This is a genomic window from Roseofilum sp. Guam (genome assembly GCF_017746735.1).
Lineage (GTDB): Bacteria > Cyanobacteriota > Cyanobacteriia > Cyanobacteriales > Desertifilaceae > Roseofilum > Roseofilum reptotaenium.
This window is the reverse complement of sequence record NZ_JAGHZN010000020.1, coordinates 1-91,307: the sequence shown is the minus strand read 5'-3', so window position 1 is coordinate 91,307 and position 91,307 is coordinate 1. Positions and strand designations below refer to the sequence as shown.

The following is a 91,307-nucleotide window of genomic DNA, read 5'->3' as shown; positions in this document are numbered from 1 at the left end:
TATGCTTTCATTGCCTCTTCCTACCTCTCCTATTTCTTCACCTTATATTGTACCTCATTACAGCGCGAAGCGCTGTAAGCATTGCCACGATAAAAAGACCGCCAGTGATGGAAGTCTTAACCGTACCAATGACAAGGACTGATTTTGCTAGGAGCGCAGTGAGGTGAAAGTCTCATGCTGCGTTCTGAATGGGAGGGGGAGATGGTAACATCTCTCTCGACCCCTAATTATCAATACTGGCATGAATATCGATCTCTTTGTGTTGGGCTTCATCTAACCGAGAGAAACTACGCAAAGAAATAACAATACTTTGGATTCGTTCGCAACCATTTTTCATGGAAGCGAATAATTGGTCTAAGTCCTCTTTGAGGTAGTCAATCTCGATTTCTTTCAGTTTCTCCCAAACTCGAGGACTGCCGTCAGGAAAATCTTCTTGGTAAGCTTCGATTAAATCGAGCAACTTGCGAACATAATTTTGGGCATGATAGATAGTGCCAAATATAAAACTGGTGGGATTATTTATTTCGTGGGCAATCCCTCCAACCATTTGCCCCAAACTCGACATCTTTTCGGCTTGAATGAGTTGTACTTGAGTTTCTTGGAGCTGCCTAAAAGCATCTTCCAGATGTTGATTTTTGTCTTCTAGTTCTTGAGTTCGTTCAGCAACTTTTTGCTCTAATGTCTGGTTGGAATTTCCCAGATCTTGATAGAGTCTGGCATTTTGTAAAGAGATGATTGCTTGGGCGGCGATAACATTGAGTAGTTCGAGGCGATCACTAGTAAATGCCCCAGGGGTAACCTGATTTTCCAGATATAAAATCCCCCGGAGTTGACCCCGATCGAGTAAGGGCATACAGAGGATACTTTGAGGTTGGTATCGTATCAGATAAATATCGGAGACGAATCGCGCTTGTTTGCTTAAATCATTAATGACTAAAGCTTCGCAAGTCCGCTTGACGGTATTGAGGATAGTTTGGGGAAGTTCTGAGTTTGAATCCACGGGCAGCGATTTTCCCAAAGATATCATCTCTAAAGCACCTTCTTCGCTATAGTTTGCCATTGCCTCAATAACTAAATTATCATTTTTCCGTAGTACTAAAGCCCCTTTAGTTGCGCCGGCATTTTCCATGACAACCTGCATTAATTTTGAGAGTAACTCGTCTAATTCTATTTCCCTAGAAATCGCCCTTGATGCTTTGAATGCTGAGGTAAAATCTAAGAGAATATTGCTTCCAGAACTACTCCTGTTAACTGTTCCTTTGCTTATGCTGTAGAGAGTAGAGTGGGTGGCGAGGGAGAATATGTCCTTCCGTATAATTGGGGTGAGTAATTGACGATAGCATTTTACTAAGTCTTCTATCTTTGCCTTTGCCCCCCAACGGGCGTAGCAGTAATAAGCTTCTTGTATATAACCTGCCGCTACTTTGTCCTTACCCCACTGAAGGTAAAATTTGGCAGCGAGTTCATTCGCGATCGCTTGGTCTTGAATGTATTCATTTTCTTTGGCTCCTGCTATAGCTAAGTCGTATAGCTCTGCGGCTTGCCAATTCTCTCCTAAGACTTGTGCTTTTTCCGCCGCCACCAAATCCACCTTATGTTGGTAATTCATTGGGGCATAACGTGCCCATTGCTGTTGCAATTGTATTTGGTTTTGGTCTACCCTTTCTAATGCCTCGGATGCCCCTTCCGATTCGATTCTCAATCCGGCAAGTTCGGTTAAAGAATCATAGAAATAAAATGCAGCTTCCCCAAGACTGCCCGCACCAGAAATTAAATATTTACTGACTTCAAGTGCTTGGCTTTTAGCCAATTCTATTTCGCCAAATAAGTAGGAAAGCATCAGTTTGTACAAATAGAATAGATATAGCCCAAACAGATCTCGGGCAGAGGTCAGTGAAGGGACAAACTCGGCTTCTTTGAGAGCTGTTCCAGACAAAAGGCTAGGATTCTCTCCAGACCCCAATAAATTTAAAATGACTTGCCAATAAATTCGACACCAATTAGCTGTTGTTACTTGATTCAATTGCATCAAACCATTGCAGTAAGTGCGAGTTTCTTGTTCTAAAGCAGCAAGGGGTTGACCGCACCAAAAGGAGGTAAGACAACAACTTTGGGCACTATATCCCGCATACTCTTGATTGCCAACTTCTAGGGCAATGGCATATCCATCTCGTATCGAAGGGAGCAGTTCTTGAAGATGGGATTGACGATGTAAGAGGTAAAAGCCTGCTACAAATAACACCTCTGGCTTGACAACTTTGGCATCGGGTTGAGAGACGATCTGGAGCGCTAACTGACCAAACTGCACTCCTATATTTACATCTTGCAAAAGCTTACAAGCAAATATGCCATAGCATACATAAGCAATAGCGGAAGCTAATGTATTTCCATATTGAATAGAGAGCTTGACGCACAGGGCAACTGCTAATGGGAACAGGGGAGATCCAGCAATGGAAGCAGCAGAAATCATGCTACTGGCAATCTGCACAATAGCAATTTTTTTGCGATCGCTCATGAGTGGCAGGTGAATCAAGTCTTGAATATCCCTCTCTCCAATCAGTTCTCCAATTTCGCCAATGGCTTGTTGAATATTTTCGTCTGTGGGTACTTCGGGGAAACTGATGCCCAACTGTTGTAAGAATTCTTGGCCAATGGCAATGGCTTCAGTCGGCTTATTCTGAGAAATATGGGACTGAATTCTAATGCGGTAAACATTGACCCGATCTAATACAGACTCTGCCTGAAGGATTGCCGTTTCAATCCACTGTTCCATCGACTCAAAGTCACCACAAAGCGAGGCGAGTTCGGCGGCGAGTTCGTGAAATTCTAAGCTCATTTGATATTGCCGCTGCCAAGGGTTTTCTCCGAGTAGGAATACTCCCGTCTGGGCGTATTCGCAACCCGCTTGATAGGCAGTAGCGGCTCTAGCTTTGCGACAAGCGATCAGATTCAGTTCAGCCAGTTCGTCGCTTTCTTGTCTATCGGTAATTAAAGCTGTTCCATAATTTAATTGGTTAACTAACTCAAAAATGCACTCTTCCCTTGCTTCTGAGGGAGTCTGTTTCACCAGCAATTGCCCGATGTGGTAATGGGTAACTTGCCTTTGGTCTTCTAGGATCAGAGAATAAGCTGCTTGTTGAACACGATCATGGAGAAATTTATAGTTGGGGAATGAAGACTCAAGAAAATTCTTGGTTACATTCTCCCCTCTTGTATCCCCCTGATAAAACTTATAAATTTTGTCTTGGGGCAATACCAACCCTTCCCGTAAAGCAAGCCATAAAGATGCTGCCACTTCAGTTTGAGATTGTTGGGTGACAATTGCTAAAGTCCCCAAATCGAATGAGCTACCAATGCAAGCAGCTAACTTTAAAACCGTCTGAGTTTCTTCGGGTAACTTCTCTAGCCTTGCTGCCATAAATTCTACGACATCATCCGTTAAAGACAGTTCTCGTACTTTAGTAATGTCACACTGCCAATAACCAATCTCGAAGTTAAACTCAATCCACCCATCCTCATGCAGGGATTTCAGAAATTGATTGGTAAAAAAGGGATTCCCTTTAGTTTTTTGATACACCAATTCTGTCAACGGTTTAGCTAAGTCAAGGTTGCAACTCAGGGTATCTGCTACCAGACGATTAATCTTTCTTTGGGGGAGTGCGGTTAGAGTAATCGTCTGAATATTTGCCGATGTTTTACTAATTCCCTCTAAAGTTAGCATCAAGGGATGGGCCTGATAAACCTCATTATCACGATAAGCTCCGAGAACGAGTAAATATCCCAACTCCGACTCGTTCATCAATATTTTTAACAAGTTCAATGATGCTGAGTCTGCCCACTGCAAATCATCGACAAAGATAACCAGGGGATGTTCTTTTGTGGCAAACACTCGAATAAACTTCTCAAAGAGTAAGTTAAACCGATTTCGGGCAGCGCTTCCCGATAGTTCACTTACTTCTGGTTGCTCTCCGATAATATTTTCCAGTTCGGGAATGACTTCTGCGATCACTTTGCCCTGTTCTCCCAAAACTGAGAGAATTTCTCTTTTCCATGTTTTGATGGCGATGTCGCTTTCTCCCAACAGTTGCCCCATCAAGTCTCGAAAGGCGAGAACGAAGGCGCTTAAAGGTATGTTACGGTTGAATTGGTCGAATTTCCCTTGGATGAAATAACCGCGTTTTTCAACAATAGGTTTGTGAACTTCGTTGACTACTGCGGTTTTACCGATACCGGAAAAACCCGCTACTAACATCATTTCTGTGTTGCCGGTGGCTACCCTGTCGAAAACTTGCAGTAAGGTGTTGACTTCAGTGTCCCTGCCGTAGAGTTTTTCTGGGACTCCGAAGCGATCGCTCCTATCTTTGTGTCCTAATTTAAAATGGCTGACTGTCCCCGTTTTTTGCCATTGCTGCCAACACTCCGTTAAATCTCGTTCTATTCCTGTGGCGCTTTGATATCGTTCTTCCGGGATTTTGGCCATCAGTTTTATGACAATTTCCGACAGCATCTGAGGTATATCCAGTCTTACTAGGTGAGGAGGAATTGGTTTTTTAGCGATGTGAGAGTGGACTAATTCCATCGCATCCTGGGATTTAAAAGGTAGTTGTCTTGTTAACAGTTGGTAAAAGGTGACTCCCAAGGAATAAAAATCGCTGCGGTAGTCAATGCCTCGGTTCATGCGTCCAGTTTGTTCCGGAGAAACATAGGCAAGAGTGCCTTCGAGAACGTTGGGATTGGTGAGCTGTTGGGTTTCTCTTGGCAGTAGAGAGGCGATACTAAAGTCAATGAGGAATATTGCTTTAGTTTCTGGATTGATCAGAATGTTAGAGGGTTTGATGTCTTTGTGGATGACTCGATTTCGATAGAGTTCGGCGAGGATCTTACAAAGAGCGATCGATACTGGAAAAAAGTCATCCAAATTCAGATTTCGCTTTTGCTCGAATTCCGATAAAGATATTCCGCCTACTTCTTCCATTACTAAGACATAACTATTCCCTTCTTTTTCCAGTGCTAGGGGTTTAACTATTCCGGGGAAATCTAAGTTTTTAACGATAATGTACTGATGACGAAAATAGAGGATTTCGTCAAAAGTAGGATACTCCTTACGCAGTTTTTTGAGAATGACGGACTGAGACTTTTGTTGATCAATGCCTCGATAAACCAGGGTACGATCGCCCTCATAAATGAGTTCTCTGACCCAATAACCTGCTAGTTGATTCGTCATTTTTGCCTATTACCTCAAACCATTAAAGGGTATATAGCGATTCTCTTTGCTATAAAGTACAGCTTGAAGCCTCAGACCCTAAGTAATACAAGCTACTGCCTATTCCTAGAGTGCGAAGTGCCATATTAGGAGACTCTTTAAATGCTCAAACCTAGCACCCATCTTCTATTGAATCTCTTTTGCCTGCGGTCTTGGGCGATTAAATGAATCAGTCGATTTTGATTCTTGCAGGCGATCGCTCATTCTAAGCAACAATATAGCTTTTAGTGCATCATATAGTGCTGGATACTGGTTATAATCAAACAGTATAGCTAGATAGGCAAGTGAATGCCAAATTGTGTTCCCTGACCCAGCTCAGAGTCAACCGTTAGAGTTCCTCCATGGGTTGCGACCACAATTTGGTGCGCGATCGCCAGGCCCAAACCGGTTCCTTGTCCGACTTTTTTGGTCGTAAATCCTTGCTCGAAAATGTGTGCTTTGACTTCGTCTGGCATTCCCGTCCCATTATCAGCAATTCTTACAATAATACTCTTATTATCTTCACTTAACTTCGTTTCAATTGTAATGCGATTGGGAGCTTTTTTGATTTCTTTAAATGTTTTTCCAGCATTGCTTTCATCGAGAGCATCGATCGCATTAGCCAACAAATTCATAAACACTTGATTCATTTGCCCGGCATAGCATTTCACCGTCGGAATCTCCCCATATCTTTTTACAATTTTAATGGCTGGGCGTTGTTCGTTAGCTTTGAGGCGATACTTTAAGATTAATATAGTGCTATCGAGACCCTCGTGCAGATTAAAATCGTTTCTTTCATTGGTATCTGTGCGAGAAAAGGTTCGTAAAGATGTACTGATATTCCCCATGCGCTTTACCCCTTCCTCCATGGATTTGATCAGCTTGGGAAGGTCTTCCATCAAGAACTCCAACTCGATTTTCTCAGCATTTTCTTCAATATCAGGTGTCGGTTGATATTGCTCTTCATACAGGACTAAATGGCCGAGTAAATTCTGAATATGTTCAATCGCATACTTGATATTACCTTGGATAAAATTCAAGGGATTATTAATTTCGTGTGCCACCCCTGCCAATAAACTTCCCAAGGTTGACATTTTTTCAGTTTGAATCAGTTTGAGTTGCGCTTGTTGCAATTTCTCGTAATTATTTTGTAAGTCTTGGTTAGCTCGCTCTAACGATTGATTGAGTGCTATAAGCTGGATGTTTTGTTCTGCAAGTTTTTCCGCTTGGATGACATTCGTTTCTTGTAGTTTTCTTTTCATGTGGTACAGATTCAGATGAGTCGCCACCCGTGCCAAAACCTCCTCTGCTTGAAACGGTTTACTAATATAATCTACCCCACCGAAATGAAACGCTTTTACCTTATCAAACGTTTCATTTCGGGCACTAATAAAAATTACAGGAATATTTTGAGTTAATTTGTTACTCTTGAGTTGCTCGCAGACTTCGTAGCCATTGATTTCTGGCATCTGGATGTCCAGCAACACTAAATCTGGGCGAGAATAAGCCATTCCCTCAAGAGCAAGTTGACCTCTAGGAAAGGGACGCACATCATAACCGGCATTCTCCAACAACTTACACAGTAGATGTAAGTTTGCTGCCGTATCGTCAACTACAGCAATTTGACTTAAAGGTAAAGTATCATTATTCATACTTAACTTATATCCTGGAGGATGAAATCCAACATTTTTATTGTATTCAAACAATCCCTTCTCTATTTTGCTGTAGCTTGGTTGTTACTGGCCTTAACAAGGGGCTTAGAGCAACTGATCTCTTCAAGCAAGCCCCTTATCTTTTAAGGAGAGAGCCGATCTAGTCCAGCTAGGCAGTTAATGGATTCGATCGACTAGATATTACCCTAATCCTTCGATCGCCGGATGGAAGAAGAACGCTAACCCTAAAACCACATAGGTTGCTAGTAACAGAGAGCCTTCCAACCAATCAGAACGACCATCGGAACTGACCGAGTTAGCCAACAAAACAGCGACAACCACGGCGACTAACTCGAAGGGATTGAAATCGAGATCCATGGGTTGGTGAAAGAATACTCCGGCTAAGACCAACACGGGCGCTACAAACAGGGCAATTTGCAAACTCGAACCCATCGCTACAGAAACCGACAGTTCCATTTTATTTTTCATCGCTACGGTAACTGCGGTGGCATGTTCAGCCGCATTACCAATGATGGGAACTAGAATAACCCCGGTAAATAGAGCGGTTAAGCCTAAATAAGAAGTGGCTTCTTCCAAAGAAGCCACCAATAGCTCTGATTCTACGGCAACCACTAGAGTTGCTGCCAGCAATACCAGAGACCACAAGGTGATATTGGGCTGTTCATGGGTTTCTTCTTCGCCTTCCTCCTCATTTTCTGCCAATCCCACATCATAGAGATAGGAATGGGTTTTCATGGAAAAGAGCAATGTGAGTAAATAAACCACAATTAAAACGATGGATACTGCCCCCGATAACGTTTGCATGGTTTCTTCCGCAATACCATCAGAGGTGACATCGACTGCGGTGGGAACCAAGATGGCAATCACCGCCAAATTCATGGCTGAGGCATTCAGACGGGCGACCACTGAGGTAAAGTTTTGTTCTTTATAACGAATGCCACCTAAAAACATGGCAAACCCCATCACCAGCAGCAAGTTACTGATAATGGAGCCGGTGATACTAGCTTTCACCACATCGACTAAGCCAGCATTTAAGGCGACTAGACCAATAATCAATTCAGTAGCATTACCGAAAGTAGCGTTCATTAGCCCCCCCAAATTGGGCCCGAGCACCACAGCAATTTCTTCCGTTGCCGTTCCCATCCAAGCCGCTAAGGGAATAATGGCCAAAGCAGAAGTAATAAAGATGGTTGTTGATCCCCAGCCCAGAAAGTGGCCGGCAATGGAGATAGGTACAAAGACTAAAAGTAGAGAAATGATCGTATTCGTTTTCAACATGGCGATCGCATCCAGGTTTACACCCTACCCATGCTACTCCCATTTTTAGAAAACTTAGAAAACTATCTGTTCTCAAAAACTTAGAGCCACTATGACACGTTCTAGACTAAGCTGTACACTGGTTTTCAAACCCCTATATTGGCCATTCAACCTTGACTCATTCTTGTGGTAAATTATTAGTCATTCACGGCAGCCGAGACCCTCGTCCCCATCAGGGTGTTTTGGACTTGGCGCAAGAGGTTCGTACCTGTTTAGAGTGCCAACACAGTGCCCCCACTCGAGTAGAAACGGCAACTCTAGAGTTGGGTGAACTGACCTTAGCTGAACAAATTCAACAGTTTGGCGATCGCCTTTTGGCAGAAAATATCGATCATCTGCAAATCATTCCCCTATTTCTGCTTCCTGGAGTGCATGTCATGGAAGACATTCCGGCTCAAGTGCAGCAGGCGCAAACCCTCTTGGGAGAAAAGATGACTTTAGAAATCTGTCCCTATTTAGGAAGTCATCCCCAACTGCACAACCGATTAGCAGGAGAAATCAAGACCACTGATCGCGATATTTGGATCATTATGGCCCATGGTAGTCGCCGACCTGGTGGCAATCAACCCGTCGAAACCCTAGCCCATCAATTGGGAGTTCTTGATGCCTATTGGTCAGTAATGCCATCCTTAGACTGGAGAATCAGCCAATTAATGGATTTGGGGTATCGTCGGATTGGAGTATTGCCCTATTTCCTCTTTCCTGGCTATATTACTGATACGATCGCCGAAACCCTAGCCGCAAAACAAGCCACCGATCCTCAATTGGACTATATCCTGCACTCTCCCCTCAATCAAAATCCCCATTTAGCCCAAATGGTACTGGATTTAACAGTATCTTCCCCTCTTTCAACCCTAATCTAAAGTCTACATAACCCCACTGAACCCCTATGACCTCTTCATCTTCTCCCCTCGGTAAAGTCTATCTTGTTGGTGCAGGCCCTGGCGATCCAGGATTAATGACACTCAAAGGAAAAGACTTGCTTCAGATGGCCGATGTGGTAGTTTATGATGCCTTGGTCAGTCCTCCCATTGTAGAGATGATTAACCCGAAGGCGAAAAAAATCCATGGGGGAAAACGACGCGGAAGACATTCACTCAAGCAGGATGAAATTACCCAAATTTTAATTGAAGAAGCTCAAACTCAGGCGATCGTCGTTCGTCTCAAAGGTGGAGATCCCTTTATCTTTGGGCGCGGTGGGGAAGAAATGGCCGATCTGATCGCTGAAGGAATTCCAGTAGAGGTAGTGCCCGGTATTACTTCCGGAATTGCCGCTCCAGCCTATGCAGGGATTCCTTTAACCCATCGGGGTTATAGTTCTTCAGTGACGTTTGTAACTGGGCACGAATCCGTTGGAAAATATCGACCGAAAGTGAATTGGCAGGCGATCGCCCAAGGTTCAGAAACGATTGTCATCTATATGGGGATTCATAATTTATCCCAGATTATCCCCCAACTGCTCGAGGCCCAATTATCTCCCCAAACTCCGATTAGTCTGATCCGTTGGGGAACTTGTCCCGAACAAGAAACCCTAGTGGCAACCTTAGAAACGGTTATTCATGAAGTAGAAGAAAGCGGATTTACCTCACCGGCGATCGCTGTTATTGGTCACGTTGTCGGAGCTATAGGGGATAGGGAGATAGGGAGATAGCTTGCATCCCATTCCCCATTCCCTCAAAGTGGCCATTGGGTTAAACTTCAATTAAATTCAGCCATTGCCAGAGCTAGTCGCTATACTGATGGAATTCAAGGGCAATTATTCAGTATTTAGTTGGTCGAGGATACGGGTGGATATCCCAACATCAACCTCAAAAATCACGAGAACCTATTTTCAACGCCAGCTTCGGAGCTTGCAGCGGGATGTACTACGGATGGGCGCTCTAGTAGAAAATTCATGCTGCCTAGCTCGTCAAGCCCTATTTGAACAAGACCTAGAAGCAGCCAATCAGATAAAACCCCAAGACAAGCGTATCGATCAACTCTATCGCCAAATTGAACTCGATTGTGTGACCACCATTGCTCTTCAATCCCCCGTCACCCAAGATTTAAGATTACTCAGTTCCATGATGCAGTTGGTTAGAGATTTAGAGCGCATTGGGGACTATGCCAAAGACTTAGGAGAGATTGCAATTAAACTCTTTGCTTATCCTCCCCATCCCATGATTGGCGAAGTGCAACTGATGTACGATCGCACTCAATCCATGTTAGCCATGAGTTTAGTTGCCTTATCCAACCTTGATGCTCAGGGAGGCTTAGAGATCAAAATAAAAGATGATGTAGTCGATGCAGACTATGAATATCTGTACCAAAAATTAGCCAATCAACGCCATATTCAAGGAGAAATAGAACCGATTTTATTGCTGGTTTTAATCATTCGTCATTTAGAGCGTATGGCGGATCATTCAACCAATATTGGCCAGCGCGTGGCTTATATTGTGACCGGTGAGCGTCATTAAATCATCGATCATCGATCTACTCGATCCCGATTAATGATAAACTGAAAAGAGTCGATTTTATCCTCGGATCAATTGACCAGCAATTCACCAAACGTTAACAGGTGGCAGCAAGTTAAGGGAAATGTACGGGTCTACTCTTTCCGGTTTACCCTAACGCAAGCTTATTCTTCAGAAGAAGGCTTGATCATGCTCTGATAATCTTTGGGTCTGAGTTGAGACTCTTATCCGCAACTCATCATTTCCGTTAGTGCGGATAAACCTTAGCAAAAGACCATAGGAATATCTACCTGATTCGCGATTGGGTTGCCCTTAGCTCAAGGCTGAATGGTTTCCATACGGATAAGAATCTGCATCGATCAGACTCTTGTTAAGAAACAGCCCCACCCTAAAGGCAAGGATTGGATTAAGATCGTCCCCATAAATTGACCCGATCTAATCCAGATTTGAGAGCTAGGCTGGTTCAATCTCCATGAACCGCCTCGCCCTATCCAGATAGCCAACTGGCTGTAAAGACACAGACAACTAAGGACGTATCGCTACATGGAATTCACGATCGCCAATTTGCTCTCCAATTTCACTGATGATAAACTGATTGCTCCTAAAGTCCTAGAAAAAAAACTGGGACTTTCGAGTGATATCAGTCTACGTCAACTACAAATCGCTCTGGATGCTCTAGAGAAAATGGGGATACTGATCAAAGACCGAGGACGGTATCGCCGGGGTCTAGAAAATGGACTGGTAGAAGGAAAACTACGCTGTTCGAGTAAGGGATTTTGCTTTGCCATTCAAGATGATGAAGAAGCTGAGGATATTTATATCCGAGAAAGCAATCTATCTACCGCTTGGAATGGAGATCGCGTCTTTGTGCGTGTCCTCAAAGAAGGTTCCAGACGGCGATCGCCAGAAGGAGAAGTTTTCCTGATCATCGACCGTGCCATTACCTCGGTTCTCGCTCGGATCAAATGGCAAGATGGGGAGTATAAAGCGGTTCCCCTCGATGACCGTTTACTCTTTGAACTGAGCTTACCCAACAATGGAACCCTAGAATCGGCCATTGAACATTTGGTGCATGTCTCCATTGAGCGCTATCCCCTCGGGCCTTATCCCCCCATCGGAGAAGTCACCCAAGTGCTGGGACTCAACGCTGAAGAAGCAGCCGATACCGAAATTGTTCGCTGCAAACACGACCTTCCCAAGATTTTTTCTCCTGCGGTTCTCGAAGAGGCGGCTAACTTACAACCCCAAGGAATCGGGCCAGATGATCGCCAAGACCTACGCTCGATCTTAACCTTCACCATCAAACCAGGAGAATATGCCGATCAAACCGATACCTTTGATGATGCGATTAGCGTAGAGCCGTGGGAAGGAGGCAATTGGCGCTTAGGCATTCATATTGCCGATGTCTCAGATTGGATTCCCCCCAATTCGGCGATCGATCAAGCGGCTGCCAAACGGGGCGTTTCCGTTTATCTGGGGCACAAAGTGCTACCCATGTTACCCCCAGAAGTGACTCAACACTGCGCCCTGATTCAAGGACAAGAGCGGCGTAGTCTCTCGGTTTTGATCATTCTCGATAGTCAAGGTCAAGTTCAAGAATATACGATTGAACCCACGGTCATTAGCGTAGATCATCATCTCAATTATCAACAAACCCAAGCTCTTCTGGTGGCAGAAGAACCCGTTGAAGACCTACCAGCAGTTCTGGGAGAAACGGTTAAACAACTCTACAGCCTCACCCAGCAACTGCGCCAGCATCGTCTAGCACGAGGGTCTTTTGAGCTGAACTTACCCGATCAGAAATACCACTACGATGATGAAGGTTCCCTAGGTGCTTTGGTGGTTCCCTTCTCCTTACCTGCTAGAGGAATGGTGACGGAACTGATGATCTTAGCCAATCAACTGGTCGCTAAACATCTCAGAGAGCTACAAGTCCCAGCCCTCTATCGGGTTCATCAAGCCCCCCATGTGGAAGAAATCCATGAACTGATTAAACTGGCGGCTAATCTAGGGATCGAGTTGGCACTCGAAGATGAGGAAGATGTCAAACCCAGAGATTATCAGAATTTTACTGGGCAGTTTGATGGCACGTCAGCCCAGAAAGTGCTGACCTATTTACTACTAGGGGCACTCAAACCCGCTTTTTATAGTATTGCGCCCAAACCTCACTTTGGGTTAGCGGCCGATGAAGGATATACCCACTTTACAGCTCCCTTACATCGATATTCTGACCTGTTAATTCATCGAGTTCTGCATGAAGTCTTGACTCAAGGTCGCGATCGCCGTAACGCTCGTGCTAAAGAAGGAGTCAACTTAACCAGCAGTAGCTGTCATGGCAAAATTAACTGGAATGTACTGCCCCCAGATACGCAAGCCGATTTAGAAGACCAGTTTAGCGCCATTGTTGCCCATCTAAGCGAAGCCGAACGCATCGCCCAAGAAGCCATAGACGACTTGGATGGCCTACAAAAAGCTGAGTTCATGAAATCCCACACCGGAGAAATCTTCCACGGAGTGATTACCGGGGTTCAATCCTACGGATTTTTTGTCGAACTCGAAGATGTCCTAGTTGAAGGACTCGTGCATGTCAGCTCCCTAAAAGATGACTGGTATGAATATCGCAGTCGTCAACAAATGCTGATTGGGCGTAAAAATCGCAATCACTATCGCTTAGGCGATCGCGTCGAAGTCCAAGTCAAGAGTGTAGACTACTATCGTCAACAAATCGACTTAGTCGCCATTAGTGGCGGTAGCTATAGCCCTGATACCTTTGATGATGAGGACGAAGAAGACGACGATTACTATAACTAGGGAATGGGTAATGGGTAATAGAGAATAGGATTTTAACCTCCCTATCCTCCTCTCCCATCTCCGCGTCCCCGCGTCTAGAATATCCCCCCATCCCCCATCTTAAAATCATGAATTTACCCTTAATCCTGGGGGTCTCTGGGGCCTCTGGCCTCATCTATGCTGTCCGCGCCCTTAAGTACCTATTAGCGGCAGAATACACCATTGAGTTAGTCGCTTCCAAAGCGACGTATCAAGTTTGGCAAGCCGAACAACGGATTACTATGCCTGGAGACGGGCAAAAACAAAGTCAATTTTGGCGAGAACAAGCCGGAGAAATGGACAAGGGACAATTAATCTGTCATCCTTGGCAAAATGTGGGGGCGGCGATCGCCAGTGGCTCCTTCCGAACTCAGGGTATGTTAGTGATCCCCTGTAGTATGTCCACAGTCGCTAAACTAGCAGTCGGATTAAGTTCCGATTTACTAGAAAGAGCGGCCGATGTGCAGCTCAAAGAAGGACGAAAACTGGTGATCGTTCCTAGGGAAACTCCCTTAAGCGTCATCCACCTGCGGAACTTAACCACCTTAGCTGAAATTGGGGTTCAAGTTGTACCCGCGATTCCTGCTTGGTATCATAACCCTCAAACCATTGAGGACTTAGTTGATTTTGTGGTCGCGAGGGCACTCGATCAATTTGGTATTGATTGCGTTCCTCTCAACCGTTGGCAGGGCGGGTTAAAATAGGCAGATGAATCAAAAAAATGTGCTATTGGGAGTTCTAGGGATCGGTCTTGTTGCCGTAGCGCAAAATCTGACCCCCTCAATGTCCGTGGTGTTTTTGGGAGGGAAGTTACCCTCTCTGCCCCTGGGCATTTGGCTCTTTATTGCCTTTACCCTGGGACTCATCAGCTCTCGCCTGATTACCATCATTTTACAAAGCGCTGATGGAGTGAGCGAATATACAGACGAGCCAGAAACCGATTCAACCCGTAAGACCAACATCGCCTCGAACCCGGTCACTGATGGCAGTCGAAGTGATCGTAGTCGAAGTGACCAGAGCGGTTCATCTCCACAGGAAAGGAACCGCTCTCCAGGTAAGAATTTCTTCTCTAAATCTAAACGCTCTGTTAATTCAGAAGACGATTGGGAACAAACCCCTAAACCCCCCAAGGAATGGGAAGAAGAGCGCCCTAATCCAGTAACTTGGGGTAATGGAGAACAAGACAGCCAGAATACTTATCGTAGTGTCTCAAAACCTCCAGAGCGCCCTATCGAAAAACCGAAGGACACCGTTTATGATGCCGACTATCGGGTGATTATTCCCCCTTATGGAGCATCTGCACCCCCTCCTACTCCTCCTTCCGCTCCAAAGAAAGAGAAAGACACAACTGACTGGGATACTCAAGATTCCAACCCTTCAGAAGATCAAGATTGGGTTTAGAGTGCCACGCGCCGTAAAGTAATACAGCGCTTTGCGCTGGGGAATAGGGAATAGGGTTGTGGTACATGGAGAAAGAGGATTCAAGCTTGCGTTATGAAATGCAAGCAAAGTGCTGTATCTTGTGCGGGTGGGCTAATGTAGAGTGAACCTTCTTAGGGGAGAAATACCATGAGTAACTATCCAAGAGCTTTTTCACATATTGGGATTTCTGTTCCTGATGTAGAGAAAGCAGTTGAGTTTTATAGCGCTGTGATGGGTTGGTATTTGATTATGAAACCGACTCTCATTACTGAAGAGTCTGAAACACCTATAGGTCAGATGTGTATTGATGTCTTTGGGACTGGCTGGGGATCTTTCAAAATTGCCCATATGTCTACTGGTGACAGAATTGGCGTAGAGATGTTTGAGTTCAACAATAATGAAAAACCCACGGACTTCGAGTACTGGAAAACAAGTACATTTCATTTTTGCGTACAAGATCCAGATATAGAAGGTCTTGTAGAAAAAATAGTTGCTCATGGTGGTAAGCAAAGAATGCCCATCCGTGAGTACTATCCTGGGGAAAAGCCTTACAGAATGGTTTATGTAGAAGACCCCTTTGGCTTGATTTTTGAGGTCTATTCTCACAGTTATGAGCTAACTTATTCGCAAGGCGCATATTGAAAGCAAATATGCATGCATGGCTTATAGCAATCAACTCGTTAAGTTAGGACAGTATTGTTTGAGGCAATAGGCACGAAAGCAATAGAAAGTGTCCTAACTCTCCCTTCTGCTGCTATAGCAGAGAAAGAGTTGGGCAATTGGCTCTAAGCCCCTTGTTATAGGCTGATGGGACAGTTCTGTGTGAGTCCTAACTCTCCCTTTCTTTGCTATACATAAATCACTTCGGCTGAATTAAGAATCGTTTCGCGATGCAGAATGTTATGGCTGTGCATAATAGTTTAAGGATTGGCTGTATCATTCTTATATCGTTAATTGTTAATCCTTTGAGCCATGAACAACACCCTTAAACACTGTAGCCTTTTCCTCGTGGGTATGATGGGGGCTGGTAAAACTACAGTGGGCCAGGGTTTAGCTAAACAGCTCGATTATCGTTTTTTTGATACGGATACGTTGATTGAACGAGTGGCAGGTACTAAGATTCCCCAATTGTTCGCCACTCAGGGAGAGGAAGGCTTTCGGCAACTCGAAACCCAGGTACTAGCCCAATTATCTGCTCAAGTGCGCTCTGTGATTTCGACGGGTGGCGGTATTATCCTAAAACCGGAGAATTGGGGCTATTTGCGCCATGGGATTGTGGTTTGGCTTGATGTTCCGGTACAAATCCTCTACGATCGCCTAAAAACCGATGATACTCGTCCCCTATTAAAAACGGCCAATCCCCTGGAGACTTTACAGACGTTGTGCGATCGCCGTCAAGATCTCTATGCACAAGCCGATTTACATCTAACGCTCACTGGAGCTGAGTCCCCCAAACAAGTAGCCGATACCGTTCTAAGCCAACTCCCTCGGATTTTGAAATCCGATTCTGTTCACAATTATAAAAACTAATTCATAGTTTAATCGCTATGATTAGGTTCGGATTGGAATTTTTTGAGAATATTGGATCGCCGCTTCCCATTCCATTTTTACAAGGTGATTGAGTTGTAGGGTTTAGGTTCGATTAGTTTGAACTATCCAATTTACAAAACCACGATAAACATCAAAAACACAAGTGCTTCCATCGCCTAAAGTGCCTTCTTCCCGCCTGTAAGCCCTGAGTTGGAGATCAGTCAGCACCGATACAGGCAAAGTCAGAAAACCAGTGAAACCTGTATCAATCACAGCATCAATGACTTGCCTTTGTGAACTTACATTACCCACCACTAGCCGGAGTGTTGCCTCACAATTGCGATTGACTATTCCCTGCATCATGATGTTATAGTAAGCGACCTACTCCAAAGCGATGAACGCCCCTGTATCCAATGCGAACGCACCAGATTTGTGCATCTGGGTATCGTTCCATTAATCGATCCGAAGCCGTCATCGTATCATCAGCTAGTTCAAACGCCCCGGTTTCGAGATCGATCGCCACAATTCTACCCTCATTACCTTCCTTAACTTGAGGACGCACATGAGATTGATAAATCTCATTACCCCGTCGAGCAAATTCCTCTTTGCCATAGCGAAACAATTCAACGGTCATCAGTGTAACTTCATTCTTTTCAGAAGTGATTATCTATGTTCTTATTGTAAATCTTAAGTTTTGGTCTCTCCAACCTGTATCATCACCTAAATTAGCTGCTAGTTGTTGCTGTATCATTACCTATATTGTTAGCCAATTCACAATTAACAGTTGAGCCACTCGGCTTTCATCCACAATCAGACCTTTGTTAAATCAAGGAATCTATTCATGTCTACAGCAGTAACTGACCATCTAGATGAACCCACTCGCGTTCGTGTCTTAAGTGAAGCTCTCCCCTATATCCAGAAATTTGCCGGTCGGACGGTCGTGATTAAATACGGGGGAGCAGCGATGAAAGATAGCACCCTCAAAGACCAAGTCATGCGCGATATTGTGTTTCTTTCCTGTGTGGGAGTGCGTCCGGTGCTAGTCCATGGGGGAGGGCCGGAAATTAACACCTGGCTGGGCAAATTAGGCATTGAACCCCAATTCAAGAATGGACTACGCGTAACTGATGCACCGACGATGGATGTAGTAGAAATGGTGTTAGTCGGTCGGGTGAATAAGGAAATTGTCTCCTTAATTAATCAAGCTGGGGGCCAGGCGATCGGGCTGTGCGGTAAAGATGGTAACTTGATTACCGCTCGCCCCCAGGGTCAAGAAGGGATTGGATTTGTGGGAGAAGTGAGCAGTATCAACACCAAAGTTCTGAAGCCATTGTTGGAAAATGGTTATATTCCCGTAATCTCTAGTGTCGCCTGCGATCCCCAAGGACAAGCCTATAACATTAATGCCGATACCGTAGCTGGAGAATTGGCTGCGTCCTTATCGGCGGAAAAACTGATCTTGTTAACCGATACAGCCGGTATTTTGAGAAACTATAAAGACCCCTCAACCCTGATCCATAGCCTAGATATTCAGGAAGCTCGCAATCTCATTGAGGTGGGAATTGTCGCCGGAGGAATGATTCCAAAAGTGCAATGTTGTGTCCGAAGTTTAGCTCAAGGAGTCAGAGCAACCCATGTTATTGATGGCCGGGTTCCCCATTCCCTACTGTTGGAAGTGCTAACTGATGCTGGAATTGGTTCGATGATTGTGGCTTAGGAGGGAAGAATGGAACGGTTAGAAAGAGGGAAACAAGCCTTTGAGCGTGGGGACTATCGGGAGGCGATCGCCGATTTAGAAGCTGCCAAGGGGCAAGTGGCTGGCTCTTCTGCCTTGGGAGGTGAGGTGCAGATTTGGTTAGTCACCGCCTATGAAGCAGCCGGAAAGCGCGACGAAGCCTTATCTTTATGTGAAACCCTGGACAATCATCCCGATTGGCACACTCGCAAACAAGCACGCCGGTTATTAGAGATTTTGAAGGCTCCCCAGCTCAATCGCCGTTCGGAATGGAATACTACGATTCCCGATTTATCCGCCATGGAGGATAGCGATCTCTCCTATCGTCGAGGAACAGGAAGCACCCAGGTTAAGCCTCCAAAGTCCAAAGAGGAGTTAGAACCCGTGGATTTGTCCTCCGTAGAAACAGAAGATAATCGGTTTCTTTGGGTGGCTTTAGTGGCGATCGCCTTAATTATTGGCGGGTGGATTGGCTTCGGATAGAGGGATAATAGGAAGGCAGCCAACACGAGATAGACCAAAATCATGGGAAAACATCGATCTAGGGTTCGGATTTTCTGGCCGTTATATTTAATCTTGGCGATCGCCCTCACAGGATGCGTTAAGTATGATGTGGGGGTCAATTTTCAAAGCCAAACCTATGGAGAAATGGTGCAACGGGTGCAAATTTCCGATCGCCTGCACGATTTCAGTCAAGTGGTAGCCGAACAATGGTTAGAAAGCTTGCAAGAGCGTACCCGAAAATTGCGAGGCAAAACCCAACGGATTTCTGACCGGGAACTGCTTGTCACCATTCCCTTTTATAATGGTGCAGACTTAACCTCCAAGTTTAATGAGTTTTTTAACCCCACTAATCTCCAAACCCAAACAGAGGATGAAACCCTACCCCAACTCACCTCGGAACTCAACATTACTCAAAATAACTTTTGGATTGCCATTCGCAACCGTCTAGAAATGGATGTGGATTTGCGATCGCTCGCCGTTCTCTCCTCCGAAGGCAATGTTCTCGTCAGTCCCGGTTCCCTATTCAATCTAGAATTTGCCCTTACCACCCCTTGGGGTGCTCAACCCATTACCGAAGCTGAAAATAGCCTCACTCCCGTCTCAGACCCCGAAAATCATCAATTAATTTGGACACTTGAGGCCGGAGAAATCAATCACTTAGAAGTCATTTTTTGGGTTCCCAGTCCCATTGGTATTGGAGCCTTAATCATCCTAGCTGCTGTTTTAGGTGGCATGACTCTCAAAGATTGGTTACCTCAAAATGGGTAATAGGAGAATGGGGAGATGGGGAGACGCGGAGATCTCCTATTCCCCATTCCCTAATTCCCCATTCCCTAATTCCCTATTCCCCATTCCCCATTCCTTGTATACTATCGTTTTGTGGAGACCTTCATGGAAGCCTTAAAAGGAAGAAACTTATTAAGCGTTGCCGATTTAACTGTTACCGAACTGCACGATCTATTAACCTTTGCCGCCCAACTCAAATCAGGAGACATCAGTTGGACTTGCCGTAAAATTCTTGGACTTTTATTTAGTAAAGCTTCAACCCGTACCCGCGTCAGCTTTAGCGTTGCTATGTATCAACTGGGCGGTCAAGTCATTGACCTCAATCCCAGTGTCACCCAAGTCAGTCGTGGCGAACCCGTTACCGATACAGCCAGAGTTTTGGGCCGGTATTTAGATATTTTAGCCATTCGTACCTTTGAACAAAAAGAATTAGAAGACTATGCCCAATTTTCTGGTATTCCTGTCATCAACGCGCTCACTGATTTAGAGCATCCTTGCCAAATTTTCGCTGATTTACTCACCATTCAAGAATGTTTTGGCAGTTGCGAAGGTAAAACCTTATCCTATTTTGGCGATGGCAATAATGTTGCCAATTCCCTCTTACTCGGCTGTGCGATGATGGGCATGAATGTACGCATTGCTGTCCCTTCGGCTGAATATGAACCCAACTCGAACATTGTCGCCAAAGCCAAAGAATTTGCGGGTGGTAAAACAGAAGTGATTGTTACCCACAATGCCCAAGAAGCGGCCAAAGGATGTCATGCTTTATATACTGATGTTTGGGCAAGTATGGGTCAAGAAAAAGAAGCCAGAGAACGGATTCCCCTCTTCAAACCTTATCAGGTGAATACAGAGTTATTAAAATTAGCCGATCCCGAAGCCATTGTACTCCATTGTTTACCCGCCCATCGTGGTGAAGAAATTACCGATGAAGTGATGGAATGCTCCCAATCTCGCTTATGGGATCAGGCAGAAAACCGAATGCACGCCCAAAAAGCCCTCTTAGCCAGTATCCTAGGCAAAGACGAATAGACTTCTTGCAGAAGGTGAGGGAATAGGGAATAGTAGCCCGTAGTGGATTGTTTCATCTAAAATAGGACTTTGTTTGTAGTAAGCACGAAGAGTGCTTTAAAGCCTAACTGGAGAGGGCTAAAGCCCTCACTACCAACAAAATATAATGTATCAAATTAGATGAAACAATCGAGTAGGGCACCTCATCCCTTGGGAAGCGAATCCGTCTCCAGTAGGAGATGCCAAACCTTGTTAGTTATTCATTATTCATTATTCATTATTCATTGAAATGTCTAATTCCGATCAACTTAATCTATTCGATGACTCAAGTATTGCCGGCAATTCCGAATTTTCTTCCCTAGAATTAATTCCCAAAGATCCCAAAATTCCCATTCCTCCAGGAACCTATGAAACCTTAGAAACCCTAACCGAACATTGCCAACAGTGTCAGCGCTGCGAATTAGGACAAAACCGTACCCATGTAGTGATTCACCGGGGAAATCCCAAAGCTAGCTTGATGATTGTGGGAGAAGCGCCTGGACAAAATGAAGATGAACAAGGATTACCCTTTGTGGGGAAATCCGGTCAGTTACTCGATAAAATTTTAGCTTCGGTAAAATTAGATAGCGAGCGTGATGTTTATATTTGCAATGTCAATAAATGTCGCCCTCCAGGAAATCGTAAACCCACGTCCTCAGAAATAGACGCTTGTAAGCCTTATTTATTAGAACAAATCCGCTTAGTGAATCCGAAAATCATTTTATTGACCGGTGCCACCGCCGTTCAAGGGATCTTAGCAGATAAACGAGGAATTACTAAAATTCGCGGTCAGTGGTTTGACTGGGAAGGACGCTTCTGTATGCCTATTTTTCACCCCGCTTATTTACTGCGAAATCCCTCCCGCGAACCAGGAAAGCCGAAATGGTTAATGTGGCAGGATATTCAAGAGGTACGGCGCAAGTTAGATGAAATCAGTTAGAGCATATAGAGAAAATTGGGTCATTGACTATAGTTTGGAAAGTCCGTATAACCTTCTCGGTCAAATGAAAACCAAATGTTCATCTCTGCTTCGGGATTCAGCGGCCAGCTATTAGCAAAACGGTCTACTAAATCGGGATTACTAATAAATGGTCGCCCAAAGGCAATTAAATCGGCATTTCCTTCTTTTATTGCCAATTCAGCAGTTTCTTGAGTATACCCACAATTTCCCATTAGCGGTGCTGTAAATACTTCTCGAAATTCTGCCAACGTCATCGGTTCTCCTAATTCGTGAAAACCAAAGCCTAAACCATCCATTACATGGAGGTAAGCTAATCGGTAAACATCTAACTGTTGAGCGATGTACAGAAAGTTTTCTCGAAAGTCTGGCGACCCCATATCATTAAAATTCCCATTGGGGGCGAGTCTGACCCCTACTCGATCTGGCGACCAAACGGTGAGAACGGATTCAACAATTTCTTTGAGAAAGCGATATCGGTTTTCCACACTCCCACCATACCTATCAGTCCGATGGTTGGTTTTAGATTGCAGAAATTGATCGATTAAATAGCCATTCGCACCGTGAATTTCTACCCCATCAAATCCCGCCTCTTGAGCGCGTTCTGCTGCTCGACGATAGTCTTCTACAATTAGGGGAATTTCCTCAGTTTCTAAAGCGCGGGGGGTTTCGTAAGGTTGTTTGCCAATCGGAGTATGAACGTACTCTCCATTGAGTTTAATAGCTGAAGGGGCAACGGGTAATTGACCGTTTTCCTGAAAACTACTATGGGAGGCTCGTCCGCAATGCCAAAATTGTAGAAAAATTAGTCCTCCTTGAGCATGAACGGCCTCAACCACTTGTTTCCAGCCTTCGGTTTGTTCGTCTGAGTAAATCCCAGGTGAATTTACCCATCCATTGGCTTGTTGAGAAATAACGGTTGCCTCGGTTATAATTAAACCCGCAGAGGCCCGTTGAGCATAATATTCAGCCATCAAATCGTTGGGAATGCGTTCTGAACCTGCACGCCCGCGAGTCATAGGGGCCATGATTATGCGATTTTTTAGAGGCAATCCTCGTAAGCTAAAAGGGCTGAGTAATGTTGGCGATACTGTTGATGCAGTCATCTATTTGTTGCCTCTCAAATGGACGGTTACAACCCAGAAATTTTCTGTAATTTTGATTCTGAAGTATAGCATCAAACTAACAGTGAGTATTCTTTCCATACCAGATTACTGAGTTTTGGATCAGCAGATCGATCGCCCATAACCTATAGTCCTCGCAGGGTTTTGAGTTCGGTGTAGGCTTGCTGGAAGTCGTCGCTGGTAATATAGAGTTCGCTAACGGGTTGGTTTAGGGTGCGGAAACGGCGGATCGCTTGGAGGGCGGCTTGGTTGCTCAGAAGAGCCAGATCTGCGCCACTCCATCCGAGGGTAAGTTCGGCGTAGTGGGAGAGGTCAATACCGGAAAGGGGACGGTCTTGGTTGTGGACTTGGAGAATGGCGAGGCGACTGGGGGTATCGGGAAGGTCGATTTTCAGTTGCAGATCGAGACGACCGGAACGCAGGAGAGCGGGATCGATCGCCTCGGGACGATTGGTTGCTGCAATCAGAATCAGGTTTTTGGCAGCCGATAACCCGTCAATTTCGGTCAAAAGTTGCCCCACCACGCGATCGCCCACTCCAGAATCACCGCTATACTGACCTCGTGCGGGCGCTAGGGTATCGATTTCATCAATGAAAATGACGCAAGGAGCCGCTTGTCTGGCTTTGGCAAACAGTTCCCGCACGGCTTGTTCTGAGGCTCCGACCCAACGACTGAGCAGCTCTGGCCCGGAAATGGCGATAAAGTTCGCCTGTGCTTGGGAGGCGATCGCCTTAGCCAACAGGGTTTTACCCGTTCCTGGTTCTCCCATGAGTAATATGCCTTTGGGCGCTTTCGCTTGCGTTTTTTGATACAGTTCTGGATAGAGCAATTGCCCCTCGACGGACTCTTGCAATAGTTGTTTGGTCTCCTCTAACCCGCCAATATCGTCCCAAGCGACTTGGGGAGATTCCACTTCCACCGATCGCAAAACCGCCGGTTTAATAGTACTTAGCGCTTGCTCAAAATCATTTGAATTAATGGTTAATGGAGCAGTCGGTTGGGTGTCTGGAGTCGGCACTTGGCGACGCAGGGCATGATGGGCTGCTTTTTGACACAATGCTTTTAAGTCTGCACCCACAAATCCGACGGAGCGGGCGGCGATCGCCTCCAAATCCACCCCAGACTCTAACGGCATTCCTTGGGTGAGAATTTCTAGAATCTGCCCCCGTTCCTCTATTCTGGGGACTCGAAACACAATTTCGCGATCGAATCTTCCCGGCCGTCGCAAAGCAGGATCGAGGCGGTTCGGCAGGTTCGTGGCGGCTAAAATCACCACAGAATCCCTAACTGAAAAGCCATCCATCAAGCCCAATAACTGGCCGACAACCCGCTTTTCCACTTCTCCTTCTACTTGGGAGCGATCGGGCGCTAAACTATCAATTTCATCAATAAAAATCAGGCAAGGCGCATTACGCGCTGCTTTCTCAAATAAATCCCTTAATCGACCTTCTGATTCTCCATAATATTTACCCATAATTTCCGGCCCCGTAATGGCGATATAATTCACCCCTAATTCAGCAGCCAGAGAGCGAGCCATGAGAGTTTTTCCCGTGCCAGGGGGCCCCACTAACAACACTCCCCGCGTCGGTTCTAGCCCCAATTGCGCCAGTAATTCAGGACGTTTGAGGGGCAACTCCACCAGTTCTTGTAATTCCTGTTTCACTTCTTCTAAACCACCAATTTGGTTTAAGGATAAGTTGCTAGAATTTGGCGCTTTTGGCGTTTTTTCCTCAGTTCCCGATGGCGGTGGCGTGACAATCACCTCTGGAGAGGGTTTACTAGGACTGCGTTTGGGAATATTGCCACCCTGGGGAATATTGCTCAAGGAGCGAACTTGAATATCGGTTTTCAATTCTCCTTTTTCCGCTTTTTCTTCTAGCCGTTTGGCGAGTTCTAATAGGTCTTCAAATCCTTTAAATATATCGTTCATAGTAATGGGGAATATAGAATAGAGAATGGGTTTATTTTGAGTATCATATCATAGAGCAAACCCTATCACACCAGCTAATAATCCAAGCTATTCAGCACCTCTTAGAAACCTATGCTCATTTCAGTGCCGATCCAGAAGACGGAGTAGACACACAATTAATTTTCGATCCAGTTAGAGATCATTACCAGCTTTTTCATGTGGGTTGGATAGGGGATTACCGGATTTATAGCTCTATTTTACATTTTGATATTAAAGACGAAAAAGTTTGGATACAGCACAATGGGACAGAATATGATGTGGGTCAAGAATTGCACGATTTAGGAGTGCCGAAAACGGATATTGTCATTGGTTTTCATTCTCCATTTAAACGACAGTTTACTGAGTATGCTGTAGGGTGATTCGTGGCCAGAAATCTGATTTCTTAATCCCAAAAACCGTAGGGGTAGGTTTACCAACATCTTCAATGCCCACCGATAACTGTTGTAAACCTGCCCTCCAACCCTTCGCAGTGGCAAGAAATTGGGTTGGTGGGTATCCCTAGGAGGTGGGGCGGGTTTTGGGAATTGATTGGTGGGTAGCCTAAATTTGGGTTAAACCCGCCCCTACAAACCCCATTAATAATTATTAATTATTTCATTTTTTCATCCATCTGCGAAACTCATTTGCAGCTTCTAAGCGTGACGTTTGTGCCATCAAAACGCAGCGAGTGAGCAGTTCTATATCCAAGTCGATTAGTTCCGGGATTTCACTGCGGGAAATTTGACTGTAATTTTCCCCTCGCAGTCGATAGAGGCTAAATACACCATCTTCCCAAAACCATACTTCTGGAATACCTAGGAGGCGGTAGCGTTGCAGTTTGTTGGGGCTGCCACTGGTAAAGATGACTTCGATGACTAAATCTGGGCTAGGCTTAGATGTACTGAAACAATAGGATTCGTCCGGTTCAGCGGAAACTGTACCTTCGCGCTCCTGCGTAGTCGAGCCAAGGGGTTCAAATTCAATGCCCATTTCCAGACAAAATAACCCAATCAGAAATCCAATTAAGCGACTGAAAAACTCGTGTTCTCGTCCCGGTGTGAGAATTTCTACGGTATTTTGGGTGTAAAAAAGCCGCAGATTACGGCGATCGCCAAATCCAGACTGAAGAAGTTTGAATTGCTCCCAAGTAATTCCAGGATGGACAATACGCTGATCCGACGATGGAGACTTGACTTGTTGGGATTGCAGTTGAACCATAGTCCTATCGCACTTCCTTCTGGTAAACAATTATTACAATTTTTGCTAATTTGGATAAAATTGTCCTCAAAAAATAGAGGAATTTATAGGAGAGATAATAAGCTTCTGGGAAAATCCCGACGGGAAATTCCCAGAAACCGAACTTTAACAGCCTCCTAAGTCCATCCAGAGAGGGATTTTACTGACTCAACCCCCCGCTCTGGAACTGAAAATAATTAGGAGAATAAATCCATGTTAACCAACAAATCTGGGATTAATGCAGTGACTCGCACCCTTAAGCGCGTTGCTCTTGGCGTAACATCCGTGGTTCTTTGTTGGAGCGACGTTAATATTCATACTGTAGTTAACGTTTAATAATAGGATAAAAACCCCCTATCTCCCTATCCCCTCATCCCCCCACCTTGCCATTTTCCAGGTGAGAATGAAAATTCCCTGCTTAAAGACAGGGATGCCGGCTAAATGTTACGGTATGTAACAAACCTATTCCCCTAGAGGGCAATTTAAGCAACAGTGTTGAACAAACCTATGTTTAACAGGAGTTCTTGATCATGGCTTTATCAGATACTCAAGTATTTGTGGCTCTAGTTCTGGCTTTAATCCCAGGAATCTTAGCTTTCCGCCTCTCTACCGAACTGTATAAGTAAGGTTGAAGTCCCTGTTAATCAAGGGTCTTTGAGAATTCTGGGGGGAATACGGAAAAAACTTTTGAGAATGGGCGGTTAGGGTTAACTCTAAGGTGTATTATCAGGGCATAAATTTTTGTTGCGCTGTAATCCTCTAAAACGCCCATGCTTGCTAGTGAGCCAACCCCCCAGAGACCCCCTCATTCCGTTAATCCATTGGATCGTCGTCGGATGCGGAACCAGCGCCAACGATCGCGTCGTCGCTCCTCTCCCTTAGCTGCGGCGATCGCCTGGGAAACAATGATGAAGTTAAGTGTTAATCTGGTTTTGGTCGTGGTCGCAACTGGGGCAGTGATGCGCCTGATTCCCTATCATCGGTCAGTAGAAGAAAAGTTAGAAATTGTCGAGATTCAAGTTCAGCAAACTCAAGACCGGGTCACTCAACTACAACAAGATTTTGACCGATCTTTCGATCCTGAGCAAGCGAAGCAAGTGATGGCTGAACAAAGTCATCGGATCGATCCGCAAAGACGTTCTGTGGTTTGGAAAAAGGAACGGGTAGATCGATAACTCATTCTGGAAACTCCTTAATCTGCAAGGGGTTTGAGGAGTTGATCTTTCCAATGCAGAACCCGTTGATATTGGCGTTGTTCGGCTCCTGAGAGCTGAGGAGTATTTTGGAAGTGGTCGATCGCTCTTTGGTAGTCGGAGATCGCCCAATTCCAATCTCCCATAAGATGATAGGTGCGTCCCCGTTCGGCGTAAATATAGCCTTCTAGACGACCCAGACGCAGGGCAAAGTCCAGGTTATCGAGAGCAAGTTCATAAATCTGAAGTTGCCTAAAGGTAATTCCTCGGTTAATCCAAGCTTGGATTTTTAAGGGATTTAAATCTAACGTTTGATCGTAGTCGAGCAGAGCAGCGTAGAGATCTCCTAGGCGAGCGTAGGCATTGGCACGATTATTATACGCTCGATCGAGCGTAGGATTCAGTTGGATCGCTTGGCTATAGTCGGCGATCGCCAGTTCCACCTCTCCATCCTGAAAATAGGCATATCCGCGATTATTGTAGTGATCGGCACAAATAGGATCGGATTCAATTAGACAAGTTAACAGGTCAATAGCACCTAAATAGTCCCCTTGTTCTAAGCGAACTTTGGCTTGTTGGCTCAATTTTCGATTAACGGGGGGGCTTTCTGTTTTCGGTTGAGGTTGCCTTGGATATAAACCTCCGAAAGAATCAACACTAGAAGTAGAAAGATTGATGCCCATGAACTGTACCTCAATGACTGACTGTACTTTATCTTTGATACCTTCACTGTAAGGGGGAAATCCTGATGGAAAAAGCGCGAATGTACCAGTTACTCAGGTGGCTAATGGTAAGATGCAACATATGGAATAGCGGGGTGCGCCGATCGAGGTCTCTGTTACTTTCGGTTTGGGAGAGCGCTTAAACTCTTGCTTCCTCCTAGTTAGGTTGATATCCGATCCATTGATTTATATTCCTCACCCTTATGACTGCTGAACAAACCTATCCCAATGCCCCCGATGTATCCGGGGATGATTATTTAGTCGTTGGCTTGGCCACTTGCTTTATTAAGGAAGATGGAGAGGTCTATCCGGTTAAAGTAATAGAACCGATCCCTTCAGCCGCTCTAGAAGCTTTATTTAAGGGAATTCCCACCTCCTATGAAATGGCCTTAGGAACCACATTAGGTACGGTACTGATCCACCAGACCCCCCAAAAACCGACCGAGTTCCCAGAGAAGCCCCAGTTCTGTGACGAGTTTGTAGAACGGGCGATCGCCGCTGTTCGCAGTTATAAGGTTCCCAGTCATGAACGTGTTAAAACTAAAATTCCCATCGGCACTTGTCATCAGGATTTTAACTTTTCCACGGAGCGCAAACGAGTTTTAAATATGACGAATGTGGTTCGCACAGAAGATAATGTAAAACAACATGAACATACCCATAAGGTGCTTTAAGGAATGATCAAACTCTATGGTGGCCCGCGAACTCGTGGAACTTTAGTTCAGTGGTATTTAGAGGAACTGGGTGTTCCCTATGAATTGATTGCTGTGGACATCCAAGGGCAAGAACATAAGAAACCGGACTATTTGGCAATTCATCCCATGGGGAAAGTTCCTGCCCTCGTAGATGGCGATTTTACCATTTGGGAATCTGGGGCAATTTTAATGTATCTGGCTCTCCAGTATGGCAATGCTCAGGGATCGGTGCAAGAGATCGCACAGATGAACCAGTGGGTGGTCTTTGCCAATGCTAGTTTGGGCCCAGGGGTGTTTATTGAAGCATCCCGCGATCGCGCCTTAGCGGATTTTATGCCTCCCCTGAATCAACGTCTACAAGCTCAACCGTTTTTACTCGGCGATCGGCTTACCGTAGCGGATGTCGCAGTCGGATCGCTTCTCTTCTATATGCCTGTGATGCTCAAGCTTGATTTGAGTGAGTATCCAGCCGTTACGGAGTACATCCAGCGTTTATCCGAACGTCCCGCTTTCCAAAATACCCTTGGCAAACGCTAGATGCATAAAAATGAGACAGGCTTAAAACCTGTCTCTAGGGAAATAAATGTTTCTGATGTTACATTTATCTTAAACTCTATTTAAACCCAACTGCTGCTTGCCAAACAAAGGCCAGCAGTAAGAAAAAGATAGGAATTACAGGCAAAACATCGATTAGTGGGCTAAAGGCTGAATAGGCTTCAGGTAATTTTGCCAACAGCAGTGCTGCTTCCATAAGTGTGTTTTCCTCTCCAACAGTACGGGGCATGATTTTCAGAATTGAAAAAAATATTAACATATACTGCCGCACCAGGGAATAGGGAAGCAGGGAGTTTTCATTCTTCCTTCAAAAATGTCAAGGTGGGGGGATGGGGAGATGGGGAGATGGGGGGATGAGGAGGTGAGGGGATAGGGAGATAGGGGGTTTTTATCCTATTATTAAAAGTGTACTGTTCAAAAAAAAGGACAAAACTCTCTACCTAATCACCTGTTAAGCGATAGTTTATTGATCGACAAAGGATTGATGTTCAGGGGTGGCTAATCCGACTTGTAAGCTGGCTAATACCTGAGCTAAGTCACCGGATAATAGGGCAGCTTGATTTAAACACAAGCCAGGGAAAACTTGAGAATAGATTATTCCGTCTGCATTGGGTTCAAGTTTGATATATTGTTCATTCTGTAATCGGAACCAATCGAGTTCACCGTCATTGACGCGCCAGATTAAATATTCTTGCACTTGATTGCGACGATAAACATTGAGTTTTTGATGTAAGTCAATGGAAACACTACTGGCGGCAATTTCAACAATTAATTCTGGCGCACCTTCAACATAACCATCTTCACTAATTGTCGATTGTCCCTCTTCTTTGATTCTCAGGAGTGCGTCAGGTTGAGGTTCATTGTCAGCATCTAGACGGACGGTACAATTATCGCCTAATTGTAGATTAGGAGTAAAGGCTTTGTAGAAAGTGAGCCAGCCGATAATATGAGCATGGGGTTCACCGTGTTGTTCAATTCTTAGGGGAGATGCCATATAAACAATTCCTTCGATTAATTCGGCTTTTTTGTGATCGGGCATGGCATAATAACGGCGCTCAAATTCTGTGCGAGTGAGCTTGTCGCCATTTTCTAGGGGAGGAATGGTTGCTCTTGGATTAATTGATTCAGTGACTATCATATTTATAGTTGAGGAGGTTAGAGAGGATCGCGTAAGGTATAGCCCCTCTGCGTCAACCCCCTTTCCCGTGAGAGAGGGGGCATCAAGAGGTATTTCATAGGTTTGAAGGGCTATCTCTTTTCATGGTACTGATGGCTTTCTGGAGGGGCAAGGTAGTGACCAAATTCAGAGAGGAAGCGATCGCCTAAAATAGCCTCTCGAATGCGTGCGGTAAAACGCACCAGTTCCGTAATATTGTGGATCGACAGGAGCGTATACACCAACAGTTCGCGACAGCGCCATAAATGCCCCAAATAAGCACGGCTAAAATTTTGACAAGTATAACAGGGGCATTCAGCATCAAGGGGAGCAAAGTCTTCTCGAAATTGGGCATTTTTAATATTCCAGCGCTCTCCCCGGACGAATACTGCCCCATGACGGGCTAACCGGGTGGGAATAACACAATCAAATAGATCGATGCCAGCGGCGATCGCCTGTACCATTTCTTGATAGGTTCCTACTCCCATAAGATAGCGGGGTTTTTCCGTAGGAAGTAGGGGAGCTGTCACCTTTACAATTTGGTTAATCAGATCTCCCGGTTCACCCACACTCACGCCACCAATAGCATAGCCGGGTAAATTAAGGTCTACTAATTGCTCGGCTGCGGCGGTTCTTAGGTCAGCATATACTCCCCCCTGAACGATACCAAACAACGCCTGTTCGGAGCGATCATGGGTAGCTATGCAGCGTTTTAGCCATCGATAGGTACGCTCTGTGGCAGCGATAACGGCTTCTTTAGAGGCGGGATAGGGAGGACATTCGTCAAACGCCATAATGACATCTGCACCGAGCTGATTTTGGATGGCGATCGCCTTTTCTGGAGTAAGATGAATAATTCGTCCATCTCTGGGCGATCGAAATTTTACCCCCTCTTCCTGAATAGTTCGCAAGCTGGCTAAACTAAAAACCTGAAATCCTCCAGAATCAGTTAACATTGGCCCATCCCATCCCATAAACCGATGCAAACCACCAGCACGAGCAATTAAATCTTCTCCCGGTTGTAGATGCAAATGATAGGTATTGGCTAAAACCATTTGAGCGCCTGTCCCTTTCAGTTGTGCAGGCGTTAGCGCTTTTACCGTTGCTAACGTGCCGACAGGCATAAATCTAGGAGTTTCTACTTTTCCGTGGGGAGTCAAAAAGGTAGCTGCTCTCGCTTGAGTCTGGGAGCATTGGGCTTGTATAGAAAACTGAAAGGGTTGATGCATAAGGCCAGAAATTGATGGATTGTATGTTAGAGAGATGTTGAAGAAGCCTCTATTTCCGGTAATTTGAGTAAGAGTCCTGCAATAAACCAATAATACACCGCTACTGGATCGACATCTAGGGGATAATAATAAGGAAAATAGCTCACAATCAGAATAAAAATCCAGAAACAAACCGCTATTTTTTTCCAGCTAGGCTTCTGTAATGAACGATAAGCTTTATAGGTTAAAAAGACCAAGATAGAAACCACCACTAAAAAAGCAAGTAACCCCAAAGGGCCAATTTCATAAAGGACCTTAGCATGGAACGTTTCAATTAATCGAGTTGGGGCAAATTTTCGCGCTGCATTCGTCGCCGCACCAATCCCTTTTCCCCAAATCCCTTCTTGCTGACTCCAAACGGATTGCCATTGATCTCGCATAAAATCGAGGGGAGGGGAAACTGTCCAGCGATTTACCAAGCTATCTATGCGCTGTTCCACCCGATTGATCGTTTGAATAATCACAGCGCTGGCGACAAGTGCCGCCCCCCATTTTAAGGGTAATTGTTTTTTCTTGGAGGTCGTTAAGAGCTGTAAAATCATAAAGATAATTGGCACTAATGCTAGAGCAATTCTTTGACCGGAAAATACAGCCATTATGATCAGCAATCCTGTGCTAAAGACACTGATATGCTTCCATTTTTTTTGAGGATCTCCAACATCAGTAGTAAACAAGAAAAACATACCAGAAATTAAAAACCATCCCCATTGCCAAGGCGCAACAAATGTACCGGGTAATCGAACCAATCCGGCATTTGGATTATATAAAACTGCTCCACCGATAAAGCAACGGGCTTGTAGGCTAGCGCGATATAGAGATTCTCCTGAAAGGGGTCTACTTCCTGGGCAAATACCTTTGGTTAGCAGTAAATATTGAATAAATCCTAGGGCACAACAAATTAAGATTAGAACAGTGTGCAGTCTCAGAAAAAAGGATAATTCTTTTTTACTATACATTAAATAATAGGCACAAAGCATTAAGGGGATATAGCTGAACAGGGTCTTGAGACCCACAATTCCCATGAGCATTTGATTCCCTAGAGTGGGATTGAAGCTTTCGCGAATAATGCTAATCCAAAAAAAGTGAACTAATGCGATCGAGACTAAAGTGATTAGAGGAATATATAGAGGTTTAATTTTTTGCCAAAAAGGTTTAAGATAGTCGCGATCGTGGATCAAAATCGAGATTAGAGCGGGAATATAAAATAAATCTTTGACTAAATGAAATAGGGGGTTACTGTTGGCAATCATATGGGTAACTGTTCCAGCAAAGGGCATATAGATCAAAAAGACCCAAAGTCCTAAAGCCGGATAAGTATAAGAAAAGCCCATTATCGCCCCTGCCAGTCCTGCAAAAATACCAGCAATTAAACCATCGAGTAGAGCAAATAATATCCCTGGTAAAAGGATAAAAGCGATTAATTGAATTAGTTCTCGGCGTTCCATTAGGGAATAGGGAATAGAGTATAGGGAATACTAGGTTTTGCCCTTTCCTTAGCACCAATTAGGCACAGTCCAGGAAATTCTTCATTGAGCTAATGACGAACTTGCTCTATGGTACTGTGCCCATTTGAAAATGTCCCACTTATGCAATTTTTAGGCGTTTAAAGCAGTTTGAATGCGCTTTTGGAGAACCGAAATGACTTCGTCTATAGCGACTTCTTCAGAAGCGAGGGTTGCCCGTTCTACACATTCAACTTTACCAGATTTGATGGCTCTGCCGGTCACCAAACGATAGGGAATGCCGATTAAATCTGCATCCTTGAATTTTACCCCAGCTCGCTCATTGCGGTCATCAAGTAAGACCTCAATTCCAGCTTTTTGCAGGTCTTGATAGAGCTTTTCGGCGACTTCCATCTGTTGACTATCGGTAATATTGGGAACGCAGATGATGACCGTATAGGGCGCGATCGCCACTGGCCAAATAATCCCATTCTTATCATAGGACTGTTCCACGGCCGCTTGCGCGAGGCGAGAGACTCCAACCCCATAACATCCCATATAACAGGGCAATTCTTCCCCCTGTTCGCTGGTAAACGTGGCATTCATAGCCTGGGAATACTTGGTTCCCAACTGGAAAATATGACCGACTTCAATGCCTCTGGCAGTTTGTAATATTTGCGTCGGGTCGTGAACGGCGCGATCGCCGGCTTTTGCAGTACGCACATCCACAATGCGATCGGGCAAAACAAACTGATCGCCCCAATTTGCGCCGATCAGATGATAACCAGTCTCATTGGCTCCTGTGGCAAAATGTTTCAACTCCACCGCTGTTTTGTCCACCAACCGCAAAAACTTGGGCGCTAAATTCTCTTGTTGAGTAATATATTCATCTCCTAAACCCGGATCGATATACCCCAACGGTAAGGGTTTCGCGGCCCATTTGCTCTGAGCTTCCGGATCGGGAACGGTGAGCGCCAAAACTGCTTTCGCGCCGTATTCTGGAGCTAGAGCAGTTAACTCATTGGAGAGTTTTACCTCATTTACATCTTGGTCACCGCGAATATTAACCAGCACCAAGACCGTCATTCCATTATCATAAACAGCCTGATACAGTACATTTTTTACCGTATTGGTGGCATCACAACCGAGCGCCTCGCAGAGCGTAGCAATGGTATTGGTATTTGGCGTTTCCACCTTTTTATACTCTGTAAACGGAGAAGGTTGAACTTCTGCGGGAAGAGAAACCGCTTTTTCCACATTGGCCGCATATTGGCTATCTTCGGTGTAGAGAACCTCATCTTCTCCAGCCTCAGCCAACACCATAAACTCTTGAGAAACCCCGCCCCCAATAGCTCCAGAGTCCGCTTGTACCGGCTGAAATTTCAGACCACATCGCCGCAGCATATTCCGATAGGCTCGATCCATATCCTGGTACGTCTGTTTCAAACTGTCCCGGTTAGTATGAAACGAATAGCCATCCTTCATAATAAATTCCCGACCCCGCATCAGGCCAAACCGGGGACGAATTTCATCGCGGAACTTGGTTTGAATTTGATACAGATGAACTGGTAGTTGCCGATACGAACGAATCATATCACGGGCGATCGCCGTAATCACCTCCTCATGGGTTGGCCCTAACCCCAACTCCCGCTTTTGCCGATCCTGCAACGCAAACATAATACCTTCGGCTTTCGTATAGGTTTCCCAACGTCCCGACTCTTGCCATAGATCTGACGGTTGCAATTGGGGAAGCAAGCATTCCTGGGCCCCCGTAGCATTCATTTCCTCACGTACAATTTGGGAGACTTTTTGCAAAACTCGCCACATTAGGGGAAGATAAGCATAGAGTCCGCTACCAATTCGACGAATATATCCTGCCCGAACCAATAACTTATGGCTGGGAATTTCTGCTTCTGCTGGGTCATCTCGCAGCGTATTAAACAGCATTTGTGACAGTCGCATTCTGTGTTGCTCCCATTTAGACCAACTTACTATTATCTCATAGGGAGTGGCGATCGAACGTTAAACCTTAAGTTTGATCTCCATGATAAGGGTGGTTACCCATTACAGTAAATTATTGCTATAGTGGGTGTATATCTTACCACTACAGCATCAAATGAATACACTTACTCCATCCAATACAAAACCCTTATGTTGGTTTGAATCGGGTGAATCCTTAGAGTGGATTACCAAACACTTACAAAAGACCCATCATACTATTCGGATTGCTACAGCTTTTTTTACCATTAAAGGCTGGAATTTGATCCGTCGCTACACTACAGATAAGAAAACCTATATTTTAGTTGGTTTAGAAGATCCTGGTGAACAACGAGCCAAAATAGCCTTAGTTCAAGAAATCATGAAGGAGTTGCGTTCCGGGTTAGATCGAGATCGACGCAAAGCGGTTCTTGAACTGGTTAATAAAATAGAGTCCAATGAATTTGGAATTGTCGATGCTAGATCAACCGATCATCACAATAAGTTATTTATTTTCGATACCAAAATCGCGATTCAATCTTCTTCAAACTTGACTTTTAAGGGACTAACTCAACAAGTGGAAGGGGGTCTAGTTACGGATCAAATAGCAGAGATAGAATATCTAGTTGAACAATTTGATCGATATTTTGCCGATGCTCATGATCTCACTGAAGATTTACTAGATGTTTTACGGAGATGGTTACAACTCGCCACACCTTGGGATATTTATTTAAAAACCATGTTGGCATTTGAAAATATACAATCCCCCAAGACTCGTTATGATAAAAAACCGGTATCATATCAAATTGATATGATTGCACAGACACTACGACAAATACGAGCTTTTGATGGCTCAATGATTGTTGCATCTACTGGACTAGGAAAAACGGTTATTGCCGTTCATGTAGCTATACATCTTAAGGAAGAAGATTTAATCGATAATGTGATGATTATTGGGCCAAAGACTGTTAGTAGGAATTGGGACACAGAAATGATGAAAGCTGGACTTCACTGTAAGTATTTTGTGCGACAAACATTTGATAGAACAACATCGCAACGAGATCATAATTTGAAAACATTTGAACAAATATTACAAGATTGTGAACAACAACGTTGGATGCTGATTATTGATGAATGTCACGAATTCAGAAATCGATTTCAACAAAACTTGTTCAATTTAATCAAAAATCCACCAGAGCGCAGAGCTTTTACACGACTTCGAGAGTTTATTAAAAAAGGGGGTTTGAAAGTTTTAAATTTAACAGGCTCTCCTTATGGCACAGATATTGACAATCTTAATCATCAATTGTGTCTTCTACCTCATAAAGCTGAAAGAAGGCAATATCCATTTGATTGGTTTACGGAAAACTGTCCAGATCATCAACATCTATTCGAGGCAGAAACTAAAGATGCGAATGCTTGGTATGTTAAGGACATCGATCAATTTATCCAGGTTCCAGTAGTCAGTCAGTTAACTACCCCTCATGTAGCTAAATACTATGGGCAACAAGATAAACAGGGAACGTATATTCAGTTTACTAATGAAAAACGTTATGTACCTGATGTTACCCTTCATACTGTAACATTTCCTTTGATTTTTGAGTCAGAATTAACTGAAATTATTGCTAAAGGTTATTTTGAAGTTGCCACTAAAAATGCCAGATTCAAAAAAAATGCTATGTTCAAAGATATATTTAATCGGTTGGTTAAATTAGCGTGGGCAAGTTCTCCATTAGCTCTCAAAGATATTTTACAAAGTATTGCGGATACCCCTGAAGGTGAAAACAGTTATAACTTAGAAAAAATTTGCTTTTGTATTCCTCGTGAAGATAGAGAGAAAGTTCTAAAACCTATCCTCGAAAAACTCGAAAAATCAAATTATGAAGATGCTAAGTTCAGTGGTTTATTGGAAGTCTTATTTCGTGTTTTTGATAGAAAAGTAGAGGAACAAAAAAAAGTGATTATTTTTTGTGAAAGACGACCGACTGTAGTCTATTTGTATAAAAAACTCAAACATTTTTTTTCTAAACTAAAAATTGCAGCAACGATTCAACCAAGTGAAGATGATCAAAAATATAAATTAAAAAATAGTTATGAAATTGAAGAAATGATTAAAAAATTTGCGCCGCAATCAAATGATAACATAATTGGTGATAACTTAGAAGAGTATAATATTTTTCTCTCAACTGATGCTCAAGGTGTAGGAGTCAATATGCAAGATGCATCTATTGTAATAAATTATGATATTGCCTGGACTCCGATTAATCCTGTTCAGAGAGCCGGGCGTATTCTGCGATTTTGGTATACTCATCGTATGATTGAGGTTTATACTTTTATTCCTAAAAGTGTTGGTTATTTCGGCAAGTTCACGGGTATTCAACAAGATTTAATTGACATAGAGAAGCGATGGCAAACTCTAGTTTCACGTCATGAAAAATCCAGTAAAATCATTGAGTTACCTGTCTTGACAACTGCTGAAACTGAAGAGTTAAATGTTACTGCATTGACATCTGAAGTAACTATTAAATCGGGAGAGCTAGATCTAGATGCTTTAGCTGATTTAGAAATCTCTCCTTACTACGAACATACGGCAAAACTGCAAATCAATCGAGAGTACGCTAAAACTCTATCAGATGATTTGATTAGTGGTAAATCCTATTCAGGGCAGCAGCATTTATTATATCTTTTAATTCGATACAACAATAACTACTATGGAATGTTTTATAATCCAAGAACTAAAGACTTAACTGAACCGGATGTTGTGGAAGTATTAAGGAAAATTTCTTGCGATCAAGATACTCCAACGGCTCCTATTGATTATGATGAAGTGGATAATCTAAACAATGACTGTATTAAGTGTTGGTGTGAAAAACATAAAGTCACACCCGATGAATTGGAGAATGTTGAACGAATTTGCAGCTTATATTTAATTCCAGAAAATGAAGATGATTTTACTAAGCTGTTTTAAAACAACGGCATGAGAAACCAGGTTTCTCGATTCAAGTAACGGCGATAATTTGATTCAATCCGTTGATGATAGATCAATATCTAGATCTTCTGGTGCAATCCACACCACTTTTCCATCCTTCCATGCTGCCACTGGATTTCCGAGTTGTTTGTGTTCCCATACTGCTCGATTAACAGCTTTTTTAATCGCCTGATCAATTAAAGTACCTTCAGCCAAAATAGCGTCAATGTCCTTATCATTTGTTTCACTCATGATTCGCCTCATCCAGACAGGCATAGATTTGTTCTTGCACCAGATCGGGAAATTCATCAAGAATCAATTCAATGGTATAATTAGAAGCTAAATACCCTAAAACTAAACTCGCAGGAATTCGAGTTCCTCTGATTCTGGGTTTCCCTCGCAGGATATCGGGTGTACTGACGATGTGTTCTTTCCAATTTACAGGCATAATTAATCGGTGTTGATAGAACTATAGCGCTTCGCTCTAGGGAATAGGCAATAGGGAATAGGCAATAGCTTGTATGGCTTAGAGTTGAAGGCTTCAAGCTGTATCTCATAGAAGAGAGAAACGCTATACTGAGATTGTAACTTAGGGAGATAGAGAAATTCCGTTAAGGTTGAGCAACTCGGTTTCTTGCACTCTGCGATCGCCAAAATCAACCGATTTAGATATACTGTGAGAACCGAGTGTTGAGGGAAAGAGCCATGTCAGTCCAACTTATTGACGAACAATTACCTCAGACTGAACCACAAGAGCAAGAAGTCATTCCCCTTCCGCCAACCGACTTACCCTACGACGACGGAGAACCCTTGGAAAGCAACCGCCATCGCATCGCCATGAATGTTCTGATTGCTTCCTTGCATCAGGCGTATCAAGAACGCAATGATTATTACACGGGTGGGAATATGTTCGTCTACTACAGTAGCGCACAAGTCCGAAACAAAGACTTTCGCGGCCCGGATTTTTTTGTGGTATTAGATGTAGATGGAACAATTGAGCGCCGCAGTTGGATCTTGTGGGAAGAGCAAGGACGCTATCCCGATGTGATTGTGGAATTGATGTCACCTTCGACGGCAGAAGTTGACCGCAATCAGAAGAAAGAGTTGTATGAAAAAGTCTGGAAAACGAACGATTATTTTATCTACGATCCCTTTGACTCTGAGTCATTACAGGGATGGAATTTAAGCGGAAGGCGCAAGTATGATGAAATAAATCCCAACGATCGCGGATGGCTGTGGTGTGAGAGTTTGGGATTGTACTTGGGAACTTGGAATGGGGAATTGATGAAGGAAGATGCCCCTTGGTTGCGCTTTTATGATGCTGAGGGTAATTTGGTATTGTTGCCAGAAGAGTTGGCAGTGCAGGAGCAGGAAAGAGCAGATCGCCAACAGGAAAGAGCTGATATTGCTGAATCAGAGCGCGATCGCGAACGCCAGGAAAAGGAATTGGAGCGAGAAAGAGCCGATCGCGCTGAATCTAATTTACAACAATTACGCGAAAAACTCCGACAGTTAAATATCGATCCGGATGCTCTCGAGTCCCCTTAATTGACCAAGCTCCGGTAAGATGCATCGTTACTCTGTTCAATGACTTCATCATAAAGCTGTTCCACCTGAGAAATATTACGATTAAGCGTATAGCGCTCTAATACTCGTTGACGTGCTTTTTGGCCCAGCATGATACTTAATTCAGGATGATCTCGAAACAAAGGAAGTAAGGTTTGCAACTCAGTCGTTACGCGATTCGCATTTAAAATCACCCCTGCACCCTTTTCCAAAACCTCACCATCAGCTCCCACATCCGTTGCCAGACAAGCCGTTCCGCAAGCCATGGACTCCAACAGAGAGAGAGACAACCCTTCAACAAAAGAAGGCAAAATAAATACATCTGTGCCCCGTAAAATTTCGATTCGACGCTGCTCATCGCCAATAAAGCCTAACCAAACAATCCCCTGTTCTGCTCCATAGGAAGCTCTGAGAGCAGTTTGCAGAGGGCCAGTACCGACGATCGCCAACTTACACCCCAGCCCCAAATCTGCCATTCTCCAAGCCTTCAGCAAGGACTCCACATTTTTCTCAATAGCAATGCGTCCTTGATACAAAAATAACCGTTCTGCCTGCAATTGCTGCTTAATCGAAGAAGGGCCAGGGGAATATTTCAGGGCATCTACCCCATTAGGAATCACCACCACTTTGAATTCCGGAACCCCCAGTTTAATCAGAATCTCGCGCTGCATCTGGGAAAACACAATGGTTTTATCATAATTTGCCAAACCAGGGGCATAAAGTTGATAGGTGAGTTGTTGCGTTCCCGAAGAAAAATTGCGTAATTTGCGGTCAAATGCTGGATGAAAGGTCGCCACCAAAGGTAAATTTAAATCTTGGCAAATTTCCGGCAGCAAAAAATCCAGAGGAGACAAAGTTAAAGACGCATGAACCAGATCCGGTTGCAAAGAATGGAGCGATCGCGCTAAAACCTTAGACGAACTCAACGTCGGAATCGTATAAATCGTCGATTTATACAAACAAGGAATCGGCACTTCTGGACAATCCGGCCAGCCTTCCGAAGAGGCTTGAGCGCCATTCGCGGGCAGTTCTGCGACCCCATCCTCCGAGGCAAAATGAAAGAAGCTCACCTGATGTCCGCGATCGAGCAACGCATTCGTCACCTCACGGGAATAAGTGACGTTACCACAGAACGGAGATTTTTTACCAAGCCAAGCGATATGCATTCAATTGCCAAAAAGGGAAGAATCATTGGGTAGGAGACGACAATCGTTAGATCTATTGCATAAGTGGACAAAAAATGAATAGGAATGGAGTAATCATAATATTCTCCTGACTATTGTTAGAGTGCCTATTGCCTATTGCCTGACTTCTGTAAGAAGTCTATTGATCCCGATCTCCTGTACGGGAAATATACCAGGTTGAGACTCCCCCTGCGAAGACTAAGACGGCTAAACCAGCTAAAACCACTTGAATTCCCAATCCAGCTTCCGCCACACTCACCAAAGCCAGAGGAAAACTCAAAGCAATATTAATGGCATTATTTTGCAAGCCGAACACCTTACCTCGCATCTCTTCTGGCGTTTGTGATTGAATCGTCGTTTGCATGGGAATGCCAATAAAAGCGGCTGATGAACCTAACACACTAATCCAAAACAGAGACCATCCTAAATATTGAACGGTAAACGACAAACCCAACAGCGATCCCGCCATCCCCATCGATCCGATTAAACTCAGTTGAGCATTCGATCCCCAACGATGGCCGAATTCTCCCACGACAGCCGAACTGATGCCTAAACCGATTCCGCCAACGGCTAATAACAGGCCAAATTGGGAGGGTTCAAGACTGGGAATAATTTCGGCAATGCGGACGGCTAAAACGGCTAAGGCGGCAAAAATACAGGAGAGAATAATTAGTTGTAAAATTGCATTGCGAACCCGATGGCGATCGCGCAAAAACTGTAATCCATCGCGCAGATCTTGCAAAACATGGGGGTGTTCGTGGTCTGGGGGATAAGTATTTTCTTGAGTATTCACGACTAACAAAATCACACCCGCCAACACATAAGCACCTCCCACTAGAACTTCTTTACCCAAGTCGCCATTACCTAAAATCGGGCTAATTAGGTGACTTGCCAGGTTCAGAAGTGGGTCGCCAAGAGCAAATCCCAGGATCACCGAGGCCATCATGGTAGAAGTGTAGAGGGAATTGGCTGGCAAGAGCAAATGGCGCTTGACAATCAGGGGAATAATGGCTTGTTCGGCAGGAGCAAAGAATTGGGTGAGAGTAGAGACGGCAAAGGTAATTCCTAAGAGCAAGGCAAAACCGAGGGGAATATCGATCGCCAAGTCAATTCCCGCAGATAGACTTAAGAATAGGGGAATCGTCAGCACAAAGGCTCCCCGGAGTAAGTTGGTGAGAACTAAGACCGATTTTTTTGGCCACCGATCCACAAATACCCCGGCTAAGGAGCCAAATAAGACAGCGGGAATCGTAAAAGCAATCATGATCGCTGATACCCAACCGCTAATGGTTTGCTCCTCTTGTTGAAACTGGCTGGTAATAATGGCGATCGTTAAAACTAGATAGATTTTATCGGCTAACTGGGAAAAAATTTGACCGCTCCACAGGGTGAGAAAATTGCGGTTTTTGAGGACTGCACCCAGACTAGGAGAGGGAGGAGGAAGATTAGGTTTAGGGGTTGTAGGGGTTATTTCTCCATCGGTTTTGGATAGGGACATAGAATTTATAGTGGATTCAAATAACAATGAGACATCTTTTGTAGGGGCGAAAAATTTTTCGCCCCTACAGATACCGGTGTTGTAGATAGATCCTCATGTATCAACCTTAGTCTTTTGGCAAGTTGGCGAGGCAAGGTTCCATGAGGGTTGCAGCTCGGATCGGTCGATCGAAGTGATATTGGGCATAGGCACGCAGGAGGTTTTCTAGGGAAGGCCAGAGATGGTCTGTTCCTTGTTCTAGTTTAGGGAGTTCTGGCCCCGCTAAATGCTGAAGTATCCATAATTGATTGGCGTTGAGGGAAAATGCTGGAGGTTGGGGCGATTTTCGAGGTGAACGTTGTACCTGATAGCTGGCTCCAGATTCTTGAACCTGAAAGACTTGTAGCTCTTTTTCCTCGCTCACAATGCCACCAGAGGCAAGGTTAAATTGGATTTTCCACTGGGGATCGTTGAAGTTGGGCGCGATCGCTTTTCCCGTTCTACAACAATTTTGCACTTGCGGCGCAATTCCGGCTAGGGCCAGCAGGTGAAAGATACCTTGAATTAGGCGAGGTAAGGTGAGGCTCAGAGCGCTGGTTTCCAGGCGATCGAGATGGAGCAACAGTAGGTCGTAGAGGTTGGTTTGGGAGCGATCTGTGAGGGCTTGGCAGAGGACTAATTCAGCCAAGTATTGACTCGCAGTCAGTTTGAGTAAATCTCGACTTAATCCCGGATAGGATTTAATCGTTTGCGCTTGAATGATTTTATCGAGCGATCGCCCCTTCACCACCAAGAGTTCATTCACCACAAACAATCCACTGCGCCCCCCCAAACTGGATTTCGCTTTTCTCGCTCCAGGGGCGATCGCCCGAATTAATCCAACTTCCGGGGTTAACACTGTCAATAACCGGTCAGATTCTCCCATAGGCATTCCCTTCAAATTAATGCCCGTTGCCTTATAGGTTTTGCTCATAAAACTTAAGATAGTCCGAGAGAACAAAGATAGATTCTAGGTCTATATTCTTTCTTCTGTTGGCGATCGCCTGGCAGAGAGCGGTGAATACTAGACTGGCGTAGCATGGGGAAAGGCGATCGCCCTACATTAGGCTATCATGAGGATTACGGATTGATAAAGTAAATGATGAACAACTGGCAAGAACAGATTGAGATTAACCCCAATATTTGTCATGGGAAACCTTGTATTAAAGGAACTCGAATTATGGTTTCTGTAATCTTAGATAACTTGGCAGAGGGAGTGACAGTAGAAGAAATTGTAGCCGATTATCCACCCTTGAGTCAGGATCTGGTGCGATCGGCGATCAGCATAAATTAAGCTACCATCGAGTCTAAACCATTCAGGAGGTAACTAAACATGGCTGTCCTCATTCCAGATGATATTCTCCAAGCTGCCGAAATGTCTGAAGTACAGTTGAAGCTGGAAATTGCAATTATGCTCTTCCAACAAGACAGAATTAGTATAGGCAAAGCCCGTCATTTAGCTGGTATGCATTTGCTAGAGTTTCAGAAAGAAATTGCTAGTCGTGGTATTTGTATTCATTATGATGTTGAAGAATTTGAAGAAGATATGAAGACCTTGCAAGCTCTAGCTCGTCTATGATTGTTAAAAGTAAAAGAACAAATTTCTACTAATCAATCAGAAAATTTTAAGGCTGAAAAGATTCACGATCGCACCCACATCCCCAAATCCGATCGCCTCTACCCCCACCGCACAGAGGAACTCAACACGCTCAAACACTGGATACTCAACGAAAATAGCGCCATTATCAGCATCTATGGGTTATCCGGAATGGGCAAAACAGCCCTCGCAACCCAACTCGTAGACGAGATCGCAGAGCATTTCGATCGCCTAATCTGGTATAGTCACCGCTCCTTTCCCAATCTTAATGCCCTCACCACCGACTTAATCCAATTCCTCTCCCAACGAGAAGCAACCGAACATCGCGCACTACTGGACTACTTGCGATCGCACCGTTGCTTCATTATCCTCGACGACTTCCACGAAACTCTCACCCCTGGAGAACTCGTTGGGCGCTACCTACCGGAATACCAGAGTTATGGTAAACTGCTGCAAGAGATTGGGCGATCGCCGCACAACAGTTGCCTACTTATTCTCAGTTGGGAACAACCCCCAGAAATAGCCACCCTCGAAGCAGAAAACCGTCCTTGTCATAGTCTCCTATTATCCGGTTCTATCAAACTAGCGCAAGAAGTCTTGAAACACAAAGGATTAAGCGATCCAGAGCAATGGTTAGAACTCATCAACCGCTACAGTCAAAATCCTTCATGGCTTAACATTGTAGAAATCAAAGATGAGAAAAGAAACTCTTAACACTATCTTAAACGAAGCCTGTCAAGGACTAAAAAAACTATATGGCCAGCAAATTGACCAAATCATTCTCTATGGTTCTCAAGCAAGAGGGGATGCAGAACCTGACTCAGATATCGATCTTTTAATCATCCTGAAACAAGACTTCCAATATTCTGAAGAGAGCAACAGAATCAGCCAAACAATTTCCAATTTATGCTTAGAACATAATACCTTGATAAGCTGCGCTTTGGCCAGCAGTCGCCAATTCCAAGAGTATAACAACAGCTTCTTTCGTAACATCCGCAAAGAAGGAATACCCCTATGACACCAGAACAGCACAAATTACTGGAAAAAGCGACTCGCAGTTTACAAGCTGCCAGAGAATTAAACCGTACAGGTTTTCCGGATTTTGCGGCATCGCGCACTTACTACGCTATGTTTTACATTGCTACAGCATTTTTAGAAGGCGAGGGGTTGTCCTACTCTAAACATTCAGCAGTTATCGCTGCTTTCGGTAGGATATTTGCTCGCACTAACCGCATTCCGGTTGAGCTACATCGCTATCTGATTGATGCGGAAAGAATCCGATTAAGAGCCGATTACAACACCGAACTCGATATTTCAGAAACTGATGTGGAACAACTGCTATCTCAGGGGGAAGAAATGCTGAATTTTGCTTTAGGGAATATTGATTCATTACCCCCATATTCACCAGAGAAGTAGTGCCGTGACACTCATAAAACAGGTAGGATGGGCTACCTATTACCTATCACCCATTACCCATTGCCCGATCGCGCTCTTCCATTAACATCATCCCCCGCGAAGTCCCCAACCGCGTCGCACCTGCCTCAATTAAGGCATAAGCTTGTTCTAAATTGCGAATGCCACCAGAAGCTTTAATCCCCACATTTCCTCGGCTGATGGACTTCAATAATTTCACATCTTCCACCGTTGCACCCCCTTGCCAACCCGTACTGGTTTTCAAGAACGCCACCCCCGCATCTAAACACAGTTCTGCGGCTAATCGTTTTTCCGCTTCCGTTAACACCGTCATTTCTAAAATCGCTTTCACCGTTTGCCCCGTTTCCTCACAAATTTCCGCCATTTCCCGATGCACGGCTTCACTTTTTCCTGCCTTCAGTAAGCCAATATTCATCACCACATCTAACTCTACTGCTCCATGCTCAACCGCTTCTTGGGCTTCGTAGAGCTTTACCCCTGGTGTTGTCGCACCCGTGGGAAAGCCAATCACTGTACACACTTTAGTCGATTTTCCCTGTAAGATATCTGCCGTTTGCCGCACGTAAACTGGAGGCACGCACACCGTAGGAAAATTCATAGCCATAGCCTGTTCGCACCACTGCTGGACTTGTTCCGGTGTTGCTGTGGGGTGCAACAGGGAATGCTCGATATAGTCAGCGATATCAATTTCTGAATAGTCTGAATAGTCTACAGCCATAATCCCTAGTGAGCCTTGATTGGGTTATTCTCTATTTTTCCGGATCAAGGGGACACAAGGCAACTGGGAAGATGGGGCAATGGCGAAAAACGGTGGTTTTTCGCCGTTATCACAGACCTATAACGGGCCGGTGTAGTTAAAGGTTTTACAATGTGCTGGAGAGTTCGGTAGAATCAATGGAAAAGCGATGGATATCCAAGACATTGAGTTAGAAGAATTAGAAGCTGAATTGGGCGGCGAGATCGTGCAAGAAATTCGCAAGTTTTCGTCAGACGATCGCAATGTTCGAGAACAAGCGTTAGATGAGGTCTTCAGTCGTATCTATCATCAGGGAGATCTACATTACAAGGTGATTTTCGTTCTTCCATTTTTGGTCAGGCAAATTTATTGCGAGACAGATACAGACTTTCTCTGTAGGGTTCTCTGCTGTATCGCTGCGATCGCTACATCTTATAATTTATCAGATGACGATACCCTCGATACATTTGTTGACGAATATCATCAGAGGTATCGAGAGTGGGTTAATTCCATTCGCCAACCCATTTATAAAGCTCTGGACTTTTACATTGGCTTGCTCGACCATAACATCCCCAATATTAGAACAGTTGCTGCCGATATTCTTGCAGCTTGTAAACCGCACTCTACTAAAGTATGCGCGAAGTTTTACGATCGCCTGAGACAAGAACCGGAAGCAAACATCCGAGCATCGCTTCTCTTACTATTAGCGATATTAGATAAAGAAATTCCTTTAGATTGGGAGTTCTGCAAACAAATCTTACAATCTGATGAAGCAGCGATCGCCAAACTAGCTGCTGCGATCGCATTAATGTATGTGGCTGGAGAAGAGCCATCACAGGAAGTATTAGAACAACTCATAGAGCTTGGCGATCGCCCCGATATACTATCGCAGTTAAGTGATTATTATGACGATCGCTATTCAGACGGACATGGATTGTTTGCGAATTTCTTCGCTCGATTAGGCGATCCGGCTCTAGAACAATTAATGCCGATTTTAACCTATCGATGGGGTTCCCCATATTATTTTGATCGCTGCGCTCTATTGTTTGAGATTATTGTTTTTCCAGAGGGTGAAATGAAACCGGGAACAACAGTTAGCGATCTGACAAAGAGTCAGGAATTTCTCTTGCAGGCGATCGCGGATAATAATGAAGCATGGGAATCAGGATTGACTATACGCAGTAGTATTGAATCCTCACTGAGGGCAATTGGCATTAAAGAAAAACCACAACGAGATACGTTAATTCGATTTCTGGGTGGCAAAGTTCTCTAAGGCAATCTCAACGCGAAGCACTTTAACTCAAAGGAAGAGAAATCACAAATTCAGTTCCTTGCCCTAATTCTGAAGAACAGGTGATTTTTCCACAATGCTTTTTGGTCAGAATTTCACAGGCGATTGCCATTCCCAAACCGGTCCCTTTCCCAACTTTCTTAGTAGTAAATCCCTGCTCAAATATTTTCGCCTTTACAGATTCTGGCATTCCCATACCATTATCGATGATTCTGACTACAACATCCTGTTTGTTTTCGCTCAAATCAGTTGTAACAGTAATATAATTAGGATTTTTTTCTGTCTCTTCAAAAGACTTATTCTTGCTCTTTTCATCTAGAGTATCAATCGCATTTGCCAAGATATTCATAAAGACTTGATTGAGCTGCCCCGGATAGCATTTTAGTTCAGGAATATCGCCATATTTTTTTACAATTTTAATGGCAGGGCGTTGCTGATTAGCTTTAAGGCGGTATTTTAAGATTAATAAAGTACTGTCAAGACCCTCGTGCACATTAAACTCAGTTTTGACATCTGTATCTGCACGGGAAAAGGTTCGCAAAGATGTGCTGATATTAGCAATGCGTTTCACTCCTTGTTGCATAGAAACAAGAATTTTGGGAATATCTTCGAGCAAAAAATCAAGATCTGCATTTTCAATCTCTTCTGCTAAGTCAGGGCTGGGTTCGGGATATTCTTGGCGATAGGCTTGGATAATTGCCAACAGATCGACAAGAGTGTCCTTAAGCATCGTGATATTACCACTAATGAAACTCAACGGATTGTTGATTTCGTGAGCGACCCCCGCTACAAGATTTCCTAATCCTGCCATTTTTTCTTGTTGAACCAATTGCATTTGTGACGATCGCAATTTCTCTATCGCTTGAGTCAAATCAGTCGTGCGCTGCTCCACTTGCTTTTCTAAGTTTGCCCTCAACTTTCCCAACTGTAAGTGCGTCTTCACTCGTGCTAGCATTTCCGCCTCGCGAAACGGTTTGGTAATGTAATCGACGGCTCCCAGGTTAAATCCCTTGATAATACTCTCGTCGTCTGATAGAGCCGTAATAAAAATGATGGGAATGCTGGCAGTATTGGGGTTTTCCTTAATTTGCCGACAGGTTTCAAAGCCATCCATGCCTGGCATTTGAATATCGAGGAGGATCAGATCGGGAACATAGGTTTGTAAGCGCTTGAGAGCGCGCTCACCACTGGTTACAGCCGCAACAATATAACCGGCAGGAGATAAGGTGTCCGCTACCACTCGCAAATTGGCTGGCGTATCATCAACAGCTAAAATTTCCGGTTGATCGTCAGCTTTATTCTGCATGGCATTCTCCTTCGGTCAGATATTGTTGCAGTATACCTTCGATTTCCTCCGTGGCAAATTGGTTGGCCAGGTCGAGTAAGAGTTGAGTAAACGGGATATACATCGAATTATTGCAGGCAAGTTTTTCTAGGGATTCAGACAGCTCTCGAATCCGATCTTGCTGTGCCAAATCTAATAAGTTGCTGAGGATCTCAGGTGCTGGCAGAACCATTGGGGCAGCGGTTGACTCTGAAAGCGCCTCCGTATCCCCTCGATCTTCATAAATCCATTGTAAATCCAAGCATTCCGAGACTGCTGCTAACAATTCTCGAAAATCGACGGGTTTGTTCAGGAAGCAATCGCCCCCTGCATCCATTGCTCGATATTGCTCCTTTTCACTCACGGATGCGGAAGAGACGATAATTTTGTGATGTTGCAAGTCTTTGGAACTCCGGATATGCTTGAGGAAATCAAAACCATCCATCACAGGCATAAAGAGGTCGGTGATCGCTAAATCGGGTGAGTTCTCCCGTAATTTTTCTAAGCCTTCGCGACCGTTTTCTGCTTCAATAATCGTGAAGTCGAGGGGAGTGAGTAAGTTGGAGACAACAGTGCGGTTTTCCCAGCGATCATCCACAACAAGAATTGTCCGCCGATCTCCCTCGTAACCGATAATCAGATCGCTCCCCTCTAGACCGATCTGGCGTGTTGCCCAATCTACAGCAAGGGGAAAGTTAACGGAAAAGGAAAATTCACTTCCTTGACCCAATTGGCTAGTGACTTCAATCGTGCTGTCCATCAACCCAACAATTTGCTTGGAGATGGCTAATCCTAACCCGGTTCCTTCAGATTGTTTTTGGCGATCGCCGACTTGTTCAAAAGCTTGGAAGAGTTTGGCTAAATCGGCTTGGGCAATGCCCACCCCAGTATCAATCGCTTGAAAAAATATGGTTGCACTGGTTTCGGACTCGGAAATTACATCTACCCGCAGCGTCACAGAACCGCGATTCGTAAATTTAATGGCATTGCCCAAAAGGTTGATTAACACCTGTCGTAGGCGCTTTTCATCTACTTCTACTCCTTCCGGCAGGCGAGAGCTGGGCTGATAAATGAAGTCAATTCCTTTTTGTTGGGCTTTAATTTTGCACATTTCCACTACACTTTGTAAAAGAGAGGGAAAATGAACGGCAATGGGATTTAACTCTAGTTTACGAGCTTCGATTTTGGACAAATCTAAAACATCATTAATCAATGTTAGTAAGTGAGAGCCACATTGGTGAATGACATTCACTCCTTGGCGGTCTGTTGCACCGACTGTTTTAGATCGTCCTAAAATTTGTGTGTAGCCCAGAATACCATTGAGGGGAGTTCTCAATTCGTGGCTCATATTGGCTAAAAACTCGCTTTTGGCTTGGTTTGCATTGTCTGCGGCTTCTTTGGCCACTTGCAATTCTAAGGTTCGCTCTCGTACTTTTTCTTCGAGAGTATCAATAGAAGAGCGCAATTGTGCAGTCATCGTATTGAATGTGCGAGCCAATTCACCCATTTCATTACCCGATTCCAGGTCTGCACGGGCGCTCAAATTCCCCTCGGCGATTTGCTTGGCGATCGCCGTCAAGCGTCGAATGGGAGAAGAAATCACATTAGCCATGCCAAATCCCACGCTAATGGCAGCAAGGGTTGTCCCCAAAGCGAGGAGGAGGTTATTGCGCGTTTGAATGTTGATGGGTTCGAGAAAAACAGATTTTGGGCGCAAATAAGCAACTTTCCACGGTCGGCTTTCGCTCATGTGGATTGCACCTGCATATTCTATGTTCTTCTCTTGGGACAAAATGGTTGTAAAGTAGGGACGATCGGGGTTGAAATTGGCAGCAAATTGGTCAAATTCCGTCAGTTGAGTAGCTCTATCGGTAGGGAGGGAAGCAGGTAAACGATAGGTTTGCTGTAATTCATCCAAGGTTTCGGGTTGGGGAGGGGCCAGAAATTGGAAGCGCAAATATTGGGGAAGTCCTCCATCATCGCGATATCCCTGTGCCAAGCGTAAATTGCGATCGTCGAGCAGAATAGGAAAAGACAAAGAACCCGCTAAATTATTATTTTGTAGTAGGAGGTTTTGGAGTTTGGCGGCATGGTACTGATTGCGCAATACACCAACCACTGCCCCGGTTTGGCGATCGCGGATCGATTGGCTGAAATATAAGTAAGGCTGACCGTCAATCTCAGAAAATTCTACATTAGAGACAAAAGGCTCTCCCGTTTCTAGGGCAATTTGGAAATACTCCCGATTCGACTCGTCCCATACCCTCTGAGGGGTGCGAGTATCCAGGAGATTTTGTCCATTGGTATTCAGAACAGCGGAGGAAACTAAAAAGACTTTATCTTTGGCGATCGAAGTTTTTAGAGTGTTGAATGCCTGCTCTCTGACGGAGGGAGAAGCATTGGGTGCAGCTTGTAAATAAGTGGCAAGGATTTCTTGTTGTGCTTCCGTGACAATGACCGTCAAATTGATGCGAACAAAGGCATCAAGAGTTGCTGCCGTTTGGGACGCGGCTGCATTGAGCGATTGATTGGCCGATTGAATCAAAGCTGTCCGCGTAGTCTGGTAATTCCACCAAGCAAAGCCCGCCAGGGGAGTCAGAGCAATGAAGCAAAATACGCCTAACAGTTGATGGCGCAAGCTGTAATGATTGAAGAAACGCTCAATTCGTGAGCGAATATTCCCAGGAATAGCTTTCATAGATTTGAGTTAGAGGGTTTCTGTTGCTCGGGCAGCAGCTTGCGCCATGTTGTTTAGGGTGGTTCGGATGCTTTGTTGGTTGGTCATTAGTTTTCCCAGTTCCATGGGGAAGCGATCAAAACCCACTTCAATCCAATTGGAATGGTGGGGTTCCGTTCCCATGCGATTTTCAATGGCATCTAAGGTAACCTCAAAATAATTGGCAACTTGGGGATTGGCTCCAAACCCCATTTTCAAACGAGGATCGCTGTAGGTACTGCGGCGAACACTATTGGTTTTGCTCAATAGGGCTGCCCGAGTCATGGTGTCTGCGCTGGTGAGCCATTGCAAAAAGACCCAGGCTGCATCTCGATTTTTGCTGTAACGAGAGAGCGCCAGACTACTGCCCCCTTGACGGCTCACACCTGGAACTTCGCCGAAACCACATGCGCTCTCTGGACGCAGGGCAATGGCTTGGGGACAAGGAGCGACTGCCACTTTTCCAGATATTTGGGAGTTAGCTGATTCTTCAAATGGGGAATCTTCAGTGATTAATCGCACTGTCGTGCCGGAAAATCCTTGGCCTACATCTTTAAGAAAATGATAGACATCTGTTCCTCTCCTGCTTGCCGATTCCAAACCGCGAGTTTCTTCAATCGATAATGGAACGGAAGAAGATGGGGACAAACGGCGACAGGCTTTCAATGCAGAAGTTGTACTCCATCCTAATGCGGTTCATGCTCCTAATCGCAGTACATCTCGTCTTTTCATTTGTTTAATGCTCTTTAAAAGAGGGGGTCAAATCGTTGTCATCGTTTAAAGAATTTGCCGTCTATGAGACCATCTTATCCCGTCTCCAAAAGTTAGCCAGATCAAAGTTCACACCCTTATGTTTATGTTGTCGATACAGCACTTTGTGCTGTTATGAAGTAAATTGTTGAATCCCCAATGCCATGTACCACAATCCTATTCCCTGGTGCAAAGCGCTATAGGTTTCGCCTGCATACCGATTGGCACCCTTTGAATATAGATAGGCGCAGTCTGCTAGTGTCTTCACCTTTGGCATCTCCTATGATGGGTTTTAGTGAAGCAAACCACCATCAAAACAGGAGCTTGACTATGACAACGATTGAGCGCTCTGCCCCCGTAATGGTAACCGGTGCCACTGGTTATGTTGCTGGAGTGCTAGTTAAAAAACTGCTGGAGGAAGGACTGACCGTTCATGCCCCCGTGCGCGATCCGAACAATCCAGAAAAACTGCACTATCTCAATGCGATCGCCGCAGCAAGCCCTGGTGAAATCAAGTATTTCAAAGCTGACCTTCTCGATGAGGGATCTTACGCAGAAGCAATGGTGGGTTGCGAACTGGTATTTCATACTGCCTCCCCCTTTAAACTAGATATCCAAGACCCCCAGAAAGAACTGGTTGATCCTGCCAAACTGGGGACTCGCAACGTATTGGAGACCGCTAATCGAACGCCCTCTGTCAAGCGGGTTGTTCTCACCAGCAGTTGTGCAGCGATCTACGGCGACAACGTAGATCTGCAAAAGACCCCTAACGGCGTATTCACCGAGGAAATCTGGAACACCAGTTCCTCACTGGAACATAACCCCTATTTCTATTCAAAAACTGTTGCCGAAAAAGAAGCATGGAAAATTAATCAAGCTCAATCCCGCTGGGATCTGGTGACGATTAATCCGAGCCTGGTGATTGGCCCTGGAATTAACCCTTACGCAACCTCAGAAAGTTTTACTTTAATCAAACAGATGGGGGACGGCACATTGAAATCTGGCGCACCCAAATGGGCCTTTGGTGCAGTGGATGTCCGCGATTTAGCTAAGGCGCACTTCCAGGCTGGATTCACTCCAGAAGCTAAGGGCCGATACATTATTTCCGGACATAATACCGATATGTTTTCCATGTCCCAAACGTTGCTCGATCGATATGGCCAAAACTATCCCATTCCACGCAAATCTACACCCAAATGGTTGTTGTGGCTGATTGGCCCAATAGTAGATAAAACCATGAGCCGCCAATTTATTGCTCGGAATATCAATTTACCCTGGAAAGCGGATAACAGCAAAGGGATTAAAGAACTCGGCATCAGCTATCGCCCATTAGCCGAGTCAATGAATGATTTTTTCCAGCAAATAATCGACAACGGTTTGGTGAGAAAAAATGCTTAAGTTTTCTCGTGGATGGAATGGAAACAAATAACCCAGAAAAGGCAGACCTAGCCTTTCTGTAATCACAAGGATGACAGTTCAATGAAAACAGAAATTCGTTTTGCACTTAGTCCGGGCTGGAGGGTTCTTCTTAACGATCTGGGAGTTAAGTTTACTGAAGTCTTGAGGCGTGCTGAATTACCTTTGGATTTGTATGCCCGAAAAGATGCCAGTCTCAGTACCGATGAATACTTTCGTTTCTGGCGAGCAATAGAATTTCTTTTGGACGATCCAGTATTTCCCTTGCAGATGATCCGCAACCTCAGTAGCGAAGTGTTTGAACCGCCCATTTTTGCGGCCTATTGCAGTCCCAATCTCAATACGGCTTTGCAACGAATTAGTCAGTTTAAATGTCTAATCGGACCGATGAAGCTGGATGTAAAAATTGCTAAAGCATTCACAAATGTACAGCTTCGGTTTCTGGAGAGAGGACTGAAAGTTCCGGTCTCTCTGACTGGTATTGAACTCGGCTTTTTTGTGCAATTGGCAAGAATGGCAACTCGGGAACCTATCGTCCCACTAGAAGTTGTTGCCCCCTGTGAATTACCTTCACTGCAAGATTATGCCGATTATTTCGGCGTAGTTCCTATCCAAGGAGAAAAACTATCCATCTCGTTTTCAGCCGACGATGCCGTCAAGCCGTTTCTGACTGAAAATCTACAGATGTGGGAATTTTTTGAACCAGAGTTACGCAAAAGACTCTCTGAAATCCGTGCTGAAACCAGTATGGGAGAACGGGTGCGCGATGCCCTGCTGGAAATGCTACCGAGTGGACAAACTTCTGTTGACGATCTCGCTGGCCGACTCCTGATTAGCCGACGTACCCTGCAACGACGGTTGGGCGACGAAGGCACCAGTTTTAAGCTCATTCTGACTAAGGTTCGTGAGGAACTTGCTCGGTACTACATCACGAAGTCCGAGCTACCTTACACGCAGATTTCGCTTTTATTAGGCTACGAAGATCCCAACTCATTTTTCCGTGCCTTCCACTCGTGGACAGGGACGACACCCGATCGCATTCGCTCTCAAACATCGATCAATTGAATTTTTCTTGGCAGGGTTGTTTTGCTCGGGAATGGGCGAGCGGGCTACAGAGTCCGATCGCAAAAAATGACGAAAATCAAATTTACTTTAGGAGAAACAAGATCTATGTATTATACACTGGGCAATACGGGGTTAAAAGTTAGCCGTCTGGCTCTGGGAACGATGACATTTGGCGAAGACTGGGGTTGGGGGACCGATGAAGCGAATGCTCGCCAACTGTTCGATGCCTATGTGGAAGCAGGCGGTAACTTTATTGATACGGCAAATCTCTATACCAATGGCAATAGCGAGCGGATGGTGGGCAAATTCATCAAAGATCGGGGAATCCGCGATCGCATGGTCATCACCACCAAGTTTAGCTACAACACCGAACCGGGCAACCCGAATACGGGGGGCAATGGTCGCAAGAATATCCTCCGGTCTGTGGAAGGTTCCCTCGAGCGCTTAGAAACGGACTACATCGACCTCTACATGCTCCATACCTGGGATCAAGTCACCCCAGCAGAGGAGGTGATGAGTACATTGGATACCCTGGTGCGATCGGGCAAAGTGCGCTATGTTGCCTTGTCGGATGCCCCTGCTTGGTATATGGCACAGGCGCAAACCTTGGCAAAAGAGCGTCATTGGGAACCCATTAGCACCATGCAACTGGAATATTCCTTGGTGGAGCGCAACATTGAGTTTGAGTACACTGCTTTAGCTAAAAATCTCGGGACAAGTATTATGGTTTGGTCGCCTTTAGCGGGTGGCTTGCTTTCCGGTAAATATAAGCCTTCCGAGCAGGGTGGAGAAGGTTCCGGTCGCTTGGCAACAATGGCTAATAGCGGTAATCCAGTTTTTGATCGGTTTACGGAGAAAAATTGGGCGATCGTGGCTGAATTAGAACAGGTTGCCAAACAACTCAATCGTTCCATGCCTCAGGTAGCCTTGAATTGGGTTGTCAACCGCCCGATGGTCTCATCGGTGATTATTGGTGCCACCAAGCTACACCAACTGCAAGATAATCTCGGGGCGCTGGATTTTGAAATCCCCATCGAGCTACAGCAAAAGTTGGATGAGGTGAGTCGTCCGGAAGTCCGTTCCCCTTACACTTTCTTTGAATCGAGTTCACAGATGCAGACGATGATTCATGGTGGTGTAACTGTAGGAGATAAGTCCCCGTCTTACGCCCTTGAGACTTTAGTTCAAGGGAGTTAGATCCTAAGAGTCATAATATAGCGCTTTGCGCTAGGGCATAGGGCATAGGATTGTGGTATAGCAGAGAAAAGGAGAGTTAGGACATTTTCTATTGCCTCTTGCCTCAAACCCTAACCTAACTGTCCTAACCAACTCATTCACAGCTATGGTGTAAGAGGGGCAAAACTTTACCTCTCTTCTCCACAGTTTTGATGCGTAAGTCCTGCAAGAAAGCTTATTGGGGAAAGAGCTTTTGTTAGCAAAAAAGGATCGGTTACAACAGTTTTTGAATGGATAAAACTAACTCTTTGAGTCTAATTGGCTTGCTGTAGTACAGATTTGCCCCTGCGGCCAAACAGCGCTCTTGATCGCCCTCCATGGTGAGTGCCGTCAGTGCGATAATGGGGACTTGAACCATATCTGGATCTTGGCGAATACGCTCGATCGCCGTTAACCCATCCACATGGGGCATTTGAATGTCCATGAGAATCAGATCGGGAGATTCCTTCTGAGCCAGATCAATCGCAGCTTGACCGTTTTTGGCCACCTGAAGGCGATACCCTTTGGCTCGTAGATAGTTGGACACCGTGATGATATTGGCTTCGTTGTCTTCTGCTAAAAGGATCAGGGGAGAAATCGCCGATTGTACCGGTTGTACTGAAGCGCTCCCATTCAACTCAGAGGTTGCTTTTAATAAAGGGGAAAACCTGGGTTCAGAAATCGCATAAGGCAGCTTGATGGCAAAACAACTGCCCACTCCAACCTCACTCGTGACGGTTATCCATCCCTTGTGGAGTTCCACAATCTGTTTGACCAAAGCCAAACCAAGTCCCGTTCCTTCATACTGTCGATTGAGGGAACTATCAATCTGGATAAAGGGCTGAAATAATTTTTGCAAATTGTTTGGGGAGATGCCGATACCTGTATCTGTAACCGTAAAACGCAGATAGTTTTCACGGGTTTTATCTAGGAGCAAGGGGGCGACTTCGAGAACGATTTGTCCTCCTTTTGGGGTGAATTTGACGGCGTTGTTGAGTAAGTTGATCAGGACCTGACGCATCCGCCGTTCGTCAAGAGTAATATCGGGTAAGTTAGGGGGAACCTTCAAATGGAGTTGGATACCTTTTTTCTGGGACTGTTGCTTGACAAAAACCAAACTCGATTGGCACAGATGCTCTATGGCAACAGAGGAGTATTCTAGATCGACTTGCCCCGATTCAATCTTCGCCAAGTCAAGAATGTCATTGATCAGTTCCAGCAAGTGGAACCCACTCCGTTCGATCGTCCTGAGCGCTTTCAATTGCATGGCATTCATCGGCTCGAAAACTCCCTCTTGTAGTCCCTCGGTCATTCCCAAAATGGCATTGAGAGGGGTTCGCAATTCGTGACTCATATTGGCCAGAAACTCGTCTTTCAAGCGAGTTGCCCGAGCCAGTTCTTGATTGGTTTGTTGCAGCTTCACTTCCGTTTGCTTGCGATCGCCAATATCTTGCAACATGGCTAAACAAGTGTTAGATTTGCCGTCTGGCATATGAACAAGAGTTACGGAGGTTAGGGAAAATAAGATCGAGCCGTCTTTACGAACATATCGCTTTTCAGTAACAAAATTTTTAATTTTTCCATTGGCCAGTCCTTGAATTAAGTGTTTGGACTCTGGCATATCTCCAGGATGCGTAATATCAGCTACACTCATAGTAAGCAACTCTTCGGAAGAGTAGCCTAACATCTGACAAAAATAATCATTAATTTGAATCAATTGCCCTGTATACATATTGCTTTCTGCAATACCAATAGAGGCTTGGCTAAACGTTGCTCTAGCACGAGCCTCGCTCAGTTGAAGGGCATTTTCTGCTTGCTTGCGATCGCTAATATCCCGCACCCCAGCAACGATCGCCGAGCGGTTGCCCAAGGTGACTTTGCGCAGACAAACTTCAGAATCAAAGGTAGAATTGTCCAATCGTTGAGATTTCCATTCAAATTGCAATTTTGCGCCAGCATTGGCTTGTTTGAGTAGTTTTGGAAGATTGTGGAAGGGAGCGCTTGGTGCGGATAAATCAGCAATCGTGGTTGCCAAAATTTGCCCCCGCGTCGCCTTGAAGAGTTCCAATACCCGATTATTGATATCGAGAATACGACCCTCCAAATCGTGAATAAAAATGCCATCATAGACATTGTTAAAGATAGTGCGTAAATCTTTTTCGGAGCGTACGATTTCTTGGGTTTGTGCTTCCACTCGCTGTTCCAGTTCTTGATTAAATTGCTCTAAGGCGGTTTGCGCTCGCTGACGCTCCAGTTCAGCAGAAGCACGGGCACCAAACACTTGCAGGATTTGTTCCGATCGCTCTGGGTCAAATAGGGGCTGACGGGAAAAGATACAAAGGGTGCCGATCTTGCGACCTTCACGATCCTGGAGGGCAATACCCATGTAGCTCTCCACTCCCATGAGTGCCAGTCTGGGATTTTCCGGGAAAGAAGCGACCACATCGCGATCGCAATGGTAGACACCCTCTTGAAGAGCGATCGCACAAGTCGTTCCCTCGGCATCAACGGTATCGTTGGGAAGATATTCCCCATCCCCCCAAGCGGCCAAAAAGTGTAAGTGATCGCCCTCAACGACTTCAGTCACAAAGGTATGAGAGGCTCTGAGGGCTTCGGCGAGGTAACGGACGAGGGCGGGGAAAAAGTCAGGGCCAGTTAACGCTGCAGTTCCAGCAATTAAGTTTTGTAAGGCGTTCTCTGCTCGTTTACGCTCTAGCTCAGTGGCGGCGCGGGCAGCAAATACCCGCAAAATTTGCTCGGCGTGGGTCGGATCGGTGAGATGCTGACGGTGGAAAATGCACAGCAGCCCCATGGGATTGCCTTGGCGATCGTATAGTGCTACCCCCAGATAGCTCTTGGCTCCCATCCTAGCCAGTTCTGAACAGGTCTGGCATGGCTCTAGCTCGCAGTAATACACTTCATTGTCGTATACCTGCTCGCAGGGAGTCCCCGCAAGTGATAAGGATTTACAGGGAATGAGTTCGCCATCGCCGTAATAGGCGAGAGTGACTTCTTCCTCGCCCACTCGCTCGGCCATCAGAGCGTGGGATACGCCTAGGGCTTCGGTGAGGTGGCACACAAGGAGAGGAAAGAAGTCTGTACCTTTGGTAACGGCAGTCCCGGCAATCAGATTGTGTAGGGCGGTTTCGACACGCTGGCGCTCCATTTCTGCGGCGGTGCGGCTAGCGAAGATTTCGAGAATCTGTTTGGCTCGTTCCGGCTCTTGTAGAGGTCGGCGATCAAAGATGCACAAACTGCCCAGCACCTGCCCTTGGCGATCGCGCAATGCGATTCCCAGATAGCTCTCAACCCCTCTTTCTCGATGGGGATTGTTGGGGAAGCGATCGGTAATACCCCAAGGACAATGGTAGGAGTATTCAGTCACCAGTTCAATACAAGGCGTTTCGGGTAAATCGTAGGTAAAATTGGGTTGCAATTCGCCATCGAGTATAAAGGCAATGCTGTGTAGCTCTTCGCCCACGAACTGAGTAATCAAGGCAATTGGAACGTCAAGAGCTGTACTAATATGACGAACTAGAGCAGGAAAGAAATCTTCACCTGTGGTTGCGGCGGTGCCTTCCACCAGCTTGTGGAGAGCAGCTTCAGCGGCCTTACGTTTGGTAACATCGATCAGAGTGCCGATATACCCGGTTAAGTTTCCGTCAAGGTCGAATTCCTCAACGGCTTGCACGCTCAACCAAACCACTTTACCGTCGCGATGTAGAAAGCGACAGTCGGTATGATAGGGCATCTGTTGATTGTGCGCGGCTTGATACCATTCTTGGAATACGCGATCGCGGTCATCGGGATGCAAGGTTTGAGACCATCCTTCTCCCAAGGCTTCTGCTGGTGTTAGACCCAGCATCTGGCAACAACTGGGATTGTTGTAACGGCTGTGACCTTGGGGATCGGTGAGAAAAATTCCAGCCGGTAGTATGTCGGCAAGGGTAGCGTAGCGTTGTTGGCTCTCTTGCAATTCTCGTTCGATGGATTTGCGCTGAGTAATATCGACTGTAAAGCAGCGGGTGTGAATGAATTCACTGTCTCGATACAAGACATTGGAATTGATGGCCACGTAGCGAAGGGAGCCATCTTTACAACGCAAGCGGGCTTCGTAGTTAACTAGAGTTTCATTATTGGAGAGGCGAGTGAGGATATCAGCAATCACTTCTGGATCGGCGTGAAAGTTGGCAATGGGTTGCCCGATATATTCTTCTCGGCTATATCCCAAGAAATCTAATTCGGTTTGATTGGCCCAGACGATCCTCCCATTTTTATCTACCCAGTGTAATGAGATGGTGGCATTTTCTATATAGTCGGAGAGTTCTTGTTGGCTTTGCCATAGTGCTTCAGTTCGCTCCTGTACCCGTCGTTCTAAGTTCTGGGACAGTTGCCTATTTTCTAGGAAGAGGGCGGCTTGGGTACAGAGGAAGTTGAGAACGAGAAGGCGATCGCCTGTAAAAATGCCTGATGTTGCTTGATGGCTGAGATACACAATACCCATTAACTCCCCCTGATGCAGTAAAGGCAAGCAGAGAAGACTTTGGGGAGGTTGGCGATCGAGGTAGGGATCGCCAATGGGTAAAGGGGTCTCACTTTCGTCGATTGCTAAAATTTCGCGGGTGTTTTTAACATACTCAATCAGCTTGACGGGTAAGTTCATGTATCCCTTGAGGGGAAACCTGCAAAGGTCAATATTTTCGGCAGTTGCGATCGCTTCTATCTGCCACATTCCCTTCTCGTCCGGAAGCATAAGGGCGCAGCGATCTCCCCCAGAATTTTGCCAAATGATTTGAGTGAGTTGACGCAGGAGTTCGTCAAATTGAACAATTTCAGTCAGAGCTTGCGAGGCTTTCAGGATACTGGCAAAATCAAACCCTTCTGGGTCAACCTTCCCGTTCTGGGTCAGCATTCCCGTTCTAGGTCTGTAGCCGCGATCGCACATATCCTTTTCTCCTAACTCAAATTTTCCTATTTTACCAATTTGACCCAGACATTTCTAATCTGTAATTGCATGGATTGGACGTTCAGGTTCCGAGCTATCCCAAGGCAATTTACATAAGAGGCGACTGGTTTCGGGTTGGGCAGAGGAGTCCATTGAGGGAACATTTAGTAACTCTAAGCTGCCGTGCATCAGTTCTAAGAGTAGTTGATTCGCCATCAGAGTGAGTCCAGGAGAGGGCGAGCCATTCCCAGTTAACTCTGAGTTAGGGGGCGTATTTAATAAATCAATTGGTTCTTGCCAACAGTCGGCGGAGCGTTGGTCTTCGAGATAGAGATAAACCTGTTGGGTTTCGGGAACGGGATCGGCATGAAGGTGAATGGAGCCTTCACTCATATGGGCGATCGCACTATCGACTAAACTGGTTAACACTTGTCTGAGGCGGCGTAAATCAGCTTTGACATAAATTTCGGGATCGGGCATTACAATATCGAGCTGTAAATTTCGATTGGCTGCCTGCAAGTAGGTTAAATCATAGATATCTTGAAAGACTTCGGTTAAAGGAATGGTTTCAATCTCCATGACATCGGTGCCGTGCGCAGTTTTGGAAATCATCACCATTTCATCAATGAGCTTAATTAATTTGAGGGCGGAATCATGGGCCTTGGCGATAAATTCCCGTTCTTCTTCTGGGGAATCACAGAGATCGTTGAGAATGAGTTGATGCATTCCGATCAAGCCATTCAATGGCGATCGCAATTCATGGGAAATTCTGCCTAAAAATCCTTGCTTGAACTGGGCCATATCAGTTGCCATTTGATAAGCCAGTTTAAGCTGTTGCACTTCATCCGTATCAGATGAGGAGGCAGAATAATTGCGTTTCATTTTTGTTTTCCTTGAGCGTTTCCGGTTCTTCCACAGGGTCCGACTAATACTGAGGCCCCCTATCCCTACGATCACTCCAGATGTAAACTCTAACCAATTCCCCCAAGCCATGGTAGTGAGTGAATCCCCAATTGATTTTGTATGTATTCTAGTGCGATTCGGGAAATGAGATTTTACAGCTTAACCGCTCCTTGCCGTAAAATTTCCCAATCTTTCCCTGCCCAACGGGCAACGGTGGAGGGAATACCACTGGGTGAGTTCTCTGGGTTGAATTCATCCCCCCTAAGGGTAAGGACTTGGGGAAATTCAGTGGCAATTTCGGTTAGGTTGTGTAGGGCAGGATGGCCAGAACGGTTGGCACTGGTGGTGGCTAGGGGGCCGGTTTGAGCGAGAATGGTTTTGGCGATCGCACTATTCGGTATCCTTAACCCAATGCTCGTCGGATTTTGCGGGTTGAGTGCTTGAGGAACGGCCGGTGATGCGGGTAAGACTAGGGTGAGCATTCCCGGCCAATGTTGGGCAGCCACCTGTTGCCAAATCAACTCCTCTTCAGGAGTCCCTTGACAAAACCGCCAGAGGTCTTGGGGAACCGCCCCCATCAGGATTAGGGGTTTCTTGAAACTACGGTTTTTGGCCTCAAAAATTAGGGAGGCACAATGGGGCAAAGTGGCTAAAGCAGGTACGGTATCTGTAGGAAAGCTCACCAATTGACCCGCTTTTGCCCCAGTAATGAGTTCCTGGAGGGAAACTTGACTCATGGGGAATCGTCCTCGTCCTCATCCTCTATTTCCTCTTCGGTTTCGTTAGAGGAAGGCGGTAAAATTTGCTCTGGGGTAATCAGGCGATCGTCTTGGATAATCGCAATAATCATTTGGATAGATTCCATTACCCCAGGGGTTTCCACAAACGTTTGATGCTCGGTCACCGAGGTGGCCAGTCGAGTCAGAATTTTACTAAAGGATCTATCCCTAGCCTGTGCGGTCTGTTCTTCAGTCAGTTTTTGCCCTTTTTCAGCCGCTTCTAAAATCGGCAATAGGGGGGTTGCTTCTTGGATAGCTTCCCCGCGATGAATCAATAAATCGATCAGGGTAATGACATCTCTCGCCGCTTTTTGTAAGGGCAATTCTTCCTCTGAAGAGGCACTATATGCCTCTGTAGCCGGCCCGGAGGTTCCAGGGGCAAAAATCACATTTTCCAGGGATAACCCATCGGCAAATCCCTCTAATTGACCTTCTTGCCACAATTCGATCGCCTTGTCTAGGGCTTTTTGGCGATTGGGTTCGGTGTTGCGACGACCTTCAACAGCAATCAGGGTTCCTTTTTGGTCTTCGGGGGGAACACTGAGGTCATCGACGATCAGATAATTAACAGTTGCTTTCTTGCGACCCATAAAGTTTACACTGGATGAAAAGCGCTTTACCAGTGTACCGTATGGGTGACAAAGATGACTTAATAGCACTTTGCACTAAGGAATAGGGAATAGGGGATACCGCCTTAGCGATCGCCCAGACTGATAAGATAGACCCATCAACCTCATGTCAGAATCTCGGATGAATGATTGTTCCGCGTTTTATCTTTATGGTATTTTTCCGTCTCCAGGGCCGCAACACTTAGATTTGCTGGGATTGGACAAACAACCGGTTCATGCTCATCAAGTGGACGGATTTGCCTTTCTTTGCTCGGAAGCCAAGCAAGACCGATATTTAGCCAGTCGTCGGAACCTACTGTGCCACGAACAGGTGTTAGAAGAGGCGATGCAAGCGGGATATCGGACGGTTTTACCTCTGCAATTTGGGTTAACGGTGGAGAATTGGCAAGAGGTGCAAGCACTGCTCATTGAGCCTTATCGAGAACAGTTAAAGCATTTATTTGAGAAGCTTAAGGGCTATCGAGAGGTCAGTGTTAAGGTATTGTGGGAGATGGAGGAAGAGTTACAACAGCTTTTAGCCGAAAATGAAGAGTTAAGAGCAAAACGCGATCGCCTGGAAGGACAACCACTCGCTATGGATCAGGTGATTGGCATTGGTCAAGCATTGGAACAAGCTTTGCAACATCGCCAAGATGGGATTATTGCTCAATTTCAACAGGTTCTGAATCCGTTGGCGATCGAGGTCATTGAAAATGAGTCCCTTACCGATGCCATGATTTACAATACCGCTTATCTCATTCCTTGGGATGATGAGCCAAAATTCTCACAGCAAGTTGAGCATTTAGATCAGCAATTTGAAGGCCGTTTGCGAATCCGATATAATAATTTTACCGCTCCATTCAATTTTGCCAAATTAGAGGACTAACCTCTAGGATGAAACCATGATTTTACGATTACTGACTCTACCCGTTCTTGGCCCCATTGAAGGGATGCTTTGGATTGGCGAACAAGTCCTAGAACATGCCAATGCCGAGTTAAATGATAAAGAAGATTTGAATAAGCAATTGCTCACCCTCCAGTTAGCCTTTGACATGGGTGATATTTCCGAAGAGGAATTTGAGGAACAAGAAGAGGCGCTTTTACTGGCGATTCAGGAGTTAGAAGAAGAGAATAATGAATAATTAACAATGAACAATGAACAATTATTTGGAGGGAATCAGTGAATGGAAAGGCAGGAGGTTTTAGACAAATTAAATCGCCATAGAGAGAACCTGGAGCAATTTGCGGTAAAGGCGTTGTTTTTATTTGGTTCTGTGGCACGGGATGAGGCTACCCCAGATAGTGATGTAGATGTTTTGGTCGAATTTAACCGCCCCGTTGGGTTGTTTACACTGCTAGGATTGCAGGCATATTTGGAAGAGTTATTGGGGTGTTCGGTAGACCTGGGAACACCCAACTCCTTGCGTCCCCACTTGCGGGAAACAGTCTTGAAGGAGAGAATTCGTGCAATCTAGAGAGTTCAAGTTACGGGTACAGGATATATTAACTGAAATTACCCTAGTCGAAGAAACCACTTCAAACTTGAATTTTGAGGCGTTTATTCAGAATCCGCAAGCACTGCGGGCAGTGCTGTACAGTTTTGCTATAATTGGGGAAGCAGTAGCGAGTGCAATTGAGGATTGGGAGTCAGCCGACCCAACAATTCCATGGCATCAGATTCGAGGAATGCGGAATATGGTGATTCATGAGTATTTTCGGGTAGATCTAGAGGTGGTTTGGCAAACTACACAGTTAGATTTACCGGCTCTCAAGGTAGCATTGCAAAGGATTTTGGATCGACTGGAGATTGAGGGAAAATGATAGCGAATGTGGCGAGTGATGCCAAAGAAAACGAGTAGTTCAATTCTCTAGTAATCTAACATGAATGTCTCATAACCCGTCGAGCGCCCTGATGATTTTTTCGTTGGATTTAGTCCAGGTAAGGAAGGATTAGAAACGCCGGTAGCGCCGGGAGATGGGGTGTTTTTTTTTAGTCGATCCATCTGATGGTTAATTACAGCCAGACGTTTTTCAATTTGCTGACTTCTTTGCTCAATCGTTTGCAGTTCCTGGGAAAGTCGTTGCTTTTCTACCGCCAGTTGATAAAGATTTAGATAATCTGATGCTTCCGACTGTTGACGGGGAATAGTACTAATTTTCGGGGGAATGCTACGGCGAGAAATTGGGCGTTTCATATTCTGGTAATGGGGAATGGGATTGAGCGATCGCTGACCTAGTTTACCGTATAAAATGGAAGTTGGGGCGGTACTCAATGATTTGTAAACTAGGAACGATGACGATTTACTTCTATTCTACTCGTGAAAAGCCTTATGGTTGTTTCTCTAATTTTTCGGCCCATGGGTTTACGTTAGATGACTTATGGTGGCCCACCAGCGAGCATTATTTCCAAGCGCAGAAGTTTGTAACCACCGATCGCCCCTGGTGTGAGAAGATTCAAATGGCGAAAACCCCGAAACAAGCGGCAAAAATGGGACGCGATCGCACCCATCCCCTACGGGAAGATTGGGAACAGGTGAAAGAGGACATTATGTTGCAGGGAGTGTTGCAAAAGTTTAAAACTCATGAAGAGCTACGGCAGATTTTATTAGGAACGGGAGAAGAAGCGATCATAGAAAACTCCCCAATTGACTATTATTGGGGATGTGGGAAAGATGGAAGCGGCAAAAACCGGTTAGGCGTGATTTTGATGCAGGTGCGCGACCAACTTGGCAAGATTGGTTAAGGTTTGTGGGAGGAATTGACCCTATAGCTTCCGGTTTTGTAAGGCTTGATGATAAGCGCGAATCATTTGCGGTTCTTGTTCCGGATCGATAAATTGACAGAGGAGATCGAAATCTAAATTGGGTAGCAGTTGGCTACGTTCGATTTCTTGATATTCTGCGATCGCATCAACCCATTGATACAGTGTAAAACAGTCATCTTGCCAAAACCAAACTTCACCAATTCCTAACCCTTTATAGATCTCCAGTTTATCGATCCCACCGCTCGTAATTACCACTTCGATTGCCAGATCGGGAATCTCTCGCCTTTGGCCAATACAATAGCTTTCATCAGCTTCTAAACCTCTGGCCGCAGTTTCATTACGAAAGGTGGTCGAACCATAACTATAAAAGTCAAGATTTTCTACCCATGCATAAGTTTCCAGAAGCCTGCCAATGAGACTTCTAATCATTTCGTGTTGGGAAGAGGTGGTCATTATTTCTAAGAGTCCTTGGTTATAACTCAGGCGCAAACTAGGGCGAGGTGAGAGTGTGGTAACCAGGGTTTCATACTGCTGCCAAGAAATATTGCCCAAGGTAATGCGGGGTTCGGAGAGAGTGGGAGTAACGAATTGAGAGAGTGCGATCGCCGGAATATCAACCGTAACTTTCATAAGACGCGGTGGTTGGAGTGTTCTGATTATCAGGATAGCTAAGTTTACTCCTCTTTAACTATCTGTAAAATAGCTATTCTGGTGAATTGATTAATCCCGGATGATCTTGGGGTCGAGGACTCGATAGGGGCCAATCAAAACGACGCTCTGTTTCTGCAATGGGGCGATCGTTAATACTCGCTTCTCGTCGTTGCATGAGGCCACTCGCATCAAATTCCCAGTTTTCATTGCCATAGGCACGATACCATTGACCCGAATCATCACGCCATTCGTATTGAAAGCGCACGGCAATCCGATTTTCGCCAAAGGCCCACATTTCTTTAACGAGGCGATAGTCCAGTTCCTTATCCCATTTGCGGCGTAAAAAGTCACGAATCGCTTCCCTTCCCTGGAAGATTTCCGCCCGATTGCGCCAAAAACTATCTTCGGTGTAGGCCAGACAGACGCGGTCTGGGTCTCGGCTATTCCAGGCATCCTCTGCCATGCGGACTTTGGCGATCGCCGTTTCGCGATCGAAAGGGGGAACCCGTTTTTTTGCTGATGCAGTCATTGAATTGGGCTGTAATTTCAGTATTCTTCGAGGTGGTTCGGGTGAGCCAAACTTAGCCCACCCTAAAGACATAAAGACATAAAGACAAGAGTTACCATTTCTTGTACGGTAAAAACTTACCGCACATAATGATTTTGACGCGATCGCCTTTTGGGTCAGGTTCGCGCTCTACATCCACAGAAAAATCAATGGCGCTCATAATGCCATCGCCAAATTTTTCATGAACCACAGCTTTAATAGGCATCCCGTAGACCTGCATGATTTCGTAGAAACGATAAATCAGAGGATCAGTGGGAATCACCGGCTCTAGAGAGCCTTTCACGGGACACTCGGTTAACGGTTCGATTAGGGATACATCTGCACCAATGACTTCCACAATTTTGGTGGCTTCTTCCACGGAAGCACTCGCCTGACGATAGATCACCGAAGCAATCCAAACTTCATCACAACCCACCTTGGCTTCTAAATCAGCAAAGCTTACGCCAGCCGCTTTTTTAGCCGCTAATAGTTTTTGAGTGACTTCAGAGATAGCCATAGTTAAATTCCTCGTTTTTAAGTGTGCAATGTATAGGATTACAGGGGTTTTAATTCTCGAAAAATGGCAAGGTGGAGGGATGGGGGGATAGGGAGATGGGGGTTGTTATCCTATGGTTAAAAGTTAACTTTTCAAAAAAGGGATAAAACCCATTACCTATTACTCTTCTGCCACGCAAAGCGCCTTATCGCCCTTTCACCCTTGCTTCTTCAACAGCGCGAGTTTCTCGGAATAGATGACTTTCCATCTCGGCTTTCAAGTCGTGATAAGCAGGATGGAGATCGATCGCTTCCCGATTCCGAGGTCGAGGGAAAGGCACTTCCAGAATCTCATCGATCCCGGCGGCTGGTCCCCGTGTCATCATGACGATGCGATCGGAAAGCAACAGTGCTTCCTCGATACTGTGGGTAATCATGATCACAGTCTTGCGTTCCTGTTCCCAGATGCGCTCGATCTCATCTTGGAGGAAGCCCCGGGTCAGAGCATCAAGCGCGCCAAAGGGTTCATCCATCAGTAGAATTTGGGGATTAATCGCCAGTGCGCGAGCAATTCCTACGCGCTGACGCATCCCTCCCGAAATTTCGTGGGGATGTTTCTTTTCTGCACCCACCAAACCGACTAATTGAATGTGTTCTTTAACAACGCGCCCGATCTCCCGTTTCGAGAGTTTGGGATAGACCGTTTCCACAGCAAAATGGATATTTTCCTCTACGGTCATCCAGGGCATGAGAGCATAGTTTTGGAACACCATACCGCGATCGGGCCCTGGCCCCTGAATGGGGGAACCATTGAGTAAGATCTCGCCGCTCGTAATAGTGGAAAGACCAGCGATCAAATTGAGTAGGGTAGACTTACCACAACCTGACGGCCCGATAATGCTGACGAAGGTATTCGGTTCAATATCGAGACTAATATTTTCGATCGCCACAAAGTCTCGAGAGGTTTTCCGCTGGATCTTACTAAAGATATCTTGCTTACCTTCAAAGACCTTAGTCACCTGGCGGATTGACAGTTGAGCTGAAGGTGAAGCATCTGTGGGAGTCACGGGGTTAAAATTCAAAGGACTAATACTCATTAGTTTCGACCAAATGTGACAAATTTCTCGGCAGTAGCAAAGAGACTATCTAGAATCAGACCCACTAAGCCGATAATAAAAATTGCGACCAAGATATTGGGAATATAGAGGTTATTCCACTCATTCCAGATGAAATATCCTAAGCCGGTTCCCAAAAGCATTTCTGCGGCAACAATAACTAACCAAGCAATTCCCATGCTGATCCGCAAACCGGAAATAATATTGGGCAGTGCGGCGGGAATAATCACCTTAAAAATGGTGCGGAGCCGAGAAGCACCCAGGGTTTTAGAGACATCTAAATAATCAGGGTTTACATTGGCCACCCCAAATGACGTATTGATTAAGGTGGGCCAAATGCTAGAGATGAAAATAATAAAAATACCCGTATTCTCAGAATCTCTGAGCAGATACAACCCTAGGGGAAGCCAAGCCAAGGGAGAAACGGGTTTGAGCAGTTGAATATAGGCATTAAATCCTTTTCTGGCCACGGGGGAAATGCCAATTAAAATGCCTAACGGAATAGCGACGACGGAAGCCAAAAGATAACCAATGGCAACTCGGCGTAAACTAATCAACAGGTTCCAACCAATGCCCAAATCATTGGGGCCATTGTTAAAGAACGGATGGGTAATCCACCACCACAATTCAGATAAGGTTTTAGAGGCTGTAGGCACTCCTTTGGCAAACAGTTCTGCACGAGCGCCGACTTCCCAGAAGAGGAGAAAGAGCGCTAAGGAGCCGATAAAGAGGGCAAACGCTTGAACATTCTCGTTCAAAAATGGGTTTTGTCGTTGCTTCCGTTTAATGGAGATTGGGGTTGATTCAGTGAGGGTCATCGGTTAACGACTGTTTTACTAAACACCATATTCATCAATCTGTTCTTGCACGTAGGTGGCTGGATCGGCGGGGTCGAAGGTATCAAACTTCAAGGTTTCCGTGCGATAGATATCGGACGGGGGAGATTGGCCGAGTTCCTGAGCAAGTTCGCGGGCAAGGCCGGTTAAGAAGATGTCTTTACCTACCGTGTCGTAGCCTTTTTCGGGAATGGCTTTGGGGGCTAAACCGTCTCCTTGCAGATCCCAGCGCACCAGTTGGGAGGAAATCCAGTTGGCGAAACTTTGCCAGGGATAGGGATCGAAGTCGATGCGATCGGGGATATTTAAGGTATTGCCATTGCCATCGTCAAAGTTACCGGTGAGGACGGCTTCCACAACTTCTACAGGTTGGTTGAGAAAGGCTCGTTCTGAAATGGCGGTAGCGATCTCTGGACGGTTGGTAGGGTTACTCGCATACCCGGCGGCTTCGATAATGGATTTATTCAGGGCGCGGAAGGTTTTGGGATAGGCTTCAATCCATTGGTCGCTGGCGGCAAAAGCACAACAGGGGTGTCCCGGCCATAGCTCTTTGGTGAGCATGTGGATAAAGCCTGCTTCTTCGTAAACTGCCCGTTGATTGAATGGGTCGGGCATCAGATAGGCATCAATGTCCCCAGCGACGAGTTGGGCGATGCTATCGGGAGGAGGAACGGGACGAATTTGCACATCGACATCGGGGTCTATGCCACCAGTGGCTAAGTAGTAGCGCAGCAGCAGGTTGTGCATGGAGTAGGGGAAGGGAACGCCGATGGTAAAGCCTTTGAAGTCTGCCGGGCCGTTGACTTGCCCTTTGTACCGTTCGGCAACGGTGATGGCTTGGCCATTGATGTTTTCGATGCTGGCAAGTTTGACTCCGAAGGCAGCCGATCCCAAACCGAGGGTCATGGCGATGGGCATGGGGGCGAGCATGTGGTAAGCGTCGAGTTCTCCGGCGATCGCCGAATCCCGAACGGCACCCCAACTGGGCATTTTGACAACCTTGGCGTTAAACCCATATTTTTTGTAGAAGCCCAAGGGTTCCGACATAATAATGGGGGTGGCACAGGTGATGGGAATAAACCCAATTTGCAGATCGGTTTTTTCCACGTCTGCGGCAGCTACGGGTTCGCTTTCTGCTTCCGATTCTCCTGAACCCCCATCTGCACAACTGGCTAAACTAACGAGGGCTGCCCCGACAGCCATATTGCGTAGAAATTCTCGACGGGTGGATTTGCCATTGCGAATGGCATCCCCAAAGAATTGTCCAGCTTGGGGGCCAAAGGCAGCAGCAAAAGCATTTTCTAAGCCCCCAGCTTGTTGACAAAGGGCTAAAATGAGCTTTTCCCGTTTGGGGTCGCCCCGACCTACTCGTTTCAAAAATAAGGTCTTGCGGAGTTCATAGGCATTAACCGTGTTGGCTGCCCGCAGTTGGTTTTCTTTGTAGATGCCCATTTTTACGAGGTCATCTACTAACTCAACGGGGTCTTGGGGCAAGGTCTGCATAAAGTCCCAATGGTCAAAGCTCGAGTGTTGTCGTCCACAGACTTGACACAATGGCTGTAAATTAGACCATGTTCTGTTACTTGTTTGGGCAGATTGCCAATTTTTAAATGTCTCCTGTGCCGAAATTAAAGCCATAGATCCATGTCCATCTCAAGCAAACAAATACGAAACCTGACCAATAACAATTGGCTGTTACATCCAGATTCGGAGTGAATATTATTCAGTAATGTATCAGGTCAACTCTAGAAATGCATTGGACTTTATTTGGGGAAAATTGGGAGTTTTTTTAGGAGTTTCTCTAGGAAGGGAAATCAATCTTGATTATGTTAATTGAGATACAGATCGTTCTTTTTAGATATGATTGTTATTCAGGCGATGGTGAGAGAAATTGCTGTCTCCAGGATAGGGGGGAAATGCCATGAATCTGCCGAAATTGGCGGGTAAAGTATCCAGCATCGGGATAGCCGGAGCGTTCAGCGACTTGTCGTATGGTTTCTTGGGTGGTTTGTAAAAGCTGACAAGCTTTTGCCATTCGTTGCTTAATAATCCATTGTTTGACGGTGTGTCCAGTCTGTTTTTGAACCAGGTGGGTTAAATAGGCTGGTGAATAGCCCGCCGCTTGGGCAACGTCGTTGAGATTGATGGGTTTGTGATAGGAGGTTTCAATAAAGCGGAAGACCTGAACTAATTTAGGACAATGGGGAAAAATGCTAGAAGCAGAGGTAGATGGGGACACTTTAGGGTCTGAGTATTGCTGAGGCGATCGCCCATATAATTTTAGCAGATCATCTTGGCGTTTCAGGCGAGTGGCGATCGCGGACAAAAATTGCTCTACGGTACAGGGTTTGGTCAAATAATCATCAGCGCCTAATTCCATCCCTTGACGTAAATCAGCCATCGTAACTTTGGCAGTTAAAAAGATTAGGGGAATTCCTGCGGTTTCTGAAGAACTGCGAAGTTGCGACAAAACGGTATAGCCGTCCATATCTGGCATCATAATGTCACAAACGACTAAGTGCGGTCGATGATGGCGAGCCAATTGCACCCCTTCAGAACCCTTACTGGCTCCATAGGCACAAAAGCCTTCAAACTCTAGGGATCTCAAAAAAATATTGCGAGTTTGACGTTCATCTTCAATAATGAGGATCGTTTTCATTACTCTCCCAGGGTATGAATATAAGACTATTTTTGATTGAGTTTATTAAGCTCGAATTTGCTCTCTTATGATGTAGTCCATTACACTTTTTAGGTCAAAATAGATCAGAAAGTTGAAAAAAGAGGATTTTCGGGGAAACAGGGTTGACTCCTTAGCCCCACATTTCATATCTGCTTGCCCAAAGCGCTATAACATGCTGTTCAGATGACTAATTATGCTTGGTTCCCAACGTCTGCGACTCCACCCTCGACTCCCCTGGATCAACCGGTAGCCCAAGACTTTACCCAATTACTCCGTCAGCATCAGCTTATTCTCAATGCTGTGGGAGAAGGAGTTTATGGTCTTGATTTAGAGGGAAATGTGACATTTGTCAATCCTGCTGCTGCTGCTATGATTGATTGGTCAACTGAGGAATTAATCGGCATGTCGATGCACGCCGTCTTGCATCATTCCCATGCAGATGGAACACGCTATTGCCGGGAAGATTGTCCCATTTATGCTGCTCTACAAGATGGCAGTACCCATCGAGTGACGACTGAAGTATTTTGGCGCAAAGATGGTACGAGTTTTCCTGTAGAATATATCAGTACTCCCATGCGAGAGGATAATGGGCGGCTCATTGGTGCGGTGGTGACGTTTCGGGATATTTCTCAGCGTCGTTGGGCGGAGGAAGTCCTACAGCGCAGCAATGAGGAGTTAGAACTTAAAGTACAAGAGCGCACCGCTAAACTCCGGCAGGTTAACCAACAATTGCAAGAATTAAGCGAAATGCGATCGCGCTTTATCGCCATGCTCTGCCATGAATTTCGCAACCCCCTCAATAACATTACCCTGTCGATTTCTTCCCTGAAACGCTATGATTTGCAACTGACTGCGGTAGAAAAAGCAGATTATCTTTTGGGCATCAATAATAACGTAGAACGCATGACTCAGATGATTGATGATATCCTCGTCATCAGCAAAATTGAGGCAAAGGTGCTAGAAATCAAGCCCCAACCTCTGGATTTTATTCAATTTTGCCGCCAGTTGTTAGCCGAACGCCAGTATACTCGGCCAGAGTCCCCTATTGAGTTTATCAGCCGCTCTCGCCAGGCGATCGCCTATTGTGATGAACGACTCCTTCGCTCTATCCTCAATAACCTCCTCTCCAATGCGCTTCGCTATACCCCCGCACACAAAGCTATTCGTCTCAAATTCGCCAAGCGTCAAAACCATGTCATTTTCACTATTCAAGATGAAGGCATTGGTATTCCCTCCGAAGACAAACCCCATTTATTCGAGTTATTTCACCGAGGGCGTAATGTGAGTAACATTCCCGGTACAGGATTAGGTTTGAGCATTGTTAAACAATTTGTTGACCTGCAACAAGGAACAATTCAAGTTAAAAGTCAGGTGAACCAAGGCACAACGTTTACTGTGCGACTTCCTGTGAAATTTAAACAGAATTGAGACCGTTCTTACTTTGTCGCCACAACTGCTAAATTCCACGCCATCCGCTTCATCCCTGGAATCTGTTTCAGCCACCGATCCATCTCTTCTAGTCGCCGATATTCGGGTTCCAATCGATCCTTTTCGAGGATAATCTTTTTCCAATAGCGCTCCTCATTAGGATTAACCCGTTCAATTAAATAAAAGCGCAGGAAAATCCACAAGGTAGCAATCCAAAAGGTATCCCATTGAGTTCGCTCGAATAAGGACTCTACAAAGGGAATAATATCAATATCCAAAGGATGTTCGTCTTCCGTTCGTACTTCAGTCGCCATTCGCCGATAGACATTAATGATTGGATTGTGTTTTAATGGCTCCCAAAAACAGACTTTTCCCTCTGGTTTAACGATTCGATGCAATTCTTGAAGCGCTAACTTCGGATCGGGAAGATGATGTAACAGATTAGCCACGTAAACGATATCAAAACTATTGTCAGGGAAATTGAAAGCCATGGCATTCCCTACATGACCTTCGATACTCACCCTATTTTTTTCGGCTAACTTTAAGGCTACTTCTACCATGCCCGGAGAATAGTCAGAAGCCACACATTGAGCGCCTTTTTGGGCAAAATAAACACTATTTTCCCCAGCTCCACACCCGACATCTAATAAACTTTTGCCTTTCACATCTCCCAAGTGATGTAAGATAAATCGATTTTCGGGAGCCGTGCAAGCTTCAAAATAATCGGTTACCTGAATTTGGTCAATATCAATGATAGATGCCCATTGATCGTGAAAGTCTCGTTCTTTTTTTAAGGTTTCTTCTGACATGATACACTCATTTTTTACAATATTTTTGCTATTTTGCCGTAGCTGGGCTTTAATTAGGCTTAACAATTGGCTCTAAGTAACTTGCCTCCTAACGATTGGCAAAGGGATTTCTTTTAGGGACTCTATTTTAAGTTTAGTTGATTAATTCCTAGATAACAAGGGGTCGTGAATGATTGAGGATCGGTTACTCTTAAACTGAGATTGAGATAGCCTTCCGGGAGACGCTCTAAGGGAAGTTCAAAGACAGGGGCATCATAAAAACTAAAGGTAGTTTCGGCAGAGATTTTTGATTCTCCTTGGGAACTCATCCAAGAAAATTGTAAGCTGAATTCTGGACAAAGGTCAGTTGAAAAGCGAGGTAATCCTGTTAAGGTCAAGGGGTTAGGTAGATCATCAATCCAGAGAATATCTAGGGATTGATTGTAATTTTGATCGTTAAAATAGGTAGAGAGGGTATAGGTTGTATGTCCCGGTAAAATGGATACTTTAAAGTTAGGGTTCAGGATAATCCAATTTTCTTGACTTCCCGGGCGATCGCCGATGACTTCTTTCATCCGTATAAAAGTTTTCCATGCAGTTTCTGCCGAAGTATCTTGCAGTCGCTGATAAATGACCAGCTTGATGTTATTTTCCAGTTCAAATTCTAGAGGTAATTGCTTAAAGTCTGCTGCGATTGGCCAATTCTCATTAAAAAGATCATAAATGACTTTCTCTACCTCTGTTTCTTCAATGGCAATATTATGTTGAAAAGGTTGGGAAATAATCACATACTTTGCCTGTAAAAACTGTTCTAGAGGATACCAATCTTGAGAGTCTAGTGTTGGAGTTTGTAGGATATAGAGTTGAGAACTATCTTGGCCATATAATTCTTGTTCTGCTGAAACCATTAAGGAGTTATTAAAAATAGGAGAAGATCCGACCAAATATAAAGGTTCTTGATTGGGGGCAAGGCGATGTAATGCTTGCATCAGTCGCACTAACTCAGGATAATCAGATCGGTAGGGAGGTGGTGCATGTAAAGAAACGAGTGTTTTTGCTGGAGTTAGGCTTAAGGGTTGTCCTAAGGAAGTGAAAGATAGGGTTAGGTTGAGGGCTAAATAGCCAAGAACTGTGCCAATTAAAAAATTTCTGATAGGCAGTTTAATCAAGCTAATCATTGCCCAAATTAGGGTGATTAAACCCAAAATCATCAAGGGAGTAAAATGCAGGGTGTATTGAACACCCATATAGCGCAGAATTCCGATCCATTCCATTGCACAGATCAGATAAAAAATCAATAGAATCATATAAGACGGGTGCGAGAATATGCCGATCTGATTCTTGCTCCTCCAAGCGAGAATAAAACCTATTGCACTAAAGATCAGTAAACCGAGTCCATAAAAATCAGCATATTGATGAAAGAGTTTCCCATAGGGCATAACATAGGATTCATAAAGAGTGTTATAATTCCTTTGGGTTGCCATGGCTAAATACGGTCGAGCGATCGTGGCTAAGGTGAGAAAGCTGGTTAAGCCAATTAACGCGACTTTAATTTGATATTGAATCAGGTTCTTGATAACTTTAGGTGATGCTTGATTCTTGTCTTGAAAATAGGTGACGATGCCTTGAATGATTAAGGTTAAAATGAGGGCAATTCCTGAATAGGCAAAATGCCTACGCCATAAAAACGCTAAGGTTAATAAAATCCCAATTAAGGGGATTTGCCACCAGTGTTTTAAGCGTATATTTTTTAAGTAAATCCAGATGGCTAGAGCGATGAATAGGGCGGCTCCAGTGTCTGGATACCCCTGTAATGTAGGTAACCAACTGGCGGGAATACAGAGGGTGAAAAATACGGTTGACCAGAAGACAAGGATCGGATATATACGGATAAGCTGGGTGGCGATCGCGCCCATGGCTAAGGTGAAGGGGATTAAATAGGCGATCGCCAAACTGAGGATATAGCCTAACCGAGAGTCTCCAAATAGCCAAAACCCTGGAAGTAAGGGTAATGTATACAGCTTGTTATAATTATGGTAAAAAGACGCTTGCAGTTCCTGCCAACCGATTGACCAAGATTGACTAAAAGCAGTAAAACTTTGTTGCGTCCACATTTGATAAGCGGCAAAATCCCAAAAGTGAAAATACTGTTCGCTGGAGACATAAAGCATTGTACCACTGCAAACCGTAATGACTAGAAGCATCAAACAAATGATGTGTCCCAACCATGATTTAATAAAGTTAGGTTTAATCATGTCCCTAATCTACATCCGATCTTGCATCTGAATAAATAAGGAGAAATCCTAAACAAAAATGGAACCGTTTGTCAAGCCTATTTATTCCTTCATTGTTCCGATTTACAATGAAGAAAACACGATTCCTGAACTCTATAATCGTCTCAAGTCTGTGATGGAGCAATTAGAGGGACAGACGGAATTAATTTTGGTTAATGATGGCAGTACGGATGCTTCCTTACGTTTATTGCGGGAATTGTATCAGAGGGACAACCGGGTTTGTTATCTCAGTTTTGCCCGTAATTTTGGTCACCAAATTGCCGTAACTGCGGGTTTAAATTATGCGCGCGGTAAAGCAGTGGTCATCTTAGATGCAGACTTACAAGATCCTCCGGAATTAATTCCAGAAATGTTGGAAAAATGGCAACAGGGCTATCAAGTGGTCTATGCCCAAAGAACCCGCCGACATCAAGAAAAGAGGCGGAAACGATGGACGGCCTACTTGTTTTATCGGATACTGAAATATCTATCAGATGTGGAGATTCCCACGGATACAGGCGACTTTTGCTTGATGGATCGGTGTGTGGTGGATATTTTAAATCAGATGCCAGAGCGCGATCGCTACATTCGAGGTCTGCGAGCTTGGATTGGCTTCCAGCAAACAGCTATTTTATACGAGCGTAGCCCCCGATTTTCTGGTGAAGTCAAATACACCTTTACCAAATCATTATCTCTGGCCATTAACGGCATCGTATCTTTTTCCAAAGTCCCCTTGCGTTTATCCACTTACGTTGGTTTAGCGGCTGCAGCGATCGCCCTTTTGATGGCAGTATTAGTCCTCTATTGGCGCATCGTCGCTCCCACTGCTCCCCTCACCGGGTTCGCCACTATCCTGATTGCCATCTTCTTCCTGGGAGCCATACAACTTGTCAGCATCGGCATTCTGGGCGAATATATCGGTCGCATCTACGAACAAGTCAAAGGCCGTCCTCTGTATACCCTATCGGAAATTCGAGGCTGGGAAAAGGGCGATCACCAAGCATAGTGCTATACTACGATAAATTCAGTATTGAGGAAAAAAACAATGTCGGTTCAATTGATAGATGAACAACAACCTCAAACCGAAACCCTTGAAGAAGAAGTCATTCCTCTTCCACCCACTGATTTACCTTATGACGACGGAGAACCCTTGGAAAGCAATCGTCATCGCATCGGCATGAATGTCTTGATTTCCTCCTTGCACCAGGCTTATCAAGGACGCAACGATTACTATAGTAGTGGCAATATGTTTGTCTACTACAGTAGCGCACAAGTCAAAAACAAAGACTTTCGCGGGCCGGATTTTTTTGTCGTCTTAAATGTAGATGGAACCCTAGAGCGCCGCAGTTGGATCGTGTGGGAAGAGAAAGGACGCTATCCTGATGTCATTGTCGAATTGATGTCACCCTCAACTGCCCAACAGGATCTCAATGAAAAGAAAAGGTTATACGAACAAACCTTTAAAACCAGCGATTATTTTGTCTACAATCCCTTTGACTCTAACTCATTACAGGGATGGCGTTTAGGTGTTAACCGCAAGTATGAGGAAATTAGCCCTAATCAGTACGGGTGGTTATGGTGTGCAAGTTTGGGATTATGGGTGGGCACTTGGCAAGGGGAGTTGATGAAAGAAAATGCCCCTTGGTTGCGTTTTTACGATCCAGAGGACAATTTGATCTTGTTACCAGAAGAACTGGCTCTGCTAGAGCAAGAGAGGGCAAATCAGGCTGAGTCGGAGCGCGATCGCGAACGGGAGAGAGCAAACCTAGCCGAAACCCTTGTTGAGGAACAAAATCAGAAGATTCAACAATTAAGAGAACACCTGCAACAACTGGGCATCAATCCCGACGATCTGACCTGATAGGGGCTAGATTGGCTCTCTTATACGATCGCCCCCATGCTTAATACTTCCGCTCTTGGGGTTCAAACTGGGTCAGCGTCACCGGACGGTATTGAATATCAATGCCTGCGGCCGAATAAAACGCCAAAGAATGCTTGAGGAAGTTCGGATCGTCCCGTTGGGGATAATCTTCGCGGGAATGGGCCCCCCGACTCTCCTGACGGTTCAGAGCAGAGGTGAGGATCATGCGGCCAACCACCATAATATTTTTCAGCTCAAGGGCCTCGATAATCTCCGTATTCCACAAAGATCCGCGATCGCCAAGATAAATCGTGCCATATTGCTCTTGCAACTCTTGTGTAATCTCTAACCCCTTCTCCATCGATTCCTGGTCGCGGAATACGCCACAATATTGACTCATGGCATCTTGAAACGCTTGGCACAAGGGATTAATACGCTGTTCTCCCTGTTGGTCTAATAACGCTTGAATTTGCTCCTGTGCCTCTTGCAGATAAGGCCCTTCCTCCAAACTCGGTAACTTGCGAGACTGGACATATTGGGCGATCGCCGCCCCCGTCCGTTTGCCATAAACCACGCATTCCAATAGGGAATTACTCCCCAGACGATTTGCCCCATGCACCGACACACAAGCCGATTCTCCAGCCGCAAACAACGCTTCTACAAACCCATCGACCCCACTGCGTACCCGACCATCCGTATCCACCGGAATCCCCCCCATAGAATAATGGGCCGTGGGACGCACTGGCATCGGTTCCTCCACCGCATCCACACCCACCAAGCGATGGGCCTCTTCCCAACAAAACGGAATGCGGCTCATAATTTTTTCCCGCCCCATGTGGCGCAGATCCAAATGCACAAAGGGGCCGCCCGCACTGCCATCAGTATGAATCCCCCGACCAGCGCGAATTTCCAGGGTAATGGCTCTAGACGTAATATCCCTGGGAGCTAACTCCATTTTGCTTGGGGCATACTGTTCCATGAAGCGATTCCCCTCACTGTTGCGTAAATAAGCTCCCTCGCCCCGGACTGCCTCGGAAATCAACACCCCAACTGGATATAATCCCGTCGGATGGAACTGTACAAACTCCATATCCTGAAGGGGGAGACCTGCTTGAGCGACCATTGCTAACCCATCTCCCGTCGAGGCAAAATCATTGGAAGTGGTATTAAACACCCGGCCATAGCCCCCAGTCGCCAACATGACCGCCTTTGCTCGCACTACCTTGAGGCGACCATCGAGCATATGGTACATCACCAACCCCTTCGCTTCTCCCTCTTCCAGGATCAAGCGCATCACATACCATTCCTGATAGACTTTTACCCCATAGCGGCGCAGATTATTCACCAACTCATGAAGAATGGCATGACCCGTCTTATCCGCAGCGTAGCAGGTGCGGCGATAGGAATGGCCCCCAAAAGCTCGTTGAGCAATGCGACCATCGGGTAGACGGGAAAATAGAACCCCCAAATGCTCTAAATCAATGACCACATCCGGGGCTTCCTTGGCTAAAATTTCTACCGCATCCTGATCTGCTAAATAGTCGGAGCCTTTCACTGTATCAAAGGCGTGAGCTTCCCAACTATCCTCAGAATCGACATTCTTCAACGTAGCCGCAATACCCCCTTGAGCCGCCACCGAGTGCGATCGAATCGGATGAGTTTTAGCCACTACAGCAACGTTCAGACTAGGATCGGTGCGGGCAATTTCCACAGCCGCACGACATCCGGCCAGTCCACCGCCAACAATGATTACATCATGCTCTAACATGGTTTGGTTGATCTTCTCCAACTGGGTCAAGAAACAGGCAATTAGTAGGGGCCCTTCGCCCCTACAACAATACCATTACGAATCCGGTTAACCGGCTGCTTGTGCTGGATTTTGGGATGCTCCTGCACGAGAGGAGCGTTTTTGCTGGCGCTCTTCAACCGGCATAAATTCAATATGGTTGAGTAAGGTCGTCACAAAGCTAAACAACAGAAATGGTAAAGAAAGAACGAGAATTAATCCCACCGTGGCTAAGGCATAAACCGGACTCCCTGCACCCATTAAGGCCAAGGCGGCTGCTAAACTGATGAAAATTACAATTAACCAGACAATGATTTGTCCGTAGATATCTCCAAAGGAGAGGGTGCAATGGAGACGATAGCTCTGTTGATCGTTCATAAGTTGGTATTGGGGAAAGTTAACATTATTTTAATGAACCAGGGTAAAGGCAGTAGAGGACTTTGGCCCATTTCTCAATAGTTTTCAAAGACTTGCAACATTTTGTTACGTTACCTGCCCCAGATTAAGATTTGACTACAAATTGATTTCGTCCTTGTTCCTTAGCTTCATATAACGCTTCATCCGCTAGAGCAATCAAGCTTTCTTTGGATCGTTGTGCGGTAGGAACTAAGGTGGCAATCCCCAAGCTAATCGTCACGGTTGAAGACACTTTCGAGCTTTCATGGGGAATTTGCAAATCTTCCATTTTGGACTGAATTAACTGGGCAACCACTTTTGCACCATCTTCTGACGTATTCGGAAGCAGGACAACAAATTCTTCTCCTCCATAGCGAGCAACAACATCACTAGCGCGTCGGACTGAATGTTGAATGGCGCGAGCAACTTGGATCAGGCAGTCATCCCCCGCTTGGTGCCCATAAGTGTCATTATAGAGCTTAAAGTAATCCACATCACATAAAATTATGGATAGGGGTAAGCAATCGCGTTTTAAACGTAACCATTCTTGATAGAGACATTCATCAAATTGACGACGGTTAGCCACTTTGGTTAAGCCGTCTGTATTGGCAAGTTTATGCACCTCATCGAGCATTTTTCGCAGTTCAAATACAGATTTTTTACGGTCAGTAATATCCCGAAAGTTCACGGATAAGCCATCCCCTAGTTTGACCGCAATAACATGAAACCAAGCCCGTTCTGTTTGATAATCATAGGGAAACTCTAATTCTACATTTCTACCTGTTTCCACCACACTCACATAATGATCGAACAAGCTTCTTAGGTTAGGGCTTTTTATTTCTTGAAGCCAAGATTTACCCACTAGATTAACTGTTTTTATGTGAAAAAAGTAGGCAGAAACCTGATTGCAAACAATCCATTCAAAATCAACAATACTACCGCGCTGATCTCGGATAGACTGAAACGCCATAATCCCGTCCATGGAACTGTTAATAATACTTTCTAACAGGGATTGAGATTGTTGCAATTTCAGGTTGGCTTGATCGGCTTTTTCTACCGCTTCTATCAATAAATTCGTCCCCGAATCTACTTTGTCTAATAAGCGTTTATTTTCCTCTTGGATTGACTCCATGATTTGAGAGCCATAATCAGATAGCCTTTGCGCACGATTAATTAATCTATCCAGAGGATCAACGATAGATTTATTCCAACTTTTAAGGTGCAAGTTTCCATACAGAGCTTCTTCCACGTTCTGGCTCAACTGATTGAGGACATAGCTCACTTTATAAAGACAGAACCCTCCCCAAGTGATAGCGATTAATAATGCAGATAAATTAATCAAGAGATGATTACGAAAATTGATTTGTACGGTTTTAAATATTTGTTGTTCCGGGACTATGATAGCGATCCACCATTGCTGCTCGCCAGGCCAATGATAGGGAGAACTTAAAATCCAATAGTTTTGTTTATTGTGGTTAATAATTTGCAGTCGATCGCTGGATGGATTCTGGAGATGATTTTGAATTTCAGGCACTAACTCGGAGTCGAGAGCATTTTGTTTCTCAGAAGTCAATGCAGAGTGATTTAAGGGGTTTAGCTGTGGATCAAAAACAAGAATATTTGCGGAAAAATTCCTAGATTTTTCTTGAATATAATCAAGAAACAAATCGAGATTAAAATCCATTCTACTGACCGCAACTAATTCTTGTTCAGTGTTGTATAAAGGTTGCTTGAGTTGGAGATGGACAGAGTTCTTAGCGTGGGAAGGGGATGGTATAATGGTTATTGTCGGGTTTTGTTCAATTAAGCTGTTTTTATACCAAAATTCTTGGCGCACATCATAGGGAGTAGAAGCAGCCTGAATTTGCTCTTGGATTTCACCTTGATCGTTGAGACGATAAGACAATAAACGTTGCTCTGTTTCACGATTAGCTTGGGTACAAATTGCTTCACCATTTTCTGTACGATGAATAGCTAGCAGGTCTCCGCTATCGTGTAATCCTAAATAAATACCTTGAAGGTGGGGAAAACTGTTGAGGAAGGGCCAAAAACAGTTTTGATTGGATAAAGCACTCTTATCATCTAAGGGAAGGGTGGGATAGGAGTTGAGTAGCTCTTGAGGAAAATCGAGATTCAGGGTGAGTCTTGTTTCTAGGCTATCGGCTACTTCCTGCATCCATTGCAGGGATAATTGTTGGACTAACTGATGGTTTTGGCGTAGGGAGAGCCATCCGGTGAGTGTCATTGCCACCAGGATAGGCAATACCACAGGCACAAGAATATAGATGGATAAAGGAACCGTTTTAGGGGGGTGAAAAAAACGATCGGCCATTAGAATTGGCTCCCTGTGCTAAATCATACAAACCCTGAGTTGATCTTATATCTTCTACCTGCTTATGTAAGAGGTCTATTGTACTGAGTGCTGGCCTTGAGATTATAGAAGATTATCGCAAAGGGGGTAATTCCAGGGAGAATAACCCTAAGTGACCTTTACGAAAGTCGGTGAGCAGTTGACAAGCAGCGCGTTCTAAATCTCCGAGATATTTGGTTTGGGCAAGGGTATGTAAATAGTCTTCACTAGAGAGGTTTTCAGGCTCGACTTCATAACGAGATCGCAGTTTATCCAAGGTATTAACATGGGCATTCAGTTGGTGCAATAAGTCCAACAGGGCGATCGCCACCCGTTGATTATCATAACTGGCTTCACCAATATCGTCACAAATGGCTAACTTCACCGCATCTCGTTGATCTTCTAACCGCGCTGGAATTACCCCAGGAGCATCTAATAACTCAATATCAGCAGAAATTTTAATCCAGCGTAATTGCCGAGTGATCCCTGGACGCGCCGCACTGTGAACCACTTTGCGGTTCAAGAGCCGGTTAATTAAGGCCGATTTACCCACATTGGGAAATCCCACAACCACTGCTCGCACGGGACGCGGACGCATTCCCCGGTTACGCCGGCGTTCATTCATCGCTGCACCAGCGGCGATCGCCGCTTGGGTCACTTCTCGAATTCCCTTACCCAATTTAGCATTGGTAAAATAGGGCTTCTCTTGGCGATCCGTAAACCACTGCAACCATAAATCCTGCATCTCTGGGGAAATCATATCCATCCGGTTCAGCACCAGCACCCGCTCCCGACTAGCGACCCACTCCTTCAGCTTTGGGTGTTGCGTCGTCAGGGGAATGCGAATATCCCGAACATCTAAGACCACATCAACCCGTTTGAGTTGTTCAGCTAGAGAACGTTCTGCCTTAGCAATATGTCCGGGATACCATTGAATCATAATCAGAATGAAAAAATCAGGAACATTAGGGAATAATCAAGACGGGACAAGGAGAAAGGTTAATCACCTGATTGGTAATACTATCCTTTGGCCCTTCTTCCGTCAGACCAACCCCCCGACTTCCCATGATAATCAGCTTGACATCCATTTCATCGGCGACATCGCAGATAGTAAAAGCCGGGTTCCCTTGCCGTTCCAGGATTTGAGCCTCAATGCCATTCTTAGAAAAGCCACTTTGGACTTTATTTAAAAGTTCAGCAATTTGCTCATGGGAGGTCATCGGGTCTCTCGACCCATCTTCTTCGGTCACCTCATTCTCCAGGACAGAGAGCAGCATCAGATGAGAGCCATAGGTTTTGACAATATCCATCACGACCTCAGTGGCTGCTAAGGTTTCTTGGCTTTTATTAATCGGAAAGAGAACAGTCTTAAACATAGGTCTTACCTCCGAGACACGGACTCCTATACAATGTGGACGATGGCGTAATCAAAAACATAACGAAAAATTTTTTGAAGGAGGTTTATCCTGTGCCCAAGAAAACGATCGCCAATTTGTCGGCTTCTGACCTCTCTGGTAAGAAGGTACTCATGCGGGCGGATTTCAATGTCCCCATTGATAATGGGTCTATCACTGATGATACTCGTATCCGTGCCGCTCTCCCTACCATACAGGATTTGACGGGCAAGGGGGCTAAAGTTATTTTAACCTCTCACTTCGGCCGACCCAAGGGAAAAGTGAATGAGTCCATGCGTTTGACTCCAGTCGCTCAACGGCTGTCTGAACTTCTGGGTAAAGAGGTGAAGAAAACGAATGATTGTATTGGTGATGAAGTCGCGGCTGCGGTTGCCAGCATGAACGATGGCGATGTGGTACTACTGGAAAATGTGCGCTTCCATGCTGGAGAAGAAGCGAATGACCCAGAGTTTGTGAAACAGTTAGCTTCTATTGCCGATCTTTATGTTAATGATGCCTTTGGAACGGCTCACCGGGCCCATGCATCTACAGAAGGGGTAACCCAATACCTGAAGCCTTCAGTCGCTGGATTTTTGATTGAGAAGGAATTACAGTATCTGCAAGCAGCGATCGAAAGTCCCCAACGACCCTTAGCCGCTATTATTGGCGGATCGAAAGTATCAAGCAAGATTGGTGTTATTGAAACCCTATTGGAAAAATGCGATAAGCTCCTGATTGGTGGGGGCATGATCTTCACATTCTATAAAGCGCGAGGCATGAATGTCGGTAAGTCTTTGGTGGAAGAAGATAAGCTGGAATTAGCCAAAGCTTTAGAAGCCAAGGCAAAAGAGCGGGGAGTAGCTTTGTTGTTACCCACAGATGTGGTGGTAGCGGATAATTTTGCGGCTGATGCCAAGTCCCAAACCGTAAGTGTTGAGGAAATTCCTGATGGTTGGATGGGACTCGATATTGGCCCGGATTCGGTGGAAACCTTTAAAGCGGCTTTAGCTGATTGTAAGACAGTAATCTGGAATGGGCCAATGGGTGTATTCGAGTTTGAGAACTTTGCTAAGGGTACAGAGGCGATCGCTCGCTCCTTGGCTGAACTGACCAAAACCGGCGCTTCTACCATTATCGGCGGTGGCGATTCCGTTGCGGCAGTGGAAAAAGTCGGTGTTGCCGATCAAATGAGTCACATTTCTACCGGTGGTGGCGCAAGTTTGGAACTGCTCGAAGGTAAGGAACTTCCCGGTATTGCTGCTTTAGATGAAGCTTAATTTAGCTTGGGAACAACGGGCAATTTGCCCGATCCTGTAACTCTTGTTGATCCTCCCTTTTCCTAAGTTGCAGGAAAGAGAGGGTCAATGCTTTTCAATCTCTTCAGTTGTTCCTTCTAATTTGGCAATTTAAGTAAAAAATAATACTACAAAAAGAGAATTAAGAGATAGCGCTTTGCGCTAGCCAATAGGCAAACTCCCCCTGTGTCCCCTAATTGCACTAGAGTGAATCATTGAGGAGATCTGGCGATCGCAACCAACAAAGAAACCAGGTTTGTGGCTACCTTGAGAACCCGATCCAAGCTCCTGAGAGAAACTCGGTTTAAATCTCCACGCGATCGCCCTTAGAGCCAATCGATCAATGGATGGGTGAGCCTCCATTATCCATTCTCGTCAATCCTACGCTACTCTTATTGAAGTAACCTCAATCCGTCTAAACACTCAATCCTATGGTTCACGTTAAGGGCGTGCAACTGACCAACTTCAAATCCTTTGGGGGAACAACGGCTGTGCCGTTGTTACCTGGGTTTACCGTGATTTCCGGGCCGAATGGGTCGGGAAAGTCTAATATCTTAGATGCTCTGCTGTTTTGTTTGGGCTTATCCAGCTCGAAGGGGATGCGAGCGGAACGGCTGCCGGATCTGGTGAACCATGCGAAGGGGGAGAAACGGAAAGCAACGGTGGAAGCGAGTGTGACGGTTACGTTGGATGTTTCGGATGTGGAGCCCAGCATCTGGGAGGAGGAAGAAGATCCAGAGGGGGAGATTGAACTCGATCCAGAATGGCATATTACTCGCCGCCTGCGGGTTACGCCAGCCGGAACCTATACGTCAACCTATTATATGAATGGGGAGGCTTGCACCTTAACTCAGTTACATGAGCATCTGAACCGGCTGAGGATCTATCCGGAAGGCTATAATGTGGTGCTTCAAGGGGATGTGACGAGTATTATCTCGATGAATGGGAAGGCGAGACGGGAAATCATTGATGAGTTGGCAGGGGTGGCTCAGTTTGACCGTAAGATTGATTTGGCGAAGGAGAAGTTAACGGAAGTTAAGGAGAAGGAAGAGAATTCTCGGATTATAGAACAGGAGTTGATTTCCCAGCGCGATCGCCTGGCCAAAGATCGCGCTAAAGCAGAAAAATACCAAACCCTACGCACGGAACTGTTGCAGAAACAGGAGTGGGAAGCGGTGTTGCGCTGGCGCTCTTTGCGTGCGGAGGAAGGAAAACTGAGGGAAGCGATTGAAGCGGGCGATCGCACTCAAGGTGAATTTCAGGATAACTTAGAAGCACTGAATACTCAAATTTCCCAGGTAAGTGAAGAACTCGATGGACTGAATGCACGTGTCAAGTCTTTGGGGGAAGAACAGTTATTAGCGCTCCAGTCTACGTTAGCGACTCAACAAGCGCAACTGAGTCAACTGGAAACTCGGCAACAGGAACTTGAAACCACCGAACAACAGTTAAAACACCATCGGGAAAAAACGGAACAAGACATTCATCAAGACCGGCAAACCCTGGACACGATTCAGCATCAATATAATTTGGAAACTCAGGCTTTGTCGGGATTGCAAGATAGTCGGGATGAAGCTCAGGCTAGTTTAACCGAAACGCGGGAACAAGCCCAGGCGATCGCCTCTGCGTCTCAAGAATGGGTCGATCGCCAAACGGCTTTGAATCACAATATTGAAGAGATTCTCAAAACCCTAGAACCCCAACGCACAGAACAAGCACAACTGACGGAGCGCCAAAGCCAATTAACTCGTACCCTAGAAGAACAGAATCAGCGCATTGCGACTCTAGAACCAAATATCGCCAGTCAACATGAAAGCGCGACTGGGTTGGAAGTGGAAGTCATTGAGTTATCCCAGCGCATTCAGGTAGTGGCTCAAACTCTCTCCACCGCAGAATATGACCAGCAAACCCAGCAGCAAACTCAGAAAAGATTGCTGAATGAACAACGGGATAAACAACGACAACTCGATAAACTAGAGGCGCAAGTACAGGCCCAGCAAGAAGCGGCGGGAACTTACGCCAGTAAACTGATTATGCAAACCCAGATCCCTGGCGTTCATGGGTTAGTCGCCAGTCTAGGTCAAGTAGACTCCCGCTATCAGTTGGCGCTGGAAATTGCGGCTGGGTCGCGATTGGGGAATATTGTTGTAGATGATGATAACGTGGCGGCGCAGGCGATCGCCCTCCTGAAACAAAAACGAGGAGGCCGCGCTACATTCTTACCCCTAAACAAAATCCGCCCCGGTCGCCGTCCAGATAACGGTTTCAGCGCTGAAGGCTTTATCGACTATGCCGTTAATCTGATTCAATGCGACCCCCATTATGACACGATCTTTGCCTATGTTTTCGGCAGTACTGCCGTGTTTGCCACCCTCAACGCTGCAAGGCCCCATATTGGCAATCTGCGCATGGTTACCCTAGACGGGGAACTGCTGGAAGCCTCTGGAGCGATGACGGGGGGCAGTCAGTCCCAGCGATCGAGCCTGCGCTTGGGTATGGGTGCAGCCAGTTCTGAATCAGCCCAGCAGAGAGCGCTAGAAGACCGGATAAACGAGATTGAAGGACTTTTGGCTCAAATTGAGGTGGAACTGGGAAACTTGTCAGACGCGACAAAAAAAGCCTCTGCGGAGTTGATGGAGGTTAGGGGGCAGCACCGGGAAAAACAATTGCAACTGGAGCAATGCCGAAAACAGATCCAAAGCGAGCAGCAACGATGCGATCGCGCTCGCGAACTCTTAGCGCAAACAGAACATGACCTGAATCAAACTCGCACCCGTTTAGAATACTTGAATCGGGAACTGCCTCAACAACAGAGCCAACTGGATGAGTATCGTCGCTCTTTGGCTCAGTTGGAAGAAAATCAAGCACCGAAGGAATGGCAAGCGATTCAAGAGCAACTGCGGGAAAAAGAAAGTCTATTAGATCGGCGAGAACTTGCTTTGAGAGGATGCGAACAACAGTTACAGGAATTGGATAAAAAACGCGATCGCACCAATGAGAAAATTCGCCAAAGTTTAGAGCGGGTTAACGAACTCAAGCAGAATGAGTCTACCACCATGAGCCAAAATACCCGCATTCGTCGCCAACAGGCGGATATTAAGGGGCAGATGGCGCAAACGACAGGGCAATTGGCAATTCTGGAAGAAACCCTAGGGGCGGAAAAACAACAACGGGATGCTGTGGAGGAAAAGTTGCGCCAATTGCATCTCAACCGTCAACAATTGCAATGGCAACAACAGAAACTGGCGGAAAACCAAAATACCCGTCGCCAAAATCTGATTGCGCTGCAAAACCAGATTCAAGAGGTGAAAGCCGAGTTACCCGATCCGTTGCCTGAAGTTCCAGAAAAACTGAAGATGAAGGAACTCGAACAAACCCTACGCCAACTGCAAAAACAATTACAAGCCTTAGAACCCGTGAATATGTTGGCGATCGAAGAATACGAACATACCACCGAACGCCTGGAAGCCCTGAGCGAAAAACTGGCAATTCTGGAAAAAGAGCGCACAGAACTCTTACTCAGGGTAGAAAACTTTACGACTCTGCGCTTTCGGGCGTTTATGGAATCCTTTGATGCCGTGAATGAAAACTTCCAACAGATCTTTGCCGAACTCTCGGAAGGGGATGGACATCTACAACTCGATAATGCTGAAGATCCCTTCAGTGGCGGACTGAATTTAGTTGCCCATCCCAAAGGCAAACCGGTGCAGCGTTTGGCTTCCATGTCGGGAGGCGAAAAATCCTTAACTGCTCTGAGCTTTATTTTTGCCCTCCAGCGCTATCGTCCTTCCCCATTCTATGCTTTTGATGAGGTGGATATGTTCCTCGATGGGGCGAATGTAGAACGTCTCTCGAAGATGATTAAAAAACAAAGTTTAGGTAGTGCCCAATTTATCGTGGTGAGTCTCCGTCGTCCCATGATTGAAGCCTCGGAGCGCACCATCGGCGTGACGCAAGCGAGGGGTGGATTTACCCAAGTTTTGGGCATTACGAATACCAGTGAGGTGGCTTCGTAAGTTGAGGTAGAAACCGGGTTTCTTGTCATATCGGCATCCCACCAAGAAAGTCCTCCTAGGTTCCTTGATTTATTATTTTTGTTTTTTTGTCTAACTCTTGACTAGCGAAATCTCTACAAACGGAGTTAATATTTCGCCAGTCCATAATCCTTCTACTACTTGAAATTTTTTATTAGTAAAATCATAAAACTGATGCGTGGCTGTTTGATTGTGATAACTTAACCGAAGCTTATATCTTCTTCCCAATCTAAGGGGTTTAAAAATAAAACCGCCTCCGCTTACCTGTATGGTAATCCCATAATCATTGCCACAAATCCAACAAATTTTGGCATCAAGAAAAAAGCAGGTACTTTCTCCTGGTATAGTTAGGGCAAAATCCGATTCTAAGGGCAATTTTGTATGAAACCAACCTCCATAAAATGGAATGTTTTCCCCATTTTCTACTTTAATAATTTCAGGAAATAAGGCCATATAAAAACTAAAGTAAAGAGGGCGATCGCTGTTATTCGTAATCCTAATTCCTATCTCCACCGGATATCTAGGGGACGGAGGGAAAGATCGTGTTAATAAATACCTTCTGATATCCGAAATTCTTTGAATTAGGTTTTTTTTCGGCAGGGTTAATACTCGCTTGGGTACAAGAGTCTCAAAGCGAATATCATTGACTTCGACAAAATTGCTTTCATTCATGTTGGCTAGATATTACCTGTATCAGGGAATAAAATCTAAGTGAATTTTACTGAATTTAAGATTAATCTGGAGGATATTCTAAGTAAAACTCTTCGTAAGGTGAAGATGCTATACCTGTCCAAAGCTCTTCTAAAAAGGGCCAAGATTGACGGCTGATTTTTGGAGTTGGAGATATTTTTCTATAAGTAAAACGTACCCAATATTTAATTGGTCTCAGACCTCTATAACTCCAAGATAAATTGTAGCGGTTGACACCACCAAATCCTAGTTTGTTGCCCACACAGAAAAACTTGGATTTTGTCAAGAAAGTTAAAGTCTCCCCTGGTTTAGCTAAGAGAAAATCTGACTCTAATGGGAGATTGGCATGATTTATACCAGCACCATATTCAATTGCTTCTCCCTCTGGTCCTACAATTTCTGGAATTAAGCTAAAGAAGATAAAGCGATAGGGAGTTGATGTTTGGTTCGTTACTTTAATGCCAAATTCAGCCCAGGTTTTGATATTATCCTGGTTGGGGATAATCAAGACTCGTTCTGGTACAAGAGTTTCAAACCTGATACCACTAGTAATGGTGTAATTACTCTCTACGGATGCCATAGGTTTAAGAATTGATCGATGGATATTTGCTTTTTTCACTCCTTATTCTGGAGGATATTCTAAGTAGAACTCTTCGTAAGGTGAAGATGCTATACCCGTCCAAAGCTCTTCTAAAAAGGGCCAAGGCTGACGGGGGTGAGTACAGTCGTCCGGACTTGTATATATATTAACATTTCGACGTGGGGATAGATTACTGTAGGTAAAACGCACCCAGTATTTCATCGGCCTCAGACCTAGAAAAGTATAGAAACCATTAGAGAGGTCTCGATAGCAAAATCCAAGCTTATACCCCCTCCAGACAAATTTAGCTTTGATCCAGAAAGTTAAGGTCTCCCCTGGTTTAGCTAAAAGAAAATCTGAGTCTAATGGGGGATTTGTTAAATTTCTAGCATAATCAGGTTGGATGAGTTGTCCGTCTGGTCTTACCATTTCCATCTCTAAGTTAAAGAAGATAAAGCGATAGGGAGTTGAGGTTTGGTTCGTTACTTTAATACCAAATTCGGCCCAGGTTTTGA

Annotated in this window: 83 protein-coding genes and 1 pseudogene; 40 read left to right on the top strand and 44 right to left on the bottom strand. The window is 45.2% G+C overall.

Annotation, left to right across the window (positions count from 1 at the left end):
* Positions 1-223 precede the first annotated feature (223 nt).
* From J7529_RS09845 to cax, 3 genes are all read right to left on the bottom strand, one after another.
* Positions 224-5,224 (bottom strand): AAA family ATPase, encoded by a 5,001-nt coding sequence (locus J7529_RS09845; RefSeq protein ID WP_318728827.1) that lies wholly within the window; start codon positions 5,222-5,224, stop codon positions 224-226.
* Between the two features lie 311 nt (positions 5,225-5,535).
* Positions 5,536-6,894, bottom strand: a complete 1,359-nt coding sequence (locus J7529_RS09840) for a response regulator (RefSeq protein WP_318728826.1) — start codon at positions 6,892-6,894, stop codon at positions 5,536-5,538.
* Between the two features lie 201 nt (positions 6,895-7,095).
* Complete coding sequence (gene cax / locus J7529_RS09835; protein WP_318700886.1) at positions 7,096-8,193, bottom strand: calcium/proton exchanger; 1,098 nt, start codon at positions 8,191-8,193, stop codon at positions 7,096-7,098.
* 152 nt (positions 8,194-8,345) lie between these two features.
* Here cax and J7529_RS09830 point away from each other — a divergent pair, with 152 nt between their 5' ends.
* The 8 genes from J7529_RS09830 (at position 8,346) to J7529_RS09795 (ending at position 16,466) form a co-directional block, all read left to right on the top strand.
* Positions 8,346-9,095 carry a sirohydrochlorin chelatase gene (locus J7529_RS09830; protein WP_318728825.1) on the top strand — a complete coding sequence of 250 codons (750 nt, stop codon included), beginning with the start codon at positions 8,346-8,348 and terminating at the stop codon, positions 9,093-9,095.
* A gap of 26 nt (positions 9,096-9,121) precedes the next feature.
* Positions 9,122-9,883, top strand: a complete 762-nt coding sequence (cobA, locus tag J7529_RS09825) for a uroporphyrinogen-III C-methyltransferase (RefSeq protein ID WP_271940315.1) — start codon at positions 9,122-9,124, stop codon at positions 9,881-9,883.
* Between the two features lie 136 nt (positions 9,884-10,019).
* Complete coding sequence (phoU, locus tag J7529_RS09820; protein WP_271940314.1) at positions 10,020-10,688, top strand: phosphate signaling complex protein PhoU; 669 nt, start codon at positions 10,020-10,022, stop codon at positions 10,686-10,688.
* A gap of 540 nt (positions 10,689-11,228) precedes the next feature.
* A complete protein-coding gene (locus J7529_RS09815) occupies positions 11,229-13,496 on the top strand; it encodes a ribonuclease R family protein (protein ID WP_271940313.1) in 2,268 nt (755 codons plus the stop codon).
* 107 nt (positions 13,497-13,603) lie between these two features.
* Positions 13,604-14,218: a flavin prenyltransferase UbiX gene (locus J7529_RS09810; protein ID WP_318728824.1), complete on the top strand. Its 615-nt coding sequence runs from the start codon at positions 13,604-13,606 to the stop codon at positions 14,216-14,218.
* 4 nt (positions 14,219-14,222) lie between these two features.
* Positions 14,223-14,915, top strand: a complete 693-nt coding sequence (locus J7529_RS09805; protein WP_318728823.1) for a hypothetical protein — start codon at positions 14,223-14,225, stop codon at positions 14,913-14,915.
* 168 nt (positions 14,916-15,083) lie between these two features.
* Positions 15,084-15,578 carry a lactoylglutathione lyase family protein gene (locus J7529_RS09800; RefSeq protein WP_271940310.1) on the top strand — a complete coding sequence of 165 codons (495 nt, stop codon included), beginning with the start codon at positions 15,084-15,086 and terminating at the stop codon, positions 15,576-15,578.
* 330 nt (positions 15,579-15,908) lie between these two features.
* A complete protein-coding gene (locus J7529_RS09795; protein ID WP_271940309.1) occupies positions 15,909-16,466 on the top strand; it encodes a shikimate kinase in 558 nt (185 codons plus the stop codon).
* Positions 16,467-16,833: 367 nt separating this feature from the next.
* Here J7529_RS09795 and J7529_RS09790 read toward each other — a convergent pair whose 3' ends face one another.
* Positions 16,834-17,100 carry a hypothetical protein gene (locus J7529_RS09790; protein ID WP_318728822.1) on the bottom strand — a complete coding sequence of 89 codons (267 nt, stop codon included), beginning with the start codon at positions 17,098-17,100 and terminating at the stop codon, positions 16,834-16,836.
* 207 nt (positions 17,101-17,307) lie between these two features.
* On the opposite strand from J7529_RS09790, the gene argB reads away from it, so the two are divergent.
* The 5 genes from argB (at position 17,308) to J7529_RS09765 (ending at position 21,481) form a co-directional block, all read left to right on the top strand.
* A complete protein-coding gene (gene argB, locus J7529_RS09785) occupies positions 17,308-18,183 on the top strand; it encodes an acetylglutamate kinase (RefSeq protein ID WP_318728821.1) in 876 nt (291 codons plus the stop codon).
* Between the two features lie 9 nt (positions 18,184-18,192).
* Complete coding sequence (locus J7529_RS09780) at positions 18,193-18,684, top strand: hypothetical protein (protein WP_318728820.1); 492 nt, start codon at positions 18,193-18,195, stop codon at positions 18,682-18,684.
* A 42-nt stretch (positions 18,685-18,726) separates the two neighbouring features.
* Positions 18,727-19,473, top strand: coding sequence for a DUF3153 domain-containing protein (locus J7529_RS09775; RefSeq protein WP_271940304.1), 747 nt, complete (start codon positions 18,727-18,729; stop codon positions 19,471-19,473).
* Between the two features lie 123 nt (positions 19,474-19,596).
* Entirely contained in the window at positions 19,597-20,523 is a 927-nt protein-coding gene (gene argF, locus J7529_RS09770) for an ornithine carbamoyltransferase (RefSeq protein ID WP_271940303.1), read from the top strand.
* Between the two features lie 268 nt (positions 20,524-20,791).
* Positions 20,792-21,481 carry a uracil-DNA glycosylase gene (locus tag J7529_RS09765; protein WP_318728819.1) on the top strand — a complete coding sequence of 230 codons (690 nt, stop codon included), beginning with the start codon at positions 20,792-20,794 and terminating at the stop codon, positions 21,479-21,481.
* A 20-nt stretch (positions 21,482-21,501) separates the two neighbouring features.
* Here J7529_RS09765 and J7529_RS09760 read toward each other — a convergent pair whose 3' ends face one another.
* Entirely contained in the window at positions 21,502-22,605 is a 1,104-nt protein-coding gene (locus J7529_RS09760) for an alkene reductase (protein WP_318728818.1), read from the bottom strand.
* 143 nt (positions 22,606-22,748) lie between these two features.
* Positions 22,749-24,554, bottom strand: coding sequence for an AAA family ATPase (locus J7529_RS09755; RefSeq protein ID WP_318728817.1), 1,806 nt, complete (start codon positions 24,552-24,554; stop codon positions 22,749-22,751).
* A gap of 47 nt (positions 24,555-24,601) precedes the next feature.
* Here J7529_RS09755 and J7529_RS09750 point away from each other — a divergent pair, with 47 nt between their 5' ends.
* Positions 24,602-24,952: a XisI protein gene (locus J7529_RS09750; RefSeq protein ID WP_318728828.1), complete on the top strand. Its 351-nt coding sequence runs from the start codon at positions 24,602-24,604 to the stop codon at positions 24,950-24,952.
* 235 nt (positions 24,953-25,187) lie between these two features.
* Here J7529_RS09750 and J7529_RS09745 read toward each other — a convergent pair whose 3' ends face one another.
* The gene (locus J7529_RS09745; protein ID WP_318728816.1) at positions 25,188-25,790 is read right to left on the bottom strand and encodes a Uma2 family endonuclease; all 603 of its coding nucleotides are present in this window, start codon (positions 25,788-25,790) and stop codon (positions 25,188-25,190) included.
* Between the two features lie 231 nt (positions 25,791-26,021).
* On the opposite strand from J7529_RS09745, the gene J7529_RS09740 reads away from it, so the two are divergent.
* From J7529_RS09740 to J7529_RS09730, 3 genes are all read left to right on the top strand, one after another.
* Positions 26,022-26,144: a hypothetical protein gene (locus J7529_RS09740; protein WP_318728814.1), complete on the top strand. Its 123-nt coding sequence runs from the start codon at positions 26,022-26,024 to the stop codon at positions 26,142-26,144.
* 194 nt (positions 26,145-26,338) lie between these two features.
* On the top strand, positions 26,339-26,434 hold the full coding sequence (psaM, locus tag J7529_RS09735) for a photosystem I reaction center subunit XII (RefSeq protein WP_271940292.1): 96 nt from the start codon (positions 26,339-26,341) through the stop codon (positions 26,432-26,434).
* Positions 26,435-26,578: 144 nt separating this feature from the next.
* Entirely contained in the window at positions 26,579-26,983 is a 405-nt protein-coding gene (locus J7529_RS09730) for a hypothetical protein (RefSeq protein ID WP_318728813.1), read from the top strand.
* Positions 26,984-27,000: 17 nt separating this feature from the next.
* Here the strand turns inward: J7529_RS09730 and J7529_RS09725 are convergent, their stop codons facing one another.
* On the bottom strand, positions 27,001-27,684 hold the full coding sequence (locus tag J7529_RS09725) for a tetratricopeptide repeat protein (protein WP_318728812.1): 684 nt from the start codon (positions 27,682-27,684) through the stop codon (positions 27,001-27,003).
* A gap of 242 nt (positions 27,685-27,926) precedes the next feature.
* Here J7529_RS09725 and J7529_RS09720 point away from each other — a divergent pair, with 242 nt between their 5' ends.
* On the top strand, positions 27,927-28,397 hold the full coding sequence (locus tag J7529_RS09720; RefSeq protein WP_271940289.1) for a hypothetical protein: 471 nt from the start codon (positions 27,927-27,929) through the stop codon (positions 28,395-28,397).
* Between the two features lie 3 nt (positions 28,398-28,400).
* Positions 28,401-28,955, top strand: a complete 555-nt coding sequence (locus tag J7529_RS09715) for a glutathione S-transferase family protein (RefSeq protein ID WP_271940288.1) — start codon at positions 28,401-28,403, stop codon at positions 28,953-28,955.
* A 76-nt stretch (positions 28,956-29,031) separates the two neighbouring features.
* Here the strand turns inward: J7529_RS09715 and J7529_RS09710 are convergent, their stop codons facing one another.
* The 5 genes from J7529_RS09710 to proS form a co-directional block, all read right to left on the bottom strand.
* Complete coding sequence (locus J7529_RS09710; protein WP_271940287.1) at positions 29,032-29,169, bottom strand: photosystem II reaction center protein K; 138 nt, start codon at positions 29,167-29,169, stop codon at positions 29,032-29,034.
* Positions 29,170-29,436: 267 nt separating this feature from the next.
* Positions 29,437-30,111, bottom strand: a complete 675-nt coding sequence (locus J7529_RS09705; protein ID WP_318728811.1) for a Uma2 family endonuclease — start codon at positions 30,109-30,111, stop codon at positions 29,437-29,439.
* Positions 30,112-30,221: 110 nt separating this feature from the next.
* Positions 30,222-31,358: a tRNA guanosine(34) transglycosylase Tgt gene (gene tgt / locus J7529_RS09700; protein WP_318728810.1), complete on the bottom strand. Its 1,137-nt coding sequence runs from the start codon at positions 31,356-31,358 to the stop codon at positions 30,222-30,224.
* A 26-nt stretch (positions 31,359-31,384) separates the two neighbouring features.
* Positions 31,385-32,842 (bottom strand): hypothetical protein, encoded by a 1,458-nt coding sequence (locus J7529_RS09695; RefSeq protein WP_318728809.1) that lies wholly within the window; start codon positions 32,840-32,842, stop codon positions 31,385-31,387.
* A 150-nt stretch (positions 32,843-32,992) separates the two neighbouring features.
* Positions 32,993-34,801, bottom strand: a complete 1,809-nt coding sequence (gene proS / locus J7529_RS09690) for a proline--tRNA ligase (RefSeq protein ID WP_318728808.1) — start codon at positions 34,799-34,801, stop codon at positions 32,993-32,995.
* Positions 34,802-34,955: 154 nt separating this feature from the next.
* On the opposite strand from proS, the gene J7529_RS09685 reads away from it, so the two are divergent.
* The gene (locus tag J7529_RS09685; RefSeq protein ID WP_318728807.1) at positions 34,956-37,784 is read left to right on the top strand and encodes a helicase-related protein; all 2,829 of its coding nucleotides are present in this window, start codon (positions 34,956-34,958) and stop codon (positions 37,782-37,784) included.
* A 54-nt stretch (positions 37,785-37,838) separates the two neighbouring features.
* Here the strand turns inward: J7529_RS09685 and J7529_RS09680 are convergent, their stop codons facing one another.
* Complete coding sequence (locus tag J7529_RS09680; protein ID WP_318728806.1) at positions 37,839-38,036, bottom strand: hypothetical protein; 198 nt, start codon at positions 38,034-38,036, stop codon at positions 37,839-37,841.
* Positions 38,029-38,232, bottom strand: coding sequence for a DUF433 domain-containing protein (locus tag J7529_RS09675; protein ID WP_318728805.1), 204 nt, complete (start codon positions 38,230-38,232; stop codon positions 38,029-38,031). The genes J7529_RS09680 and J7529_RS09675 overlap by 8 nt, the downstream gene beginning before the upstream one ends.
* A 257-nt stretch (positions 38,233-38,489) precedes the next feature.
* Between J7529_RS09675 and J7529_RS09670 the strand changes: the two genes are divergently transcribed.
* Positions 38,490-39,332 carry a Uma2 family endonuclease gene (locus J7529_RS09670; protein ID WP_318728804.1) on the top strand — a complete coding sequence of 281 codons (843 nt, stop codon included), beginning with the start codon at positions 38,490-38,492 and terminating at the stop codon, positions 39,330-39,332.
* On the opposite strand, the gene J7529_RS09665 is transcribed toward J7529_RS09670, so the two are convergent.
* From J7529_RS09665 to recO, 3 genes are all read right to left on the bottom strand, one after another.
* Positions 39,329-40,516: a glycosyltransferase family 4 protein gene (locus tag J7529_RS09665; RefSeq protein ID WP_318728803.1), complete on the bottom strand. Its 1,188-nt coding sequence runs from the start codon at positions 40,514-40,516 to the stop codon at positions 39,329-39,331. The two genes, J7529_RS09670 and J7529_RS09665, sit on opposite strands and share 4 nt — an antisense overlap.
* 157 nt (positions 40,517-40,673) lie before the next feature.
* Positions 40,674-42,032, bottom strand: a complete 1,359-nt coding sequence (locus J7529_RS09660; RefSeq protein WP_318728802.1) for an MFS transporter — start codon at positions 42,030-42,032, stop codon at positions 40,674-40,676.
* 106 nt (positions 42,033-42,138) lie between these two features.
* Positions 42,139-42,984: a DNA repair protein RecO gene (gene recO, locus J7529_RS09655; RefSeq protein WP_318728801.1), complete on the bottom strand. Its 846-nt coding sequence runs from the start codon at positions 42,982-42,984 to the stop codon at positions 42,139-42,141.
* 168 nt (positions 42,985-43,152) lie between these two features.
* Between recO and J7529_RS09650 the strand changes: the two genes are divergently transcribed.
* The 5 genes and pseudogenes from J7529_RS09650 to J7529_RS09630 all read left to right on the top strand — a co-directional run bounded on the left by J7529_RS09650 (position 43,153) and on the right by J7529_RS09630 (position 45,063).
* Positions 43,153-43,344, top strand: coding sequence for a DUF433 domain-containing protein (locus J7529_RS09650; RefSeq protein ID WP_413038861.1), 192 nt, complete (start codon positions 43,153-43,155; stop codon positions 43,342-43,344).
* 39 nt (positions 43,345-43,383) lie between these two features.
* Positions 43,384-43,629 carry a UPF0175 family protein gene (locus tag J7529_RS09645; protein WP_318728799.1) on the top strand — a complete coding sequence of 82 codons (246 nt, stop codon included), beginning with the start codon at positions 43,384-43,386 and terminating at the stop codon, positions 43,627-43,629.
* Positions 43,630-43,737: 108 nt separating this feature from the next.
* Positions 43,738-44,191: pseudogene (locus tag J7529_RS24680) on the top strand (NB-ARC domain-containing protein); the annotation flags it as partial.
* Positions 44,192-44,341: 150 nt separating this feature from the next.
* Positions 44,342-44,665, top strand: a complete 324-nt coding sequence (locus tag J7529_RS09635) for a nucleotidyltransferase domain-containing protein (RefSeq protein WP_318728797.1) — start codon at positions 44,342-44,344, stop codon at positions 44,663-44,665.
* Positions 44,662-45,063: a HEPN domain-containing protein gene (locus J7529_RS09630; protein WP_318728796.1), complete on the top strand. Its 402-nt coding sequence runs from the start codon at positions 44,662-44,664 to the stop codon at positions 45,061-45,063. Before J7529_RS09635 ends, J7529_RS09630 begins: the two co-directional genes overlap by 4 nt.
* Before the next feature lie 46 nt (positions 45,064-45,109).
* Here J7529_RS09630 and deoC read toward each other — a convergent pair whose 3' ends face one another.
* Complete coding sequence (gene deoC, locus J7529_RS09625; protein WP_318728795.1) at positions 45,110-45,799, bottom strand: deoxyribose-phosphate aldolase; 690 nt, start codon at positions 45,797-45,799, stop codon at positions 45,110-45,112.
* Between the two features lie 187 nt (positions 45,800-45,986).
* Here deoC and J7529_RS09620 point away from each other — a divergent pair, with 187 nt between their 5' ends.
* A complete protein-coding gene (locus J7529_RS09620) occupies positions 45,987-47,090 on the top strand; it encodes a hypothetical protein (RefSeq protein WP_318728794.1) in 1,104 nt (367 codons plus the stop codon).
* Between the two features lie 22 nt (positions 47,091-47,112).
* Here J7529_RS09620 and J7529_RS09615 read toward each other — a convergent pair whose 3' ends face one another.
* The 3 genes from J7529_RS09615 to J7529_RS09605 are packed head-to-tail and all read right to left on the bottom strand — an operon-like array spanning position 47,113 to position 51,814.
* Positions 47,113-48,414: a sensor histidine kinase gene (locus J7529_RS09615; RefSeq protein ID WP_318728793.1), complete on the bottom strand. Its 1,302-nt coding sequence runs from the start codon at positions 48,412-48,414 to the stop codon at positions 47,113-47,115.
* Complete coding sequence (locus J7529_RS09610) at positions 48,404-51,130, bottom strand: ATP-binding protein (protein WP_318728792.1); 2,727 nt, start codon at positions 51,128-51,130, stop codon at positions 48,404-48,406. Before J7529_RS09610 ends, J7529_RS09615 begins: the two co-directional genes overlap by 11 nt.
* A gap of 9 nt (positions 51,131-51,139) precedes the next feature.
* On the bottom strand, positions 51,140-51,814 hold the full coding sequence (locus J7529_RS09605) for a hypothetical protein (protein ID WP_318728791.1): 675 nt from the start codon (positions 51,812-51,814) through the stop codon (positions 51,140-51,142).
* Between the two features lie 414 nt (positions 51,815-52,228).
* Between J7529_RS09605 and J7529_RS09600 the strand changes: the two genes are divergently transcribed.
* From J7529_RS09600 to J7529_RS09590, 3 genes are all read left to right on the top strand, one after another.
* Positions 52,229-53,296 carry an NAD-dependent epimerase/dehydratase family protein gene (locus tag J7529_RS09600; protein ID WP_318728790.1) on the top strand — a complete coding sequence of 356 codons (1,068 nt, stop codon included), beginning with the start codon at positions 52,229-52,231 and terminating at the stop codon, positions 53,294-53,296.
* An 81-nt stretch (positions 53,297-53,377) separates the two neighbouring features.
* A complete protein-coding gene (locus J7529_RS09595) occupies positions 53,378-54,379 on the top strand; it encodes an AraC family transcriptional regulator (protein ID WP_318728789.1) in 1,002 nt (333 codons plus the stop codon).
* A 105-nt stretch (positions 54,380-54,484) separates the two neighbouring features.
* Positions 54,485-55,576, top strand: coding sequence for an aldo/keto reductase (locus tag J7529_RS09590; protein ID WP_318728788.1), 1,092 nt, complete (start codon positions 54,485-54,487; stop codon positions 55,574-55,576).
* Between the two features lie 253 nt (positions 55,577-55,829).
* Here J7529_RS09590 and J7529_RS09585 read toward each other — a convergent pair whose 3' ends face one another.
* The 4 genes from J7529_RS09585 to J7529_RS09570 all read right to left on the bottom strand — a co-directional run bounded on the left by J7529_RS09585 (position 55,830) and on the right by J7529_RS09570 (position 62,811).
* Positions 55,830-60,539 (bottom strand): PAS domain S-box protein, encoded by a 4,710-nt coding sequence (locus J7529_RS09585; protein ID WP_318728787.1) that lies wholly within the window; start codon positions 60,537-60,539, stop codon positions 55,830-55,832.
* A 54-nt stretch (positions 60,540-60,593) separates the two neighbouring features.
* Complete coding sequence (locus J7529_RS09580; protein WP_318728786.1) at positions 60,594-61,421, bottom strand: HAMP domain-containing sensor histidine kinase; 828 nt, start codon at positions 61,419-61,421, stop codon at positions 60,594-60,596.
* 173 nt (positions 61,422-61,594) lie between these two features.
* The gene (locus J7529_RS09575) at positions 61,595-62,179 is read right to left on the bottom strand and encodes an L-threonylcarbamoyladenylate synthase (RefSeq protein WP_318728785.1); all 585 of its coding nucleotides are present in this window, start codon (positions 62,177-62,179) and stop codon (positions 61,595-61,597) included.
* Positions 62,176-62,811, bottom strand: coding sequence for a hypothetical protein (locus J7529_RS09570; protein WP_318728784.1), 636 nt, complete (start codon positions 62,809-62,811; stop codon positions 62,176-62,178). Before J7529_RS09570 ends, J7529_RS09575 begins: the two co-directional genes overlap by 4 nt.
* Before the next feature lie 160 nt (positions 62,812-62,971).
* Between J7529_RS09570 and J7529_RS09565 the strand changes: the two genes are divergently transcribed.
* The 4 genes from J7529_RS09565 to J7529_RS09550 are packed head-to-tail and all read left to right on the top strand — an operon-like array spanning position 62,972 to position 64,650.
* Entirely contained in the window at positions 62,972-63,715 is a 744-nt protein-coding gene (locus J7529_RS09565) for a GvpL/GvpF family gas vesicle protein (protein WP_271940264.1), read from the top strand.
* A gap of 16 nt (positions 63,716-63,731) precedes the next feature.
* Entirely contained in the window at positions 63,732-63,971 is a 240-nt protein-coding gene (locus J7529_RS09560) for a gas vesicle protein GvpG (RefSeq protein ID WP_271940263.1), read from the top strand.
* Positions 63,972-64,013: 42 nt separating this feature from the next.
* Positions 64,014-64,304, top strand: coding sequence for a nucleotidyltransferase family protein (locus J7529_RS09555; RefSeq protein ID WP_318728783.1), 291 nt, complete (start codon positions 64,014-64,016; stop codon positions 64,302-64,304).
* Positions 64,294-64,650, top strand: coding sequence for a DUF86 domain-containing protein (locus tag J7529_RS09550; RefSeq protein WP_318728782.1), 357 nt, complete (start codon positions 64,294-64,296; stop codon positions 64,648-64,650). Before J7529_RS09555 ends, J7529_RS09550 begins: the two co-directional genes overlap by 11 nt.
* A 47-nt stretch (positions 64,651-64,697) precedes the next feature.
* On the opposite strand, the gene J7529_RS09545 is transcribed toward J7529_RS09550, so the two are convergent.
* Positions 64,698-65,102 (bottom strand): hypothetical protein, encoded by a 405-nt coding sequence (locus J7529_RS09545; protein ID WP_318728781.1) that lies wholly within the window; start codon positions 65,100-65,102, stop codon positions 64,698-64,700.
* 20 nt (positions 65,103-65,122) lie between these two features.
* On the opposite strand from J7529_RS09545, the gene J7529_RS09540 reads away from it, so the two are divergent.
* Complete coding sequence (locus J7529_RS09540) at positions 65,123-65,572, top strand: NADAR family protein (RefSeq protein ID WP_318728780.1); 450 nt, start codon at positions 65,123-65,125, stop codon at positions 65,570-65,572.
* Positions 65,573-65,593: 21 nt separating this feature from the next.
* Here the strand turns inward: J7529_RS09540 and J7529_RS09535 are convergent, their stop codons facing one another.
* The 7 genes from J7529_RS09535 to J7529_RS09505 all read right to left on the bottom strand — a co-directional run bounded on the left by J7529_RS09535 (position 65,594) and on the right by J7529_RS09505 (position 71,896).
* Positions 65,594-66,223 carry a Uma2 family endonuclease gene (locus J7529_RS09535; protein ID WP_318728779.1) on the bottom strand — a complete coding sequence of 210 codons (630 nt, stop codon included), beginning with the start codon at positions 66,221-66,223 and terminating at the stop codon, positions 65,594-65,596.
* 73 nt (positions 66,224-66,296) lie between these two features.
* The gene (locus J7529_RS09530) at positions 66,297-66,773 is read right to left on the bottom strand and encodes a nuclear transport factor 2 family protein (RefSeq protein WP_318728778.1); all 477 of its coding nucleotides are present in this window, start codon (positions 66,771-66,773) and stop codon (positions 66,297-66,299) included.
* 91 nt (positions 66,774-66,864) lie between these two features.
* A complete protein-coding gene (cynS, locus tag J7529_RS09525; RefSeq protein WP_318728777.1) occupies positions 66,865-67,308 on the bottom strand; it encodes a cyanase in 444 nt (147 codons plus the stop codon).
* A 184-nt stretch (positions 67,309-67,492) separates the two neighbouring features.
* Positions 67,493-68,383, bottom strand: coding sequence for an ABC transporter ATP-binding protein (locus tag J7529_RS09520; RefSeq protein ID WP_271940254.1), 891 nt, complete (start codon positions 68,381-68,383; stop codon positions 67,493-67,495).
* A complete protein-coding gene (gene ntrB / locus J7529_RS09515; RefSeq protein WP_318728776.1) occupies positions 68,383-69,219 on the bottom strand; it encodes a nitrate ABC transporter permease in 837 nt (278 codons plus the stop codon). The genes J7529_RS09520 and ntrB overlap by 1 nt, the downstream gene beginning before the upstream one ends.
* 18 nt (positions 69,220-69,237) lie before the next feature.
* On the bottom strand, positions 69,238-70,875 hold the full coding sequence (locus J7529_RS09510; RefSeq protein WP_318728775.1) for an ABC transporter substrate-binding protein: 1,638 nt from the start codon (positions 70,873-70,875) through the stop codon (positions 69,238-69,240).
* Between the two features lie 229 nt (positions 70,876-71,104).
* Positions 71,105-71,896: a response regulator gene (locus J7529_RS09505; RefSeq protein WP_318728774.1), complete on the bottom strand. Its 792-nt coding sequence runs from the start codon at positions 71,894-71,896 to the stop codon at positions 71,105-71,107.
* A 204-nt stretch (positions 71,897-72,100) separates the two neighbouring features.
* Between J7529_RS09505 and J7529_RS09500 the strand changes: the two genes are divergently transcribed.
* Positions 72,101-73,345, top strand: a complete 1,245-nt coding sequence (locus tag J7529_RS09500; RefSeq protein WP_318728773.1) for a PAS domain-containing sensor histidine kinase — start codon at positions 72,101-72,103, stop codon at positions 73,343-73,345.
* 8 nt (positions 73,346-73,353) lie between these two features.
* On the opposite strand, the gene J7529_RS09495 is transcribed toward J7529_RS09500, so the two are convergent.
* The gene (locus tag J7529_RS09495) at positions 73,354-74,154 is read right to left on the bottom strand and encodes a class I SAM-dependent methyltransferase (protein ID WP_318728772.1); all 801 of its coding nucleotides are present in this window, start codon (positions 74,152-74,154) and stop codon (positions 73,354-73,356) included.
* Positions 74,155-74,276: 122 nt separating this feature from the next.
* A complete protein-coding gene (locus J7529_RS09490; protein WP_318728771.1) occupies positions 74,277-76,388 on the bottom strand; it encodes a hypothetical protein in 2,112 nt (703 codons plus the stop codon).
* A 58-nt stretch (positions 76,389-76,446) separates the two neighbouring features.
* Here J7529_RS09490 and J7529_RS09485 point away from each other — a divergent pair, with 58 nt between their 5' ends.
* Together J7529_RS09485 and J7529_RS09480 are read left to right on the top strand one after the other, a co-directional pair.
* Positions 76,447-77,412, top strand: coding sequence for a glycosyltransferase family 2 protein (locus tag J7529_RS09485; RefSeq protein WP_318728770.1), 966 nt, complete (start codon positions 76,447-76,449; stop codon positions 77,410-77,412).
* Between the two features lie 39 nt (positions 77,413-77,451).
* Entirely contained in the window at positions 77,452-78,267 is an 816-nt protein-coding gene (locus tag J7529_RS09480; RefSeq protein WP_318728769.1) for a Uma2 family endonuclease, read from the top strand.
* A 40-nt stretch (positions 78,268-78,307) separates the two neighbouring features.
* On the opposite strand, the gene J7529_RS09475 is transcribed toward J7529_RS09480, so the two are convergent.
* The 5 genes from J7529_RS09475 to J7529_RS09455 form a co-directional block, all read right to left on the bottom strand.
* Positions 78,308-80,035 carry a succinate dehydrogenase/fumarate reductase flavoprotein subunit gene (locus J7529_RS09475; RefSeq protein ID WP_318728768.1) on the bottom strand — a complete coding sequence of 576 codons (1,728 nt, stop codon included), beginning with the start codon at positions 80,033-80,035 and terminating at the stop codon, positions 78,308-78,310.
* Between the two features lie 87 nt (positions 80,036-80,122).
* Positions 80,123-80,431, bottom strand: coding sequence for a hypothetical protein (locus J7529_RS09470; protein WP_271940242.1), 309 nt, complete (start codon positions 80,429-80,431; stop codon positions 80,123-80,125).
* A gap of 124 nt (positions 80,432-80,555) precedes the next feature.
* The gene (locus tag J7529_RS09465; RefSeq protein ID WP_318728767.1) at positions 80,556-82,781 is read right to left on the bottom strand and encodes a diguanylate cyclase; all 2,226 of its coding nucleotides are present in this window, start codon (positions 82,779-82,781) and stop codon (positions 80,556-80,558) included.
* A gap of 112 nt (positions 82,782-82,893) precedes the next feature.
* Entirely contained in the window at positions 82,894-83,739 is an 846-nt protein-coding gene (ylqF, locus tag J7529_RS09460) for a ribosome biogenesis GTPase YlqF (protein WP_318728766.1), read from the bottom strand.
* Positions 83,740-83,764: 25 nt separating this feature from the next.
* Entirely contained in the window at positions 83,765-84,175 is a 411-nt protein-coding gene (locus J7529_RS09455) for a universal stress protein (protein ID WP_271940240.1), read from the bottom strand.
* A 92-nt stretch (positions 84,176-84,267) separates the two neighbouring features.
* Here J7529_RS09455 and J7529_RS09450 point away from each other — a divergent pair, with 92 nt between their 5' ends.
* Both J7529_RS09450 and smc read left to right on the top strand, forming a co-directional pair.
* The gene (locus J7529_RS09450) at positions 84,268-85,470 is read left to right on the top strand and encodes a phosphoglycerate kinase (RefSeq protein ID WP_271940239.1); all 1,203 of its coding nucleotides are present in this window, start codon (positions 84,268-84,270) and stop codon (positions 85,468-85,470) included.
* 449 nt (positions 85,471-85,919) lie between these two features.
* Complete coding sequence (gene smc / locus J7529_RS09445) at positions 85,920-89,504, top strand: chromosome segregation protein SMC (protein WP_318728765.1); 3,585 nt, start codon at positions 85,920-85,922, stop codon at positions 89,502-89,504.
* Positions 89,505-89,594: 90 nt separating this feature from the next.
* On the opposite strand, the gene J7529_RS09440 is transcribed toward smc, so the two are convergent.
* The 3 genes from J7529_RS09440 to J7529_RS09430 all read right to left on the bottom strand — a co-directional run.
* Positions 89,595-90,194, bottom strand: coding sequence for a hypothetical protein (locus J7529_RS09440; protein ID WP_318728764.1), 600 nt, complete (start codon positions 90,192-90,194; stop codon positions 89,595-89,597).
* Positions 90,195-90,255: 61 nt separating this feature from the next.
* Positions 90,256-90,831: a hypothetical protein gene (locus tag J7529_RS09435; RefSeq protein ID WP_318728763.1), complete on the bottom strand. Its 576-nt coding sequence runs from the start codon at positions 90,829-90,831 to the stop codon at positions 90,256-90,258.
* A 3-nt stretch (positions 90,832-90,834) separates the two neighbouring features.
* On the bottom strand, positions 90,835-91,307 hold a 473-nt coding region (locus J7529_RS09430; RefSeq protein ID WP_318728762.1), incomplete at its 5' end, for a hypothetical protein.

Excerpts from the sequence above, each read along its gene's own strand:
- deoC (WP_318728795.1), bottom strand. The coding sequence starts at position 45,799 with ATGGCTGTAGACTATTCAGACTATTCAGAAATTGATATCGCTGACTAT.
- J7529_RS09685 (WP_318728807.1), top strand. The coding sequence starts at position 34,956 with ATGAATACACTTACTCCATCCAATACAAAACCCTTATGTTGGTTTGAA.
- J7529_RS09500 (WP_318728773.1), top strand. The coding sequence starts at position 72,101 with ATGACTAATTATGCTTGGTTCCCAACGTCTGCGACTCCACCCTCGACT.
- J7529_RS09725 (WP_318728812.1), bottom strand. The coding sequence starts at position 27,684 with ATGGGCATCAATCTTTCTACTTCTAGTGTTGATTCTTTCGGAGGTTTA.
- J7529_RS09610 (WP_318728792.1), bottom strand. The coding sequence starts at position 51,130 with ATGAAAGCTATTCCTGGGAATATTCGCTCACGAATTGAGCGTTTCTTC.
- ntrB (WP_318728776.1), bottom strand. The coding sequence starts at position 69,219 with ATGACCCTCACTGAATCAACCCCAATCTCCATTAAACGGAAGCAACGA.
- J7529_RS09660 (WP_318728802.1), bottom strand. The coding sequence starts at position 42,032 with ATGTCCCTATCCAAAACCGATGGAGAAATAACCCCTACAACCCCTAAA.
- J7529_RS09695 (WP_318728809.1), bottom strand. The coding sequence starts at position 32,842 with ATGGAACGCCGAGAACTAATTCAATTAATCGCTTTTATCCTTTTACCA.
- J7529_RS09680 (WP_318728806.1), bottom strand. The coding sequence starts at position 38,036 with ATGAGTGAAACAAATGATAAGGACATTGACGCTATTTTGGCTGAAGGT.
- J7529_RS09810 (WP_318728824.1), top strand. The coding sequence starts at position 13,604 with ATGAATTTACCCTTAATCCTGGGGGTCTCTGGGGCCTCTGGCCTCATC.
- J7529_RS09840 (WP_318728826.1), bottom strand. The coding sequence starts at position 6,894 with ATGAATAATGATACTTTACCTTTAAGTCAAATTGCTGTAGTTGACGAT.
- J7529_RS09580 (WP_318728786.1), bottom strand. The coding sequence starts at position 61,421 with ATGAAACGCAATTATTCTGCCTCCTCATCTGATACGGATGAAGTGCAA.
- J7529_RS09755 (WP_318728817.1), bottom strand. The coding sequence starts at position 24,554 with ATGAACGATATATTTAAAGGATTTGAAGACCTATTAGAACTCGCCAAA.
- J7529_RS09595 (WP_318728789.1), top strand. The coding sequence starts at position 53,378 with ATGAAAACAGAAATTCGTTTTGCACTTAGTCCGGGCTGGAGGGTTCTT.
- cynS (WP_318728777.1), bottom strand. The coding sequence starts at position 67,308 with ATGGCTATCTCTGAAGTCACTCAAAAACTATTAGCGGCTAAAAAAGCG.
- J7529_RS09665 (WP_318728803.1), bottom strand. The coding sequence starts at position 40,516 with ATGCATATCGCTTGGCTTGGTAAAAAATCTCCGTTCTGTGGTAACGTC.
- tgt (WP_318728810.1), bottom strand. The coding sequence starts at position 31,358 with ATGCATCAACCCTTTCAGTTTTCTATACAAGCCCAATGCTCCCAGACT.
- J7529_RS09845 (WP_318728827.1), bottom strand. The coding sequence starts at position 5,224 with ATGACGAATCAACTAGCAGGTTATTGGGTCAGAGAACTCATTTATGAG.
- J7529_RS09630 (WP_318728796.1), top strand. The coding sequence starts at position 44,662 with ATGACACCAGAACAGCACAAATTACTGGAAAAAGCGACTCGCAGTTTA.
- J7529_RS09730 (WP_318728813.1), top strand. The coding sequence starts at position 26,579 with ATGCTTGCTAGTGAGCCAACCCCCCAGAGACCCCCTCATTCCGTTAAT.
- J7529_RS09775 (WP_271940304.1), top strand. The coding sequence starts at position 18,727 with ATGGGAAAACATCGATCTAGGGTTCGGATTTTCTGGCCGTTATATTTA.
- J7529_RS09505 (WP_318728774.1), bottom strand. The coding sequence starts at position 71,896 with ATGAAAACGATCCTCATTATTGAAGATGAACGTCAAACTCGCAATATT.
- cax (WP_318700886.1), bottom strand. The coding sequence starts at position 8,193 with ATGTTGAAAACGAATACGATCATTTCTCTACTTTTAGTCTTTGTACCT.
- J7529_RS09465 (WP_318728767.1), bottom strand. The coding sequence starts at position 82,781 with ATGGCCGATCGTTTTTTTCACCCCCCTAAAACGGTTCCTTTATCCATC.
- J7529_RS09555 (WP_318728783.1), top strand. The coding sequence starts at position 64,014 with ATGGAAAGGCAGGAGGTTTTAGACAAATTAAATCGCCATAGAGAGAAC.
- ylqF (WP_318728766.1), bottom strand. The coding sequence starts at position 83,739 with ATGATTCAATGGTATCCCGGACATATTGCTAAGGCAGAACGTTCTCTA.
- J7529_RS09535 (WP_318728779.1), bottom strand. The coding sequence starts at position 66,223 with ATGAAAGTTACGGTTGATATTCCGGCGATCGCACTCTCTCAATTCGTT.
- proS (WP_318728808.1), bottom strand. The coding sequence starts at position 34,801 with ATGCGACTGTCACAAATGCTGTTTAATACGCTGCGAGATGACCCAGCA.
- J7529_RS09485 (WP_318728770.1), top strand. The coding sequence starts at position 76,447 with ATGGAACCGTTTGTCAAGCCTATTTATTCCTTCATTGTTCCGATTTAC.
- psaM (WP_271940292.1), top strand. The coding sequence starts at position 26,339 with ATGGCTTTATCAGATACTCAAGTATTTGTGGCTCTAGTTCTGGCTTTA.
- J7529_RS09440 (WP_318728764.1), bottom strand. The coding sequence starts at position 90,194 with ATGAATGAAAGCAATTTTGTCGAAGTCAATGATATTCGCTTTGAGACT.
- J7529_RS09670 (WP_318728804.1), top strand. The coding sequence starts at position 38,490 with ATGTCAGTCCAACTTATTGACGAACAATTACCTCAGACTGAACCACAA.
- J7529_RS09560 (WP_271940263.1), top strand. The coding sequence starts at position 63,732 with ATGATTTTACGATTACTGACTCTACCCGTTCTTGGCCCCATTGAAGGG.
- J7529_RS09780 (WP_318728820.1), top strand. The coding sequence starts at position 18,193 with ATGGAACGGTTAGAAAGAGGGAAACAAGCCTTTGAGCGTGGGGACTAT.
- J7529_RS09470 (WP_271940242.1), bottom strand. The coding sequence starts at position 80,431 with ATGAACGATCAACAGAGCTATCGTCTCCATTGCACCCTCTCCTTTGGA.
- argF (WP_271940303.1), top strand. The coding sequence starts at position 19,597 with ATGGAAGCCTTAAAAGGAAGAAACTTATTAAGCGTTGCCGATTTAACT.
- J7529_RS09565 (WP_271940264.1), top strand. The coding sequence starts at position 62,972 with ATGAATGATTGTTCCGCGTTTTATCTTTATGGTATTTTTCCGTCTCCA.
- J7529_RS09705 (WP_318728811.1), bottom strand. The coding sequence starts at position 30,111 with ATGATAGTCACTGAATCAATTAATCCAAGAGCAACCATTCCTCCCCTA.
- J7529_RS09475 (WP_318728768.1), bottom strand. The coding sequence starts at position 80,035 with ATGTTAGAGCATGATGTAATCATTGTTGGCGGTGGACTGGCCGGATGT.
- J7529_RS09615 (WP_318728793.1), bottom strand. The coding sequence starts at position 48,414 with ATGCAGAATAAAGCTGACGATCAACCGGAAATTTTAGCTGTTGATGAT.
- J7529_RS09585 (WP_318728787.1), bottom strand. The coding sequence starts at position 60,539 with ATGTGCGATCGCGGCTACAGACCTAGAACGGGAATGCTGACCCAGAAC.
- J7529_RS09765 (WP_318728819.1), top strand. The coding sequence starts at position 20,792 with ATGTCTAATTCCGATCAACTTAATCTATTCGATGACTCAAGTATTGCC.
- cobA (WP_271940315.1), top strand. The coding sequence starts at position 9,122 with ATGACCTCTTCATCTTCTCCCCTCGGTAAAGTCTATCTTGTTGGTGCA.
- J7529_RS09635 (WP_318728797.1), top strand. The coding sequence starts at position 44,342 with ATGAGAAAAGAAACTCTTAACACTATCTTAAACGAAGCCTGTCAAGGA.
- J7529_RS09740 (WP_318728814.1), top strand. The coding sequence starts at position 26,022 with ATGTTAACCAACAAATCTGGGATTAATGCAGTGACTCGCACCCTTAAG.
- J7529_RS09760 (WP_318728818.1), bottom strand. The coding sequence starts at position 22,605 with ATGACTGCATCAACAGTATCGCCAACATTACTCAGCCCTTTTAGCTTA.
- recO (WP_318728801.1), bottom strand. The coding sequence starts at position 42,984 with ATGAGCAAAACCTATAAGGCAACGGGCATTAATTTGAAGGGAATGCCT.
- J7529_RS09620 (WP_318728794.1), top strand. The coding sequence starts at position 45,987 with ATGGATATCCAAGACATTGAGTTAGAAGAATTAGAAGCTGAATTGGGC.
- J7529_RS09675 (WP_318728805.1), bottom strand. The coding sequence starts at position 38,232 with ATGCCTGTAAATTGGAAAGAACACATCGTCAGTACACCCGATATCCTG.
- J7529_RS09710 (WP_271940287.1), bottom strand. The coding sequence starts at position 29,169 with ATGGAAGCAGCACTGCTGTTGGCAAAATTACCTGAAGCCTATTCAGCC.
- J7529_RS09800 (WP_271940310.1), top strand. The coding sequence starts at position 15,084 with ATGAGTAACTATCCAAGAGCTTTTTCACATATTGGGATTTCTGTTCCT.
- J7529_RS09590 (WP_318728788.1), top strand. The coding sequence starts at position 54,485 with ATGTATTATACACTGGGCAATACGGGGTTAAAAGTTAGCCGTCTGGCT.
- J7529_RS09715 (WP_271940288.1), top strand. The coding sequence starts at position 28,401 with ATGATCAAACTCTATGGTGGCCCGCGAACTCGTGGAACTTTAGTTCAG.
- J7529_RS09495 (WP_318728772.1), bottom strand. The coding sequence starts at position 74,154 with ATGTCAGAAGAAACCTTAAAAAAAGAACGAGACTTTCACGATCAATGG.
- J7529_RS09720 (WP_271940289.1), top strand. The coding sequence starts at position 27,927 with ATGACTGCTGAACAAACCTATCCCAATGCCCCCGATGTATCCGGGGAT.
- J7529_RS09520 (WP_271940254.1), bottom strand. The coding sequence starts at position 68,383 with ATGAGTATTAGTCCTTTGAATTTTAACCCCGTGACTCCCACAGATGCT.
- J7529_RS09745 (WP_318728816.1), bottom strand. The coding sequence starts at position 25,790 with ATGGTTCAACTGCAATCCCAACAAGTCAAGTCTCCATCGTCGGATCAG.
- J7529_RS09815 (WP_271940313.1), top strand. The coding sequence starts at position 11,229 with ATGGAATTCACGATCGCCAATTTGCTCTCCAATTTCACTGATGATAAA.
- J7529_RS09570 (WP_318728784.1), bottom strand. The coding sequence starts at position 62,811 with ATGGGTCGCAAGAAAGCAACTGTTAATTATCTGATCGTCGATGACCTC.
- J7529_RS09455 (WP_271940240.1), bottom strand. The coding sequence starts at position 84,175 with ATGTTTAAGACTGTTCTCTTTCCGATTAATAAAAGCCAAGAAACCTTA.
- J7529_RS09790 (WP_318728822.1), bottom strand. The coding sequence starts at position 17,100 with ATGACCGTTGAATTGTTTCGCTATGGCAAAGAGGAATTTGCTCGACGG.
- J7529_RS09510 (WP_318728775.1), bottom strand. The coding sequence starts at position 70,875 with ATGGCTTTAATTTCGGCACAGGAGACATTTAAAAATTGGCAATCTGCC.
- J7529_RS09575 (WP_318728785.1), bottom strand. The coding sequence starts at position 62,179 with ATGAGTCAAGTTTCCCTCCAGGAACTCATTACTGGGGCAAAAGCGGGT.
- J7529_RS09530 (WP_318728778.1), bottom strand. The coding sequence starts at position 66,773 with ATGACTGCATCAGCAAAAAAACGGGTTCCCCCTTTCGATCGCGAAACG.
- J7529_RS09490 (WP_318728771.1), bottom strand. The coding sequence starts at position 76,388 with ATGATTAAACCTAACTTTATTAAATCATGGTTGGGACACATCATTTGT.
- argB (WP_318728821.1), top strand. The coding sequence starts at position 17,308 with ATGTCTACAGCAGTAACTGACCATCTAGATGAACCCACTCGCGTTCGT.
- J7529_RS09480 (WP_318728769.1), top strand. The coding sequence starts at position 77,452 with ATGTCGGTTCAATTGATAGATGAACAACAACCTCAAACCGAAACCCTT.
- smc (WP_318728765.1), top strand. The coding sequence starts at position 85,920 with ATGGTTCACGTTAAGGGCGTGCAACTGACCAACTTCAAATCCTTTGGG.
- J7529_RS09645 (WP_318728799.1), top strand. The coding sequence starts at position 43,384 with ATGGCTGTCCTCATTCCAGATGATATTCTCCAAGCTGCCGAAATGTCT.
- J7529_RS09795 (WP_271940309.1), top strand. The coding sequence starts at position 15,909 with ATGAACAACACCCTTAAACACTGTAGCCTTTTCCTCGTGGGTATGATG.
- J7529_RS09805 (WP_318728823.1), top strand. The coding sequence starts at position 14,223 with ATGAATCAAAAAAATGTGCTATTGGGAGTTCTAGGGATCGGTCTTGTT.
- J7529_RS09540 (WP_318728780.1), top strand. The coding sequence starts at position 65,123 with ATGACGATTTACTTCTATTCTACTCGTGAAAAGCCTTATGGTTGTTTC.
- J7529_RS09650 (WP_413038861.1), top strand. The coding sequence starts at position 43,153 with ATGAACAACTGGCAAGAACAGATTGAGATTAACCCCAATATTTGTCAT.
- J7529_RS09600 (WP_318728790.1), top strand. The coding sequence starts at position 52,229 with ATGACAACGATTGAGCGCTCTGCCCCCGTAATGGTAACCGGTGCCACT.